Genomic DNA, 112001 nt, shown 5'->3' with positions numbered 1-112001 from the left:
CTGATCGTCGGCGAGCAGCACCCGGATCATCTCGGCACCTCCGGCGTCGCGCTCGTCGGCAGCCGGGCCTGCACCCGGAAGCCACCGTCCGTGCCCGGCGCGGCCGTCAACCGGCCGCCGACGGCGGCGGCACGCTCCATCATGCCGCGGATACCGTTCCCGGCACGGATCCGGCTCGCGTCGACCGGCTCCGCACCGTCGTCGACGATCTCCACCTCGAGCTCCGTGCCGGTCCGGCGGAGGCTCACCGTGACCTCGGTGGCCCGGGCGTGACGCACGGCGTTGGTCAGCGACTCCTGCACGATCCGGTACCCGGCGAGGTCGACCGCGGGTGGCAGATCGCCGGGCGGATCGCCGGTGAGGCGCACCCGCAGCCCGGCCGTCCGGGCCCGGGCGACGAGGTCGGCCACCCCGCTCAGGGACACCGCGGGCTCGTCCACCTGGCGCAGCACGCCGAGCACCGTGCGCATCTCGCGGAGCGCCTCCTTGCTGGCTGCGCGGATCGCTTCCAGGGCGGCGAACGCCGTCTCCGGGTCACGCCGGTGCAGCGCGGCGCCGGCCTGCACGTTGATCAGCGAGATCTGGTGTGCGGCCACGTCATGCAGGTCACGGGCGATGCGCAGCCGCTCCTCGGTCGCCCGCCGGTGCGCCTCGTCCTCGCGTGACCGTTCGGCTTCGGTGGCCCGTCGTTCGGCCGCGGCGAGCCGCTCCTGCCGGTTGCGCAAGACCTCGCCGGCCGTGACGGCGGTGAGCAGGATGATGCCGAGCGCGAGCAGTTCTTCCAGGCCGCGATCGTCGCCGACGGCCAGGAACGCCGCGAGGATCACGGCCACCGCGACGACCGCCACGGGCCGCCGGCAGCGGCGGGCGGCGCCGATCACCGCCACGATCAGGGCGAGGCCCATCGGCGAGTCCGGGTACCCACCGGGGTAGTACGCGACCGCGCAGGCGGCCGTGACCGCCAGCGCGACCAGCGGACGGCTGCGCCGCACGGCCAGGGCCACCCCGCTGAGCGCGACGAGCAGCCAGCCGACCGGCCACATCGGCCGGCCCGGCGTCGCCTCGGACGTCACCGCCCAGACGACGTCCAGCGCGACGACGGCGACCGGCACGGCCGCCTCCCGGATAAATCGCACGTGAACACCCTATGCGTCGTACGCAAAATGCGTATTCGCCTCGGGTGGACGTACGACCTCCGATGTACCCGAAACGCAAATCAGCAGCTCAGTCCGGTCAGGGAAATACCGGATGTCAATTCTCGAATGCGTTCCGCAGGATTGAGGCGCCCATCAGCAATTCAAGAAACGGAGTCGACATGAAACGGCGGAGCCTCTTGCTGGCCGGTGCCCTTTCCGGGCTGGCCGCGGCCACCAGCTCCTGCTCGTCGGAGTGGGAGGGGCCGAAGGGCTCCGCGTTCAGCAACCGGCTGCGGATCCCGCCGCTCGCCGAGCCCGAGCCGGCCGCCGACGGAGCCAAGCAGTTCTCCCTGGACCTGCTGGCCGGCGGACGCGCCGAGATCCTGCCCGGCCTGACGACGAGGACCTGGGGCATCAACGGCCCCTACCTCGGGCCGACCGTGCGGGTGAACCGCGGCGACCGGGTCCGGATGGCGGTGACGAACCGGCTCGGCGAGGTGACGACGCTGCACTGGCACGGAATGCGCCTGCCGGCCAGGATGGACGGCGGCCCGCACCAGACGATCGAGCCCGGCGCGACCTGGCGCCCCGAGTGGACGATCGAGCAGCCGGCCGCGACCACCTGGTTCCACCCGCACCTGCACGGGACGACCGCGATGCACGTCTACCGGGGACTGGCCGGGCTCCTGCTGATCGACGACCCCGACGGCCCCGCCCTGCCGAGCACCTACGGCGTGGACGACCTGCCGCTGATCATCCAGGACAAACGGTTCGGCGCCGACGGCGCGCTCAACACGGGAGACGTGGACGGCGGCACGTTCGGCTTCCTCGGCAACCGGATCCTGGTCAACGGAACCTTCGGCCCGTCCCTGGAGGTCCGCAGCGAGCTGGTCCGGTTCCGGCTCCTCAACGCCTCCAACGCCCGGGTCTACCGGGTGGGTTTCGCGGACGGCCGGCGATTCCAGGTGATCGCCACGGACGCGGGGCTGCTGGAACGGCCGGTGACGGTCGAGCGGGTGAAGATCAGCCCCGGCGAACGGGCGGAGATCGTCGTCCGGTTCACCGCCGGAGAAGAGGCCGTGCTCGACTCGCGGGGCGAGGATCCGAAGCGGGCCAACGACATCGAAGAGGAGGACTTCACGCTGCTGAAACTGGTCGCCGCCGGCGCCCTGGCCGAGTCGGCGCTACTACCGGACGAGCTCGGTGGCGTCCCGGCCGAGCCGCCGCCGGCCGGCGCGCGCAGGCGGAGGTTCGTGCTGACCGGCTCCGAGATCAACGGGAACGACATGGACATGACCCGCATCGACGAGGTGGTGCCGGCGGGCGCGCACGAGATCTGGGAAATCCACAACACCACCTACGCGCACAACTTCCACATCCACGAGGCACCGTTTCGCGTCCTGGACATCAACGGCACGCCGCCCCCCGCCTACCAGCGGGGCCCCAAGGACACCGTCTTCATCCCCAAGAACGCCAAGGTACGGCTGGCCGCCACGTTCGGCGCCCATATCGACCCGCTGTCTCCCTACATGTACCACTGCCACATCCTTCGCCACGAGGACAAGGGCATGGTCGGCCAGTTCGTCGTCGTGCGACCGGGCACCGAGAACCAGGTGTCACGCACCCTCCCGCAAGGCCACCACCAGCACTGATTGGTTGAGGACGGCGAGAGCGGTCAACCACCACGGGACAGGGAACCCGGCCGGGAGGCGGGAGCGGGGTCGTGGCATGCCCGGACGCATCGAGGACCACGCGCTCATCGGCGACCTTCACTCGGCCGTCTGCTTCGCGGCGCTGCTCGACCACGAGTCGGCCGGGAATACGACCCGGCCGCCGGCCGTCAGCTTGGCAACATCCCGCAGGCGTTCAGCCTGGCCGGCCTGGTCAACTCGGCACGCCCGCTCAGCGGCACCCCGATCGGCACCGGCACCCCGGCCGACTGATCAGAACGTGGACGGCAGGTCCGGCAGGACGACGCCGCCGATCAGGAGCAGCAGGAGCGCGAGCAGCAGGCCCAGGTATCCCATGATCAATCCGGCGATCGCCATGCTCCGCCCGCCGTTGGTGCCGGGTCGCGTGTCGGCCAGGCCGACGTGACCGCAGACCACCGCGCCGATACACGGAATGGCGAGCAGGCAGAAGCCGCCCAGGACGCTGACGATGCCGAGAACGAGCGCCGCGACGGCCCACCCCGAGGTCGGCGTGGCCGTCTGGGGGTACATCGGGCCGTAGGGGCCGGGCGGGGATGACTGAGGATTGTCCATAACGGCTTGATGGTGGGGCATTGCGACCTGTATCGCCATGGACGAGCACCCAAGATCAAATGGCGTTCCGGCGACCGGATGTGACCGGCAGGACCGAAGCGGGCACCGGGTCAGGAAAGGCGGGAAACGGGTGACTTCCGCGGCGCGAGCCACCAGCGGCGCGACGCCAGCGCGGCCAGCCCGGCGCCGGCGGCGTTGAGCAGCACGTCGTCGACAGAGGACACCCGGTCCAGCCGCAGGACGTACTGCGCGGTCTCGACCAGGGCCGAGCAGCCCGCCGCGAGCGCCAGGACCCGCGGCACCGACGCCAGCGCCGCGAACCGCAGCGGGGCGAAGAACCCCAGCGCGGCGAAGACCAGGAGGTTGCCGACGACCTGGACGGTCACCGTCAGCGGCTCGCTAGCCAGGACCGTCAGCAGGTCCCGCAGCGGGACCAGGCTCACCCGGCGGTCCGCGGCGCCGGCCCGGCTGCCCGGCAGCATGATCATCCATACCCACGGCGCCGTCCCGTAGACGATGCCGACCTCGGCCAGCGACCTGCGCCAGGCCCGGTCCGGTGTCTCGCCGGCGGTGCCCCGGCGGCGTGCCAGCGCCCACGCCGCCAGCGCGGCCAGCGGCAGTAGGACCACCGTGCCGAGCACCACGCCTCTGATCGTGCCGATCATCGCACCCCGTTTCCGTCCGGCCGTGGAATCTACCCGGAAATAGGGATAGTTGTTTGTCTATTGACACGGCGACGCTCCCGGGGCGAGGCTCGCTGCATTGTGTGACATCTCGGTTACGCGATCGGGGGCGTCGTGTCGATCCATGCCGGTGGCCGCGGATTCCTCGCCCGGACGGCGGGCCTGCTCACCCTTCTCCCGCTGCTCGCGCTGACGCCCGGTGCGGCGCTGGCCGCGCCCCGCCCACCGCAGGTGCACGGGCAGAGCGTCCGGGCCGGTCACCTACGGGTCCAGGTGCTCAGCAGCACGCTGCTGCGGCTCGAATACGCCGCCGACGACTCCTTCGAGGACCAGCCCACCCTCAACGCCGTCGACCGCGCGCCGGGGCGCACCCGGTTCACCGCCTCGACCCGTGGTGGCGAACTGCGGGTCACCACCGGCTCGGTGACGCTGCGCTACCGGCTGGCGAGCGGCCCGGTCACGCCCGTCAACACCACGCTCGAGCTGCGGGTCGGCGGGCGCCAGACCAGCGTGCACCCGGCGTTCGGGTCACCGGCCCGCGACGACGCGCTCGGCGGCTGGTACCGCGGCCTCGACTACTACGCGGGACAGGCCGGGCCGGTCGACCAGCTCACCCTGCATCCCGGCATGCTGAACCGCGGCGGCTGGTACCTGCTCGACGACACCGGCACCGCCCTGCGCACGGCGGCCGGCTGGGTCGCCGCCCGCCCGGCGCGCACCGGCGCCTACCAGGACGGCTACCTGTTCGGCTACGGGCACGACTACAAACGCGGCCTGACCGACCTGCGAACCCTGACCGGGCCCTCCGTGCTTCCGCCCAAGTGGGCGTTCGGCAACTGGTTCTCCAAGTACGAGGCGTACACCGCCGAGTACTACCGGACTGAGCTCCTGCCGGCGTTCCGCGCGCACGGCGTCCCGCTCGACTCGCTGGTGATCGACACGGACTGGAAGGCGCCGAACCAGTGGGCCGGCTGGAACTGGAACACCGGCCTCTTCCCGAAACCGGAGGAGTTCCTCGACGGGCTACGGCGGCAGGGCGTCAACGCGACGCTCAACGTGCACGCCGCGATCTCCGGCGACGATCCGCGCTTCGCCGCGGCGCAGACCGCCGCGAAGGGCAAGCTCACCCCGGCGACCAGCAGCTTCGCGCCGAACCCGTACCGGTTCGACTGGACCGATCCGGACCAGGCCGCCGCCTACGGCGGACTGCACGAACCCTTCGAGGATCAGGGGGTACGGCAGTGGTGGCTGGACTACTGCTGTGACGACAGCCTCGCCGGCACGCCGGGCGTCACCGCGGACAGCTGGGTCAACGAGCTGTACCGGCGCGCGGGGGAGGAGCACGGGCGGCGCGGATTCTCGCTGTCGCGGATCGGGGCGTCGTTCCCGGCGTACACGACGATCGGCCCCTCCGGGCCGTGGGCCGAGCACCGCAGCACCGTCCACTTCACCGGCGACACCCGCCCGGACTGGGCGAGCCTGGCGTTCGCCGCCGCGATGACGCCGGCCGAGGCGAGCATCGGCATGTCGTACGTCAGCCACGACATCGGCAGCTTCGCGGGCAAGCACCTGCCCGACGACCTCTACCTGCGCTGGGTGCAGCTCGGCGCGTTCCAGCCGATCCTGCGCCTGCACTCCGACCACGGCGACCGGCTGCCCTGGGAGTACTCGGACACCGTCGGCAAGCCCGCCGCGGACCTGCTGCGCCTGCGCGAGTCCCTGGTGCCGTACCTGTACACGGCGGCCCGGCAGACCTACGACACCGGCCTGCCGATGACCCGGGCCCTCTACCTCGACTGGCCCGAACTCGACGAGGCGTACCGGCACGACACCCAGTACCTGCTCGGCGACTCGCTGCTGGTCGCGCCCGTGACGAAGCCGGGGCTGAGCACCACGACGCCGGTGTGGTTCCCGCCGGGCACGTGGACCGACCTCTTCACCGGTACGACGTTCCGCGGCCCGGCCACCCGCACGGTCGCCGCGACGCCGGACCACATGCCGGTGTACGTCCGGGCAGGCGGCGTGGTCGCCGGAGCCGATCCGGGCGTCAACGTCGCCGGGCAGGCCCGTGACCGGCTCACGCTGACCGCCTACCCGCACGCGTCGGGCGGCACCACGGTCTACGACGACGCCGGCGACGGCCTCGGCTACCGCGACGGCCAGTACGCGCGGATCCCGGTCCGCTACGACGAGGGCCGGCGCGCCACCCTCACCGTGGGGCCGGTCGACGGGACGTACCCGGGCGCGCCCGCGACCCGTCGCTACACGCTCGCGTTCGCCGGCGTCTCCCGCCCGCACGTCGTCACGGTCGCCGGTCGCCCCGCGCAGTGGTCCTACGACAGCGCGAAACACCTGCTCACCGTCGAGGTGCCGGCCACCGCCGCGACCCGCCGGGTGATCGTCACGCACGACGGCAGCCCGCTCACCGTGGCACAGCGGCCGGCCGTCGACCTGACCCTCGTCGCGCCCGACGGCCTGCAGTCCGGCGCCACCAGCCGGCTGGTGACGACCGCCCGCAACGACGGGCCGGGCACCGTCACCGCGCTGTCGGCCACCGTCGAGGCGCCGACCGGCTGGGTGGTAACGCCGCGCACACCGGCCACCGCGGCGTCGCTCGCGCCCGGCGACACCTTCACCGTCACGTACGACGTCACGCCGGCCGGCTCGTCACCGCGGACCGCGAACGTCGTCGGCCGGCTCGCGTACCGGAATCCCGACGGCAGCGCCACGACCCTGCCCGCCGCCCTGACCGTCCCGGTCCGCCCCGTCGACGTCACCTTCCGGGTGCTCGCGCCGCCGGGCACGCCAGCCGGCGCGACGCTCTACCTGCCCGGCAACATCACCGAACTCGGGCCGTGGGACCCCGGCAAACTGGCTATGACCGACCGCGGCGCCGGCGTCTGGGAGGCGACCATCACGGTGCCTGACGGCACCGACATCCAGTACAAATACACCCGCGGTACGTGGGAGACCGTCGAGGACTGGGGCTCGATCGTCGGCACCAACAACCGCGCGGTCACAGTGGACGGTGGCATAACCCGCACCATGCTGGTCGACGACACGTCCACCGCCTGGGACACGCCCGGCGTCCCGGACCTCCACCTGGCGATCCGGTACTGGCGTGACCCGCTGGTGGTCAGCACCGCCGCGACGGCGGCCGCGGTCACCGTGACATTCCAGCGGGACGTCCAGCCCACGGGCGCCGGCTACGACGGTTCGGTGGTGGTCACCGGATCGAGCGGTGCGGTACCCGGCACGGTGACCGAGACCGTACCGGGAACCCTGGTGTGGACGCCGGGCCCGCCGCTGGTGCCGGGCTCGTACACGCTCAGGGTCGCGGAGGTGAGCAGCACCGGAGCCGGCGGCGTGCCGATCCGCACCCCGTACACGTCCACCTTCACCATCGGCTGATCGCGCCCGGCGCCGTTCACGGCGCCGGGCGGGCGCGGGTCAGTGCCGCCCGATGCTCTCGCGCCGGTCCCGGACGGCCAGCCGGAGAGCCGTCCAGAGCCGCAGTCTGCGGGAACTGTCGCAGGCGGCGAGGAGCCGGGCGAGCCCTTCCCGCTCGTGCGGCGGCACCATCGCGATGACGATGATCACCGGTAGCGCGGCCGCGACCAGCTCGGTCAGAACAAGTACGCCCAGCGTGAGCATGGCGGCGACAACGAGTGAACCGGTCACCGTATCCCTCCTGTCGTGTCGAGGTGGGACGCGCTCAGCGCGCCGTCGTGAAGGCCGCGATGACCAGCATCGCGAGGCCGAGTACGGAGGCGAACGCGGCGATGGCCGCGGCCGCGGCGGCTTGGATCAGGGCCCTGATGGGCGCGATCGTCCGCTTGAGACAGCGCAGAACGGTGGCCCGGACCGATATCGACGATCTTCTGGATCACTATCAGACCCGCTACGCGCGGATGTTGCTGCCGAACTCCGCCGCAAGTTGAGAATTTCCTGCGCTTGTCCGTGGTAACCGGACTTTCTACCGTGGAGGAATGACGAACCACGAGGACGCCGGCCCCCGGGCCGCGACTGACGATTCGCCCGTCACGGTGACCGTCGCGGAACCGGTGATCACCCTGTGTGGTGCCGGCAGCTGCCCGACCGTTTACCGCACCGACCGCGGCACCGTCCTGGTGCAGGGCGTCGCGGCCACCGGCGTCGCCGTCGCCGACGGTGAGCTGCTCGTCGAGATCCCGCGGGAGCTGCTGATCGAGGCAGCCCGCCAGATCCAGGAGCAGGACGTCTGACCGTTCATCCCCGTCCCCGCTCGATGACGCGCGGCTGACCCGAGGCGGCACGCCCGACCTGCCGCCAGTTCGTCGCGCCCACCAGAGCGTCTCAGGTGCGGCCGTCGCGCTCCTGGGCCTGGTGGAGGGACTTCTCGTGCGGCACCCAGTCGGCCAGCCGTACCGGAAAGCCATCCTTCTTCAATCGGAGCACCACGTCCGGATCGTCGTCGACGACCACCGCGATGACGCCCTCGGCCGAGAGTTTCCGCAGGCGGCCGGCCTTGAAGTCGCGGGCCGGTCGCCGATCGTGATCGGGCCGCATCAGCAGGCGCCCGGCCGGCAACTCGTGCGCCGTGAACCAACGCTCGGTCACGGTCCGCAGCCGCTCCGGGCGGCCGGTGAGCCAGATCAGATCGTGATCGCGGGCGTACTCGTGCACCAGGTCGGCCCCGGGGCGCAGCACCGGATCCCGGCCCGCGGCCGCGAAGAACGCCTGCCAGTCCTTCGGCCGGCTCGCGATGTGCCGCAGCCGGTGCCGCACGTCGGCGACCACACCGTCCACGTCGAAAACGGCCAGGGGGCTCAGCGGACGCCACCCATCAGCCGCGAGATCGGACGACTGGCCGCCGCCAGCGCCACTCCCAGAACGATCGCCACGGCGCCGAGGATACCGAAGTACGCCGTCTCATGATCAGCGCTGTAGAACCGGGCGAGCGTCCCGGACGCCGCCGTGCCCAGCGCCACCGACAGGAAGAAGAGCGCCACCATCTGCGTCTGGAACGCGTGCGGCGCCAGCTTGGTCGTCAGCGACAGTCCCACCGGCGACAGCAGCAGTTCCGCCACCGTGAAGACCAGCAGGATGCCGGCCAGCGCGAGCAGCGGGGCACTGTGCGGACCGCCCCCGGCCAGCGGCAGGAAGAGCAGGAACGCGACGCCCATCAGCACCGTTCCGGCGGCGAACTTGACCGGGCTGGAGGGCTGCCGGTCGCCCAGGCGGGTCCAGAGCGCGGCGAACACGCCGGAGAGCACGATGATGAAGACCGGGTTGATCGACTGCACCCAGGAGACCGGCATCTCCCAGCCGCCGAGATCGCGGTCCAGCCGCTCGTCCGAGTAGATCGTCACGACCGTGAACTGCTGCTGGTACAGCGACCAGAACGCGGCACTGGCCAGGAACATCGGCAGGAACGCCAGCACCCGCCGGCGCTCCCGGGGCGAGACCCGCGGGCTGGACAGGATCACCGCGAAGTAGGCCGTCGCGGCGACGACGCTGAGCACGACCACGACCGTCGACAACCGGTCCGCGGACATCCACGTCAACGCCGAGAGGACGATGACCGCGATCCCGCCGAACAGCACGCCCACAGCCACCGGCAGGCGGGACGCGGGCAGCGGGTTCGGCACCTCCCGGCCCTCACCGGGCAGGTTGCGGCGGCTCAGCGTGTACTGCGTCAGCCCGATCGCCATGCCGACCGCGGCCAGCCCGAACCCGTAGTGGAAGCCGGCGGTCTCCTGCAGCAGCCCGGTCAGCAGCGGCCCGGCCAGCGCCCCCAGGTTGACGCCCAGGTAGAACAGCGCGAACCCGGCGTCGCGGCGCTCGTCGTGCTCGTCGTAGAGGGTGCCGACCAGCGACGTCGCGTTCGCCTTGACACCGCCACTGCCGATCGCGATCAGCACCAGGCCGACGCCCACCCCGAGCGGCCCGGACAGCAACGCCAGCGCGATGTGGCCGAACATCACCAGCACCGCGCTCAGGAACAGCACCCGCTCCGAGCCGAACAGGCGGTCGGCGGCCCAGGCGCCGAGGACGGTGGAGAGGTAGACGGCTCCGCCGTACGCGCCGACGATGCTGGTCGCGGTCCCCTGATCGATGCCGAGCCCGCCCTCGGCCGCCGGGTAGTAGAGGTAGATGAGCAGGATGCCCTGCATGCCGTAGAACGAGAACCGTTCCCACAGTTCCACGCCGAACAGGTTGGCCAGCGGACGCGGCTGACCGAAGAACGTCTTACCGGAATGCCCGACGGGCGCGTCGATGGCCATGCCTTGGCCTACCCAGGTCCACGCCGTTCATGCCCGGTCCCGCCGTTCTGCCAAGCTGGTCGAGGGTCCGCCAGACCTGGCCGGCCGGGTCGCCCGGGTCGCGCCAGCAACATTCGTCCCTTTGTTTTCCTGATATTTCCGAAAGGCGGGCTGATACGTCAGCCATCCGACGGATTCAAAACCCTTGTCGGTACGCAACGATGAAGAACGTGAATTTCGATCGAGTGCAGGTGCAGAACAGCGCCGACCGGCTCGCCGCGGGCCGGCAGCGGCTCGCCCGCGCAGTCGTGGCGTCCTCGCACGACTGGTCACCCGCCCAGCAGGAGATGCTGGCGACGGTCGCCACCCCACCCGACGACATCGCCGGGGTGATCGATCGGCTCAAAGCGGTGCAGAAGGTCCTCGACACCCTCCCGCCGAGCCCCGGCACCAATCGTGTCGCGGCCTTCAACACCCTCTACCTGACCATCACCGAACAGGTCGCGACGAGCCTGACCGGCCCGGACGTCACCGACCCGGACTGGCTGGAGACCCTCGACGTCGAGTTCGCCCGCCTGTACTTCAAGGCCCTCGGCGCCTGGGGCGTCGCCGGCGCCGACCCGGCCGACGCCTGGGAGGTCCTGTTCCGCCGCGCCCACGACGACTCGATCACCCCGATGGACGCCGCCGTCCTCGGCGTCAACGCCCACATCAATCACGACCTGGCCCTCGCCGTGGTCGCCACCTGGCACCGCCTCGGCTACTCCGGCGACCGCCCGCAACACCCCGACTACCTGCTGGTCAACCGCATCTTCTACCAGCAGATCCCGCTCCTGCGCCGCCGTTTCGCGACGGCCTGGCAGCTGGAGATCGACCGCTGCGTCGGCGACCTGGACGACTGGAGTCAGAACATTCTGGTTCGTACCACCCGCGCCCTGGCCTGGGAACAGGCCGAGATCCTCTGGCACCTGCGCGACGACCCGAAGGACCTGGCTCGGGCCCTGCAGATCCTCGACCGCGCCTCGGCCTGCGCCGGCGAGACCCTGCTCACCGGCACCAGCCTGCTCAAAGCCCTGTGGCTCACCGCCAGCGCCTGGGCAAAACGCCTCTTCAAACGCGCCTGACCAGCCCGGCGCCGATCGGCGCTCCACCGTGGCTATGTGGCGCCGGCTGGTTCCGGCGCTCCGGCCCGGCCCGCCACATCTCGTCATCCGAGCCCAGCGGGCGCGCCGGAGCCCATTCGATTCCCGAGCCGACATCCCGGAGGGATCGGCGCGGCCGCCGCCCGAAGTCGTCAGGCGGCGGCCGGTCCGTGTGCCTGCTGGTCAGTGGTTGGGGCGGTCCCGGCGGACGGTGGGGCGACGGCCCCGGATGGTGCTGTGGCTCAGCGCCCGGATGACCCGCTCGGCGTCCGCCTCCGGAACCTCGACCAGGGAGAACCGGTCGGTGATCTGGATGGCGCCGACGTCGCGGGCGGGCAGCCCGGCCTCGCCGGCGATCGCGCCGACCAGGTCCTGCGGGCGCAGGCCCGCACGGCGGCCGAGGCCGACGAAGACCCGGGTCACCGGGCCGGAGCCGGAGCGGCCTCGGCCGGGGCGCCGGTCGTCGAAGCGGTCACTGCCCGGGCCGCGGGAGTCGCGGCCGCGGTCCTCACGTTCGCGCATCGGGGCGATCGCGGGGATCTCCTGCTCGTCGACGTCGCCGCCGTTCGCCTCGTGCAGGAGCTTCAGGCCCGCCAGCGCGACCGTCTCGAGATCGGCGTCGTCGGTCAGGGAGGCCAGGACCGATCGGAAGCGGTCGAGGTCGTCGGCGCTCATGGCGTCCTGGACCGTGGTGCGGACCAGGTCGAGGCGGCGGGCGCGCAGGTCGGTTACGGTCGGCAGCTTCTCCAGGGCGATGCGCTGGCCGGTGAGGCGCTCGATGGCCTTGAGCATGCGCTGTTCGCGGGGTTCGGCCAGGGTGATGGCGGCGCCGGTCCGGCCGGCGCGGCCCACCCGGCCGATCCGGTGGACGTACGCCTCGGGGGCCGAAGGCACGTTGTAGTTGATGACGTGCGTCAACTGTTCGACGTCCAGGCCGCGGGCTGCCACGTCGGTCGCGACCAGCAGCTCGGTGCTGCCGCCGCGGAGCCGGCCCATCACCCGGTCGCGCTGGTCCTGGCTCAGGCCGCCGTGCAGGGCCTCGGCGCGGTAGCCCCGGCCGTTCAGGCTCTCGGTGACCTCGTCGACCTCCTCGCGGGTGCGGCAGAAGACGATCGCGGCGGTCGGCATCTCGACGTCGAGGATCCGGCCGAGCGCGGCCGTCTTGTGGGCGCGGGCGACCAGGTAGGTGCTCTGACGCACCGTGGGCAGGGCGTCGGCCGCCGAGGTGTCGCGGCCCATCCGGATGCGCAGCGGTTCACGCAGGTGGCGTCGGGCGATGGCGTCGATCCGGGGCGGCATGGTCGCCGAGAACAGGACCGTCTGCCGTTCCGTGGGGGTTTCGGCGAGGATCGCCTCGATGTCCTCGGCGAAGCCCATGTCGAGCATCTCGTCGGCCTCGTCGAGCACGACGGTGCGGACCGCGTCGAGCTGCAGGGTCTCGCGCTCGATGTGGTCCAGGATCCGGCCGGGGGTGCCGACGACGACGTCCACCCCACGTCGCAGGACGTGCAGCTGGCGGCTGATCGGCTGCCCGCCGTACACCGGCAGGACCCGGACGTTCAGGTCCCGACCGTACCGGTGAACGGCCTGCGAGACCTGTTCGGCCAGCTCGCGGGTCGGCACGAGCACCAGCGCGGTCGGGCTGTCCGAGCCGCCGGCCTCGAGGCTCTGCAACAGGGGCAGCGCGAAGGCCGCCGTCTTGCCGGTGCCGGTCGCGGCCTGGCCCACCAGATCGTGGCCGGCGATGAGCGGTGTGATCGCCTCCCGCTGGATCGGCGTGGGCTCCTCGTAGCCGAGATCGGCGAGCGCGCGCAGCAGTTCGGGGCGCAGTCCCAGGCCGGCGAAGCCTGCATCGGTGCTGGTAGCAAGGTCTTCATCCACGGATACCAGGATACGGAGGCAGGATCGCCGACTCACATGAGGGCAAGCGCAAGCGCTGAGCGTACGGCCTTGATCAGCAGTCGGTGACCGGTTTGTCGGATGGCGAGGCTGAAGGTGACGCGGCGGGATCGATCAGGCGGGGATGATGGGATCGACGACACCGTGCACTTCCCACCAGCCGTCCCGCTTGTGCTTCGTGATCACGCCATTGACGCGGGTAAGCAGCAGCCAGTTCCCGTTGAGATCCAGCGCGACATCCTCGGCCCCCGAATCCAGCACCCGTTTGACGGCCGCCAACATCGCCGGCAGCGTCTGACTCGGGTGAGCCGTCTTGTCCATACGAAATGACATCGATATGTATTCTGCGGGCTTCCACTCCCACATGCCGTCGTCCGACTCGGCGCTGCGGTAGCCGTTCTGCCCGGCGTAGATGGTGACCTCGAAGCCATACCGGTCGTACAGGTCGGCGACGAGAAGGGACGGTGAACCCTGAGGGCGCTCGGCCGGGTCGGGGAACGCCCGGACCGCCAGGTCGGTGATGGTCGTGGCCCGGGCGATGGTCAAACGGTATTCAAGCGCCATTATGAACTCTCGGTGATGGGAATGATCTGAACTATTTCTCCGGTCGGGGTGACGGCTTTTACTTCCTTGAGGTGGGTGATGGGCCAGTCATGGAACTGTTGTCGAATGTCGGACATGTCACCCTTCCATTCTTTCAGATCAACGATTACGCGCTGGGTCTGCTCGCGTTGGATCTTGTCCTCGACATAGCTCCAGATGTTCCGGACGGTTGTCGTCGGCTTCGGTGAATAACAGTCGAAGACGCGGCCCTCCAACAGGTAGTCCGGCTTCGAGCTGGGCGTGCCCGTGTCACCGTTGTTCTCGCGCGCCTCGGCCACCTCGGCCTTGGAGGGATTTTGCTTGGTGTGATACCCCTCGGCGGCCAGGAGGATCGCGACTGAGTTTTCGCGATCGAGTGACCGTCTGGCCTCGTTTCCCTGCTCGGAATCGATGAGCGTCGGATGGCCTGTCGGATCGCCACCCTCGGGTCGGCCGGTGGGCTGGGTGACCGCGGGATTGTCAGCCCGTGCTGCGGGCTGCGGGCTGGGATGTTTGTTCTTTGTGCGGCCTCGGGTGGCGGTTTGGGCTGCCGTGTTGTGGGTGGCGCTGATGCTCCTGGCGCTGCCCGGCCCCCGGCGGCGGCCTGCCGGTGGGTCGCCGCGATCGTGTCCTTTCGAGTGCGCCATGGGTGGTTACCCGTCGATCAGGTGGGAGAGGTTGGTCAGGCTGGTGACCAGGGCGGTTGTGTAGCCGAGTATTCGGGTTCCCCACTTCGCGACGGCGAGGACGATCTGGGTGGCGACCACCGGGATGGTGACCACTGCCAGCGCTTCGACGGCCCAGACGATGACGCGGGCGACCAGGTCCGCGATCAGGTCGCGAACCAGATCACGGGTGAACTGGACAAGGTTGCCGGCCGCCTCGGTGGCGGCGGACAGGGCGGAGGCAGTGCCGGCGAGCGTGCCGAGGGCGGCGACGTTGTGGGCCATCATGGACGAGTAGGCGGCGGAGGCGGCCCCCTTCCAGTCGGGCAGGTCGCCGGCGAGGTGCCGCTGCAGCTCGACGGCGGTGTCGTTCAGCTGGGTGGCGATGTTCTGCCAGGTCGCGGCGTGGGCGGCGACTCTCTGTGGTGCGCCGGTGAGCTGGTCGAGGACGTGACGCAGCGGCTCGAAGTACTCCAGGGCCCAGCCCAGGCCGCTGGCGAGCAGGGAGCCGAAGGGGTCGACGGCTGTCGAGGCCAGACCGACGCCGGTGGCGGCGCCGGACAGTGCGCCGTCGATCCAGTCGCCGTCGCGGATCGCCGAGACCAGGGTTTCGACGTCGCCGATCATGGTGGCGTCGAGGGCTGAGTCCTGCGCGGCGGCCGGGGCGGCGATCAGGGAAGGGCTGGTCATGGGAGATCACCGAAGGGTGCCGGCGGTGCGGATCGTGGCGGCCGATCTCGTGTCGGAGGCCTCGTAGTCGGTGGCGGTGGAGTGCAACTCGTCGGCGAGGATGCCCAGGTTCTCGGCGACGTAGGCGACCAACTCGTCCTGGCGGTGGTGGCGGGCCGCCAGCAGCGCCGGGAGCCAGTCGCACAACCTGCCGTACGCCGAGTGGTCGTGGGTGATGAAACTGCTCGCCGCCTTGATCGAGTCGAAGCGGTCGCGGAGGGACCGCAGGTTTCCGGTGTGACGGCGGATCTGGGCGGCGTCGGCCAGCATGCCGTCCGGTGAATCGATCACGGCTGGACCTGCCCGGAGGGGGTGGCGCGGGACATCATCTCGCGGGCGGCGGCGGACTCGGGGCCGACGGTTTCCAGGATGATCCGCCGGGTCTGATCGGCGGCTTGGCGGCGGGCGTCGCGCAGCGTCGCCAGGACGGTGCGGGCGACGGCGCCGGGGTCGTGCTGGGACAGGTGCGGTCCGAAGCGGATGTCGAGCAGGGCGCCCTGCGTGTCGATCGTGATCTCGACGATGCGGCGCGGGTCGGTGGTGGTCACCCGGAGTGCGCTGAGCCGGTCGCTCATCGTTCTCGTGCGGGTGACCAGCTCGTCGATCTCGTTCTGCCAGGCGGCGATCCGCTCCAGCGCCATGCCGGGTTCGAGCAGGGGTTCCACGTTCGAGGCCATGCGAAAGCTCCTTCGTCGTAGTGAGACACGCAGGGAGCGGTGACACCGCGAGGATGTGAGGTTCGGCTGGCCGGCCGGTTTCAAGTTAGGCGATGGATCAACTCACCGCGACAGGCAAATCGCTGCCTGTGGATAACTCTTGAAAGTGCTGGCAGGGCTCACCGGCAGCCGGGAAGCTGCTCGTAGTTCCAGCGTTCGACACCGGTCTGGTTGACCACCACGACCTCGTCCGCGCTGCGCAGGCAGAGCTCCGCGCTGAGGGCTCTCATCCGCCCGTCGAAGTAGTCCCGGCCGGCGGCGTGCGCGAATCCGGCGGCCGCGTCCACATGGAGCAGTGCGACCCGAGTACTCCCCGAGGGCGCGTGCGCCTCGAGCTCCTTCAACGCATTCTGCAGATTCGCGGTGACGGAGTCGCTGCTCACCGACTTGACCTGAATGGCGTACGTACGCTGTCCGGAGGTGTGGACCAGGATGTCCACGCCCTTGCTGTCGAGTTTGACGGTCGCGTCCGGGTCCTCGCGCAGGACCCCGGCCGCGACCTGCAGTTGCCGCCGATACCCGGTCTTCCCGTTCACCGGTGTTCCTGGAGTGCCGGTGTCGTACTCGAAAATCGGGTTCGGCAGTTTGGTGTAGAGGATCGCCGGATTCTCCAGGCGCCTGGATCGGATCAGTTCGCCGACTTCCGGCAGCACCCCCAGGGTGACCGCGTTCTCCATCGCGTCGATGGCCTTGTCAGCGTCGAATCGCGGGACCTTGCCCATCGCGTCCAGGGTGAACAGCATCGCCGAGGTCTGGCTGGAGTCGAGCCGGCCGAGAATCCGCGACCGGCCGGGCACGAGGCCCTTTTCCTGCAGTCGTCGCATCAGGTTCAGAGCCGACCCGTGAAGCTCGGGGCAGTAGATCTGGGCCCGATAGTCCGCCGCCACGTCCTTGTTGGTCGCCGCCGGATTCGGGAAGCTCATTTTCGGCGTGGTCACGGTCTGCCCGGGGGATAGCTTTCCCAGCGCCTTGACCTGGGTCTTCGGCATTCCCGGCGAGACCGAGGCGATCACCGACGCGTCGCCCGCCGCTGTTCCGGTATTGGTCACCGTCACTGACCAGGAACAGGTCACCGAGCGGCACGTGGTCGCGTTGACGGTCACGTCGAAGGCCGGCAGATTCGCCGCCACCTTGTCCTCTTCCCGCGCGTCCGCCGGAAAAACGGCCTTCGGGGCGTCGCCGGGCGATGGGTCGACCAGGGCACTGACATAAGGCGGTGTTTGCGGGGCTGAACTGTCGGTCTGCGTGAGTGGGGTGCCATCCTGCAACGGTCCGCCGAACCATACGAGCCGGTACGGTTTCTCTCGGCTGAACAGCACGGTCCACCCGTCGCGTCGCATTCCGACGACCGCCCGCCCGGCCACGGAAACCGTGCCGGTGGCCGGTGTCCCGCCGTCGCGCACCCACTCGATCATCGAGGCCAGTGCCTTCGGGGTCAGCGCGTCGTTCTCCAGGGGAAACGCGTAGTCCTTCGGCCGTACCCAATGGGCTTGAAGTGCGCCGACCCGTGCCGGATCGCGACGTGCCCACCAATCCTGGTCACCGCGGACCGCGGTGTCTCCGCCGGAGGCGAGGTATTCCGCTGACCCGCCGCCGGAATCGGCGAGCTTTCCGGTGGTTGTTCCGCCGGCTGTGACCGTCAGGTCGCCGGTGACGTCCAGGCCCGCCTGGTCGAAGAAACTGATTTTGAGCGACGTGACTTTCTGTCCGCTCAGGGCCCTCGCGGCCTGGGCGGCGGCGACTTCCGGGTCCGGCGCGGCTTGCGGCCCCGTTTGCAGGCGGACGAGCCCGCCGGTGGCGGTAAGGGCCAGAAGCAACGCGAAGCAGATCAGCAGGAAATGGGTGCGACGCGATACCGGCCCTCTTTCCCGCAGGGGTACGGCCGGGGCCGCCGGTGTCCTGGGCGGAGTTGTTCGAGGCGCGGGAAGGGTTACGGCCGTCGGAGTTTCACGCGGACCCGATCGAGGAACGGGAGGGGTTACGGCCGTCGGCGGCTCAGGCGGACCGGATCGGGACGCGGGAAGGGCCGGAGCCGACCGTTGCGCGGAAGGAGGCGGAGCCGATCGAGGTACGGGAACGACGGGGCTCGCCGACGATGGCCAGGTCCCCTGGGGTGGCGGCCGCAGCGGGTCGTGCTCGGCCGGGTGCTGCCGGGGCACCGCGGTTTGCGGCCGTGCCGCCGGGGTGTACACCGGGCTCGCGGATGCGTCGGGCACGGGCACGACGGGTTTCGTGGCCCGCGGAGGAGGCTGAGCGGGCGTTGTCGTCCCTGGGGGCTCGCCGGTCCGCATGGGACGTTGAGTGATCGCCGGAGTGCGCGGGAGATCGGTGCTCCGCGCGGGAGGAGTCGCGGGCTTCGAAGTGCGTGGGCGAGAGTCCGTGGCCCACGGGTTGGACAGCCGTGCGGGGGTAGCCGGCGGAGGCTGTCGCTCAGGCTCGGGAGCTGGCGGAGCCTTCTCAGGCTTGAGACCCGGCGGAGTCTGCTCAGGCTCGGGAGCTGGCGAAGGCTGTCGCTCAGGCTCGGGAGCTGGCGGAGCCTGCTCAGGCTTGGGCACTGGCGCAGACTGCTCAGGCTCGGAAGGTGGCGGAGGCCGTCGTCCGGGCTCCGGAGCCGTGGGAGGCTCCGCCGTCGGGGGCGCCGGCCCGGACCTGGCGGGAGGCGTGTCCCATGGCCCCGGCTGCCGTTCGACCTCGTCGCGCTCCGGATCCATTCACACCTCCCACCCATGCCTGGACGGACGATCCTAGTGAAGCGACTCGATAAACCGGAGACGAAGTCACATATCTGGCACGTTCGACCAGCCGTGCCCCAGCGCGGGCCGGGTTGGCAGGCCGGATCGCGCTCCTGGAACCGCGTCCGCACCCTTCTGCACACATCATATTGAAACCGGCAAAAGCCGCCAGAGTGAGCCGCAGCCAGGGAGCGGTCCGATCGACCCGCATGCCTGGACCGTCCGAGTGACCCCCTACCGCTGGGTCGTCGGAGTGAGCCTTGCCCGGCCGTCCTGACCGGATGCTGATCGCCGCCGGATGATTGGCGTCGTCATGGACCGGCGGCGGTCGGGATCTCCACGTTTTCCGGGCTGTCACGGTGGCGCGTAGATCGTCTCCGAAGTGGCATTTCTGCCTGCCTGATCCATTTCGAAAGGCCGCGTTCGTGCGGTTTCGGGCGTTGACGCCCGGTCGAAAACTGGCTGGCGCCGGTCCGGTAGGCTGCAATCCTGGTCGATGAATCATCCGTCGTCCACAGGGGAGTAAATGGACTTGGCGGCTGAATGTTCGATGGCTCACGCCGTAAATCATTCTAAACGACGTTGTTTCCGTCCAGGAATATAAAATTCGCTCCTGTCGATCATAATAGTCACCTTCGACTCGGGGGATAGAAAATGACCCAGCCGCCGTCGCAGCAACAACCACCGGAGTCGGAGCCGCAGCCGCCGCAGCCCGAGCAGGGGCCGGAGCTCAAGCAGGAGCCGCAGCCCGAGCAGGGGTCGGAGCCTACGCAGGCGGCGCAGTCCGAGCAGGGACCGCAGTCCGAGCAGGAGCCGCAGCTCAAGCAGGAGCCCCTGACCGAGCAGGAGCCGACTCTTGTGCAGGAGCCTTTGACCGAGCAGGAACCCCAGCTCGATCAGGAGCCGACGCTTGTGCAGGAGCCGCAGCCCGAGCAGGGACCGCAGCCCGAGCAGGAGACTCCCACCGCCCCGCTGTGGAACGGACCGCAACCGCCTGCTCCGCCGGCTGGGCCATACACGCCGCAGCAGGGCTGGCCCCAGCAGCCGCAGCCGGGCATCCCCCAGCAGGGCTGGCCCCAGCAGCCGCAGCCAGGCATCCCCCAGCAGCCGGGAATCCCCCCGCAGCAGGGCTGGCCGCAGCCGGCATGGCAGCCCCAACCGGCACCACAGGGCTGGCACCCGCAGCAGGGATGGCAGCAGACCCCGCCCCCGATGATCCCGCCCCCCATGGTCCCGGCCCCGCCGAAGGAACCCAGGAAGGCCGACCGCCTGGCAGTCGCCGCCGCCAACGCCTCGTTCCTCAGCATCGGCTATTTCATGATGCGGCGGGTCGGCCTGGGCCTCCTGACCCTGCTGATCTCATTCGTCCTGATGTTCTTCGTCGTCCCGTCGGTACACACCGTGCTGATCGAGGTCGTCGCCGTCCTCTGGTGGCTGGCGATGATCGCGCACGGCTACTTCCTGGCCCAGGGCCCGGTCGAGCCGACCACCCGGCTACGCCAGCGGGTGCTCGGCATCTCCGCCGCGGTGGTCGTCCTGCTGGTCCTCGGCCTGCTCCGGGTCCAGGCCGCCGGCATCGGGCAGACCGTCGCCGACGCGAAGGCCGGCGGTGACTGCACGCACGCCCTGGAGGGCCTGGACAAGGTCTGGCTCGGCCTGCGCATCGCGAACGCCCCGCTCGCGGCCGAGGGCGACGACACCGTCACGGCGTGCCGGCAGCTGAACGATGCGGGGGAGCGGCTCACTTCCGGCCTCTCCGGTGACGTGGCCGACCTGAACAGTGGCTTCAACCAGCTCAACACGGTGCTGACCACGAAGCCCGGCCACGAGAAGATGGCCGACTCCGTGCTCGACAGGTTCCTGGCCGGCCTGCCGACCTCGAACCCGTGCGAGACCGTGGAGATCACCCGATGGCTCGGTCAGCGCGCGAAGACCAACAACACCCTCGACCGCTCCGCCGACGTGGTCGCCCAGCACGAGCCGAACGCCCTGCTCGGCTGCGCGGATTCCTACATGACGGCGCAGCAGTGGACGTCGGCGCAGACCGTCTATCAGCAGCTGGTCAACGCGTATCCGGCTGACCCGAACAAGGCCAGGGCGGAGGCCGGCATCGCCAAGGCGGGGCTCGCCATCGAGCTGGACACGCTCAAGGACCGGACGTCCGGCTCGTCGCCGGAGTACTGCGGCAACCCGTCGAAGTACAGCGCGGCCAAGGCGTACCGCAAGGGCGTCAACCGGGCGATGTTCTTCGGTAACTCCACCGAGTCCGGCCGGCTGCCGAGTGCCTGGAAGACCACCAACCCGGAGGCCGCGACGCTGGTCGTCTGCCTGGGCTCGGACACGCAGGGCGCGGCGGTACGCACTTGCGACTACCGGAGCAGTTTCGGCACCGGTGGGCTGCACAGCGTGACCTTCCACAAGGTCAAGATCTCGGTGAAGGGGTACGAGATCAAAACCGGCAAGCTGGTGATCAACCAGACGCTGCAGTTCGGCGGCTCCAGCTGCCCGGCGACGGTCCGCTACACCTCGTCGTTCGGGATCGACACCGGCCCGCCGCGCCACATGACCGTCACGGTGGACGCGAAGGACGTACGGGCCCAGTTCCAGAAGTTGATCGTCAAGTAGTTCCGTGTCACGACAGCGCCGCCCGGCACCGAGCCGGGCGGCGCCGTCCTGTGCGCGGAGTGCGGCTCACAGGTGATGTTCCCGGTCGCGGCGGGCCACCTCGATGAGCTCGTCGATCGGGTGCCAACTCGGGCGGTGATCCTCCTCGTCGGACAGCTCACCGCACTGCTCCAGGCGGACCAGCTGCGCCTCGGTGATCGGGGTGATCACGAAGGGGTCGCTGCTGACCTCCGGATCCAGGTTCGGCCGGCACTGCCAGATCGTGCCGGCGTGCCGGTTCTTCACCTCACCGAGGTACCACGCCGGGACGGCCACCGCGGGATCCTCGCGTTGCGCCCGCACCTGCTCGGCGCTCGCGAACCGGCCACGAATCCACAGCGCGAGGCTCTGCAGCGAGCGGGTGGTGAAGTCCCACTCCTGACCGGTCTCGGCCACCCAGCCGGGGAAGGCCGCTTCCTGCGTGGTCAACCAGGTGCGCAGGCGCGGGTTCTTCGACCAGAGCTCTTCCAGATCCTCCCAATCGCTCATAACGCCTACCTTAACGATCCGAGCTCCGGCGGTAGAGTGCAGCGATGGACGCCGATGAAGCGCGGGGCCGGCTCGAGGCCGGGAGCAAGTTCACCTTCGACGAGTTGGACGAGATCTGGTCCGCCCTGCCCACCGTCCGTCCCGAGGAGATCCTCGGCACCTGGCGGGGCAGCGAGTTCGTCACCGGCCACCGGTTCGAAGGCACCCTCACGAAGATCGGCTGGTACGGCAAGCGGTTCACGTCGCTCACCGACGTGAGCCCGATCGTCTGCCGGGACCCGGACGGTGCCCTCTACGACAACGTCGAGCTGGCCAAGGGCGCCGCCAGCCTGTGGATGGTCGAGTTCCGCGGCGAGTCGACCGCGACCATGGTCTACGACGGTCAGCCGGTCCTCGACCACTTCAAGCGGGCCGGCGCGGACACCCTGCTCGGGGTCATGAACGGCAAGGGCGTCCGCGATCAGGGCCGCTCGTACTACTTCCGGCTGGACCGCGACTGACATGCGCGCCCAGGCGGCCCTCGTCGAGACCACCGGCGGCCCGTTCACCCTGCGTGACGTCGACATCGTCGGACCCGGCGCGGACGAGATCCTGGTCCGGATCACCGCGGCCGGCATCTGCCACACCGACCTGGCCATGCGCCGCCGCTGGCCGGCCGCGCGCCTGCCGATGGTCTTCGGTCACGAGGGCGCCGGTGTCGTCGAGGCGGTCGGCGCGTCGGTCACCACGGTCGCTCCCGGTGACCAGGTCTGCCTGAGTTTCCGCAGCTGTGGTGAGTGTGTGCAGTGCCGTGCCGGTCAACCCGCCTACTGCCGGCTCAGCGACCTCAACACCCGGGGCGTCAGCAGCACGCTCAGGCGCGGTGGCGCACCGGTCTTCGGCGGCTTCTTCGGCCAGTCCAGCTTCGCCACCCACGCGATCACGTACCCGGGCAACACCGTCAAGATCCCGGCGGACTTCCCGGCGACGCTCGCCGCGCCACTGGGTTGCGGCGTGCAGACCGGCGCCGGGACCGTCCTCAACGTCCTCGACCCGGCGCCCGGCGAGACGATCGTCATCTTCGGGGCGGGCGGCGTCGGTCTCTCCGCGTTGCTCGCCGGGCTCCTGCGCGACTGCCGGGTCATCGTCGTCGAGCCCCGGCCGGCCCGCCGGGACCTGGCCGTCGCGCTCGGCGCCGCCGAGGCCCTCGACCCGGCCGCCGACCTGCCCGCGCGGGTGCTGAAGGCGCACCACGCCATCGACACCACCGGCCGCCCGGAGACGATCAGTCAGGCCATCGACGTTCTGCGCCGGCGCGGCACGCTCGCCCTGGTCGGTATCGGCGGCACCGCGAACGTCGACATCATGACGGTGCTCGCGGGCGGGATCAGCATCCGCGGCGTCATCGAGGGCGACGCCGACCCCGCCGTCTTCCTGCCGTACCTGATCGACCTGCATCGGCAGGGCCGCTTCCCGCTGGAGAGACTGATCACCACCTATCCGTTCGCCGAGATCGAGAGGGCGGCGCAGGACGCGCTCACGGGCAAGACCGTCAAGCCCGTGCTGACCTTTCAAGATCAAGATCTTTCGCCGGTACGGCCGCGTCCCGCACCGTCCAATTGATCTCTTGTACGCTCGGCTCGACAGCACCATCGAAGTGAGCCGAGGGAACGCCACAGATGAACGACGAGTCCGAGTTCCACGCGGACCGTACCCAGCAGATCTCTTTTGCCGCGGTGGCCCAGGCCGTGCCGCCGCAGAGTGGCGGAGCCGAGGTCATCGAGGTGGCCGCCTACCGGGGCGACACCCACTTCGAACGCGAGGTGATCGAGAAACTGGCCGCCGCGGCGGCGCGCTCGGTCCCGGGCGTGGCCGAACTCGGCGGTGACGTGGCCCGGTTCTTCAACTCGGTGCTCGACAAGGTCGGGCTGGACAAGGTCGGCGACGCCACCCGTGGCGTCTCGGCCAAAGTGGACGGTGTCGAGGTCGACCTTACCGTGGTGCTCTGCCTGCGCGCCGGTGAGGTCGTCTCCGAGGTGACCACCGAGGTCCGCAGCCGGGTCATCGAAGCCGTCGAGCGGTACGGCGTCCAGGTCAACAACTGCACCGTCAAGGTCGACGACATCCTGATGCCGGAGTGATCCAGGAACGGCTGATCGCCCGGGTCCGCGAACTCTGCCGGGCCGACGAGCGACTGACGGCGGCGCTGGCCTACGGCTCGTTCGTCAGCGGGGAGGCCGACGAGCACAGCGACGTCGAGTTCTGGCTCTTCTTCGACCGCGCCGTGGACCCCGGCGCCTGGCTGGCGGAGGTCGGCCCGACCCGGCACACGGTCGTCAACGAGTTCGGCACGCACGTGGTGTTCTTCCCGGGCCTGGTCCGCGGCGAGTTCCACTTCACCGGCCGGGAGGCGATCGGTGGGGTGGCCGGCTGGCCGGCCCGCAGCGGTCCCGTCGACCGGATGATCCTGGTCGACCGGACCGGTGAGCTGCGGGCCGCGCTCGAGGCGCTGCCCGCTGAGCCGGCCACGCAACCGCCCGGTGAGCTCTGCGGCCGGTTCGCCAACTGGCTGGTCCTGGCCCACCGGGTCGCGTGCCGTGGCGAGCTGTTGCGGGCCGTCGACGCGCTGACCCACGTGCAGCGGCACCTGCTGTGGATGGCCCGCCTCGCGGAGAACCGCACGCAACACTGGCTCACCCCGTCCAGGGCGGCCGAGACGGACCTGCCCGCGGACGTCGTCGCCGTGCTGCACCGCGCCACGGCCACCGCCGATCCGGTGTCGCTCACCGCCGCCGTCAGCGCCGCCTGGACCTGCGGTCGCGACTACTGGCAGCGCCTTGAACAGCCCGTGCCGGAAGCGCTCTTCGCCGAACTGGACGCCGCTCTCCGAACGTGACCCGTCCTGTGGCTCACCGCCCGGGACGGGCTTCCTGTCGTGGGGTGGGCCCGGCGGTCAGAATCCGGGGCAGAGCCGCGTCCGTACCACCGTAATGATCTTCGAAGCGGTCGCGTCGCCGAGGCCCTTCGGTGCCTCCGGCGTCACGAACCGCTGGTTGGCGACGGTCACCCACTCGCTCTGCGGGCGGGCCTTGAGGTCCCGGCACTGATCCCGGCCCCGGTTGACCAGCGAATCCGCGTTCTGCGAGGCGACCAGTGCCGGATCGATCCCCTTCAGGTCGGCGAGAAAGGCCTGGGCGGTCTCCGCGTCCGGCTTCGGCGGGAACCCGAGCTGCGCCTCCATGCTGGCCCGCAGTTCGGGCTGCGACCGCGCGTCGGCGGGGGCTTCCGAGTTCTTTGCGGCGGGGGCGATCGTCGAATCGGAACCGCTGGAACACCCCGCGAGAGAGACGGCGAGGGCGGCGACGGCGATGACAAGCTTGCGAGACATGCCCGGCTCAACGACGCCGCCGCGCATCGGGCACGGCATCCTCGGCGCGAGGAGTCTCACCCGTGGCAGGCGCGGGACCCGGCCGGCCTTCTCGCCGGGCAGCGGCTGTCCGGAAGCGACCGCGTTTCGGCCGGCTTTCCGCTGAGGAACGGCGGCACGGAAGCGGCAGTGTGACGAAAATCGGCTCGAGCGCGCTGCGGCCGGAGGGCAGGATGTAGCCCATGAAGGTGCATGAGCGGATCGACGGCCGGTTGCGAGTCTTCATCGAGGCGCAGCCGATGTTCTTCGTGGCCACCGCGCCGAGCGGAGCGGGTGGACATGTCAACGTCTCGCCCAAGGGCATGGCCGGCACGTTCGTGGTGATCGGCGAGCACCGGGTCGCCTATCTCGACTACCACGGCAGCGGCGCGGAGACGATCGCCCACCTGAACGAGAACGGCCGGATCACCCTGATGTTCTGCGCCTTCCAGGGGCCGCCGAACATTGTCCGGCTCCACGGCCGCGGCCGCACGGTACCGGTCACCTCACCGGAGTACGCCGAGCTGCTGCCCCTGTTCGCCGCGCCGCCGGACACCCACGGCGTACGGTCGGTGATCGACGTCGCCGTCGATCGGGTCAGCGACTCCTGCGGATACGCGGTGCCGCTCATGTCCTACGAGGGCGACCGTGACCTGCTCATTCGTGCCCACGAGCGGCGCACCGACGCGGATCTCGCGGAATATCGCCGGGTCAAGAACGGCGCCAGCATCGACGGCCGGCCCATCTTCGCGGAGACCGTGCCCGGGGGCTCCACAGCACCGTGATCTCCCGGGACCGGGCTGTGGAACTGATCGAAGCTGAACTGCTCAAATATCGCGACCTGTGGTCCTCCGGGGCGGCGGTCTCGGAGGTGGAGGAGCATGAGCTGGGCTGGGTCGTGCACTGGGCGCCGGTGGAGTTGCTCCGCGGAGACCACTCCTATCAGATAGGAGGCGGGGGTCCCTATCTCGTGGATCGGTACGACGAGAGCGTCCATGGCCTCGGGACCGTCGCCTACCACACCGGCGCCTGGGTATGGGAATACCTGGAACAGGTCAAGGGAGTCATACCGCTGGATCCCCTGACGGAGAGTGTCCGTCAGCTTCTGATCGACGACGGCGCAAAGGCCGCGATGCGCCATCTCCGCAGCCGGGCGCCGCGACTCACACCGGCTCAGGCCAAGCAGTACGTCACCTCCGTACGAGACGGCCTCGAACCCACCCCGGATTTGATCGAGTTGACCCGTTCGTAGCGGGGTGACGTGCCATGCTCGCCGTCGTGGCGTCTCAGCTCATCTTGATCAATGGTCTTCCCGGCTCCGGGAAGTCCACGCTGGCCGGCCCATTGGCGTCGGCTCTGCGGGTTCCCCTGATCGGCAAGGACCTGCTCAAGGAAGCGATGGCGGCGGCAGTGCCGGGAATACCGTCACCCGCGCTCGGCATCGCCGCTTCCCAGGCGATGTGGGAGCTGGCCGCGGCCGCACCCGGTGGCGCCGTCCTCGAATCCTGGTGGTTCAAGCCACGCGACCTCGGCTTCGTGAAAGCCGGCCTCGATCGGTGCGGTTCACCCACCACCGTGGAGATCTGGTGCGACGTCCCCGCCGAGTTCGCGATAGCTCGCTACCGCGGCCGCCGGCGCGCCGAAATCCACGAGGACCAGCGCAGACTGACCGACTCGTGGCCACGGTGGGCCGCGGAGGCGGAGCCCCTCCGTGTCGGGCGAACCCTGATGATCGACACGAGCCACCCGGTTGACCTCGGCCCCCTCATCAACCAGATCCGCGCGGAAGGCGCCTGGCCCGTCGCCGGTCACCGCTAATTCTTTCCGCGGTACGACCTACGCCTCCCGTGCCCAGCCCTCTCGGGCCAACCCCCGTGCCGATCGCGCGCGAGGCCCGCGCCGCACCGTGCCCCAGCCGCGCCGCCCGACCCCCAGCCACTCCCGAAAGCGGTCCCGTTTCCTCAGCTGGTTGTGGTGGCGGTTCCACGGCTCGCGTTGCGACCGCGGTGACCAACTGGGGTTTGTTGGCTGGTTGTGGGGTTTGACAGGGCCCAGCCAGGGGCCTGGGGGCGCGTTGCGGTCGTGAGGCGGGGGAACGCCGCGCGGGACAGGCACGAGGGGTGGCCCGAGAGGGCTGGGCACGGGAGGCGTAGGTCGTACCGCGGAAAGAATTGAGCGGGAGGGTACGGCGGACGCCGGCGTCAGCGAGGGGTGAGGCCGGCGTAGGCCGGGCCGGAGCTCTGCAGCAGCGGGAGGATCGCGGCCGGTGGGACGGGCCGGGAGAAGAGGTAGCCCTGACCGGTGTCGCAGCCCAGATGGCGGAGACGGTCGGCCTGTGGCCGGGTTTCGACGGCCTCGGCGGTGACGGTGATGCCGAGCGCATGGGCCAGGCGGACGATCGTCTCGACGATCTGCTCGTCCACCGAGACCGGCGAACAGGAGGCGGCCGGATCGAGCGGGCCGCGCGGGTTCGCCGCAGCGGAAGTGAGCGGGCCGTGCGGGTGCGCCGAAGCGGAGTTCAGCGGGCCGTGCGGCGGGGGCGCAGTGGAGGTCAGCGGGCCGTGCGGGAGCGGCGAAGCGGAAGCGATCGGATCGAGCGGGCCGGCGGGGCGCGCCGGGTTCGCTGAGGCGGACGGGAGTGGTTTGCGGAGGCCGTCGACGAAGGGCCCGGCCAGCTTCAGGATGTGGATGGGCAGGCGCCGCAGGTAGGCGAGGTTCGAGTACCCCGTCCCGAAGTCGTCGATCGCGATCCGGATCCCGCTGGCGGCGAGGCCGTCCAGAGCGCCCAGCGGAGCCCCGTCGGTGTCCATGATCGCGCTCTCGGTCAGCTCCAGCACCAGCAGGCGCGGGTCGAGCCCGGTGTCCGCGAGGATCTTGGCGACCTCGGCGGGGAACGCCGGCTCGCGCGCCTGGGCGACCGTCACGTTGACGCTGACGAAGATCGGCGCGTCCGGGACCTGGCGGGACCACTCGGCGGCCTGGGCGCAGGCTCGCCGCAGCACGTGCCGGCCGAGCGCGACGATCACGCCGGTCTCCTCGGCGAGCGGGATGAAGGCGTCCGGGGAGAGCTCGCCGAGCACCGGGTGCCGCCAGCGGACCAGGGCCTCGACACCCCGCACCCGTTCGTCGGCGAGGGAGACCAGGGGCTGGTAGACCACGGTGAACTCGTCGCGGTCGAGGGCGTCGGGCATGGCGGCGGCCAGGGCGTAGCGGGCGGCCTGCCGGGCGTTGCGGTCCGCGTCGTACATCACGTAGCGGGCGCGGCCCTCGGATTTCGCGGTGTAGAGGGTGAGGTCGGCGGCCTTCATCAGCTCGGCCGGGGAGGTGTCGCGGACGTCGCTGGCGACCACGCCGATGCTCGCCGACACCCGCAGCCGGTGCCGGCCGATCTCGTAGGGGCGGGTCAGCTCGGTGAGGACCTGTTCGGCGAGGGTCCGCATCGCGGACGGGCCGGCCGGGTCGCGGACCGCGAGCACGAACTCGTCGCCGCTCATCCGGCCGGCTATCCGGCAGGGCTCGTCGGCGCAGGCGGTGAGGCGTTCGGCGACCGCCGCCAGCAGCGCGTCGCCGATCTGGTGGCCGAGCGTGTCGTTGACCCGTTTGAAGCCGTCCAGGTCGAGGTAGCAGAGGCCGACCCGCTCCGCGCTCTCGAAGATCTGTTCCAGGTGGGCGGCGATCATCGTCCGGTTCGGCAGGCCGGTCAGCGGGTCGTGGGTGGCCTGGTGCTGCAGGCTCTCCTTGAGCCGTCGCCGGTCGGTGATGTCCTGCACCATGGCGATGATCAGTTCGGGCACGCCGTGCTCGTCGCGGATCAGCGAGGAGGTCAGGTCGGTCCAGAGCGCCCCGCCGTCCTTGCGGGGGTACGCCTTCTCGAGGCGCACGTGGTCCCGCTCGCCGCGGATCATCTCCTCGTAGAGCTGCCACATCCCGGGCGGGTCACTCGGGTGTGCCAGCTGCGGGACGATCATCGTGCACATCTCGTCGGGGGTGTAGCCGAGCAGGTCGGCGAAGGCCTGGTTGACCCGGACGATCCGGCCGTCCATGGTGCTGACCCCGATGCCGATCGCGGCGTTGTGGAAGATCCCGCGCAGCCGGGACTCGCTGTCGCGCAGCGCCCGTTCGACGCCTGCGTGCGCGTCCAGCACGGCGCGGCTGAGCCGCTCCTGCTCGGCCATGGTGGCCTCGCGCAGCGCCTGGGCGTACCCGGCGGCGAGCGCGGCCTGAATCCGGGTCCCCTCGGAGCCGGGGTAGACGGTGCCGATCAGGGTGATCGTCTCGGCAAGCACGGCTGGATCGGTCAGGTGGGCGGCGACCAGGGCCGCACCGGCCTCGCGGGCCGCCGCCGGATCGCCCCCGGCGAGCTGTCCGGCCAGCCGGTCCAGCAGCGCCTCCAGGTCGGCCCCGTCCAGCGGAACGAAGCCCTCGTGCGCGATCCGTTCGAGCCAGAGCCGGGCGAAGCCGGTCATCCTTTCTTGCCGACGCCGGCGTACGCCCCCACCCGCTCGGGATGCTCGTCGACTGGGTCCTGCGGGTCCGGCCGCCACCGCGGGATGAAGACCAGACCGGGCTCGACCAGGTCGAACCCTTCGAAGTACGACGTGATCTCGGCCGCCGGTCGCAGCACGATCTCGGTGCCGGTGCGCCCGGAGAGCCGCTGCGCCTCGACCACCTCGGGCGGCTGCCCGTCCGCGGTGGCGTGCGAGATCAGCAGGTGGCTGCCGGGCACGACGGCCGAGCCCAGCGCCGCCACGATCGACTTCGGGTCGTCGTCGTCCGGCACGAAGTGCAGCACCCCGGCGAGCAGCACCGCGACCGGCTCGGTGAAGTCCAGCCCGAGCTTCTCCGACTCGCCGAGGACCCGGTCGACGTCGCGCATGTCGGCGCAGATCACCCCGGTCCCGTCGACCCCGGCGAGGATCGCCCGGCTGTGCTCGACCGCCACCGGGTCGATGTCGACGTAGACGACGCGCGCGCCGGGCGCCGCCTCGAGGGCGATCTCGTGCACGTTGCCGGCGGTCGGGATGCCGGAGCCGATGTCGAGGAACTGCCGTACGCCCTGGGCGGCGAGGTGGCGTACCGCGCGGCGCAGGAAGACCCGGTTGGACCGCATCGTCTCGCCGATGTTCGGCGTCATCGCCGCGATCTGCTCGGCGAGCGCCCGGTCGACGGCGAAGTTGTGCGCCCCGCCGAGGAAGTAGTCGTAGACCCGGGCGGCGCTTGGCACGTTGACGTTGATTCCGGCCGGTACCCAGTCGTTCGCTTCCGCCACGACACCCCTCCTGACCCGCGACCGTCTATTTCGGTCAGTGATCGTAGCGGAATATCTTCGCCGCGAGGTCGGTCATCACCTCGGTCGCGCCGGCCCCGATGCCGAGGATCCGGGTGTCGCGGTAGTGGCGTTCCACTTCGGACTCGCGCAGGTAGCCCATGCCGCCGTGCAACTGGACGGCCTCGTCCACGACGTGTTTGGCGGCGTCGACGGCGGCGTTCTTGGCCAGGCAGGCCTCGCCGACCACCCAGACACCTGCCGCGTGCCGGGCCGCGACCCGCCGGGTGTACGTGCGGGTCAGCTCGATCCGCTGTCGCATCTCGACCAGTTTGTGGCGGACTGCCTGGCGGCTGACCAGCGGACGGCCGAACGTCTCCCGCCGGCGCACGTGTTCCAGGGTCAGGTCCAGGCAGCGCTGGGCGACCGAGTAGGCGTGCACCGCGGCGATGATCCGCTCCGGGACGAAAACCTGGGCGATCAGCGGGAACCCGCCGCCCTCCGCGCCGACCAGGTTCGCCGCCGGGACCCGGCAGCCGGCGAAGGACAGTTCGGCGGTGTCTGAGCAGAGCCACCCCATCTTGTCGAGTTTTCGGGAGACCGCGAAACCGGGCGTCCCGCGTTCGATCACCAGCAGGCTGATCCCGGCCGCGCCGGGGCCGCCGGTGCGCACCGCGGTGGTCACGAAGTCGGCCCGGGTCCCGGAGGTGATGAACATCTTGGCGCCGTCGACCACGTAGTCGTCGCCGTCGCGGACCGCGGTGGTGCGCAGCGAGGCGACGTCGGAGCCGGCGTCGGGTTCGGTGACGCCGAGCGAGCAGATCTTCTCGCCGGCCAGGGCGGGGCGGACGAACCGTCCGATCAGGCCGGGATCACCGGTGGCGATCATGTGGGGGAGCGCGATGCCGTGGGTGAACAGCGCGGCGTGGCAGCCGGACGAGCCACCGGCCTCGAGGAACGCCTCGGCGGCGACGACCATGTCGACGGTGTCGCCGCCGTCGCCACCGGCCTCCTCGGGGAAGCCGACGCCGTAGAGGCCGGCCTTGGCGGCGCGGGTGTGCAGCTCACGGGGGATCTCTCCGGCCTGTTCCCACTCTGTCAGGGAGGGCAGGATCTCCCGGCGGACGAAGGCGGCCATCGACTCCCGCAGCGTGGCGCGCTCCGGGGTCTCGAACGGGTCCTCGTACATGGTCAGGTTCCCTTCGCGCGTTCGACGAGGGTGTCCGGGTCCCGCCGGCCGAGCAGGATCGCGGCCGCCCGTTTCCACCGGCGGATCAACAGTTCGCGGAAGCCCGGGTCGCCGCTGATGACGCCGGTCATGGCGAGGCCGGTCATCATCTCGAAGGTGAGCTGGACGACCGTCGGCACCCGCGGGTCGGGGCCGAGCAGTGCCCGCGCCCGCTCGTGCAGCACCCCGAAGATCTCTTTCTCCACCGGCATCAGCGCGGCGCGCAGCGCGGCGTCGGTGCGGGCCGCGTTCCACAGCTCGAGCGCGGCCCAGAAGAGCGGGCCGGAGAAGTGCCGCCAGACGCTGTCGATGAACGCGTCCAGCCCGTCCGCGTCGCCGGGGAGCGTGTCCAGCTCGGCGACGATCGCGTCGAGGCGCCGCCGGGTGACGTGCCGGACCGAGGCGGCCAGCAGGTCGATCTTGGTGGGGAAGTGGTGCAGCAGGGTGCCGCGGGGGGCGCCGGCGCGGGCCAGGACCTCGGCGGTGGTGGTCTCGGCGTAACCCCGCTCGACCAGCGTCTGCAGGGTGGCGTCGAGGATCCGGGCACGGGTGGCCTCGCTGCGCTGGGCCTGGGTGCGCGTCACCGAAATACCGTACGACTTGACGGTTAGTGGCGTCCACCACGGATTCTCGTTGCCGTCTTCGGTCTTGTCGCGATGCAGCTCACTGGCTTACCGTCACGCCAGACCGTTGGGAAGGTGTCGATGCGTCTCCGTCGCCGTGCTGTGCCCGAAACTCCGCCCGCGGTGGAACCGCCGCGCCGGTTGGGCCGGCCGTGGACGCTGTCCACCTCCGTGGCGGCGCCGGCCGAGCGTATCCACGCATTCCTCACGAATTCAGCCACAATGGCGGACTGGCTGGTCCTGCACGCCGGGTGGCCGGTGGATCCGCCGGGTTCGCTGAGCACCGGGGTGCGGTTCGCGCAGCGGGTGAAGCTGATGGGGACGCCGGTCGAGGTGCGGTGGACGGTCGCCGGAGTCACGCCGGCCCGCGCGGTGTGGCTGGACGGGACCGGGCCGATGGGGATCGAGGTCGGGCTCTACCTCTCCCTCACGCCGAGCGGATCCGGGACCGTGGTCCGACTCGACGGCGGGGTCGAGGGTGGTCCGACGGACGGTCCGCTCGGGCCGATGGTCGCGCGCAGCCTCACCGAGGCCCTGCGGACCTCCCTGGAGCGGCTGGCCCGCGCCGACTTCAGCACGCCGCCGGCCGAGACACCACCCACCAGAGCGAGACCCCGGAGACTGGACAAGATCAAACATGAGCGTACGGGGATGGAGGTCGACCCGTGGACGCCGGTCATCGTCGGGGCCGGCCAGGTCAGCGACCACTCCACCGACTCCCGCGACGGTGACCCCGTCTCCCTCGCGGTCCGCGCCCTGAAGCGGGCCACCGAGGACATCGCGCTGCTCGAAGCCGCCGACACGGTCGGCTGGGTGGCCAGCGTCTCCTGGCAGTACGCCGACGGCGCGGCCCTGATCGCCCGGCTCCTGAACGCGCGCCCGGCGACAACCGTCCAGACCGGCCTGTTCGGCGGCGACGGCCCGCTGCGGCTGATCAACGACATCGCCGCCGCGATCACTCGTGGCGAGACGAGCATCGCCCTGATCGGCGGTGGCGAGGCAGCAGCCACCGCGGCCGTCGCGGAACGCTCCGGCAGGTCGCTGGACTGGCCGGGACAACCCACCGGTACCGCGCCGTCCCGCACCCTCGGCGCCGACCGTGAGCCCGGCAACGCCCCGGAGACGGCCGCCGGCCTGGTCGCCCCGCTGCACCTGTACGCCCTGTTCGAATCGGCCCTCCGCCGTCGACTCGGCCTCTCACCCGAGGAGCATCAGGCCCGGATCACCGCGCTGTGGGCCCGGTTCCGCGAGGTCGCCGCGACCAACCCGCACGCCTGGCTCCCGCACCCCGGCCCGGACGTCGACGACCGTCCCGTCTGTGCCCCGTACACCAAGCTGCTCACCGCGAACCTCCAGGTCAACCAGGCCACCGGCGTGATTCTGTGCAGTGCCCAGGCCGCGCATGAGGCCGGCGTCCCGCAGGACAGGTGGATCTTCGTCCACGCTGGGGCGCACGCCACCGACGAGTGGTTCGTGACCGAACGCGCCGACCTGGCGGCCTCCCCGGCGATCAACGCGATCGGCCGGGCCGTTCTGGGCCACACCGGCCTGGCGATCGGCGACATCGAGCACGTCGACCTGTACGCCTGCTTCCCCTCCGCCGTCCAGATCGCCGCGGCCGAGCTGGGCCTGCCCGTCGATCGGCCGCTCACCGTCACCGGGGGACTGACGTTCGCCGGGGGCCCGGGCAACAACTACGCCGGTCACGCGGTGGCGAACCTGGTGCAGCGGCTGCGCGCCGACCCGGACGGCTACGCCCTGGTCACCGCCGTCGGCTGGTACCTCACCAAGCACGCGATCAGCGTCCTCTCCGCCCGGCCGCCCGCGCGTGGGTTCCGCGACCTCGACGCCGGCCCGCGCCTGGCCCGGCCGGTCCGGAAGGTCGGGTTCGCCGACGGTCCGGGAGTCCTGGAGGCCTACACCGTCACCTATCGCCGCGACGGCACGCCCGACAAGGGAATCGTCACGGAGATCAGCGAGGACGGGACCCGGCTGGTGCGCGCCACCGACCCCGAGCCGCTCCTGGCGACGGATCCCTTCTCGGCGCAGCCGCTGCCACCGCCGGGCGAGCCGCCGGTGCTGGTCGAATGGCACGGCCCGGTCACCGTGATCCGGCTCAACCGCCCCGACGCGCGCAACGCCGTCGACCTGGCCACCGCCCGCGCCCTGGAGCGCGCGATCGACGACTTCGAGGCCGACCCCGAGGCCCGGGTCGCCGTGCTCACCGGCACCGGCGCGGTCTTCAGCGCCGGCATGGACCTGAAAGCGGCCGCTCGCGGCGAGTACCCGATCACCGAGGGCCGGGGCCTGCTCGGCCTGACGGCCAGGCCGCCGAAGAAGCCGCTGATCGCCGCGGTCGAGGGCGCCGCGCTCGCCGGGGGCTGTGAACTGGCGCTCGCCGCCGACCTGATCGTCGCCGCCGAGGACGCCCTGTTCGGCATCCCCGAGGTCAAGCGCGGCCTGGTCGCGGCGGCCGGCGGGGTGCTGCGCCTGGCCCGCAGCCTGCCCCGGGCCACCGCCCTGGAACTCGCGCTGACCGGGGAACCGATGCCGGCCCGGCGGTTGCACGATCTCGGGCTGATCAACCGGGTCACGGCGCCCGGGAAGGCGTACGAGACGGCTTTTGATCTCGCGACCTCGATCGCCGCCCACCCGGCGCTCGCGGTCCTGCTCGCCAAACGCATCGTTGACGAGCACCTCGACTGGACGACCGGTGAGGCGTTCGGCCACCTGTCGGAGATCGCCGGTCAGGTGCTCGGTTCCGCGAATTTCGACCTTCGGAAGGGCTGATCGTGAGCGTTCTGGAAAACCTGCACGCGGTGCTGCGGATGCACCAGATCGGCATCGTCAACCTGTTACGCCCGGATCGGCTGGTCGGCGCGGCGGTCCGCAACGCCCGGCTGGGCCCGCAGGCCGCCCTGATCATGAAATCGGCCGCCGAGCACCCGAACCTGAAGGCCCTCACCGACGACCGGGGCACGCTGTCGTACCGGGAGCTCGACGAGCGGTCCAACGCGCTCGCCCATGCGCTGAAGAAGCTGAACCTGCCGGAGCGGTCGGTCATCGGCGTCCTCGCGCGTGACCACCGTGGACTCGTGCTCACCATCAGCGCGGCGGCCCGGGCCGGTCTGCGCCTCGCGCTGATGAACACGGGCCTGGCCGCGCAGCAGTTCGCCGAGGTGGTCGCCCGGGAGAAGGTCCGGGCGGTGATCTACGACGACGAGTTCGCCGAGGTGGTCGCCGGCGTACCGGACGAGGTCCTGAAGTTCAGTGACGTCGAGGAGCTCAGCGAGGGGCAGCCGGTCACCCCGCTGCCCCTGCCCGAGCGCCCGGCCGGGTTCATCATCCTGACCAGCGGAACCACCGGCCTGCCCAAGGGTGCCCCGCGCACCAAGGTCTCCCCGCTGGCCAGTGCCCTGATCGCGGACCGCATCCCGTTCCCCCGGCAGGGCGCGATCGTGGTCGCCTCCCCGCTGTTCCACAGCACCGGCTTCGGCGCCTGGACCGTCGGGCTCTCCCTCGCCGACCACGCCGTGCTGCTGCGCCGCTTCGAGGCCGAGCGGATCCTCGAGGCGATCGCCGAACACCGGGCGAAGATGCTGGTCGCGATCCCGACGATGCTCACCCGCATCCTCGCCCTGGGGCCGGAGACCATCGCCAAGTACGACACGTCGTCCCTGCGCGCCGTCTTCGTGGCCGGCTCCCCGCTCGCGCCCGACCTGACCAACCGCTTCCAGGACATCTTCGGCGAGGTGATCTACAACGTGTACGGGTCCACCGAGGTCGCCGTGGCCTCGGTCGCCCAGCCCGCCGAGTCGCGTCGCGCGCCCGGCACGGTCGGCCGCCCGCCGGTCACCGTGCACGTCGCCATCTACGACGAGGACGGGGTCCGGGTCACCCGGCCGATGGTCACCGGGCGGGTCTTCGTGCGCACCGGCATCCCGTTCGAGGGGTACACCGACGGACGGCACAAGCAGGTCATCGACGGTTTCATGTCCACCGGCGACCGCGGTCACCTCGACGAGTCCGGCCTGCTGTACATCGACGGCCGCGACGACGACATGATCATCTCTGGGGGTGAGAACGTGTACCCCGTGGAGGTCGAGAATCTCCTGGTCGAGCGCGACGACGTGATCGAGGCGGCGGTGATCGGCGTCGACGACGCCGAGTTCGGTACCCGCCTGCGCGCCTTCATCGTCCCCGCCGAGGACTCCGCCCGCGATCCGCAGGAGATCCGGGACTACGTCAGGGCCCTGCTGGCCCGCTACAAGGTGCCCCGGGACGTGATCTTCATCGACGAACTTCCGCGCAACGCGACCGGCAAGTTGCTGCGCCGGGAGCTCCCGACCGGCCCGGTTCAATAGCGCCTGGTGACCGTGACGCCCAGCCGGCAGGTTTCGGCTGGGCGTCACGGTAAAGGCGCCGTGGAGCGACCGTTTCGAAGATCCGCGCGATGATCTTCGATCGCGAAGATCGAGGCTTTACCCGCCGGTCGTTTCGTGGAATTTCCTGCCGCTACCGACTCTTGCGCATCTGCCCTGACCAGCGCTCCGGCTGTGCTACGTTGAGCCTCGTTGCAGGTTTGATTTTCGTAGACCTCGACTCGTTGTCGACGCCTGATGGGTATTCGAGCCCGTCAGGCGTTTTTGCGTCCATCAACTCTGCGACTATCCGAGGCTCCGCGCGGTGCGGCGTCTCACGGTTTTCAGGGAGAAAAGTATGGCTACCGGTACCGTCAAATGGTTCAACGGTGACAAGGGTTTCGGCTTCATCACCCAGGACGACGGTGGCGCTGACGTGTTCGCGCATTTCTCCGCCATCGCCTCGTCGGGTTACCGCACTCTCGAGGAGAACCAGCGGGTGGAGTACGACGTGACCCAGGGGCAGAAGGGCCCGCAGGCGGAGAACATCCGTCCGCTCTGACGTCCGCGCCGCCCGGTGGCACCTCGCCGAGGTGTCACCGTGTGCCGCGGCGGGGCAGGGCGAGGTGAGCAGCGGCCGGGGGCCGAGGGGGAAACTATGATCACGGTGGCCGCCGGCAGCACGCTCACCCTGCGCTGCCCGGGAATCGAGGCGATCCCGCTGGTCTGCCTCGCCGAGGTGAGAGCGCCGTTCATCGCCGATCTGCCGCCGATGCCGGTGCTCAGCCTCGACGAACACGGCCTGCGCCGCTACGGCATCCTCGAACTGGCCAGCAGCGCCGGCGTCACCTGGGTCGAGGCGGAGCTGCGCGACGGCCTGATCACGGTTCTCGGGGACACCCCGACCGGGGTCGTCCAGCGGCGTGACTCGCCGCGGCGGCCCGGCAGCTACCCCGCGACCGGCACCGCGCAGGTCGATCTCGGTGACCGCCAGCGCCTGGTCGCCATCTCCGGGCACGTGCAGGACGTCTCCACCAGCGGACTGCTGCTGCGCGCCACGACCGCCGGCGACAGCCCGCACCTGCCCGGCGCGATCGTGCGTACGCTGCTGCACGTCAGCATGCCCTGGGGGGAGCTGACCGCCGCCGTCACCACCGTCGACCAGCGCTCCGACCAGCTCCGCGGCAGCTTCGAGTGGATCGAGCCGGGCAGCGCCAAGGCGCTGGCGGAGTTCGTCGCCGGCCGCGGTTGAGTTCAGCCGTTCAACTCCAGCGGATTGTCCGCCATCTCCCGCAACTGCTGGGCCACCCGGTACGCGTCCACGTCCGATTCCGGCCGGCCGACGGTGATCGCGTCCGCGAGGGCCCGCAGCTCGACCGGCGGTATCCGGTCCAGGCTCGTACCCTGCAGCGAGAGGGTCACCTTGCGCCCCGACGCCGGGTCCCGGGCCACCAGGGTCGGAACGCGTCGTGACCGGGTCCGGCCCTCGTCGCTGGTGTGGGTGTGCGTGACGATGCCGGCGGTGACGTCCGCGGTCGACAGGTCGACGGTCCGGGTCCGGAAGGTGCTCCGGACCCGCAGTTTCGCCCCGTCCAGCCAGGCCGCGGTGCCGCGCAGCGCCGCCACCACCCCGAGGAGGCCGATCAGCGCGAAGAGGCCGCCCACCAGCAGCCCGATGATCCCGACGGCTCCGATCCCGTCCGGCAGCCAGCCGCCGCACTCGGTGAGGTCGGAAGGCACGAGATCGGGCGGGAGGTCGCCGAGATCGCCGCTCGTCATGCAGACCGAGCTTCCGCCGAACGGGTCGCCGACCGTCTCCATGAACAGCACCACCGCGGCGAACGCCACGCCGAAGCCCGCGAAGACGAGGCAGAAGACGACGCCGAGGATCCGGGCGCCGACGCTTGATCCGGTCGACAGCCGCCGGGATTCGTTGACCATGGCCGGAAGCATAAGGCCAGCCGGCAAAGCGGCCCGCTCCCGTGTGACCAGCGCATCTTGGCACTCCCGCGGCGGGCGCGGCATCGATGATCGTGCCGTGCACCGGCGGCCTTGATCCAAGGCGTTATCGTCGCCGCCGTGGCGGATCTCGCACTACGGACACGGCTGGCGGCGCTCGCCGCCGCGGGCGGGTTTCTCGCCGTGGCGCTGGGGATCCGGGTGCTCGGCGCCAGCAGCGGCGTGCTCGACAGCTCCGGCGCGCTGGCGCAGCACTCGGGGACCGCGCTTTACGCGTCGATGATCTACGCGGGCGTGTTCCTCCTGGCTCCCGCCGCCAGGCCCTGGTTCGCGGGTGCGGCGGCGATCGCCTTCTGCTGGCTTGTCGAGCTGCTGCAGTTGACGGGGGTGCCGGCGGAACTGTCCGCGCACAGTCTGATCGCCCGGCTCGTGCTGGGCGTCCGGTTCGACGCCCTCGATCTGGCGTGGTACGTGGTGGGCGTGCTTCCGCTGGCGGTCCTGCACGCGGCCGTTGCCCGGCGCCGCCGGATCGAAGCTTGACATTGACGTTTCGAGATCGTTGCCGTACGTTATGTAGGAAAGCGCATTCCTGCACGTCAAGCTTGATCCAGCGTCGCGCTTCCCAGTTCCGCGCGCAGCCCTGCGGCTGCCCTGGGACCGGTCGAGGTCGACAGCTCCGGCGATCGCCCGAGTCACCCTAGTCGCCAGGGTGCGGGCGGTCGCCGGAGTCGTCTTGCCCCGGTTTCGCATCCTTGACAGCTCCGTAAGCTGAGCGCAATCATTCAGAAACTTCGAACCGTGGCGGGCCGCTCTCTCGGCCTTCCTCGATGAATATCCCCCTGCCCTGCGTACGGCACATCCCCCATGCGCTGAATTGTTAGCGCTAACAGCCTGAAGGAGCACGGTATGAGACGCCTGACGGCGCTGGTCGCCGGTGTCCTGACCCTGGTCATCGGCGCGCTGGCCCTACCCCAGCCCGCGGCCGCCGCGACCACCCTGATCTACGCCACCTTCAAAGGTGACGCCGCCGCCGACGAGGAACTCTGGATCTACCAGTCGACCAACGGCGGCACCAGCTACAGCACCCTGGTCGACACCAACTTCCACGGCCCCACCGGGGTGCTGCGCGACCCCAGCATCCTCAAGCGCAACGGCGTCTACTACGCCGCCTACACCGTGCAGTCCTGGACCACGAACAGCACGTACTTCAACGTCGCGTCCAGCACCAACCTGACCACGTGGACCAACATCGCCAGCATCCCGGCCGGGATCAGCGGGGCGAACTACACCTGGGCGCCGGAGTTCTACGTCGAGGGCAGCAGCGTCAAGCTGATCACCAGCATCGCGTCGACGAGCTGCTCGTTCTGCTTCCGCCCGTACGTCTACACCGCCCAGAACACCGCCCTCACCAGCTGGAGCGGCCCGGCGCAGATGTGGGGCCTGGGCACGAACCACATCGACACGTTCGTGGTGAAGTCCGGCAGCACCTGGCACGCCTTCACCAAGAACGAGACGACCAAGTACATCGAGCACTGGACGACCACCGCGAACCTCACCGAGGGCTGGGTCAACAAGGGCACCCTGTTCGCCTCCGGCTACGAGGGGCCGTCGCTGGTCAAGCTCGACGACGGCTCCTGGCGGATGTACGTCGACCACTACAGCGCCGGCGACGGCATCTACACCGCCACCAGCACCGACCTCAACAGCTGGAGCAGCCTCAGCAAGATCACTTGCTCGGGCTGCCGGCACGGGACGGCGATCGCGAAATGAGACGACGCTCGGTACTGGCCGCGGGGCTGCTGCCCGGCGCGGCCCTCCTGCTTCCCGAGGCGGCGCGGGCCGCGACCTACTCCGGGTACGCGATGGCGTACTTCACCGAGTCCCCGTCGATGACCGCCGCCAACTACGGCCTGCACCTGGCCGTCAGCACGGACGGCCTGAACTGGACGCCGCTCAACCAGAACAACGCGGTGGCCACGCCGACCCTGGGTAGCAAGGGCCTGCGTGACCCGTTCATCCTGCGCAAGCAGGACGGCACGTTCGTGGTGCTGGCCACCGACCTGAACGGGACCGACTGGTCCTACCAGAGCCAGTACCTGCACGTCTGGGACTCCACCGACCTGCGGACGTTCACCGGGTACCGCCTGCTCAAGGTGCACTCGCTGGCGACGCACGCGTGGGCGCCGGAGGCGTACTGGGACGCGTCGCGCGGCCAGTACGCGGTCGTCTACTCCGCGGTCAACAGCACCGGCCACAACGTCCTGATGGTCAACTACACCAGCGACTTCGTGACCGCCGGCTCGCCGGCCGTCTTCTACGACCCCGGCTACGACGCGATCGACGGCAGCTTCGTCACGGCCGGCGGCGTGAACTACATGTACTACAAGAACAACACCAACAGCACGCTGCTGGGCACCAGGTCGTCGTCGCTGACCGCCGGCAGCTTCTCGATCTACACCGGCGCGATCACTCCCGGTCGCGGTGTCGAGGCGCCCCAGATCAGCAAGTCGAACACGTCCGAGGTCTGGTACATGTGGGGCGACACCTGGAGCCCCAACGGCCGGTTCTTCTGCTGGCAGACCACCAGCCTCGCCGGCGGCTCCTGGACGCTGCTCAACGACCGGTCGTACACCCAGCCGCTGAACTCCAAGCACCTCGGCATCGTTCCGATCACCGCGACCGAGCAGGCCAACCTGACCGCCAAGTGGGGAACCCCGGCCTGGAACCGGGTCAAGTCCTACAACTATCCGGACCGCTACATCCGGCACGCCAACAACGTCGGGCGGATCGACACCTACCCGTTCGACCCGTACCAGGATCAGATGTGGACCCTGGTCCCCGGCCTGGCCGACTCGTCCGGGGTCTCCTTCCGCTCGGTCAACTACCCGGACCGCTACCTGCGGCACTCCAACTACGCGCTGGTCCTCAACGCCAACGACGGGACCAGCACGTTCGCGGCGGACGCGACCTTCTACAAGACCGCCGGCCTCGCCGACTCCGGCTGGACGTCGTTCCGCTCCTACAACAACCCGACCCGCTACCTGCGCCACAGCAACTACGTCCTGCGCATCGACGTGATCAGCAGCAGTTCCGCCACCACCGACAAACAGGATGCCACCTTCCGCGTCGGCTACTGAGGACCGGTGCCGGGCCCGGCGGTCCGCCGCCGGGCCCGGCACCGATCACCCCAAAACCCTTTCGCGGTACGACCTACGCGTCCCGTGCCCAGGCCTCTCGGCCAAGTCCAGTGGTCAGGCCGCGCGGCGGGCGGCGAGCTGATCGGCGACCTGGTCGGCGACCGAGTCGGGAATGGCCGCGGCGATCTTCGCCGGGTCGAGCTCGCTCAGCGCCCGGGCGGTCGGATCGGCACTGTTGACCCCGGTGATCGCCGCCAGCAGCGTCGTCGTCGCCGCGGCGATGTCGTCCTCGGTCGGCCCGCCGACGATGGCGCGCAGGTAGTCGCGCACATTGCGGGCGACCCGGTCGTCCGGGCTGGTGCCGCCCGCCTTGCCGGCCGCGGCGCGGTATCCGTCGGCGAGCACCTCGATCATGGCCGAGCGCACCGCTTCCCGGATGTACGTCCTGTCGTCGCTGTTCAACGGCATGTTTCCCACCTCATCCAATCGAAAGTCGAAGCCGGTGTCGTTGTCGGCGGCCTGCGACCAGGCGCCGGAGAAGTGGATGTGCTCGGTGTGCGGCGACGGCCCCACATAGGTGACGGGCGCCCAGTCGCCGGACGCCCGATAGATCTTGCGGTTGTAGATCATGTAGCGCAGGACGCGCCCGGCGCCGGGCAGCCCGCGGATGTGATCGACCAGCATCTGCGCGGACGTGCCCGGCTCGCCGAGGTCACTGTCCATGTCCCAGGCGCGCACCTCGGGCAGCCCGTCCGGATCGCCGTTCCACTCCGGACGGGCCCTGGAGGTGTCGTCCGGGTTGTGGCCGCTGGTGGAACCCTGATGGGCGGTGTCGCCGATCGTGCCGTCGCTGGACCGGTCCCGGTCCGGCCAGCGGGCATTCACTTGCGCGCGCAGGTTCTTGAGGCCCGCGGTGAGGTCCCATGCGGTCATCGGCTGGCTCCCCTCGTGTGTTGGCACCACACCAGACTGATACCCGGCCGACGGCGATTGTTCCTGATTGCCCTCTCACGAGTGACGATTTATACCCTCCTGAGGGGACTCAGGCGGATCTCCGGTCCGCCGCCGCGGCCAGGTTCGCGGCCTCCGCCTCCTCGGCGTCCGCACAGGCCACGACGACATCGTGGACGGTGCGGTAGAACGCCGTGGCGGCCAGCGTCGATCTGCGGTCGACGCCGCCGACGAGCTTCGCGCGGCCGTCCCGCTGCGGGGAGAAGGCCAGGTGGTAACGCGCGCTGGTGCGCGCGGCGAGCGCGTCCTGGAAGACGCCGCGGGTGGTGCCGGGCGCGACCCACGATTCCAGTACGACCAGATCCCGGTCCTGCAGATGCCCCGCGACGGTGTCCGCGGCGGCCAGCACCGGCCCCAGGTCCGGCCGGCCCCGGCGCAGCGGGACCGGGGCCACCACCAGGTAGACGGTGCACCCGGCGAGCCACCGTGGGTCGGCGGTGGCGTGGTACCGCCCGGTCTCGTGCATGGCTACGAGCTCGTCGCCGAGCGCCGACCGTCCCGCGCGCAGCTTGACTATCAGCTCGGGGTCGGTGTCGAACCCGGCGACGGTGTGCCCGGCGGCGATCGCGGCCCGGGCGAGGGACAGTCCGGCGCGGTCCTGCCCGATGACGGCGACGCGGTAGCCGTGCGCGGCGGACTCGGGTGTGATGGTGATGACGGTGCTCCTTGCCGTCGATGAAAGAACCGATGACAAAGAACCCTAGAGAGGTTGAGCCCACCCGGTAATCGCTCGCCGGTGGTCCACCGAACGGCGCTTTCCGTACCGATGGAGCGGATTTGGTGTCGGTATCCGGTCAGAGACTTGAACCTAGGCCGTCACTGACCGTAGAGATCGCCTTTTCCTCAGGCTGCCGCCGGGTGACCTTCGACCTTGACAGGCGCGATCCATCGCAGCAGGGTGGACCGGCAGGCCTGTTGATCTCGGACGTCTCGGCACCGCGCCCTCCGGCAACACGCCAGTCGGCAGACGGTTACACACGGTGAGAGGACGGGGATGGATCTGCATCCACAGGACTACGACGACCTGACGCGCGGCCAGTCGATGGTCGAGGTCTGGCGCCGCAGCGACCACGCGGCCGCGGTCGCCGCCGAACTGATGAAGCTGCACGGCGGCACCGTCCCGATGAGCGAGCTGCTCTGGGCCGGAGCCGAGGCGTTCCTTCCCCGCCAGTGGCAGGCGGGCCGCGCGGCCGAGCCAGTGGTGGCGGCCACCGAGGTCTACGAGCGCTGGCGCCGCCTGCACGAGCGCCGCCAGCAGCGTCGTCAGCAGCAACCCGAGGGCCTGAGCTGACCGGGGATCAGTGCCGGGCGCGCCGCTTCAGGGTGCGCTCGTAGTCCTGGAAGCGGGCCTTGGCGATGACCGACCGGTCCGGGGTGCGCAGCACGATGCCCTCGGGCCGGCCCTGGCCGCTGTCGTCCAGCGCGACCAGCGTGCGCGGCAGCCGCTCGCCCAGGAACGCGTGCACGCCCGCGACCTCCGTCGGCAGGTCCGCCCCGTCCATGGTGAACAGCCGCGGAGCCAGGTCGAAGAGGGACACCGCGCGTAGCTCGTCCTCGGTGGCGTACTCCTGTCCACCGCCGTCGCGCCAGGCCGAGATCCGCTCGGCCGGCCAGGTCAGCCGTTCCTGGAGATCGTTCACCTCGGCCACGTCGAACAGCCGCCAGCCGACCGCGCCCCGGCCGCTGTAGTTCTTCGCCTGCCCGCCGATCTTCCCGCCGTACAGCTCCAGGTAGTAGACCCGCAGCGTGTCCGGCGGCAGCTCGTGGTCCGGCAGGCCGTCAGCGACGTCGCGCAGACTGGCCACGATGCCCTGGGACGGGTTCCCGATCAGGTCGCCGCGCGCGTACAGCAGCTCCTCCCGTGATCCGAGCAGGTAGCTGCCGTCCGGCAGCAGGATCAACCGCGAGTTGCATCCGTCCACCTTCTCGGTCCCGATCACCGGGCCGGGGAACGACGTCACGGTCTCGGTCAGCCCGCCGTTGCGCGGGTCGAGCTCGTGGTAGGTCGGGATCGACGGGTACTTGGTCAGCGAGTTGAGCGCCTTCAGGTCGGCGGCCCGGATATCGAAATCAGCCATGATCGCTCCTTGCGGTGGGCCCCCAGGTATCCCACGTGAGCGTGGCCCGCCGCGAGGCAATTAACCCCGGCCGAGGGGCGGGCCCCGCCCGGGTCACGACGGGCAGGGCCCCTGCGCCGGCGGTCACCGCGGGGGACGGCGCACCGGCACAAATGCCCCGCCCGGAGCCGGGATCGGCCGGCTCCGGGCGAGATGGTCTCAGTTGACGAAGACCGGGGACCCGGCGGCGTTGGCCACCGGGGTGTACTTGGCGGTGAAGTAGCCGTTGGCGACGCACGCCGCCGGGCCGGAGCTCTTGTTGAACTGCTGGTCGGTGAACGAGATCGAGTTGTCGGTGTTGTCCGCGACGCCGGTGATGCTGTTGCCGTTGGCGACGAAGACGCAGGTCACCGAGCCGAGCAGGGAGCGCAGCACGAGCGTCGCGGAGATCGGCGCGGTGTCGGTGCCGGTGACCGTGACCGTGCCGTCGCTGGCGACCGTGGTGGCGTACGGCTGGTTGCTGATCGTGACGCTGTTGACGCCCGTCACCCCGGGGACGCCGGTGACCGTGCAGCTGGAGACGCCCAGGGTGGAGCCGAGCGACGCGCTGCCGGGCGCGACCGGGTTGTCGTTGACGACGGCGCTGAAGCTGGACGCGTTGCACTTCATGCCGTTGCTGCCGGCCGGGGCGGTCGCGAACACGGCCTGGCTGCCGGCGACGATGCCGGCCGAGATGGTGTCACCGGCGGCGACCGCGGTCCCGGCGAGGGTGTCGGTGGTCAGCACGGCGGTGTCGTCGGCGCGAGCGGGCCCGGCGAGCAGCAGGGCGACGGCGGTGCCGGACAGCGCGGCGGCGGTGATGCGGTTCTTCAGCATGGGGGATGCCCCTTTCAGTGGGCGAGAGCCTGGGTGAGGTCGTCCAGGCTGGGGGAGAGGGCGAAACTGGTGTTGTTGCCGCTGAACACCACGGCGTTCTTCCCGGCCGCGGAGGGCAGGCCGAAAGCCAGGTTGATCAGCGCGTCGAGGCTGCCGGGGATGAGGCCGCAACCGTTCGCCTTCGGTACGGAGTAGGCGTTGTCGACGAGTGTCGCGTCGGTGAAGCCGACGCCGAGGGTCTCGAACCCGTTCGGATCCGGTTCGATGGTGATGTCCCCGTAGTCCCCGGTGACCGGCTGGTTCGGGGCCGGCGGGTTGGTGGTGCCGGTGGTCGGGTTGAGCCGGATCGGTGTGCTGTCCGAGCCGATGTAGCACTTGAGCCCGAACAGGGCGTTGTACAGGTGCAGCTTGATCGGCAGGGCGAAGACGGGGATGTTCTCCCCGGTGGCCAGCGGCACGAAGTCGGTGATCGTCCCGGCCAGTTCGACCTGAGCGAATACGCTGGTCACGCCCGGGATGATGTTGGCGATCCCGGGGATGTTCACCTGGAGCGGCTTGGCGACCAGGGTCTTGCCCCCGGCCGCCGGGACGGTCGAGTACACGTTGGCGACCGAACCGTCCGGGAACTCCCGGACCGGCGCGTCGGCCGGCCAGTAGACGCCGAACTGGATGGTGATCGGGTTGGTGAGCGGCACGACGTTGGAGCCGATGGTGACGCTGCCACCGTTGGTCACCGAGTGCACGCAGCCGACCTGTAGGTTCGTCGGGTCCTTCATGGTCGCCGAGGTGAGCGGGCACGCCTCCAGGCCGGGGTAGGTGGCGGCGTGGGCGGGGGTTGCGGTGAGGGTCAGGACGGTGGCGGCGACAGCGACCGTGGCCAGGACGGATTTCAGCCGTGACGCGGGCATGAGCGTCACTCCATTCAGGGATGTCGATGGATGGTGGGCCCGGCCGTTTCCGCAGCGTTCCGGGGCTTGAGTGGGAGGCGATACTTGGGGGAACCTCGCCTCGTGCACCATCGAGAGTTACCTGTCGGTATGAGAAACCCCGTCGGTATGTCATGTCAAGGCATTGAGGGACAACGATGACGAATGTAGTGATCGGCCCGCTTCCGGGCGCTCGTGCCGGACGCGACCCCGCTCGGGCCATCAAGCGCGGCCCGCGCTCGATGACGCCCGAGGCGGTGGCCGCCACGCAGCGGGAGCGGCTCTACGACGCGCTGGTGCACACGGTCGCCGAGAAGGGCTACGCGAACGCCCGGGTCAGCGACATCTGCACGGCGGCCGGGGTGACCCGTCCGGCGTTCTACGCGCTCTTCGCCGGCAAGGAGGACGCGTTCCTGGACACCTACCGGCACGGGACCGGGGTGGTGCTGCGGCTGATGGACGCGGCCTACGCCGAGGCCGGGGACTGGCGGTCCGGCGCCCGCGCCGCGCTGAAGGTGCTGCTCGACGTGCTGACCAGTGTGCCGGCCTTCGCCACCATGGCGATCGTGGAGATCGACGCGGCCGGCTTGCTCGCCCGCCACGAGCGCACCGAGTTGCTGGGCCGGTTCGCCCGGTTCTTCGCGGAGGCGCCGGACGTGCCGGACGGCCTGGTCGACACCGTGGTCGGCGGCGTCTACTCGACGATCTACCGGTACGTCTCGGCCGGTCGCGTCGCGGACCTGCCCGAGCTGCTGCCGATGCTCGGCTACTTCATGATGGCGCCGTTCGTGGGGCGCGACGGCGCGATCTCCGAGTTGGCCGTACAGCCTGCCGGGGAACGTGTCGTCCCGCCCTGCGCAGCATCAGATACCGACGGGGTTTTTCACTGACTGGAATGCTGGCGTTCACACTTGACGCCTCTCGTTACCGCGGCGTAACTTCGCCGAAATCCATCGAGACGCGCCAATAATCTTCGTCGGGCGGCATCCGCAGTGCCCGCGCGGCGGAATACGCCCGCAAAGGAGAGTGCATGTCCTCCACCCGTCACGGCCGGACCCGCTGGCGCCGGTTCACCGCGATGCTGCTCGGCGGCCTCGTGGCCACCGCCGGCCTGATCCTGCTGACCGGCAAGGGAGTGCTCGCGGCTTCCTTCTCGATCTCCGGCATGCCGTTCACCGTCACCTCGCCGAAGCTGCACGGCTACGGCTTCGCGCAGTACGCCGAGCTCGACCACATGGAGCCGGGCAGCCCCAACGAGGGTGACACCGGTGGCCAGGTGGTCGTCATCGTCTCCGCGATCCGCGACGCCCAGCTCGACGGGCTGTGCCAGAGCATCGCCCTCGGCGGCATCAACCTGAAGATCACCGCGGGCAGCGCCAGCAACAAGGTCACCGCCGACACGCTCGTCGTCGACTCCGACCTGATCACCGCCAACGCCGACTTCAAGAACATCGACATCGGCCAGGACGCCAGCACGCTGACCCGGGTGCCCGGCAAGACGGGCGCGATCGGCGTCTTCGGGCAGCAGGCCGAAGAGGTGACGCTCACCAACCTGAGGCAGAACAACTACGCCACCACGGCGGTCACGTTCCACCTGCCCAACCTGCGCATGGCCTTCACCGGCGACGGCTGCTGACCATGTCCGGAATCGTTCGACACCGAGCCTCGCCGGGCGCCCGCGCCTGGCGAGGCTTCGGCGACTGGCGCCACAGCCGGCCGTTCTGGGGTGGCCTGCTGGTCCTGCTCGGCGGAGTGGAGATCCTGTTCACGGTGTGGGCGCCGCTCGGCGTGGTGCTGCACGTCGGCATGCAGAACTTCATCGGCTACATGGTGCCGTTCGTTCTGATCCTGCTCGGGCTGCTGCTCTGGTTCAATCCGACTCAGCGGCTCTTCTACGCGCTGATGGCGATGCTCTGCGGGCTCGGGTCCTTCCTCACCTCGAACATGGGCGGCTTCATCATCGGCCTGCTGTTCACGGTGGTGGGGGCGGCGCTGGCGTTCGCCTGGGCGCCGGACGTACCCGAGTCGGCTCCGGAACCGGCCACGGCCTCCGCAAGCGATCCGCCCGCCGGGGCCGCCCCGGCTCCCGAACCCGCCCCGGCTCCGGCCCCGGGTCCCGTTCCGGCTTCCGGGCCCGCCCCGGCCCCGGCTCCCGGTCCCGTTCCGGCTTCCGGGTCCGAACAGGGCCCGGCCCCGGCCGGTGCGCGGCCCGCCACCATGGATCGGAACACGCCGCCACCCGAAGGTCATTGGCGGCATGCTCTGCCGCCGGACGGCCGGGCTCAGGACGAGCCGCCGGTTTGGAACGTGCCGGGGCCTCGGATCCCTCCGGCGGAATAGTCACCTCTTCTTCCGGCCGCGCGCCGCGGACCTCTCCGTGGTGGTGTCCGGTTCGCGGGTACGCGCCGTGGCGGTCTCCTTCTCGTGGCCGGCCGCCGCGGCATCACCCTTCTCGTGGAGCATCGCCGCGGCGTCTTCCTTCTCCCGGAGGACCGTCGCGACGGCGTCGAGCGGATCGGCGCCGTCCGCGACGCGGATCAGCACGTCGCCGTGGCACGGCCCGTCCAGCGGGCACCAGCAGGCCAGATCCGCCCCGCGCAGGTCCTGGCGGACCCGCTCGATCAACTCCGGGTCCGCCGTCAGATCCTGCGCGTAGGTGGTCACCGATTCGGCGCGATCATGCGTACGGCCGCAGACCCGGCACGCACCACCGACGCGATGGCGATTGTGGTACGGACTCGCCTTCAGCCCCGGCGCCGCGCGACCCACGTAGATCGCCCCGTCCGGCACCTCGCCGTGGTACAGATCCCCGTGCACGCGAACCCGTTCCGCGCTCATGGCGTTAACCTATCGCCCCGATCCCGCGGGTGCCGCGACTGATCGGAGGGTGCCCGACACGGCGTGTGTCATCTCACCGCGTCGGCGTGTCTGCTTTGTGATCTTATGTCCGATTGCCAAACTGTGGCGGCTGTCACTTTTTTGACCCAGTTCCTGGGAAAGGCCGCCGATGAGCCGTATCGATCCCGCCGCCCCGCCCCCGATGATCGTCACCGGGACCGGCCGCTGTGGCTCCACCATGGTCTCCGAGATGCTCGCCCAGCACCCGGACGTGCTCAGCGTGAGCGAACTGTTCGCGGCCGTCCACGTCCCGTTGATCCCCGGCGAGATCAGCGGCGCCCGCTTCTGGGAGCTGCTCGGCGTCCTCGACCCGGGCTTCGCCGAGCTGGTCCGGCACCGGATCCCGGTCCGCGAGATCCAGTACCCGCTCGACCGCGGCCGATTCACCCCCGAGACCGGCGTCCCGGCGCTCAGCCTGCTCACCCTGCCGCACCTCACCGACGACCCGGACGCCCTCTACGACGAACTGGCCGCCGAGGTTCCACAGTGGGCCACCGCCCCGGCCGAGGCGCAGTACCGGCGGTTCTTCGACCACCTCGCGCGGCGGCTCGGCCGCCGGGTGATCGTCGAACGCAGCGGCGGCTCGCTGCGGATGCTCGGCACGCTGCTGCGGATCTTCCCCGACGCCCGGGTCGTCCACCTGCACCGGGACGGTCCGGACACCGCCCTGTCGATGAGTCGTCACCCGGCGTTCGCGATCGGCGCGCAGGCTTTCGAGATGCGTCGGCTGCTCGGTGCCGACCCCTGGCAGGACGCCGGCACCGACGTGTCGGGACTGCCCGAGGACCTCGCCGCCTACCTGCCCGACAGGTTCACAGCGGACTCCCTGGACATCCCGATTCCGCTCGCCCGCTACGGCCGGTTGTGGAGCATGCTGCTGCTCGACGCGGAACCGCACCTCGCCGGGCTGCCCGCCGATCGCCTGCTGGCGCTGAACTACCAGGACCTGGTCGCCGACCCGGTCCGATGCCTGACCGGCCTGGCCCGCTTCGGCGGCTTCGACGCGGACGCGCGATGGCTGCGCGCCGCGGCCGGCTCGGTCCGGTCCGGCCGCACCGGCACCGCCGGTGCGCTTCCCGTGCAGCAACGCCGGGAACTGCACCGCTCCTGCCTGCTCGGGCAGTCGGTGCTGCACCGCCTCGGCCACCTGGTGTGACCGAGATTCCCGCTCTTCCCCGAACGAACGAAAGGCGCTGGAGGATGGACTCCGCATATCAGATCGTCCTGTTCCATCTGAAGGAACATCTCGATATCGACCCGTCCCGGGTCACCCCTGAGACCACCCTCGAGGACCTGGAGCTCGACTCGCTCTCGGTCCTCGAGCTGGGCCTCGTACTGCAGGACGCGACCGGCATCCGCCGGCTCGACGAGGGCGTGGTCACGTTCCGGACCACGGTCGGCCAGATCGCCGCCGCGCTGCACGACCACCTGACGGGCGAGCCGGCCTACGCGGGGACCGAGGTCCGGATGGTGTCCGAAGCGGTCTCGGCCGGGACGCGGTGAGCGCCCGCGACGCGGTCGCGGTGACCGGGATCGGCCTGGTCACCCCGGCCGGTGTCGGCGCCGCGGCGACCTGGGCCGGGCTGTGCGCCGGCCGGTCCATGGCCACCACCGACCCCGAGCTCGCCGGGCTGGCCGTCGACATCAGCTGCCCGGTCACCGGCTTCGACGGGGTCGCCCTGCTCGGCGCGCGGCTCAACCGGCGGCTCGACCCGTTCAGCCGGTTCGCGGTCGCCGCGGCTCGAGAGGCCGTCGCCGAGGCCGGCCTCGGGCCGGAACAGTGGGCGGCCGAGCGTGTCGGCGTGGTGCTCGGGGTCGGCGGCAACAGCATGGGCGGCACCGAGGTCGCGATCCAGAAGATCCAGGCCGGCGAGCCCGAGCGGGTCTCGGCTTTCGCCCTGCCCCGGAGCCTGCCGAACATGGCCGCGGCCGAGGCTGCCCTGGACCTGGGGACCCAGGGTCCGTGTTTCACCGTGAGCAGCGCCTGTGCCTCCAGCACCCACGCCATCGGCGTGGCCCGCGACCTGCTGCTCTCCGGAGCCTGCGACGTGGTGATCACGGGCGGAACGGAGACCGCTCGCAGCCGTACGGCCTCCGCCTGCTTCGGCCGGATCGGCGCGCTCTCGAACCGCGTCGACGAGCCGCACCTGGCGTCCCGGCCGTTCGACCTGGACCGCGACGGTTTCGTGCTCGGCGAGGGCGCCGGGGTGCTCGTCATGGAACGGGTCGCCGACGCCCGGGCGCGCGGCGCGCGGATCCAGGCGTACCTCTCGGGCTTCGGCGCCTCCTCCGACGCCCACCACGTGACCGCCCCGCACCCGGAGGGCCGCGGCGCCATCCAGGCGATCCGGGCCGCCCTGGCCGACGCCGGCCTGGAGCCCGCCGACATCGGGCACGTCAACGCCCACGCCACCAGCACCCCGATGAACGACGTGACCGAGGGCTGGGCGATCAGCGAGGTCTTCGGGCGCTCGGCGTTGCCGGTCACCGCGTTCAAGGGCGTGATCGGGCACGCGATGGGCGCGGCCGGGGCGATCGAGGCGGCGGGCGTCGTCCTGTCCCTGCGGCACGGCCTGCTTCCGCCGGTCGCCAACCTGGACAAGCTCGACCCGGCGATCGACCTGGACGTGGTGACCGGCCGGCCCCGGCAGGTGAACCGGGCGCCGGCGGTCAGCACCTCGTTCGGCTTCGGTGGCCAGAACGCGGCGCTGGTGTTCAGCCCCGCCTGAGCCGTACGGGCAGACACGCCGGCTCCGGCACCATGAGGTTCCGCCAGACCGGCTCGCCGGTCGCAGTCAGGTGAGGAAAGCGCTGGTAGAGGCGGACCAGCGCGATCCTCGCCTGCTGCCGGGCGAGCGTCGCTCCCAGGCAGTAGTGCGCGCCGTGGCCGAACGACAGGTGCCGGGTCCGGGCGCCCGGCCGCCCCGGACACGCCTGGTCGGGAGCCGGATGGACCTGTGGATCCCGGTTCGCGGCGGCGACCGCCGGCATCACCAGCGAACCGGCCGGCACCGGCGTGCCCCACAGGTCCACGTCCTCGGTCGTGTACCGGTGGGTGGCGAGCGGGAACGGCGGGCAGAGCCGGATCAACTCCTCGACCAGCGCCTCCTGCGCCGACTCGTCGTCACCGGTCAGCGTCGCCACCAGCTCCGGCGCGTCGGCCAGCCGCAGGACGACCCGTGGGAAGAACATCGACATCGAGTGGGCGCCGGCCACCAGCAGCATGTCCAGCAGGGAGGTCAGCTCCGTCAGGGAGATCTCCCGGTCCTGCCGGGCCTTGCCGAGCACGCCGAGCAGGGTGTCCTCACCCGCGTGCTCCTTGGCCAGCCGGAACCAGATCGCCACCAGGTCGCCGTGAGCGGACTGCACCTGTGGACTCTCGGGCACACCGTTGCTGGTGAACACGTGCACCAGTTCCTGGAGCCGGCCCGCCTCGGCCTGTGGGATTCCCACGACGTCAGCCAGGATCCGCATCGGCAGCGGCCGGGCGAAGCCGGTGACCAGGTCGGTCTCGGCCGGGCCGGAGGCCAGGTCGGCGAGCAGGTCGCCGGTGTGCCGTTCGATGATCTCCGGCCAGCGCGCCGAGGCGGCCCGCGACCACCAGCCGGTGAGCAGCCGGCGCAACCGGGCGTGGTCATTGCCGTCGGTGCTCAGCAGCTGCCGCCCGGCGACCCAGATCATCTCCGGCCCCGGGTCGTGGGCGGTGGGCACCCGGGACCGGTCCTTGCAGAGCCGGGAGTCGTTGAACACCTCCCGGGCCTGCTGGTAGCCGGTCACCAGGTAGACGGGCGGGAGACCGGGAACGGCCACCCGGTCCACCGGTCCCTCGCACGTTTCGCGTAAGTGCCCGCCGGGGTCGCGGGAGTAGTCCTCAGTGCCGAAAACAGCCTCAAGCGTCACCCGGACATAGTGGCGTAAACGGGACAAAACGTACAGCGTCTGGCGCTGGCTCCCGGGAGGTGTCCTGAGAGCGGGCCGAGACGGGAGGCGGTCAGCTCGCCGAGGCGGAGTAACTGTTGGTGATGAAGTTCAGGCCGCCACTGGAGGACGTGATCTCGTACCCGAACTGGATGTTGCCCAGCGTGACGTCGCCGAACCAGCCCCGATTCTTGATCCAGCTCATGATCGCCTTGATGTCGACCGTGCCGGAGCTGGTGTTACCGCTGCGGACGAACGAGAACACCGCGTTCGCGCCGTTCGATCCGCGGTAGACGCTCCAGGTGTGGCCGCCCACCGTCGCGGTGGTCTGCAGGGAGCCGAGCGGGCCGACCGCGCCCTGCTTGTTCATCCACAGCATGATCTCGTACGCGTTGTTGTTCGCCCAGATGTCGTACGCCGTGGTGTACGCCCCGCTGCCCGGCACGGTCACGTTGAAGCTGCTGGTGGCGCTGCCCAGTGCGCTGAGCTTCTTGTTCACGCTCTTGCTGGCGTTCGGGTACGACTTCACCCCGCCGGTGTTCGGGTGGTTGGCCCAGACGCCCCAGTTGCTGTAAGAGTTCGCCCAGATGCTCTGGGGGCCCGCGCCGCTGCCCCAGATGTTGTTGTAGAGCGTGTAGCCGCCGTTCGTCCAGGTCGCCCACTGGTCGGACGATCCCCAGACCGCGGCGTGCGCGGCCTGGGGTGCGACGAGCAGCAGTGCGGCGGCGAGCCACAGGGGCAGCATGATCCGTAGTTTGCGCATGGAGCGCCTCCTTGGGGGACGGCAGCGCCGGTGCTCGACTCGTCGAAGCGCTTCGACAGTGGGGGATGAGTCATCGGCGCTGTTCGATTTTATCCGCCCCTCAAACTAGGGGCCCGGTCCGTCATGCGCAACACATCGATTGCCGGCGTGTTACCGAGCGGAGGATTGACGAGCCTGGATCGGTGCGTCTACGGTGCCCGGAGGAAAGCCCTTTCCCCCTGCTAGGCCAGGAGGCTCTGATGCGCCGGCGTACCTTCCTCGAATTCACCGCAGCCCTCGGCGCCGGAGCGACGGTCGCCTGGTCCGGCCCGGCCGCGGCGCACCCGAAGCTCGACCTGATCGTCGCCGCGGAGGGGGCCGGCGACTTCACCACCATCCAGGCCGCGATCGACGCCGCGCCGTCCGGTGCCACCACCCCGTACGTCATCGGGGTTCGTCCCGGCACCTACCTCGGCCAGGTCATCGTCCCCGCCGGAAAGACCTTCCTCGAACTGCGCGGCCTCGGCCGCGCCCCGGCCGACGTCGTGATCGCCGACGACCGCGCCAACGGCACCCTCAAGCCCGACGGCACCCCGTGGGGCACCTCCGGCAGCGCCTCGGTCACGCTCAACGGCGCCGACTTCCGGGCGACGAACCTGACCTTCGCCAACCTCTTCGACGAGGCCGCCCACCCGGAGATCGCCAACCGGCAGGCGGTCGCCGTGCTGACCCGCGCCGACCGGCTGGTCTTCGACCGCGTCCGGTTCCTCGCGAACCAGGACACCCTCTACCTCAACAGCACCGCGGCCGGCGTCATCGCCCGCGCGTACCTGCGCGACTGCTACGTCGAGGGCGACGTCGACTTCATCTTCGGCCGGGCCACGGCGGTCCTCGACCGGTGCCGCGTCCACTCCCTCGACCGCGGCACCAGCCCCAACGGCTACGTCACCGCACCCAGCACCGACCTCGGCAACCCGCACGGCCTGCTCTTCAGCCGTTGCCGCCTCACCTCCGACGCCCCCGCCGCGACGGTGTACCTGGGCCGGCCCTGGCACCCGAGCAACGATCCGAACGCCGTCGGCCAGACGATCATCCGCGAGTCCTGGATCGGCGCGCACATCGGCGCCACGGCCTGGAGTGACTTCGGCACCTGGCCCTGGGCCGAGGCCCGCCTCGCCGAACACCGCAACTTCGGGCCCGGTGCGCTCGTCACCCCGGACCGTCCCCAACTCACCCGCGACGAAGCCGCCACGACCGAGATCGCCGACTTCCTCCGCGGTGCCGACGACTGGTCCCTGGAGTGCACCGGCCACTGATCCGGCACCGCCTCCACGCCCCGGAGCGACCGCGACCGAGCCGGTCCCGGTGGTGATGAACGCTGTCCCGCGCGGCGCCGACGACTGGTCCCTGGAGTGCACCGGCCACTGATCCGGCACCGCCTCCACATCCCGGAGCGACCGCGACCGAGCCGGCCCCAGTAGTGATGAACGCTATCCCGATGGCACCACGCGAGCCGGCCCGACTGGCAGCAACGCCACGTTGCGTAGGTTCTCATGCGTCGCACCCGCAGCGCCGCTGCTGATGCTGACCAGCCATTGTCTGCTCCTGGTCACCGTCCCGGCCGCTGCCTGCTGTTTGCGGGTGGGCGCTGGTGCTCGCCAGCCATCGTTCGCTTCGGTCGCTGTCCCGGCCGCCGCTTGCGGTTTGGGGGTGGGCGCCGATGCTTGCCAGCCACAGGCTGCCTTCGGTCCCTCTCTCGGCTGCCGCCTGCGGTTCGGGGATGGGCATGTTTGCTGAGACCGTGTGGTCCGGCTGGTTTGGGTGGTGGTGCCGGCGGCTCTGATGCCCCGTGTGGGCCACAGCTGGTTGGGGGGTACCGGCGGTTTCGATACGGCCTGTGTGGGCCAGCTGGTTCGGGTGGTGGTGTCGAGGGCGTTGACGGCACTGTGGAGGCCGGTCGGGCCGCGGGCTGATCAGACGCGAACAGGCTCGGGGCGGGCAGCGGGACGGGTGGCGGCGGCCCAGCGGGTGACCGGAATGTAGAGCAACCCACCGAGTACGAAAAGCGCCCCGAGCAGCAGCCAGCCACCGGAGTGCAGACCCAGCACGCAAGCCGTGACCAGCGGCGGCGCGATCATGTCGCCGATGCCACGGCCCGCGAAGTACGTCCCCTGGTACTGCCCCTGCGCCCAGGTCGGCGCGAGTTCGAACACGATCCCCCAGCTCCCGGTCGACAGCCACACCTCGCCCAGGACGTGAACGACCGCGGCCACGCCGATCAGTGTTCCGGCGGCCCACGGCGACCGGCCCGCGGTGGCCGCGAACACCGCGCAGGCGAGCGCGACCACGACCGCGCCGCGCAGTGCCGAGCGGCGTGCCGCGGCCAGCCCGTGCACGCCCCGGGACATGCGGACCTGCAGCAGTACACAGCCGACCGTGTTGATCACCAAGGCTACCGAGATCAGCCAGAGCGGCGCGTGCGCACCGGTGGCCAGCCATAGTGGCAGGCCGATGCCGAGCAGGTCGTTGTACGTGCTGGAGAGCAGGCCGTCCAGCGCCGCGAAGGCCAGGAAGGGCCGGTCGCGCAGGGCGACCAGGCGCGGCCCGCCGGCGGGCGTGACCTGTGGCGGGACGGCCGGGGCGCGGGTCAGCAGGGCGGCCGCGACGAGGAAGCTCGCGGCGTTGACGAGCAGGATGACGACGTACCCGGAATCGGTTTTGATCAGCAGGGGAAGGCTGCCGGCGAGCGTGCCGAGACCCATCCCCGCGTTGATCATGCTGCGCAGCTTCGCCCGCACCCGCAACCGGTCGGCGGCCGGCACCGCCCCGGCGGCGAGGGCTCCGTTGGCGCCCTTGACGAGTGCGGTGGCGACCGCGATGACGCAGGAGAGCAGGGCGAACGGGAGGATCGAGTGCACCGCGAGCAGCGCGGTGTACGCCCCGGCGAGCACGATCATGGACAGTAGCGACAGCCGCTTCGGCCCGTAGCGGTCGGCGACGTAGCCGAGCGGCGTCATCGCCAGCACTCCGGCGACGGCTCCGGCGCTGAGTCCGATGGCGATCATCGCGGGGCTGAGGCCGGCGACCGTGGTCAGGAACAGCACGCTGGTGGTCAGGTAGGCGCCGTTGCCGAACGCGTTGACCAGGGTGGCGAGGAGGAGCACGCGCATGCCCCCATCCAACAGTACGTACGTACGGTTTGCAAGTTGGCGCGGAGCGGAGGGAAATGAATGAATTCGAGGAAGCTCATATAAACAATTGCCCTTGCCGAATCTCGGACAGAACCATTGACATGATTTTCCCCCGTTCTCGGCCCTGGCGATGAAACCCGTTGTCAGTTACGTTGAAAATACGCCGGAGAAATCGGGAGACGCAGATGCTCAATCTGACGCCGAGAATCGATCCGATCATCCAGTCCCTCCTCGACGACCGTGACTTTCTGGCCCAACTGCTCGACGCCCTGGGCTCGCCACTCGCCCTGGTCCTGCCGCAACAGGTCACGAAAAACGTCACCGCCTTCCGCGAGACGTACCGCCGGCATCACCTGTCCGGCCGCCTCTACTACGCGCACAAGGCCAATCGATCCAGCGCTCTGCTACGCGAACTCGCCGCCGGCGACACCGGCGTCGACGTCGCCTCGCTCGGCGAGTTGCAGCACGCACTGGGCGCCGGATTCACCCCGGACCGAATCGTCGCCACCGGTCCGAAGAACCGCGAATTCCTCTGGCTGGCGGCCCGCGCCGGGGCGACGGTCAGCGCCGACTCCCACGACGAGTTGGCCGAGCTCGCCGGCATCGTGGCCGGCCACCGGCTGCCCCGGGTCCCGGTCAGCCTGCGACTGTCCGGCTTCGCCTCGCCCGGGGTGCGTCTGCTGACCCGTGGCAGCCGCTTCGGCACCCCCACCGGCGAGCTGCCCGACCTGCTCGACCTGCTGGAGAAGCGCGCCGACCAGCTGGCGCTGACCGGGGTGGCCTACCACCTGGACACGATCGGGCTGCCGGAGAAGGCGGTCGCCCTGGAGAACTGCCTGACCGCCCTGGACGAGTGCCGGACCCGCGGGCTCCGGCCCCGGTCGCTGGACATCGGTGGCGGCTTCGGCGTCAGCTACCTGGCCGACCGCGTCGAGTGGGATCGGTACACCACCGAGCTCGGGCAGGCCGTGCTCGGCCGCCGGGCGCCGATGACCTGGCACGGTCACGGCTACGGCCTGCGCGCCGAGGGGGGCACCCTGCGCGGCAGCCTCGCGCTCTACCCGGGATACCGGCCGGTGTCCGGGGCCGCCTACCTGGACCGGCTGCTCGGCACCCCCGCCCCGGAGCGCGGCCGGCCGCTCGGCGAGCTGCTGCTGGACCACATGTACGACCTCGACGTCGAGCCCGGCCGCGCCCTGCTCGACCAGTGCGGCCTCATCCTGGCGCGGGTCGTCTCCGTCCTGCGCCGGGACGACGAGATCCTGGTCCAGCTCGACATCAACGCCCGCGACGTCAGCCTCGAGGAGCACGGCGTGCTGATGGACCCGGTGGTCCTGCCCCGCGCGGGGGACCGCCGTGCCGGTCCCGCCGGGGTCTACCTGCTCGGCAATCTCTGCCTGGAGACGGATCTGATCACCCGCCGCAAGGTGTACCTGCCGGTGGTGCCCCGCCCCGGCGACCTGCTCGCGTTCGTCAACACGGCCGGCTACTTCATGGACTTCAGCGCGACGCGCGCCCTGCACCAGCCGGTCGCCCGCAAGGTCGCGGTCTACCGGACCGGCGGCGTCCGCCGATGGTGCCTCGACGAGCAGTACTGGCCTGTCCACCCACGACAGGAGGTTTCGTGAGACTCGACGACATCACCGAGGCGATCGGTGACACGCCCCTCGTGCGCCTCGACCCGGCCGTGCACGGCCTCGAGAACATCGACCTGTACGCGAAACTGGAGCTGCTCAACCCGTTCGGTTCGGTGAAGGACCGCGCCGCCTGGCAGATGGCCCGCCCGCTGCTGGCGCGAGGGGCGCCCGGCGACACCGTGGTCGAGCTCTCCAGCGGCAACACCGCCAAGGCTCTCGCGCTGCTCGCCGGCATGCACGGCCGGCCGTTCAGGAGCGTCACCAACCGGATGAAGGTCCCCGAGATCAAGGAACTGCTGTTGCTGCTCGGCGCGGAGATCGACGAGCTGCCCGGCCGGTCCGAGTGCCTGGACCCGACCGACACCGACGACCCGCTCACCCGGATGTACCGCGAGCTCGCCGGGGCCGGTGGCGGCTACCTGCACACCGACCAGTACTTCAACGAGCTCAACGTGGAGGCCCACGTGCACGGCACCGGGCCGGAGATCGTCAAGGACCTGGACGGCCGCGCCCCCGACTACTTCATCGCCTGCGTCGGCACGGCCGGCTCGTCCACCGGCGTGGCCCGGGTGCTGCGCCGGCACAACCCGGACGTCGAGGTGGTCGGCCTGGTCGGCGCCAAGAGCGACTTCATCCCGGGGATCCGCACCATCGATGAGGTGTACGAGGTCGGACTCTTCGATCCGGGTGTCTACGACTGTCTGGCGACGATCACGGCGGACGACGCCATCGACGGGCTGCTCACCCTGGTTCGCCGGTGCGGCATCCTGACCGGCCCGACCGGTGGCGGCGCGTTCCAGGGCGCGGTCCGCCATCTGCGTACCGTCGACGCGGGGTTGACCGAGAGGAAGACGGCGGTCTTCATCGTCTGCGACCGGGTGGAGAGCTACCTGTCGTACGTCCGGGACCGTCGCCCCGAGGTCTTCGGCCGGCCGCCCCGGCGCAATTCCATCCGCACCCTGACCGACGCCGAGGTGGCCGCCGCCCCGGCGCTGGCGCCCGCCGCCGCCCAGCGCTGGGCCCTCGAGGTGGATCCGCTGGTGGTGGACCTGCGCAGCCCGCACGCCTATCAGGCGCTGCACCTCGCCGGTTCGGTCAACCTCGTCGACGAGGTGCTCGCCGGGCTGCTGCACGCCGGGCTGCCGTTCGACCGCCGCCGTCCGGTCCTGCTGGTCTGCCCGGTGGGGGAGAAGTCGGCGAGGTACGCCGCCCTGCTCACCCGGATGGGCCACCCGGACGCCCGCTCCCTCGACGGCGGGATCATCGCCTGGCGCGACGCGGGTCTGGATCTGGTCCGATGAGCGGGCTCGCTAACGAGGCAAGCGGCCCGGTGAGCAGGTTCGCGAGCGAATCAGCCGGCCTCAGCGGCCTGCGTGAATGGCAGCGCGCCCTGCGCGCCCAGTTCCCGATCGTCACCGCCAACCCGGGGATCGCCTACCTCGACAACGCCGCCACCGCACAGAAGCCACAATCCGTCCTCGACGCCGTCATCGCGTATCTGACCAGCGAGAACGCCAACGCCGGCCGGGGCACGTACCCCTGGGCCAACCGCACCACCGCCCGCGTCGAGCGCGCCCGCGACCGGCTGCGTGAGTTCCTCGGCGATCCGGACCCGGACCGCTCCGGCGTGCACTTCGTCAGCGGCACCACCGAGGGCCTGCGCGCCGTCGCCCGCGACTGGCTCGCCCCGCAGCTGCGCGACGGTGACGAGATCGTGGTTCCGTACGCCGACCACAGCGCGAACATCGAGCCCTGGCGGGAGGCCGCCGCCCTGGCCCGGGCCCGTGGCGACCACGTCACCCTGCTGGCCATGCCCTACGACGCGGCCCACGACTACGACGCCGCCCGGCTGGCGGACCTGGTCACCCCGCGGACCAGGATGATCGCGGCCACCCACGTGCACCACGTCTACGGCAACGACATGCATGTCGCGCGGTTGCGCGCGGCCGCCGGCCCGGCCGTGCCGATCTGCCTGGACGCCGCGCAGAGCATCGGTCACCTGGCGGTCTCCGTCGCCGAGCTGGACGTGGACTTCCTGGTCTTCTCCGGCCACAAGGCCCTCGCACTGCCCGGCACCGGCGCGATCTGGTCCCGTGACCGCCGCGGGCCGTCCTTCGCGCCGGGCGGGTGGCACGGTACGCCGAACACCAGCGGCATCGTCAGCCTGACCGCGGCGCTGGACTGGCTGGAGGCGGCCGGCGTGGACCGGATCGCCCGGTGGACCCGGGATCTCGCGGCCCGGCTCACCGCGGGCCTGTCGGAGCTGGACGCCTACGAGGTGCTCGGCTGCCAGGCCAGCCTCGCCGCGGACTCGGTCGTGCAGCGCCGGCAGGGGATCGTGACGTTCCGGCATCGGGAGATCGGCTCCAACGACCTCGGGTTCATCCTGGCCACGGATGGCTTCCTGGTCCGGGCCGACGGCCACTGCCAGGGGGATCAGGGCGAGAAGACCTCTTCGGTACGGGTGAGCCTGCACGTCCACAACACGGAGCGGGAGGTCGAGCGGCTGCTGACCCGGCTCGCGGAGCTGAATTCCGGCTGACGCGCAACCGACGCCTGTTAGAAACGGTTGTCATTTCCGTGAAGCCACGAAAGCAGCCGCCATGACGCCGCTCACCCTCGACCCCGTCCGCGTCGCCGGTTGGCGCACCACCTGGGACGCGATGATGGCCGGCTTCGTCCCCGGCATGGCCGGGCTGGAACGCGCGCTCGGCGCGGCCGTCGAGGCGCTGCGCGGCGGCCCGCCCGCCCGGGTGCTCGACCTCGGCGGCGGTCCCGGCCTGCTGGCCGAGCGGATGGCCGTCCGCTGGCCGCACGCCGCGGTCACCCTCGTCGACCTCGACCCGGTGCTGCTCGAGCTGGCCCGGGCCGGCCTGCCCGGCGAGGTCGGGGTGGTCGGCGCCGACCTGACAGCGGCCTGGCCGGCCCGGACCGGGGCCGGCTACGACCTGATCACCGCGGTGATGACGGTGCACTACCTGTCACCGGACGCGATCCGGGCGCTGTACGCGGCGGCCCGCGACGCCCTCGCCCCGGGCGGCGTGCTGGTGGTCGCGGACCTGATGCCCGACGACAACCTGCCCGGGCTGATGCGCGCCCTCGACCCGGCGCCGGGCGAGGCGGCCGCGGAACTGGCCTGGGCGCGGTGGTGGAACGAGCTCTCCGCCGTACCGGAGTTCGACGGGTTGCTGGCGGCCCGCGCCGAGATCTTCCGGGATCGCCCGCCGGTGGGCTTCACCGGCGGCCTCGACTGGCATGTCGGCGCGGCGCGGGCCGCCGGATTCGGCGAGGCCGGCGCCCTCTGGCGCGAGGGCCGGCACGCGGCCCTGGCCGCCTGCCGGCCCCGCCTCCAGTGCCATCCGGGCGGAGGGCGGCTGCCGCGCCGGCGGAGTTCTTAGCCGGGCCTTAACGGTCGGACAGCGTGCCGATAGCCGATCTCCAGCGATCGTTCACCTGTCCGATCGAGTGGAGGTTTCGCAATGAACAAGGTTCGCACCGCTGTCTTCCTGACCACCGGCGCCCTCGCCGCTCTCGGCCTGGCCGGCACGGCCCTCGCCGCCGACGGTGGCTTCTCGCCCTCGGCTTCGCCCTCGGTGACCGCTTCCTCGTCGTACGAGGAGAGCACCACGACCGTGAGCGCCGACGCGGCCCGGGAGATCGCGGTTCAGGCGGCCGGCGGCGGCCGGGTCGAGTCCGTGGAGCGGGAGACCGAGCACGGGCGCCCGGTGTGGGACGTGGACGTGATCGTCGACGGGGTCGAGCACGACATCGACGTCGACCGGGTGACCGGGGAGGTGCTGCGCCACCGGATCGAGGGCGGGGCGGACGTCCGGGTCTCGCCCTCGGCCACATCGCGCGTGGACGACCACGGCGGTCGCGGCCGGGGCGGCGACGACAACGGCGTTCACAGCGAGGCCGGCGACGACAAGGGCGGTCTCCGCGAGGCCGGTGACGACCACGGCGGTCTCCGCGAGGCCGGTGACGACCACGGCGGTGCCCGCGAGGCCGGTGACGACCACGGCGGCCGCCACGGGGGCGGCGACGACCGGGGCCGTGGCGGCCACGGCTCGGACGACTGATCCCCGCGCGGCGGCCACCCCGGTTCGCGGGGGCCGCCGCGTCCGGTCGCGCGGTGGTCGAAAGGCACGATGATCGTCGATGCCGAGACCCCCTTCGCTGACCTGGACGCCTACATCAGCCTGCCCCCGGGTCGCCGGGCTCCGGCTCTCCCCGGACGGTCGCCGGCTCGTCGTCGGCGTGGGCACCCCCGCCCGTGAGGGGGACCGGTACACCACGGCCTGGTGGGAGATCGACCCCGCCGGGACGCGGCCGGCCCGTCGGCTGACCCGCAGCAACCGGGGTGAGGCTGCGGCCGCCTTCACGGCCGCCGGCGACCTGCTGTTCACCTCGGCCCGGCCGGACCCGGAGGGCGAACCGGACGACGAGCCGGTGACGGCCCTGTGGCTGCAACCGGCCGCCGGCGGCGACGCCCGGGTGGTGGCGTCCCCGCCCGGCGGCGTGCGCGGCGTCGTGGTGAGTGCCCCGGAACGGTCGTGCTCGGCTCGGCGATGATGCCGTCCTCCGGTGACGCGGGCGCGGACCGGGAACTCCGCACGGAACGCAAGGAGGCGGGGGTCAACGCGGTCCTGTACGAGGAGTACCCGATCCGGTACCGGGGACAAGGACTACCGCATGCCGATCGGCGAGAGCCTGCGGCTGTGGTGGGACCTGCTGTCCCGGTCGAAGGCGGAGGACGGGTCCAGCCCGCACAAGTTCCTGTTCTTCCCGGACGAGAACCACTGGATCCTCGGCCCGGGCCACGCGAAGGTCTGGTACGCCACGGTGTTCGCCTTCCTCGCCCACCACGTCCACGGCTCACCCTGGCAGCGCCCGGGCCTACTCGGCTGACGGCCGCTTCAGCGGGAGTGCAGGGCGGGGCGCCGGTCCCGGGCGGTGACCGCGGCGGGGGCGAGGTCGCCCTCCATGCCGACCTCGTACAGGACGGCGCCGGCGCGGGAGCGCTTGGCCGAGCGCAGCGCGGTCTCGGCGCGTTCGAAGAGCTCGGTCGGGGTGGCGGCGTGCACCGGGTAGACGGCGCCACCGGCGGCGGCGTTGATCCGGACCTGGATGCCGTCCAGGTCCGCCGGGCGCTGCACGACGTCGAGCAGGCGGCGGGCCGTCTCCAGGCACGCCGTCGCCGAGCCGGCCTGGGGGATCAGCACGGCGAACTCGTCGTCGCCGATCCGGGCGACCATGTCGGTGTCCCGCACCGCCGCGGCGAGCCGGGTCGCCACCGACCGCAGCAGCAGGTCGCCGACCCGCTGTCCGAGAGTGTCGTTGACGTCGGCGAGGCGGTCCAGGTCGAACACCACCAGACCGGCCGCTTCCTGCTCGGAGCCGGCGACCGGCAGGGTTCGTTCCACCTGTGTCATCAGCGTCGCCCGGGTCGGCAGGCCGGTCAGGCCGTCGTGCGGGGGCGGGGTCTCGGCCGGGGGCTGCGAAGTGGGCAGCAGGTACGCGCAGGTGGCCACCAGCACCAGGTCGGCCGCGAGGACGCCGCCGATCGCCCGTGGATCGGTGAGCCCGAACGCGGCGAAGCCGGCGAGCGTGACCACCCCGAGCGTCAGGCCGAGCGTCACGGCTCGGGCCAGCGCTCGCCCTCGTACCTTTGCGCCGGTCATGCCGCCCTGATCGGCGACCGGTACGCGGTGCTGAGCAAAACTATTCGCAGTGCTCGAAGTCGCTCTCGTAGGCCAGTGCGCCGATCGAGCCGCCCCATTTCACGCAGGTGGCCGGAGCCTTCGCCTCGACCGGGCCGGTGAAGTACTGGAACGTGCCGCCGTCGATCTGCCGCTCCTGGCCCTGCACTTCGAGGAAGGCCGATCCGGTGGCCTTCTTGCTCAGCCCGGCGGTTCGCAGGGTGACCACGCAGTTGGATCCGTCGGAGCCCCGGTGGAGCAGGTAGATCCGACCCTTCGTGACCCCCGCCGGGGATTTGAGGTCGGTCTGGTCGATCACCTGGTAATCGGCGCCGCACAGCTCGCTCGGGTCGTACTTGTTGGTCTCCTCGGTCTCCTCCGGCGTGGCCTCCTCGTTCGGAGCCGCCTCCCCGGTCTCCTCCGGCTTCGGATCCTTGGTCTTGGTCTGGGCCGGCTTCTGGTCGCCCTGTTTGCCGCCCTTGTGGGTGGCGGGCGGCGGTGCCGGGTTGTCGGTCTGCAGCTGGAAACCGCTGGTGTCGCGTCCCGCGGTCTCGTCGGGTTTGTCGGCCGAGTTGACCGCGATCAGGACCCCCACGCCGAGGGCGATCAGGCCGGCCGCGCTCGCGACGATCGCCATGGTCCGCCGGTTGCCGGGCTCGGGGGCGGGCTCCGGAAGGCGGGCGGGAGCCATCGGGGGCGGAGGAGGAGGCGGAGCGGCCGCGTACGCCGCCGGCACGGACGGCTGCCGCATGGTCTGCGGTGGCCCGGCCGGCTGGCGCATGGTCGGCGTGCCCCAGGGCCCGCCGGGAGCCTGCGGTGGCGGTGCGGTCGGCGCGCGCAGGGCGTTGCGCGCCGCGTCGGCGAAGGCGGCTCCGCTCGGGAACCGCTGCGCCGGGTTCTTGGCGAGCGCGCGCAGCACCACCGAGGCGACCCCGCGCGGCACGTCCGGCGGTAGCACCGGCGGCTGCCCGTGCACCAGTTGCGCGAGCACGGCCAGGGGGTTGTCCCCGACGTACGGCGGCCGTCCGGTCAGGCAGGCGAAGGCGACCGCGCCCAGCGCGTAGACGTCGGTCGCGGCCGTGACCGGCTGGCCCTCGGCCTGCTCCGGCGCCATATAGTGCGCCGAGCCCATCACCACGTTGGTGCCGGTCATGCCGTTGATCCCGACCGACCGGGCCACCCCGAAGTCGACCAGCACGATCGCCCCGCCGGGCCGGACGAGCAGGTTGCCCGGCTTCACGTCCCGGTGGATGATGCCGGCCTGGTGTGCCGCGTGCAGCGCGTCGGCCACCCCGGCCGTGATCGACATCGTCTCGGCCGGGCTGAGCCGCCCCGCCTGCTGGATCTTGTTGTTCAGCGAGACGCCCTCGACGTACTCCATCACCAGGTAGTCGAAGCGCTCACCGTCGACGACCGTGTTCTCGCCGTAGTCGTAGACCTGCACGATCCCGCCGTGGCGCAGCTGCGCCATCATCCGGGCCTCGGAGCGGAACCGGGTGATGAACTCGCGGTCGTTCATCAGCGCGGGCAGCAGCACCTTGACCGCGATGTCCCGCTGCAACAGCAGGTCACCGCCGCGCCACACCTCGCCCATCCCGCCGGCTGCGATCCGTTGAGTGAGCTGGTAACGACCGTTGAGGACGATTCCGGGGGCAAGCACCGGACCATGCTAGTCGGCCGATCCAAGAACGTCGTCATCGTGATCAACAAGATCTTCAAGACCTTCGAACCAGAGACCGGATTCGCCGGTACGACCTACGCCTCCCGCCGCCGGCCCTCTCGGGCGAGCCCCGGGCCCACCGGCCACGAGCGGATGACCATGAGGTGACCTTGTTCCGCCCATAAGTCGAAAATGGTACGACTTGTCGGTAATTCACAACGACCTACTGGATTGCCATGAAACTGAGAGCACTGACAGCGGTCACGTTCAGTCTCGCCGCGGCGACGCTGCTCGGGGCCGCGTCCGCCCAGCCCGCCGCGAGTGAGGACAAGAGCGCGACCTACTGCCGGATCCGTGTCCACGGCGGCATCCTGGCGAAGTACATCGTCCTCGGCTCCGACAAGGGCCGGCTCGGCTGCCCGATCGGAACCGAGCAGATGGCGGCCGGCGGTGGCGGGCGGGTGCAGGAGTTCGACGGCGCCACCATCTACTGGTCGCAGGCGACCGACGCGCATCCCGTCTCCGGCCGGATCCTCGACCTGTTTCAGAAGAACCGTGGTGAGCTCGGCTGCGCCGGGTACCCCATCGACGACGAGTCGGACACCCCGGACGGCCGCGGGCGCTACCAGCACTTCCAGCACGGGACCATCTGGCACTGGAAGAACGGCAAGGTGAGCGTGGTCTGTTGACCCCCCGCGCGGTCGGCGACTCAGCCCGCGATGACGCGGAAGACCGGGAACCCGGGAGCCGCCGCCGCGATGTCGGCCTCCGGCGAGTCCGCCTTCAGGCCGTCGAAGAAGGCTCCCGTCTCCCACGCCCATTTGCGCAGGTAGAGGCGGATCAACGCGGGCTTGTCGGCATCCGCGATCTCCACCGGGGTGAAGTGCTGCCGACGGCGGCCCAGGCGCAGCTCGCCCTCGCCGGCCGCGCGCAGGTTGCGCACCCACTGCGTGTGGCCGCGCGGCGCCAGCAGGTAGCGCTCGCCCTCGTGGGTGAAGACGTTGACGATGGTGGTGCGGATCTCGCCGCTCTTGCGGCCGCGCACCGCGAGAACCCGGCTGCCCATCAGGCTCACCCCGTGGGCGGTGAGCCACTTGGCGAAGTCGTTGATGGCGTTGCTCGCGCGCTTGGGAGCCAGATACCGCATGTCGACCTCCATCTTGGGGAGAGCAGTGCTCTCGTCTGTGAACAGTGAAGCCCGTAATGCTGCTCCAAGTCAAGAGCACTGCTCTCTAATGCTGCTCCCCGCAGCTCAGGCGGCCACCCGCCCCTGGTCGAACTGGGTCCGGTACAGCTCCTGATAACGCCCACCGGCCGTGAGCAGCGACTCGTGGGTGCCGCGTTCGACCACCCGCCCCTCCTCGATCACCAGGATCTGGTCGGCGGCCCGGACCGTGGACAACCGGTGTGCGATCACCACCGCGGTCCGCCCGGCCAGCGCCTCACCGAGCGCGGCCTGCACCGCCTGCTCGGAGGTCGAGTCGAGGTGCGCGGTCGCCTCGTCCAGAACGACCACCCGCGGCCGGGCCAGCAGCAGGCGGGCGATGGTGAGCCGCTGGCGCTCCCCGCCGGACAGCCGGTAGCCGCGTTCGCCGATCACCGTGTCCAGGCCGTCCGGCAGCGACTCGATCAGGTCGGCGATGTGGGCCCGGCGCAGCACCTCCCACACCTCCTCCTCGGTCGCCTCCGGCCGGGCCAGCAGCAGGTTCGCCCGCACCGAGTCGTGGAACAGGTGCCCGTCCTGGGTGACCATCCCGAGCGCCGAGCGCAGCGACGCCGCGGTCACGTCGCGCACGTCCACCCCGGACAGCCGCACCGCCCCCGTACCCGTGTCGTAGAGCCGCGGGATCAGGCTCGCCATCGTCGACTTGCCCGCCCCGGACGAGCCCACCAGGGCCACCATCTGCCCCGGCTCGGCCGTGAACGACACGTCGTGCAACACCTCGGCGCCACCCCGGCTGTCCAGGGTCGCGACCTCCTCCAGGGAGGCAAGCGACACCTTGTCGGCCGCCGGGTACGCGAACCGCACCCCGTCGAACTCCACCGACAGCGGGCCGTCCGGCACCGCGCGCGCGTCCGGCTTCTCCTGGATCAGCGGCTCCAGGTCGAGCACCTCGAACACCCGCTCGAAGCTGACCAGCGCGCTCATCACCTCGACCCGGGCGCTGGCCAGTGACGTCAGCGGGGCGTAGAGCCGGGTGAGCAGGATGGCCAGGGCCACCACGTTGCCCGGGTCGAGGGTGCCGCGCAGCGCGTAGTACCCGCCGAGGCCGTAGACCAGGGCGATCGCCAGGCCGGAGACCGAGACCAGGGCGGTCAGGAACACCCACTGGGTCATCGCGGTACGCACCCCGATGTCGCGCACCCGGCGGGCCCGCGCCGTGAACTCGGCCGACTCGGCGTCCGGCCGCCCGTACAGCTTGACCAGCGTCGCGCCGGGCGCCGAGAACCGCTCCGTCATCTGGGTGTTCATCGCCGCGTTGTGCTCCGCGGCCTCGCGCTCCAGCTTGGCCAGCCGCCCGCCCATCCGCCGGGCCGGCCAGACGAAGATCGGCAGCAGGGCCAGCGCCAGCAGGGTGATCTGCCAGGAGATGCCGATCATCACCACCAGGGTCAGCGCCAGCGTGACCAGATTGCCGGCCACCCCGGAGAGGGTGTCGCTGAACGCCCGCTGCGCGCCGATCACGTCGTTGTTGAGCCGGCTGACCAGCGCTCCGGTGCGGGTGCGGGTGAAGAACGCGATCGGCATCCGCTGCACGTGGTCGAAGACCGCGGTCCGCAGGTCGAGGATCAGCCCCTCACCGATCCGCGCCGAGAACCACCGCTGCACCAGGCCCAGACCGGACTCGCCGAGCGCGACCACCGCGATCGCCACCGCGAGCCGGACCACCAACCCGGTGTCGGCGCCGTCGACGATCGCGTCGACCACCCGGCCCGCGAGGACCGGGCCGGCCACCGCGAGCACCGCGGTGACCACGCTGACCAGCAGGAACCCGGCGAGCGTCCGGCGGTGTGGCCGGGCGAACCCGGCGATGCGCCGTAACGTCGCCAGCGAGAACGGTCGCTTGTCGTCCTGCTGGTGCATCGCGTGGTACATCGAGTTCCACGCCGCCATCTCCATGCTCATGGCGGAAACCGTGACAGCTGTACCGGGGTTTAAGTCAAGGCGTCATGGATGCCGAACGGGTGGTTCCGCCGTCAGCTGCGGCGTGGTCAACATGGATCGGGCGCTCTGGGCGAGCGCGGCCGCCGAGTTCGACAGGAACTTGAGCGGCTGCACCGCCGGCATCAACGGCAGCCCGCAGGTCGCGCGGCTGACCCGGGACAACCGCGCGGGGCCGGGGTTCCGGATCGCGTCGATCCCGAGCAGCCAGGCCGCGTTGTCGTAGGCCATGCCGAAGTGCTCGACCGTCTCGTAGGCACATAGCTCCTGCACCGCGATGTTGCTGACGTTCGGCGCGGCCGGCAGTGCCGACAGCCGGTACGGCAGGATGATCTCGTCGTGCCGCGTGTAGAGCTGGGTGTAACTGATCCCCGGCCAGGTCTGCGGCCCCTGATTCAAATCGGTCAGAAACGCCGACCCGGCCCGCTGCTGCCAGTACGCCGCCGAGCAGACCGTCTGCGCCGCGCACTGCACCACGAACTCCTGGGTCCCATGGTTCGACGCGGCCAGGGAGACGTAGTCGTCGACCATCGCCCGGGTCTCCGGGTGGTATTTCAGCACCCAGCGCCCGAGCATCCCGCCCTGACTGTGCCCGAGCAGGTCGATCTTGGCGCCGGCCGCGCCGTACAGGTAGCGGATACCGTTCGCCACCCGCTCGGCGGCGACCTGGAGGTCGCTGTTGCCGCTGTCCGGCAGGTCGACGTCGCAGTGCGCGCGCCTCTCGGCGTCGAACGCCCGGTCCCAGTTCCACGAGAAGTTCGCCCGGGAGTTGGAGGTGGTCCCGTGGATCAGCAGGACCGGGGTCCGCCCGGCACGGGCACTCGCCGCCGGATCCCCGGTGCAGTGCAGATCGGGCGCCGGCGCGCACGGCGCCGGCACGGGCGCGACGAGCAGGACGGTGGAAAGCAAGATCGCTAGGCTCACGTCGACCGAAACGAGCCACTCGCGCCGGCGGTTGCCGGCTCGGTGCGTGCGATAGCGCGGACCTCCGGGCGCCGAGCGTGATTCCGGCGAGAATCACTCGGACGCGGTCGTACGGCCCGGAGTTCAGGGGCCGGGAAGCTCCAGGCGGACGATCGCGCCGCCGGGCCCACCGGTGGTCTCGAAGGACGTTGCCACCTGGCGGGCGATGTCGAGCCCCAGGCCCGTGGAGTCGCCACCGGAGGCGCCGCGCCGAGCCGCCGAGGCCGGGAAGCCCGGCCCCTCGTCGGCGACCGTGAGGATCGCGCCGCCCCCCGGCCGGGCGGTGAGCGTCACCGCGAACGGCGTCTCGTCCGGCGTGTGCGCGAAGACGTTCCCGAGCAGCGCGTCCAGCGCCGCGGCCAGGTCGTCCGCGGCGACCGCGACCGGGAGCGGCCCGTCCGGCAGCGACTCGGTCACCGTCCGTCCGGTGTCCTCGGCGAGGACCCGCCAGAAGGCGACCCGGCCGCCGACCACCGCGGTGGCGTCGCAGCTCTGCACGGCGACCGACGAGGTGCGGCGGGCCTGCTGGATGACCGCGGTGACCGCGCGGGCCACGCCGTCGGCGGCGGCCGCCACCCGGGCCGACTCCTCCGGGTCGCGCAGCGACTCGGCCTCCAGCCGCAGCGCGGTCAGTGGGGTCCGCAGGCGGTGCGAGAGGTCGGCGACCCGCTCCCGCTCCGCGGCGAGCAGGTCCTGGATGCGGCCCGCGAGGTGGTTGAGGGCGCCGGCGACCTCGCGCAGCTCCGGTGGACCGGCCGGCGCGGCCCGGGCCGTCAGTTCGGCGCCGGCCAGCCGGTGGGAGACCTCGCTGAGCTCGGTGATCGGGGCGGTGATGGCGCGCGCCAGCCGGTCCGCGACCAGCAGGCCGAGCAGCAGCAGGGCGGCGCCGAGGGCGGCCAGCGTCAGCCAGGCCCGGGACACGCCGCGGGTCAGGTCGGCCTCGGTGACGACGGTGCGCACCACGCTGGTGCCGGCCGTGCCGACCACCGGGACCACCAGTTCGCGGCCGGCCGAGGTGGCCACCGTGAGCGTCTGGCCGCTGGCCGCGGCGAGGCGGACCGCGGGGGTCGCGGTCGCCGCCGCGCCCACCGCGGTCCCGTCCGGCAGGAACACCGTCACCGGTACGGCCTGTCCGGTGACCGCCAGCCGCAGCGCGTTCGGGTCGCCCAGGGCCAGCGGCACGATCGTCTGCACCACCGCGCTCGCCTGACCGATCGCCCGCTCCCGCGCGACCTGGCGCAGCAGCAGCGCGATCGGCACCAGGAACGCCAGCAGCACCAGCACCGTGGTCGCCGCGACCAGCAGCGTCAGCCGGGACCTCACGACGGCTCGCTCAGCTTGACCCCGACGCCACGGACGGTGTGCAGGTAGCGCGGCTCCTGCGCGGTCTCGCCGAGCTTGCGCCGCAGCCAGGACAGGTGCACGTCGACGGTCTTGTCCGCCCCGCCGTACGGCACCTGCCACACCTCGCTGAGCAGTTCGCGCTTGGTGACCACCTGCCCGGCCCGGAGCGCGAGGTGGTGCAGCAGGTCGAACTCGCGCGGGGTGAGCTCGACCGGCCTGCCGTCCAGGCTGACCTCCCGGGCGGCCGGGTCGATCCGCAGCCCGCCGACGACCAGCGCCGGATCCGTCTCCTCCGGCGTGGAACCCCGGCGCAGCACCGCCCGGATCCGGGCGTCCAGCTGCGCCGCCGTGAACGGCTTCACCACGTAGTCGTCGGCGCCCGCGTCGAGCAGCCGCACCATCTCGGTCTCCTCGTCGCGCGCGGTCGCGATGATCACCGGAATGCCGCTGACCGCCCGGAGCATCCGCAGCAGCTCGCGCCCGTCCAGGTCGGGCAGGCCCAGATCCAGGACGATCAGATCGGGCCGTTCGGCGAGGGCGGTCTGCAGGCCCTCCATCGCGGCCCCCGACCCGGCCACCGCGTGCCCGCGCTCGCGCAGCGCGCGCATCAGGGTGCTCCGGATCGCCGGATCGTCCTCGATCAGCAGAAGTCTCGCCACGGCTGCACGTTAACGGCTGCACCAGGGCATCCGGGGGTTCTTAACCGTCCCTTATCCCGGTCCAGGGGCCGGCTTGGTGTTCGCGGGCGGATAGTGGTCCGGTGAGTCGGTTCGGGCAGCAAGCGGTGATGGCCGCGGGATGGATGACGGCGGCGGTCCTCGCCGTGCTCGTCGGGGTGCTGGGGATCGGCCTGGTCGGGCTGACCGGCCGGGACGACACGATGAGCGAGGCGGACGTGCAGCGGGCGCTCACCCAGGTGCCCTCGGACTCCGCACCGGCACCCGCGCCGACGACGAGCCGGCCGAGCCCGGCGGCGAGCGTGGACGCCGGGGAGAGCTCGTTCCGGACCCGGGGCGGGATCGTGGTCGCCGACTGCGACGGGATCGTCTCGATGGCACCGGCACGCGGCTTCGCGGTGCACGAGCAGAACGGCCGGGAGGGCGAGTTCCGCGGCGTGCGTGACCGTCACGACCGGGTGAAAGTTCAGTTGATCTGCGACGCCGGCGTCCCCCGGGTGATCGAGCGGGACGAGGACTGATCGGGGCCAGGCTCTCCGAAGTGGATCTCGACCCGGCCGCCGCGACCCGCCTACCGTGCGCTGGTGGACTCCAACCTCGCCGCCGACCTCGCCGACCTGCCCGACCTGCTGACCGCCGCCCGGGACTACGCCGCCGGCGTCCTGGACGGCCTCGATGAACGACCCGCCGCGGCGTCCCGGCCGGACCTCGCGCCGGTCCCGCTCCCGGCCGCCGGTGTCGGCGCGGCGAAGGCCCTGGAGCTGTTCCGGGAGCGGTGGGCGCCCGGGTTCTCCGGCAGCGCCGGCCCGCGCTACCTGGGTTTCGTCACCGGCGGGGCGACCCCGGCCGCGCTGGTCGGCGACTGGCTGACCGGCACCTTCGACCAGAACGCGGTCACCCGGCTGGACTCGTCGGCGGTCGATCTGGAGCGGGAGACCGTGGGCTGGTTGCGGTCGATGTTCGGGCTGAGCGACGCGCACACCGGCACGTTCGTGACCGGCGCCACCATGTCGAACACCGTCGGTCTCGCGATCGGCCGGGAGTGGCTCGGTGAGCGGCGCGGGGTCAGCGTCGCGCGGCAGGGCGTGGGCGCCCTGGGCGAGGTCGCGGTCCTCTCCGGTTCGCCGCACTCGAGCATCTACAAGGCGCTCGCCATGCTCGGCGTCGGACGTGATCAGCTTCGGACAGTGCCGCTCCTGCCGGAGCGGGAAGCGGTCGACGTGGAGGCCCTGGAGGCCGCCCTCGCCGAAGCCGCGGGACCGGTGATCGTGGTCGCCAACGCCGGCACGGTGAACACGGTCGACTTCGACGACCTGCGCGCGATCGCCGCCCTCCGGGAGCGGTACCCGTTCTGGCTGCACGTCGACGCCGCCTTCGGGGGATTCGCCGCGCTCTCCCCGGCGCACGCGCACCTGGTCGACGGGCTGGCGGCGGCCGACTCCGTCTGCGTCGACCTGCACAAGTGGCTCAACGTCCCCTACGACGCCGCCGTCCAGTTCACCCGCCGCCAGGACCTGCAGGTCAGCGTCTTCCAGAACTCCGCCGCCTACCTCACCGTCCCGGCCGGCGACCCCGACCTGTTCCACCTGACCCCGGAGAACTCCCGCCGGCTGCGCGCGCTGACCGCCTGGTTCACCCTGGCCGCCTACGGCGCCGACGGCCACCGCGAGATCGTCGAACGCAACATCGCCGCGGCGCGCCGGTTCGGCGAGGGGCTCGCGACCGTTCCCGGGGCGAGGCTGCTTTCCCCCGTACGGCTCAATGTCGTCTGTTTCACGGTGGACCGTGACCTGCCCGCCCTGCTGGACGCCGTCGCCCGATCCGGCGAGGCGTTCCTGACGCCGACCGTCCACCGGGGCGTTCCGGCCCTGCGTGCCGCGTTCAGCAACTGGCGTACCGGCGCGGCCGACGCGGACCGGGTGATCGCGGTCCTCCGCGAGCTGGTTTCTTAGCGACCTTTAAGGTATCGGGATGTCTGGATCATCGCTGACCGCCGTTGCCCGGCCCGCGACCAGTGCCGATGCGACCCGGATCGCGGAAATCTGCACGAGCGCGTACGAGTTCGCGTACCGCGAGCTGCTGCCGGCCGGATACATCGCCCGGACCCTCTCCACCTACTTCGGCGAGGCGCGGGTCGCCCGGCAGGTGCCGCCCGCCCCGCCGAAGTGGTTCGGCTACCAGGTCGCCGAGGAGGACGGCCGGCTGTGCGGCGCGGCCGGCGGCGGGCTGACCCGGCCGGGCGTCGGCGAGCTGCACCTGATCTACCTGGAGCCGGCGGAGCGGGGCCGCGGGCTGGGCACGCTGCTGCTGGACCGGGTCCTCGACCAGATCCGCGCGGCCGGCGGCACCGAGGTGTGGCTGTCGCTGTTCCTCGGTGACGCCGCCGGGATCGGCTTCTACCGGGCGCGCGGCTTCCACCCGGTCGAGACCGTACAGGCCGACCTGTCCCGGGAGGACGACCACATCCGCAGCCTGCGCATGCGCCGGACGCTGAATTAATCCGGTGTCGGCGCCTTGCCGGTGGACGGCAGGATGTCCGGTGTGGAACTGGGACCCGGGCGTTACCTCTGGTGGCTGGCGAGACAGCTCAAGGGCCGGGTGGCCCTCGGCATGCTCTTCGCGTCCCTGTGGTTCCTCAGCCTGGCGGCGACGCCGTACCTGATCTCCCAGGCCATCGACCGCGGCGTGAGCCCGCGCAGCCCCGGGCCGCTGATCGGCTGGACCCTGGCCGTCCTCGCCTGCGGGCTGGCCGGCGCCGGGCTCGGCATCATGCGCCACCGCAGCATGACCAAGTTGCGGATCGCCGCCGCGCTGCGCACCGCCGACCAGGTGCTCACCCACGCCGCCCGGCTCGGTGCCGCCCTGCCGCGCCGGATCACCGCGGGCGAGGTGGTCACCATCGGCATCTCCGACGTGTGGCTGATCGGCAGGGCGATGAACGCCGGCGGTGTCGGCGTCGCCTCGGTCCTGGCCTGCTCGGTCGTCGCCGTCCTGCTGCACCACACGTCCCCGCGGCTCGCGCTGGTCGTGCTGGTCGGGGTGCCGGCGCTCGGGGTGCTGGTCGGGCCGCTGCTGGGCCGCACCCAGCGGGCCGGCTCGAGTTACCGGGAACGGCAGGGCGGGCTCAACGCCCGGCTGATCGACGTGGTCGGCGGGCTGCGCATCCTCAACGGCCTCGGCGGCAGCGACACCCACCTGGCCCGGTACGTCCGGGAGTCGACCCGGCTGCGTGACCAGGGCTACCGGGTGGGCCGCCCGTCGAGCTGGGTCAACGCGCTCGGTGACGGGGTTCCACTGGTGTTCCTGGCCGTGGTGATCTGGGTGGCCGCGCGGATGGCGGCGGCCGGCGAGATCACCGCGGGGCAGCTGATCGCGGTCTACGGCTACACCGCCATGCTGGTCATCCCGGTCAGCGTGCTGATCTTCTGCGGGTTCGACGTGACGTACGGCCTGGTCGCCGCCCGCCGGGTGACCGGCTTCCTGCGACTCGCGCTGGACGACCCGGCGGGAAGCGCCGGACCGCCCGGCCCGGCGCGGCTGCACGACCCGGAGTCCGGGGTGACCGCCGAACCGGGCCTGCTGACCGCCCTCGCCGGCGCCCGCCCGGCCGACGCCGTCGAGGTCCTCGACCGCCTCGGCCGCTACACCCCGGCCGCCGCCACCTGGGACGATCGCCGTCTGGACGGGATCGCCCGGGACACGGTCCGTGACCGGATCCTGGTCGCCGAGAACGGCGCCGACCTGTTCGCCGGCCCACTGCGCGAGGTGGTGGCCGGCCGGCATGACCCGGAGGACGACCTGATCCGCGTCGCGATCGAGGCCGCGGTGGCCCACGACGTCGCCGCCGATCTGGACCGGCCGGTCGAGTGGGGCGGTCGCAATCTCTCCGGTGGCCAGCGGCAGCGGCTCCGGCTGGCCCGCGCCCTGCACGCCGATCCGGAGATCCTCCTGCTCGCCGAGCCGACCTCGGCGGTGGACGCGCACACCGAGTCGGCGATCGCCGAGCGCCTGGCGACTCTCCGCAGTGGCCGTGGCACCGTGGTGGCGACCACGTCGCCGGTCCTGCTGGCCCGTGCCGACACCGTGCACTACCTGGTCTCCGGTCGGGTCGCCGCCACCGGCACCCACCGCGAGCTGCTCGAAGACTCACCCGGCTATCGGGCCTTGGTCACGCGCGTGTTCGGGGAGGAACAATGAGCGAGCTTGCGAGCAGAGCAGCCGGCTCAGTTGTTGGCTCAGGTCGGCGCCGGAGCGCAGCGGAGGCGACGGCATGAGCGCAGCACTTCCGGTCGCGGATCAACCGCTTGTCGTCCGGGCCACGCTGCGGCTGATCGCGGCTGACAAGCGGTCGGTGGCCGCGATGATCGGGCTCAACTCCCTCGCCGCGATCGCCGGCCTCGGCGCGCCCTGGCTGCTCGGCCGGGTGATCGACACGGTGGCCGCCGGTGGCGGCGTGACCGCGGTGGACCGCCTGGCCCTGGCCGTGCTGGGCTGCGCGCTCGCCCAGACGCTGCTGTCGAGGTCGGCGCTCGCCCTCGGCTACCGGTTCGGCGAACGCACCTCGGCCCGGATCCGCGAGACGTTCCTGCGCCGCGCGCTCGCCCTGCCCGCCGCCGTGGTGGAGCGGGTTCCGGCCGGCGACCTCGCCGCGCGCGGCACCACCGACGTGGACGCGGTCGCCACCACCCTGCGCGACGTGCTGCCCCGGATCCTGATCGGCCTGGTCGAGATGATGTTCATCATGATCGCGGTGATCGTGCTGAACCCGCTGCTCGGCGTCGCCGGGCTGCTCGGCTTCTCCGGCATCTGGTTCGTCACCCGGTGGTACCTGCGCCACGCCCGGGACGCCTACCTGCGCGAGGGCGAGGCCAACTCGTGGCTGGCCGAGGAGCTGGCCGCGACCACCGCGGGCGCGCGAACCGTCGAGGCGTTCGGACTGGCCGGCCGCCGGCTCGCCGCCGGGCACGCGGCGATCGCCGAGACGCGCCGGACCAGGCTGGTCACCCTCGGCCTGCGCACCGTGTTCTTCCCCGTCGTGGAGACGTCCTACGTGGTGCCGGTCGTGCTGGTGCTGCTGCTCGGCGGGCTGCTCTACCTGGACCACCGGGTCAGCCTCGGCACGATCGGCGCGGCCGTGCTCTACCTGCGGCAGCTGGTCCATCCCCTCGACACGCTGCTGATCCGGATCGAGCAACTGCAGGCGGCGAGCGCCTCGTTCGCCCGGGTCGAGGGCCTGGCGGCGGTCGAGCAGCCCGGGCGGGCCTCGCCCGCGGTGTCGCCGGAGGACGATCGGATCGAGCTCCGCGGCGTCCGCTTCGCCTACGACGCCGGCCGCGATGTGCTGCACGACGTCGATTTGACGGTACGACCGGGCGAGCGGCTCGCCGTCGTCGGACTCTCCGGCGCCGGCAAGTCCACACTGGGCCGGCTGATCGCCGGGGTCGACCGCCCCACCGCGGGCAGCGTCACGGTCGGCGGCGTGCCGGTCGCCGACCTGGCCCCGGAACAGCTGCGCCGCCAGGTCGTCCTGGTCACCCAGGAGCACCACGTGTTCCGCGAGTCGGTGCGGGACAACCTGATGGTGCCCGCGCCCGACGACGAGCTGCGCCGCGCCCTGGCCACGGTCGGCGCCGACTGGGCCGACGACCTGGACCGTGACCTCGGCGCCGAGCCGCTCGACGGGGCGCAGGCCCAGCAGCTGGCCCTGGCCCGGGTGCTGCTGGCCGGCCCGCACACGGTCATCCTGGACGAGGCGACCGCGCTGCTCGATCCCACGGCGGCGCGCGACGCGGAACGGGCGCTGGCGGCGGTGCTGCACGGACGCACCGTGATCGCCATCGCCCACCGCTTGCAGACCGCCCACGACGCGGACCGGGTCGCGGTCATGGACGACGGCCGCGTGATCGAGCTCGGCACCCACGACGAGCTGCTCGCCGCCGACGGCCCGTACGCCGCGCTCTGGCGCTCCTGGCACCGGGCCGATCAGATGCGATAGGTCGGATATCCCGGGTACAGGTAGCCCGCGCTCCAGAACGGTGGATAGCCGTAGTGGCGGTACAGGTCGTTGTAGAAGTCGGTGGCGTCGATCAGCTCCGGGTCGTACACCGGCGCCTCGGCCACGATCTGCCTCGGCTCGGCCACGTGCACGATCTCGTTGTCGATCGCCCGGATCGCCTCGATCGGGACGTACCAGGAGGTCGTCTTGAAGCCCAGGATTCCACCGTGCTCCACGAGCAGCATCCGGACCCGGTGCTCCACCGGGTCGATCAGCAGGTCGTCGATCCGCCCCAGGATCTCTCCGTCCCGGTCCCGGACGATCCGTCCCCGGATGTCCGCGGCTGGGTCCCCGAGCATCTGGTTGCTGTTACTCAGCCTGACCAGCTGGATGCTGGCGCTTGGCGTCGTCATGACCCCCACCTCCTGCGAAGATCAGAATTGCCCCCAAATACCCAATCTGCTCTCCGCGTAATCCACACATTTCGCATCGCCGTTGCCTGCCTCCGCCTGTCGCGATCTTGATGAGTGGAGGCAGCGCAGGCAGCAGGTCAAGCTAGCCTCCTAGGAAGCACTACGGGCTGCGGCGACCCGGGGCGCGTGCTAGCGAACGTGGCCCTCACCGCACCGGTTTGGTGCGGGTTGACCGGGCGCGAGAGGATCGCAGCGTGAGCGAGCACGGGGAGCGTGCCGGCCGGTTGCGAGTCGACCTGTTCGGCGGGTTGAGGGTTCGCCGGGGCGACGCCGACCTGGCGGTGCCCGGCGCACGGCTGCGCGGGCTGCTCGTGCGGCTGGCGCTCGCCGCCGGGCGACCGGTCGGGGCCGGCGCGCTGGTGGACTCGCTGTGGGGCGGCGACCGGCCGGCCGACCCGGCCAACGCGTTGCAGTCGCTGGTGTCGCGGCTGCGCCGGGTGCTCGGCGACGCCGACGCGGTCACCCAGGACGAGGGCGGTTATCGGCTCACGGTGGCCGGTGACGACGTGGACGTGATCCGGTTCGAGCGGCTGGCCGCGACCGGGCGGCAGCGGCTGCGGGCCGGGGACGTGGCCGGGGCCGCGGAGCCGCTCAGCGCGGCGGCCGGGCTGGCGCGCGGTGCGGTGGCGGCCGAGGTCGGTGCGGTGGCCGAGGCGGTCGGGGTGCGGCTGGCGCGGGCGGTGAGCGCCGCGCTGGCCGACGTCGCCGAGACGGATCTGCTGCTCGGGCGCCATGACGCGGCTGAGGGGCGGCTGACCCGGCTGCTCGCGGAGCATCCCCTCGACGAGCGGGTGGCGGCGCTGCTGATGGACACGCTCGCGGTGCAGGGGCGGCAGGCCGACGCGCTCGCGCTGTACGAGCGGGTGCGCGAGGAGGTCGCCGAGCGGCTCGGCGCGGATCCCGGGGCGGCGCTGCGCGAACGGCACCTGCGCCTGCTACGGGGTGCCGAGGCCCCGGCGGAGCGGCACGACGAGAACGGCGTACCGGAGAAGGTCGTACCGGGCAAAGAGGTGCGGCCGCCGGGGAGCAACCTGCCGGAAGCCCTGACGAGCTTCATCGGCCGTGAGGCCGACCTGGCCCGGGTCGACGACCTGCTCGCCGCCGGGCGGCTGATCACCGTGCTCGGGCCCGGCGGCGCCGGCAAGACGCGGCTGGCGACGCAGGCGGCGCGGCGGCGCCGCGGCGAGTTCCGGGACGGGGTCTGGCTGATCGACCTGGCGTCGGTGACCGCACCGGCCGAGCTGCCGGCCGCGGTGCTGACCGCGACCGGGCTGCGTGCCTCGGCGATCTTCGAGGCGTCCCGGCTGCGCATCGAGGGGCGCACCGACATCGACGTGCTGGTGGACCAGTTCGCCGGCCGGGAGTTCCTGTTCGTGGTGGACAACTGCGAGCACCTGATCGACGCGGTGGCGCATCTGACCATGGCGCTGCTGATGCGCTGCCCGGGGCTGCGGATCCTGGCGACCAGCCGGGAGCCGCTGGCGATCGACGGTGAGGCGCTGGTGCCGCTCGGCCCGCTCGCGCTGCCGGAGCAGCCCGTGCTCGGCGAGGCGCGCACGTCCCCGGCGGTGCGCCTGTTCGCCGAACGTGCCGCCGCGGTGCTTCCGGGCTTCGAGGTGGACGAGACGACCGTGGGCGACGTGGTGCAGATCGTGCGCCGCCTGGACGGGTTGCCGCTGGCGCTGGAGCTTGCCGCGGCGCGGCTGCGCACGATCGGGCTGCGCGAGCTGGCGGGCGGCCTGGACGACCGGTTCCGGCTGCTGACCACCGGCAGCCGGACCGCGCTGCCGCGGCACCGGACGCTGCGCGCGGTGATCGCCTGGAGCTGGGAGCTGCTCGCCGACGACGAGCGGGCCGTCGCCGATCGGGTGTCGGTGCTGCCCGGCGGGGTGACCGTGGGCTCGGCGACGGCGGTCTGCGCGGACACCGGTGTGCCGGCCGCGCTGATCCCGGACCTGCTGGCGGCGCTGGTCGACAAGTCGCTGCTGCAGCGGGCCCCGGACGGCCGCTACCGGATGCTGGAGACCCTGCGGGAGTACGGCATCGACCGCCTCGCCTCCGAGCAGACCCTGGCCGAGGTCCGGGGTCTGGCGGCCGGCTACCTGTCCCAGCTGGTCACCGAGCATGATCCGCGGCTGCGCACCGCCGAGCAGCTGGACGCGTTGCGGGTGCTGCGCGCGGAGTACGACAACGTCCTGGCCGCCCTGCGCCACCTGTGCGACGCGGGCGACGCCGACGGGTCGGTCCGGCTGGCGCTGAGTCTGGTGTGGTACTGGCAGATGTTCGGCCGGCACGCCGACGCCGCGTTCTGGATGCGCGAGGCGTTGAGTGTCCCCGGCGAACTGGACCCGCTGATCTCCGACTGCGCCGAGGCGGTGCTGGCCCTCAACCGGGTCAGCTCGGAGGATGTGATGGTGCTGGAGAGCGCGGACCAGCGCCGGGACCGGCTGCGTGACCTGGCCGCGCGCCTGATGACGCATCCGACGCTGCCGGGGCTGGTCGGCGCGCTCTCCGCGGTGGTGCTTTACATGGCGCAGGAGGAAGAGGCCGCGCAGGCGCGGATCACGGAGTTGGTGGCCGGCCCGGACCCGTGGGTGGCCGCCCTGGCCCGGCTGTTCCGGGCGCAGGTCGCCGAGAACAACGGGGACATCGGGCTGGTGCGGACCGAGGTGACGGACGCACTCGCCGGATTCCGGCTGGCCGGCGATCGTTGGGGACAGGCGACCGCGCTGCCGCTGCGGGCGTTGCTGCGGCAGTACGACGGTGACCTGGACGGCGCCCTGGCCGACCTGAAGGCGGCGAAGGCGCTGGCCGGAGAGTTCGGTTCGCTCGACCTGGGTGACGAGATCTTCATCGACCTGCGCCGGGCCGACCTGCACATGCGGCGCGGCGAGCCGGAGGAGGCTCGGGCCGCGTTGCGCGGCGCGCGCGGCCGGGTCGAACGCTCCACCTCACCGGAGATGCTGCTGCTGGTCGACGCCCTGGAGGCCGGGATGCTGGTCTCGATGGGGGAGCTGGACCGGGCCGACGAGCTGATCGAGCGGGCCGGCGCGGGGATGCGGATCAACGAGACCGAGTTCTTCAACGGTGATCACGGCACGGCGATCATCGAGGGGGTGCGTGCCGCGGTGGCGTTGCGCCGGGGTGATCCGGTGCGGGCCGAGCAGGCGCTGATCCGGGCGTACGCGGCGGCGCAGGCCACCCGGGACATGCCGATCCTGTCCCTGGTCGCGGTCGGCGCGGCGGGGCTGGCGGACCTGCTGGGCCGGCATCGGGACGTGGCACAGCTGCTGGGCGCGGCGGCCCGGCTGCGCGGCTCGCACGATCCGACCGCCCTGGACGTGGCGGAGCTGACCCGGCGCAACCGGGCGGTGCTGGGGGACGACGGTTTCGCCGAGGCGTACGCGGCGGGCTGGGCCCTGGACGCGGGTACGGCGCTGGCCCGGGTCGACCCGGGCCAGCTCCATCACGTTCTCGACGCCTAGCGTTCCGCCGCGATCAGGCGCGCTTGTTGTACGCCCGCAGGGCCAGCGGCACGAAGACCACCAGCAGGCCGGCCATCCAGGCCAGGGTGATCAGCAGGTGGTGCGCGACCGGGCCGCCGAGCAGCAGGCCCCGCTCCGCCCCGACCAGGTGGGTGATCGGGTTGACGTGCACGAAGCCCTGCAGCCAGCCGGGCAGGGTGCTCGTCTGGACGAACACGTTGCTGCCGAACGAGAGCGGGAAGACCAGCAGGAACATCACGCCCTGCACGGCGCCCGAGGTGCGCACCAGCATGCCGACCCAGACCGAGATCCAGCCGAAGCAGAGGCCGAAGCCGACGGCCAGGCCGACCGCGGCCAGCGTGGCGACCGCGTCGGTCTCGATCCGGAAGCCCATCACGGCGCCGAAGCCGAGCATCACCACGCACACCGTCAGGTAGCGGACGATGTCCGCGAAGACCGCCCCGACCAGCGGCGCCGAGCGGGACACCGGCAGCGACCGGAACCGGTCGAAGACGCCCTTCTCGATGTCGGCGTTCAGGTTCTGGCCCAGGGCGATGCCGCCCATCGCCAGCGACTGGCCGAGCATGCCGGGCAGCAGGAACTGCAGGTAGCCGTGCCGGTCGCCGTCGGCGATCGCGCCACCGAACAGGTAGGTGAACATGAGCAGGAAGATCACCGGCTGGATCGTGACGTCGATCAGCGCTTCCGGTGTGCGGATGGTCTTGATCAGGCTGCGCTTGGCGAGCGCGGCGCTGTGCCGGATCAGCGCGAGGAACGAGCCGCCCCGCGCGTGGTCCAGATTGTTCGGCGCGGTGAGAACTGCGGTGGTCATACCAGGGCCTCCGTCTTCTTTTCGCCGCCGGTCAGGGTGTGGAACACCTCGTCCAGGCTGGGCAGGTGCAGGCCGAGCTCGGTGAATTCGACGCCGGCGCGGCGCAGTGCGGGGATCGCGTCGTCGAGCGCGGTGTCGGCGGCGACCGGCACCGACGCGGCGCCGGGCCGGGACCCCGCTGAGTTGTCCGGGGTGGCGGTGGTGCCGGGGGCACCGACGGCGTCCAGGATCCGCAGTACGTCGGGGAGCCGTTCCGGGTCGGCCGGGCGGATCCGCAGGGTCTGGCCGCCGACGCGGCGCTTGAGCCCGTCCGGGGTGTCCTGGGCGATCACCCGGCCGTGGTTCACCACGACGATCTCGTCGGCCAGGGCGTCGGCCTCCTCCAGGTACTGCGTGGTGAGCAGCACGCTGGAGCCCTGCGCGACCTGGGTGCGCACGACGCCCCACATGTCCTCGCGCTTGGCCGGGTCGAGGCCGGTGGTCGGCTCGTCCAGGAAGATCACCTCGGGCCGGCCGACCAGGCTGGCGGCCAGGTCGAGGCGGCGGCGCATGCCACCGGAGTACGTCTTGGCCATCCGGCCGGCCGCCTCGGTCAGGTCGAACCACTCGAGCAGCTCGGCGGCGCGCTTCTTGGCCTCCCGGGTGGGCAGGTCGAGCAGCTGGCCGATCAGCACCAGGTTCTGGGTGCCGGTCAGGTCCTCGTCGACCGAGGCGTACTGGCCGGTCAGGCCGATCCGGCGGCGTACCTTCTGCGGCTCGCGCAGCACGTCGATGCCGGCCACGTGGGCGGTGCCCTCGTCCGGGCGCAGCAGGGTCGCCAGCACCCGCACCGCGGTCGTCTTGCCGGCCCCGTTGGGTCCCAGCACGCCGAGCACCGTGCCCCGGCGCATGGCCAGGTCCACCCCGTCGAGCGCCTGTGTCTTGCCGAAGCGTTTGCGCAACCCCTCGGCGCGCACTACGAGATCGTCCACGATTTGTCGCTCCCCCTCATTCGTTGTCGAGGAGAAGCGTGCGGTGCGCCGCTGGCATGATCCGCACAGCGCGCTGTCACGGCCCGCCGGAGCCCTGTCACGGCCTGCCAGAACCCTGCCAGCGCGCTGTCACGGCTGGTCAGCGCCGTGCTTGAGCGTTTTCGCGGCGGTCGCCGCGCACCTCGGGTGCCGACGCGGTGTCACGGGTTGTCAGGGATGTTCGCTCTCCGGCCGGCCCGCCTATTTTCGATCTTGCGCATCGATCATGTATCCCGCTAAGGTGCAGCGATTTTTTATGCATCTGATCGAGGAGACATAGCCGTTATGACCGACACTCAGACCGCTCCCGCCGTGGGCTCGAAGTCCTTCGTCGCCACGCTGCTGCTCGCCTTCTTCCTGGGTGGGCTCGGCGTTCACCGCTTCTACGTCGGCAAGGTCGGCACCGGCGTCCTGATGCTGCTGACCTTCGGTGGCCTGGGCGTCTGGACCCTGATCGACTTCATCATGATCGCGATCGGCAAGTTCTCGGACAAGCAGGGTCTCGCGCTCGCGCGCTGACCTCAGCCGGCAACGACCGGGCGCCCTGGGAAACCAACGCCGACGTGCCGATCGGGCAGACCAGCCCGCGGCCGTCGACTCCCGGGACGCCCGGTTCTGCTTTTCCGAGGCGACCGGGGCCGGGCCGGAATCACGTTGAGCAACCGGCCCGCCCGGCGCCCGGGATCAGGCGGCGGACTGCCAGGCGGTGCCGGGGCGTTTCTTGGCGGCGTACATCGCCTGGTCGGCGTGGCGGATGACGGTGCGCGGGTCGTCGCCGGGGAAGGCGGAGGCCACGCCGATGCTCGCCCGGATGCGCAACTGCGTGCCCCGCGCGCTGACCGGGGCGTCCAGCGCCGTGACGACCTGATCGATCACCGCGGCCGTGGCGGACTCGTCGGCGCCCGGCAGGAGCATGACGAACTCGTCGCCACCGAGGCGGGCGGCGGTGTCGCCGGGGCGGGCGGCCGCGGCGAGCGCCCGGGCGGCGGTGGTCAGCAGGTGGTCGCCGGCCTCATGCCCGTACGTGTCGTTGACCTGCTTGAAGCTGTCCAGGTCGAGCACCGCCACCCGGACCGGGCCGTCGTGCAGCGCCTGCTCCAGCCGTTGCTGGAACAGCGCCCGGTTGGCCAGCCCGGTCAGCGGATCGTGGTTGGCGGCGTGATCGAGCTCGGCCAGCAGGCGGGCGTTCTCGCGGAGCGTCCTCGCCTGCCGGGTCGCCACCACCGCGGTCAGCAGCACCGCGCTGCACGCGACGGCGACGATGTCGCGGCGGTCGGCCGTCGCGGACCAGAGCAGCAGGCCGTCGACGGCGGCGACCGCCACGTACGGCAACAGGCTGTACGGCCGCCGGCGGCGAACCTTGCGGGTCCTCGCGGCGGAACAGCGCCACTGCGCCTCGGCGGCCTTCGCGCTCAGGCAGAACACCGCCGGCAGATATACCTGGGCCACGTACAACCGCGGGTCCAGCTGGGTCACCAGCGGCTGCAGCATCGGGGAGAGCGTGCCGACCAGCACCGCGGCGGCGAGCAGTCGCAGCCCGCGCGAGTCGAGCGCCGAGTGCTCGCCGAGCACCGCCTTGGCCAGCGCGAACACGACCAGCACGGCGAAGACGCTGAGCCCCAGTGAGGCGATCACCGGCGGGGTGAGCCCGGCGCCGAGCGCGTTGCGGGTGCCGAAGTGCCAGATGTATACGGCCGAGGCGAGAGCCACCGTTCCGGCGTCGAGAGCGACCCGGGCCGCCGCTCCGGTCCGCCGCCCGCCGGCCGGCAGCCGGATCAGGGCGTGGCAGAGCACGAGCAGGGCGATCCCGTCCAGGATCAGCGTCACCGGCCCGGTGTACGACACCCGGGCCCCCGGATGGCCGAGGACGTCGACCGCCTGCGCGGTCTGCGCGGCGCCGACCAGCAGTGGTGCCGGGGCGAGCCGCCGCCAGAACGCGCGGCTCGGCGCGGGCAGCCCGGGGTTGCGCGAGAGCAGCCAGAAGACGATCGCGAGCAGCGGGCCGTACGCGGGCGTGGTGATCCAGAGCAGCCAGGGTGGCCCGAGCGGGTGCACCGGCCACAGCACGAACACGGCCAGTGCCACCGCGAACAGCGCCAGGCAGGCGCGGGTCGCGGGTCGAGCCGGGGTCGGGGTGCTCACTTGATGGCGGATCGACACCCGCCGGACGTACGTGAGCATTGGAAATGATTCTTCAGGTCACATCGGGCTCGGCCTTCGCAACTCTGCTTTTAAATACATTGCCGGTCCTGAAGCGCGGACCTACTGTGGTCCTCACAGCAAGCGAGCCGGTCCGGAAAGGAACGGCCGAGCGATCAGGGAAGGGGTGAAACGATCATGCAGTGGCACACCTCGAGCATGCCGCGGCGACAGACGCTGCGAGCTGAGGTCGCCATGGTGCGGTCCAGCCGGCCCCAGGCAACCCTGATCATCGACCTGCCGGTTCCCAGCGAACCGGAGCACGGTCCGGAGCGGTGGCGAGGCTAGCAATCCAGCTAGCGCCGACCAGCCGCCCTCCCGATCCGGGACCGGGCGGTTTTCTTTTCCTGCGGGTGTAGCTCAACGGTAGAGCGACAGCCTCCAAAACTGTTAGATGCGGGTTCGAATCCTGCTGCCCGTGCACCTGATCCCGCGATTCGCGGCGATCACGATTCTTGATAAATACACAGTGGATGACACATATCACGGTTCCGGCCGTCGGCAGCGATGCCGCCGGCGGCCGGGAACACACGATGGGCTTGTAGCGCAGTCCGGTAGCGCACCGGTTCGGCAGACCGGGGGTCGGCGGTTCGAATCCGCCCAGGTCCACGCAACGATGTCTCCGTAGCTCAGCGGAAAGAGCACCAGACTACGAATCTGGGGGTCGGGAGTTCAAATCTCTCCGGGGACGCTTCTCCAAATGTATTCATCGCCCGTGAGGCTGCGGAAGGTTAGACCACCGGACTCTCAATCCGGAAGACCGGGTTCGACCCCCGGACGGGCGACGCAGTTTGTTGTTCCGAGCCGTCGTAGCTCAGGCCGGTCAGAGCGCGGTCCTGGTACGACCGAGGTCACCGGTTCGAATCCGGTCGTCGGCTCACGTGACTGTAGCTCAGCCGGAAGAGCGCCGCCTCGCCATGGCGGAGGTCCCGGGTTCGAACCCCGGTAGTCACTCGATGCAATGCGATGCGGACTGGTGCAATTGGCAGCACATCCGGCCCTGAACCGGAAGGTTGGAAGTTCGAGTCTTCCGTCCGCAGCTTTCGACAATGCCGGCGCAGCACGACTGGTCGTGCACTCGACTCGTAATCGAGAGGTAGCGGGTTCGAGTCCCGTCGCCGGCTCTTTCGTCCCGCAAGGGGACCACGCCCGGGTAGCCCAACGGCAGGAGGCACACCGCTCAGAACGGTGGAAGTGCGCGTTCGAATCGCGCTCCGGGTACGCACGTCAGGGGCTCGTAGCTCAGTTGGTAGAGCGCCGCTCTCGCACAGCGGAGGCGGCCGGTTCGAATCCGGCCGGGTCCACGTTCGATCATTGCCCTGTTAGCTCAGTGGGAGAGCAAGCGCCTGTCGAGCGCGAGGTCGCCGGTTCGATCCCGGTACGGGGCGCCACGGAGAGTTGGCCGAGTCTGGTCCAAGGCGGCGGATTGCTAATCCGCAGTGCGGGCTCCGGCCCGCACCGAGAGTTCGAATCTCTCACTCTCCGCTTCTTGTCGCCGTAGCTCAGCTGGTCGGAGCACCGCCCTGATAAGGCGGAGGCCGGTGGTTCGAACCCACCCGGCGACACGCACGGGATGTGGCGCAGCTTGGTCAGCGCACCGGTCTTGGGAACCGGGGGCCGTGGGTTCGAATCCCGCCATCCCGACAATGGAGACGCCAGCCGATTGGCGCCGGCCGCCGCCTCGAAAGCGGTTGGAGGCAACAGAAGCCTCGTGAGCGTTCGACTCGCCCCGTCTCCGTTCACGCGCCGCTGGCTCAACAGGTAGAGCAACTGACTCTTAATCAGTGGGTTCGGGGTTCGAGTCCCCGGCGGCGTACTGCAGGGTGGAGGAGTTCGGTCGTCCTCGCCAGCCTCATAAGCTGGAGATTCGCGGGTTCGAATCCCGCCCCTGCTCCCAGTCCCGATAGCTCAGGGGGAGAGCGCCGCTCTGACACGGCGGAGGCCACCGGTTCGACACCGGTTCGGGGCACGCACGGCAAGGCGCGGTGGACGAATTGGGAGAGTCACCTGGTTTTCACCCAGGGCATGTGCGGGTTCGAATCCCGTCCGCGCTGCTTCGTCCGTACGAAAGAAGGAATTTGGAGGAGCCGGCCCGGCTTCGGAAACGCCGCTGGAATCGGCGTGGGCCCGGAAGGGCCCCGTGGGTTCGAATCCCACCTCCTCCGCTTCGCAGGAATCCCGCCCGGATGGCTCAGCGGGAGAGCGCCCCGTTCACTCCGGGGAGGTCCCAGGTTCGATCCCTGGTCCGGGCACGGTGTCGGTAGCTCAGCGGCCAGAGCGCCGGACTGTGGATCCGGAAGACGCCCGGTTCGAATCCGGCCTGACACCCTTTGCCCGTCCGCCGCGCGCGGACGGGTCCAGCCTTCGTAGCTCAGTGGAGAGAGCACGGCGTTCCGAGCGCCGGGGTCGCTGGTTCGAGTCCAGCCGGGGGTACGCCGACTGTATGTCATCCGCTGTGGTTCACGCAGGCGGGCGTTGGGTTCCCAGCCGCCCCTCATAAGGGTGGCCCGCCCGGTTCGACACCGGGGCCTGCGACGTTGTCAGGTCGATCATGGTTGATATCATCCGGCCGAGTGAGGCGGGCCGAGCAGCGTCCCGCTCGGAGATGTCGGGTGGATCCGTATGGCGATTCCGGATAGGACGACCGGCCCGGGGCAGTCCGCGCCGATCTCCTCCGAGTGCCCGTCCTGCGGAGCCGGGATGGAGATCGATCAGAGCGCGGGCGTCATGCGATGCCCGTACTGCCGGCGAGAGATCCCCATGCCGTCGTCGCAGCCCTTCGGCGCGGGCATGCCGCACGTCACCATCAGCACCGCTCGGGTGTTCACGCAGACGCCCGAGGCGATGCGGCGCAGAGTGCTGGTGACACTTGCCATCGTGGTGGCGCCGATGCTGGTGATCGGAGTCGTCCTGAGCTCGGTTCTCTTCTCCAGCCTGCCCGATTCTCCTGGCGAGCCGGAAGAGGTGGCGGTCGGTGCCACGGCGCGGGTTCAGTCGTTCGAGGCGACCGTCCGCGGCGTCGACTGCACCAAGCAGACGGTCACCAAACCCGATGACCCGGCGACCTCCTACGACGACACCTTCACCGAAGCGGCGAAGGGTAAGTTCTGCGTCGTCACCTTCTCGGTGAAGAACGTCGGCGAGAAGACCGACCGCTATCCGGCCTCGAGCATCGTGGCTACGAACGCGACGGAGCGGGTGCTCGACAGAAGCACGGTCGCCGAGAATTTCGCCAACAACGGGACCTATCCGCTCGATGAGCCGATCGATCCGGGAAAGACCGTCGATCTGCTGCTGGTCTTCGACGTACCGGTCGACACGACCCTCGCGTACCTGCAGATCTCCGATGATCTGTTCGCCGACGCCGTCATCAAGGTGAAGATCGATTCGTAGCTTTCGATCCCGCCGGGGAAATTCGGCGCTTTTCCGGTGCGGTGCGGTCGTACCCTGGGTCGCATGGAGCTGCACTGGTGGTCGATCGAGGTTCTCGACGGGCCGCGGCTCTCCGCCGCCCGCTGGCAGGACTCACATGGGAACGCGCTGGTCGAGGCCGCCGTCACGCACGGGGCCTACGACTGGCAGTGGCATCGGCACACCTGGGGTGTGCTGTTCGAGATCGCTTTCCGGGCCGAGGATCGATTCGCGGGTTTCCGTGACCTCCCGGCCGTCCGCGCCGCCCTGGACGCGGTGCCCGATCCGGTCAACGGCCTGATGATCTACCCGGGCCGGGGTGGTGGCTCGGGCCGGGTCCGGCCACGCCGTCCACTGCCGAAAGCCGGCGCGGGCGCCGTGCCGATCCCGGTCGAGCCGCCCCGGGTCGAGTTGCACCTCGCCTCGAGCCGGCCGCCGGTCACGGTCGGTGGCGTGACGGGCCCCGATGCCGGAGCATCGGAGCCCGCCGTCCGTCACGCCGCCGGGCGGTAACCGGCCGGGCGGCTGGTGAAGCTGCCGCGGCCGTGGGTGCGGCTGAGCAGCCGCGTGGAGTACCCGAACAGCTCGGCGAGCGGCACGATCGCGGTCACCGTCCGTACACCCGAGTCGGTGACCTGACCCCGGCGGGCCGCGAGGTCGCCGAGGACCGCGCCCAGCGTCTCCGCCGGAGCGCTCACCGCGACCTCCGCGACCGGTTCGAGAACCTCCATCCCGCAGGCGCGCAGCGCCTCGCGCAGGCCCAGCTTGCCGGCCACCCGGAAGGCCATCTCGGACGAGTCCTTCGGGTGGGTCTGCCCGTCGGTCAGCGTGACCCGCAGGCCGGCCACCGGGTGAGCGCCGAGCGGACCCGCGGCGAGCGCTTCCCGGCAGCCCGCCTCGACCGCGCGGATGTACTCGGCCGGGACCCGGCCACCGGTCACCGTGGAGCTGAACGTGAAGCCGTCGCCGGGCTGGACGTCCAGCACGACGTGCGCGAACTGCCCGGCGCCGCCGTCCTGCTTGACGTGCCGGTAGAGCACACCGGTCACGCCCCGCCGGACGGTCTCCCGGTAGGCCACCAGGGGGCGGCCCATGGTCACCGCCAGACCGGTGCGCTGCCGCAGCTTCTCCACGGCCACCTCCAGATGCAGTTCGCCCAGCCCGGAGAGCAGGGTCTGACCGGTTTCGGCGTCCACTCGTACGGTCAAGGAGGGGTCCTCCTCGGCCAGCGCGGCCAGGGCGGCCGGCAGGCGCTGCGCGTCGAGGCCGGTGCGCGCCTCGACCGCGACCGAGACCAGCGGGTCGGTGATCCGCGGCGCCTCCAGCAGCACCGCGTGCCGCCGGGTGGCGAGGGTGGCGCCGACCTGGGCGGCCTTCACCCCGGCGACGGCGACGATGTCACCGGCCGTGGCGCGGTCGATCTCGGTGTGCCGGTCGGCCTGGATCCGCAGGATGCGGGCGACGCGTTCGGTACGGCCGGCGCCCGCGTCCCACACGGTGTCCCCCTTCGTGATCGTGCCGTCGTAGACGCGCAGATGGGTGAGGCGGCCGGTCCTCGCGGTGTGCACCTTGAAGACCAGCGCCGCCAGCTCGGCCGACGAGTCGCCGGCCGGGGCGGGAAGGTAGTCGACGATCGCGTCGAGCAACGGTTCGATGCCCTTGTCGCGGTAGGCGGAGCCGCAGAGGACGACCACCGCCTCACCCCCGATCGTGAGATCACGCAGCGCCTTCCGCAGGGTCGCGTCCGACATGTCACCCCACTCCTCCAGGGCGTCCGGGTGCAGTCCGGCGACCGCCTCCTCGAGCGCCCGTCGCGCCGCGACCGCCTCCGGCGGCACCTCCGTGCTCTCGGACAGCTCGCCGTCGGCCCAGGTCAGCGTCCGCATGCCGACCAGGTCGACGACGCCGTGGAAGGCGCTCTCCTCGCCGAGCGGCAGCTGCACCACCAGCGGCACGACCTCCAGCCGCGCCTCGATCGAGGCGACGGCCGCGGAGAGTGACGCACCGGCCCGGTCCAGCTTGTTGACGAAGGCGATCCGCGGAACGCTGTACCGGTCCGCCGCCCGCCAGACCGCCTCGGACTGCGGCTCCACCCCGGCTACCCCGTCGAACACGGCGACCGCCCCGTCCAGCACGCGCAGCGACCGCTCCACCTCGTCGGAGAAGTCAACGTGCCCCGGGGTGTCGATCAGGTTGAGGCGGTGATCGGCCCAGTCGCAGCTGACGGCGGCCGCGAAGATGGTGATGCCACGGTCACGCTCCTGCGGGTCGAAGTCGGTGACGGTCGTGCCGTCGTGCACCTCGCCACGCTTGTGGGTGGTGCCGGTGCGGAACAGGATCCGTTCGGTCAGGGTGGTCTTGCCGGCGTCGACGTGCGCGAGGATGCCGAGATTGCGGACACGCATGATGGTTCGTTCTTTCGATTCCGATTCGGTCGAGGACGTGCGCCCACCCGACCGCCGGCGAGAACTGCCAAGCGGTCAGGGACGTCCAGTCCCGGTGGCGCGGCCGGGACCGGGCACACCAGACACGAGGATCAGGTCGAATCGGGACACGGGGGTCCGCATGACGTGGGCCCCCTCTCCTGTCGACGAACGGGTTGAAAGTACTGGGAACGCGCAGTCGCGTCGAGCGATTTACGGTGCGGCCCGGCCACCGTCTCGATCATCCGTTTGGTCCGGCTTCGTAACCGTTCCGAGCCGGACCCGGCCCAGCCGGTCACGCGGGCCGGGGCGGAGGGCCCAAAGATGCCGATCAGTGGGGGAGGACACAGTCGGGAGGCGGATAAAGAGGAGGTGACCAGGGGCGCACGCCGGTTAGGATCACGCGCGAACATGGCGGGCCCAGGGTGCTGAGCTCGCTGGGATCCACCCGACAATCCGCCGCGTGAGCCCACGCGGCCTTTGGAGTTTCTGTTGACTAGTCAAGCCGAGGCTGCGCCGGCCAAGCTCGACGCCGCCGTTCTCAAAGTCGCCGGGGTCGTCGTCCTCGGTGCGATCATGTCGATCCTCGACATCACCGTGGTCAGCGTCGCGCTGCCCACCTTCCAGACCGAGTTCGGTGCGACGTACGCCGAGGTCGCGTGGACCATGACCGGGTACACGCTGGCTCTGGCCACCGTCATCCCGCTGACCGGCTGGGCGGCCGACCGATTCGGCACCAAGCGGCTCTACATGGCCGCGCTGTTGCTGTTCACCATCGGCTCCCTCCTGTGCTCCACCGCCGACAGCATCGGCCAGCTCGTCGGGTACCGGGTGCTCCAGGGCCTCGGCGGCGGCATGCTGATGCCGCTCGGCATGACGATCATGACCCGGGCCGCCGGTCCGGAGCGGATCGGCCGGCTGATGGCCGTGCTGGGCATCCCGATGCTGCTCGGCCCGATCGGCGGCCCGATCCTGGGTGGCTGGCTGATCGACGTCGCCAGCTGGCACTGGGTCTTCCTGATTAACCTGCCGATCGGCGCGGCCGCGCTGGTGTACGCGTGGTGGGCACTGGAGAAGGACAGCCCGGAGCCGTCCGAGTCGTTCGACTTCCTCGGCATGCTGATGCTCTCGCCCGGTCTCGCCTCGTTCCTCTTCGGCGTTTCCTCGCTCCCCGAGGAGGGCAGCTTCGGCGCGACCAAGGTGTGGCTGCCGATGCTGATCGGCGGGCTGCTGGTGATCGCGTTCGTGTTCTACTCGTTCAAGCCGCAGCACCCGCTGCTCGACCTGCGTCTGCTGCGCAACCGGAACCTGACCGTCGCGACGGTCACCCTCGCGGTCTTCACCATCGCGTTCATGGGCGCCGGCCTGCTCTTCCCGAGCTACTTCCTGCAGGTGCGCGGCGAGTCGACGCTCCACGCGGGCCTGCTCATGGCCCCGCAGGGCATCGGTGCCATGGTCACCATGCCGATCGCCGGCATGCTGGCCGACAAGATCCCGGTGGGCCGGACGGTGCCGTTCGCGCTGCTGCTGATCGCGGCCGGCTTCTTCACCTTCACCCAGGTGGGCACGGACACGTCGTACGTGCTGCTGTGCGGCTCGCTCTTCGTGATGGGCCTGGGCATGGGCGGCACCATGATGCCGATCATGACCTCGGCGCTGAAGACGCTCACCAACCACGAGGTCGCCCGAGGGTCGACGCTGCTCAACATCCTGCAGCAGATCGCCGGCTCGGTCGGTACGGCGATGATGTCGGTGATCCTGACCAACCAGCTCAACGAGTCGGCGGTCATCCCCGGCATGACCAACCCGGCCAACGGTGAGCCGGTCAGCGAGGCCGGTGCCGCGATCGCCGCACAGCACAACCCGCAGATCGCCCAGCAGCTCCCGCCGGACCTGCTGGAGCGGGGTCTCCAGTTCGCCGCCGACTCCTTCGGGACGACGTTCTGGGTCGGTTTCGTGCTCACCCTGGCGACGTTGATCCCGGCGTTCTTCCTGCCCCGCAAGGCGCAGGCGGCCGTCGAGGCCGATGGCGCCCCGGCGGCCCCGATCGTCATGCACTGATCACGCCGGCCTGACCAGAGGCGCTCCCGGACTTCCGGGGGCGCCTCTGGCGTTTCACCAGCACCCCACCCCGGCAGGACGCCGCGCAGCCTCCGCGTCCGGCCGTAAGGTTTCCGCGTTCCACGCCGTGGGGTTTCCGCGTTCCAGGCCGTGACGTTTCTGCGTCCAGGCCGTGGGGTTCTCAGTCCGCCGGGCTGTGGGGTTTCCGTGTTCTGGGCGGTGGGGGTCTTTGCCTGCCGGGTTGTGGGGTTTCTGCGTTCTGGGCGGTGGGGGTCTTTGCCTGCCGGGTTGTGGGGTTTCTGCGTTCTGGGCGGTGGGGTTCTCCGCCCGCCGGGCTGTGGGGTTCCGCGTTCCGGGCCGTGGGGTCTCCGAGTTCCAGGCCGTTCAGGGCAGTCCTTTCTGCGCGACAACGACCAGCCACACCGCCGTCCCCGGCCTCTTGCGGCCCGTTCCTCGCTTCCGGCCGACAGAATTCAAGCCCTTTTCAAGTACGGTCTACGCCGCCCGTCCGCAGGCAGAGCCAAGTCCCGTGTCCACCGGCGCGACGCCCACGCCTCGCACCGCCGCGACGCGCTGCCAAGCCGATGCCGCCCGCCAAAACCATCCGAATCATCCCCAATGCCACTTAGCGCAAGTTGATCCTGGAAGTGGCTTCATCCGCCGCACCCCCAGCCGCGCGGTGGGCGCTCGCCGGCTGCTGCCCACTGCTGGTCGCTGTCCCGGTCTCCGTTTGCGGTTCGGGGTGGGCGTGGGTGCGTGTCAGTCACCGTCTGCTTCGGCTCGCTGTCCCGCCGCCGCTTGCGGTGGTGGGCGGGCGCTGGTGCTCGCCAGCCTCCGTCCGTTTCTGGTCACCGCCCCGGTTGCCGCCTGTGGTCTGTGGGTGGGTGCTGGTGGTTGGTGGCCGTCGTGCGTTTGGGTTTGCTGTCTTGGTTGCCGCTTGTGGTCTGTGAGTGGGTGCTGCTGGTGGTGGTTGGCGGCCGTCGTGCGTTTGGGGGTTGCTGTCCTGGTCGCCGCTTACGGTTCGGGGTGGGTTTGTTCGTCAGCGGTGCGGCGGGATTGCGGAAACTTGGGGTCTGGCCGGTGCTGATGGTCTTGTCTCGGCACGGGTTACAGCCGCCAGGGCGAGCCGAGCCACGTCCGAGCCACGTCGGCTGGGTGAGTACCCGCGTGGGCGGCCTCTTGTGATGGCCCTGCGGTGGGCGTGGATCAAATGAGTAATCGAAAACGGTCGACGCCGGAGATCGTTTATTCGTGATCGAAATTCGGACGTGAATGATATTGAATTTCGAGAGGCGGTAAAAATGCCGTGCCGATGTCCGAAAAAAGAGGATGTGTTGGTATTTGGAGCTAATTTCCTAAGGGTATCGCTGGAGTGACTTCCACGTTTCGGTCATCTGATTCGTTGATCTGGTGGACTTGCTCCGTCGAACGGCCGACAGAACGTGCACAGAGCGTTTCCGCCGGTTACTTTATGTGGGAGCACCGCACGCGCTGCGGTGGCACGAAACCCTTTTGACCTGCGCTGCGCCGTCCCGTTAGAGATCTTTATCAGATCGACTTGTGCGGCACTCGCAGAATGGACCGCGAGTCATCTAAGAATTAGTGCGTCGAGCGTTCCAGATCAGGTCGGCGCCCGGTCGCAGGCCGGCGCCCATCGACGAGGGTGGTGTGATGATCCGGGTCCTGGTGGTGAGAGACGAGGGGTACTTCGGTGTCCCGGTGCGCACGTTCCTGGAGACCGAACCGGACATGCATTACGTCACCACCCTGCCGATCAACGCCGAGCTGGCGTCGCGCGCGGCGCAGTTGTGGCCCGCGGTGATCGTGATCGACACGGAGTACATGGTGAGTCAGGTCCTGCCGCTCGCCGACGAGCTGCACACCGCGATTCCGTCCTGCGCGATGCTGCTGCTCTGTGACCCTTCCAAGCGTGGCATGCTGCCGCCCCGCCGGTGGAACGGCGGGCTGAACTTTCTGATCAAGAGCGCCGCGCCCTCCTCCCTGGCCGAGTCGGTGCGCCGGCTCGTGGCGGGGGAGCGGGTGGTCTCGCCGATGCTGCAGGCAGCCTCGCTCAACACCGACCGGGGGCTGAGCACGAGGGAGCTGGAGGTGCTCGGGCTGGCCGCGGAGGGCGAGTCGGTGAAGGAGATCGCCGGACGCCTCTACCTCTCCGGTGGCACGGTGCGGAACTACCTTTCCGCGGTGATCGCCAAGACCGGCGCCCGCAACCGTCTGGACGCCATTCGGATCGCTCGCAAGGAGGGCTGGTTGCGATGAGGCTGGCGTCCGCGTCCGGTTGGGCGCGATTCGGATCGCCTGTGAAGAGGGCTGGTTGCGATGAGGCCGGCGTCCGCAGCCGGCTGGGCGCGATTCGGATCGCCCGTGAGGAGGGCTGGTTGAGACAGGGCCTTGGTGCGGAGGATGGGGATAGGGCGAAGGCGATTCGCGTAGCGTAGGTATTGATGCGCGCTGAACAGCTTGAGGTACCGGCCCTGCCGGTGCTGCTGCCCCTGGGCGGCGTTCTCATGGTGGTCTCCTACCTGTGGCTGCGCCGCCGGGGCAGGCTCACCACCAGGCGGCTTGTCGCGGCCTGGTTGCTCAGCTGGTACGCGGTGGCCGTGCTCGGGGCGACCATGCTCCCGATGCACCTGGCCTGGGGCCCGGAGGCCGGACCGCCGGAGACCTACCGGATCCTGCTGGTCCCGACGCTCAGCATGCGTCGCCGCGACTTCGTCCTGAACACGATGATGACCCTGCCGCTGGCCGCGCTGCTGCACCTGAACTTCGGCATCACCGGCAAGCTCCGAGTGGTCCGGATCGGGTTCCTGCTGAGCCTGGGCATCGAGGTGACGCAGTTCGTGATGATCCTGACGGTGCACGGCAACCGCTGGTCCGACGTCAACGACCTGCTCTCCAACACCATCGGCACGATTTTCGGCTACGTCGCCTGGCAACGCCTCATGCGTTCGGAGCGCTTCCGCGGTGCAGTGACAGACGCTGACCCGGCGACGGTTCGGTCCGGGTGAGCCGGTCGTAGACCTGGCCGACCGCGGCGGCCAGGTGGTCCGCGTCGTACCGCAGTCCGGCGGTGCGGGCCGGCAGCCTGGCGCCGCGTCGTTCCGCATGGCAGAGGAGTTCGGCGCGCAGGGCCCGGGGCAGCGACTCCCGGTCGTGCGGGGAGAGCCGGTGGGTGCCGCGGACCGGCACCCGCGCCGTGATCCTTTCCTCCAGCGGGGCGCAGGCGGCGTAGACCGTGGGCAGCCCCGCGGCGATCGCCTCGAGCACCGCGAGACCTGAGGTGTGCTGGTCGGGTGAGGCGAAGACATCCATCGCGCAGAGCATCTCGTGCGGGTGGGGGACCGCGCCGGCGAACAGCACCCGGCCGGCGACCCCTTCGATGACCGCGAGCTGTTCCAGCGCCGACCGGGCCGGTCCGTCGCCGACCAGCAGCAGGACCGCGCCGGGTACCTCGGCCAGGGCGCGGATCAGCAGGTCGAAGCGTTTGGCCGGGTCGAGGCGGCCGGTCACGCCGATCACCGGTACGTCGTCGGTGACCCCCAGCCGGGCCCGGGCCGCGGCCCGCAGGGCGGGGTCGAAGCGGTACTCGGACGGGTCGATGGCGCGGGGGACGGTGGCGATCCGGTCCTCCGGCACGCCCCAGCCGCGCAGCCGTTCGGCGATCGCCGTGCTGGCCGCGATGGTCATCTTCCCGAGGCGTTCGCTGAACAGGTAGAGCGGGCCGAGCCGGGTGGCGCCGGGCCGGCCCAGGTGATGCTCGGTGGCGACCACGTGCGGGACGCCGGCCAGCCGGGCCGCGATCCGGCCCTGCACGCACGCCCGGTACAGGTGGGTGTGGACCAGGTCGTAGTGGCCACGGCGGATCAGCCGGCGCAGCCGGGCGATCGCCGCCAGGTCCCGGTCGCAGGCGGTGCTCAGCTCGTGCACCGGGATCCCGTCGGCCTGGATGGTCCGGGCTTCGGTGCCGGGTGGGGAGAGCGTCACCACCTCGCTGTCGTGCGGCAGCCGGTGCAGCAGCAGCCGGAGTTGATGTTCGGCGCCGCCTTCCGCCGCAGTGCTGATCACATGCAGCACTCTCATCGTCGTCCCCCAGTCGCATAGTCGACAGAACACTTGCGACGGCTCTGCGAGAACGGTGCCGGAATAGCGGGGGAAGTGGAAGTCGCAGATGTCATGTCTAAAGTGATGATCCTTCATCATTAATATGACATGCTCCGCCGAATGGCCGGGATCGCCGGTCCGAATGGCGTTTCGATAATGGCGATCGAGGGCCTGCCCTGCGTGAATAGTGAGACATGAATAGTTCTCGCATAGCCCATGACAATTGCTACTGCACCGACTCCGCGGTAACTGGAACTCTGAAGTCGCGAATGGTCGGAACGTAATTGTCAACTTACTGAAAGCGATTTCCGCAGACCGGGTGCATTTTGCCGAGCGCAGGACCCGCGGCCGGTTGCCGCCGGCTTCGTACGAGGGGGAATCCCATGCAGACACGGCGACCCGCTGTCGGCGACCCGGCAGCGGATCCAGATGTCGGCGACTGGCCCGGCCGGGCGGCGCCGTGGTTCCGCGCGGCACTGCCCGGCCGGGCCGCACGTGCCGGCGCCGACGCCCTCGCGCTGGCCGCCGCACTGCTCATCGCCACCCTGTTGCGCCACGACGGAAACCTGGAATACCTGGACGGCCCCGGCCTGGCGGAACTCGCCCTGGTCGCTGCGCTGGTGCACACGGCCGCCGGGATCCAGTTCGGCCTCTACACCGGACGCTGGTCGTACGGCTGCTTCGAGGAGATCCTGGCGCTGGCGAAGACCGCCGCGGTCACCGTACCGGTGGTGTTCGTGCTGGACACGCTGCTCGGCCGGCTGGTGCCCCGCTCGGCGATCATCGGGGCCGGGCTGATCGGGCTGGTGCTCGCGGCCGGCATCCGGTACGCCGTCCGGCTGCTGCGTGACCAGCGACTGCGCCCGAACCCGGAGCCGGGGACCCGGGTCGTGGTGATGGGCGCCGGGGAGGGCGCGACCCAGGTCATCCGGGCCATGCTGCGCAGCCCGTCCAGCCCGTACGTCCCGGTCGCCCTGCTCGACGACGCTCCCGCCAAACGCGCCCTGCGGATCATGGGAGTGCCGGTGGCCGGCAACCGGCACGCGATGGCCGAGGTGGTCCGCCGGTACCGCGCCGACGCCGTGGTGATCGCCATCCCGAGCGCCGGCGCGCAGCTGATCCGGGCGCTCACCGACCTGGCGGCGCCGCTCAACGTGGACGTCAAGGTCGTCCCGCCGGTCGTCGAGCTGTTCGGTCGTACCGTCCGGGTCGAGGACATCCGTCCGGTCAGCCACGCCGACCTGCTCGGCCGCCGGGAGATCACCATCGACCTGGCCGCGGTCGCCGGGTACCTGGAAGGCCGCCGGGTGCTGGTCACCGGGGCCGGCGGCTCGATCGGATCCGAGCTGTGCCGGCAGGTCGCCCAGTTCAACCCGGCCCGCCTGGTCATGCTGGACCGCGACGAGTCGGGCCTGCACGCGGTGCAGCTCTCGCTCGACGGCCGGGGCATGCTCGACGACCGCAACCTGGTGGTCGCCGACATCCGCGACCAGCAGCGCCTGGACGAGGTGTTCGCCGAGCACAAGCCGCACGTGGTGTTCCACGCGGCGGCGCTCAAGCACCTGCCGCTGCTGGAGATGCACCCCTCCGAGGCGCTCAAGACCAACATCATCGGTACGTATCAGCTGCTCCAGACCGCGATCCGGCACAACGTGGACCGGCTGGTCAACATCTCCACCGACAAGGCCGCCGACCCGTGCAGCGTGCTCGGGTACTCCAAGCGGATCACCGAGCGGCTCACCGCCGCCGCCGACGTGGCCACGCCCGGCACGTACACCAGCGTCCGGTTCGGCAACGTGCTGGGCAGCCGCGGCTCGGTGCTCACCGCGTTCGCCGCGCAGGTCGAGGCGGGCGGGCCGATCACGGTCACCGACCCCGAGGTGAACCGGTACTTCATGACCGTGCAGGAGGCGGTCCGGCTCGTCGTGCAGGCCGGTGCGCTGGCCAGCCACGGGGAGGTGCTGATCCTCGACATGGGTGAGCCGGTCCGGATCGCCGACGTGGCCAAGCGGATCGCGGCGAGCGCCGACGGGCACATCCAGATCGTCTACACCGGACTGCGGCCTGGCGAGAAGCTCGCCGAGGTGCTGCTCGGCCCGGATGAGCCGGACCACCGGCCGAACCACCCGCTGATCTCGCAGGCTCCGGTGCCGCCGCTGGACGGCGCGGCGCTCTCCCTGCTCGACCCGTCGTCGCCGCCCGAGGACCTTATCGCGGTGCTGCGCTGGCTCGCCGAGAGCCCGGCGCTGCCCGGCCGGGTCGAGGCCGCGGAGCCCGCACCCGCGACCCGATCGGGCGGCCGCGTCGGAAAACGCCGGGCCGAATTCACCATGCGACTCGGACGACACCCGTGAGCCGCTCGAAAGAGACGGGGCGACTCCCGTGAGCCGCGCGAGAAGAGACAGGAGAACGTCGATGCGGGTAGTCATCGCCGGGCAGGGCTACGTCGGCCTGCCGCTCGCGGTCCGCGCGGCCGAGGCCGGGCACACCGTGGTCGGGTTCGACGTCGACGACGAACGGATCAAGCGTCTCGCGGCCGGCGAGTCCTACGTCGACGACATCACCTCCGAGCACCTGGCGCGCGTCCTCGCGGGCGGGAACTTCCAGCCCTCGTCCGATCCGCGGGCCTGCGCCGGCTTCGACATCGCGGTGATCGCGGTGCCCACCCCGTTGCGCGAGGGCACCCCGGACCTGCGCTACATCGAGGAGTCGGCCCGCACCCTGGCCCGCTACCTGCGCCCCGGCGCGACCGTCGCCCTGGAGTCGACCACCTATCCCGGAACCACCGCCGAGCTGGTCGGCCCGATCCTCGAGGAGGGCTCCGGCCTGGTCGCCGGCGAGGACTTCCACCTCGGGTACAGCCCGGAGCGCATCGACCCGGGCAACCGGCAGTGGGACCTGGCCAGCACGCCGAAGGTGGTCTCCGGGATCAATCCGGCGTCACTGGAGAAGGTCCGGGCGTTCTACGCCTCGGTCGTCGAGACCACCGTGCCGGTCTCCGACCCCAAGGTCGCCGAGCTGGCCAAGCTGCTCGAGAACACGTTCCGGCACGTCAATATCGCGCTGGTCAACGAGCTCGCGGTGTACGCGCACGAACTCGGCATCGATATCTGGGAGGCGATCGACGCCGCGTCCTCGAAGCCGTTCGGATACATGCGGTTCGTGCCCGGGCCCGGGGTCGGGGGGCACTGCCTGCCGATCGACCCGTCCTACCTGTCCTGGCGGGTGCAGCGGACCCTCGGGCAGAGTTTCCGCTTCGTCGAGCTCGCCAACGACATCAACAACCACATGCCGGACTACGTCGTACGCCGGCTGGTCGCCGCGCTGAACCGCCACCGCAAGGCGGTCAACGGCTCGACAGTGCTGCTGCTCGGTCTCGCCTACAAGAAGAACAGCGGTGACGCCCGCGAGTCGCCGGCCCGTCGCGTCGCCGCGCTGCTGCTGGAGATGGGCGCCCGGGTGTGCGCCGCCGACCCGCACGTGGTCGAGGACGCGCACGTCGACCAGCGGGTCACCCGGGTGGCGCTGACCGCGCAACAGGTGGCCGCCGCCGACGCGGTGGTGCTGCTCGCCGACCACGACGCCTTCGATCTCGACCTGGTGGTCGAGCACGCGGCGTACGTGCTGGACACCCGTCATCGCCTCACCGGAACCAACGTCGAATCGATCTGAGCCTGGGGGAATCGTGGACCTCGTACGCGGAAGCTGGAACGTCCTCAACCAAGTCGTCGGCGCCGTAGCGCTGGTCCTGCTCTCCCCGGTGATACTGGCCGTCGCGCTCTGGATCCGGGCCGCCGACGGCAAGGGCGTGCTGTTCGTCCAGGACCGGGCCGGCCGCGACGGCGAGCCGTTCCGGATGCTCAAGTTCCGGTCGATGGTGCACGACAGCGTGGCGATGAGTGCGAAGCTCGGCATGGCCGACCCGTTCGGCCTGCTGCGGGACGACCCCCGGATCACCCGGTGCGGCCGGATCCTGCGCCGGACCAGCCTGGACGAGCTACCCCAGCTGATCAACGTGATGCGTGGGCAGATGAACCTGGTCGGCCCCCGCCCGGACGTGCTCCCGCAGGTGGCGAACTACTCGGCGCAGGATGCCCGGCGCCTCGAGGTGAAGCCCGGCATCACCGGGTGGGCACAGGTCAACGGTCGTGACGACATCGACTGGCCGCAGCGTTTCATCCTGGACCGCTGGTACATCGACCACTGGTCGCCGCTGCTCGACCTGAAGATCATCTGGATGACGTTCGCCGGGCTCAACCGCGGTGAGCCGCCCGTGCACGTGGACACCCTCAACATCGAGCGGGCCGTCGGCGACTCCACCGAGGATCTCAGCCGTGCCGCCTGAACCGGCCCGGGAGATCGGCTCCGAGTTCCACTGGGATCCGGCCACCCTGCTCGGAACCGCGGGAGGTGGCCTCCCGGACTGGGTGCCGGCCCGGCGCGAACTGTTCGCGACCGGCTGCGGGGCCCTGCGGGCGGTGCTGCGCACGCTCGCCCCGGCCGGTCGGCTGCACGTGCCGTCGTACTTCTGCATGGGGGTGGCCGAGGCGCTCGCCGAGTGCCTGCCGGTGACGTTCTACCGGCACCTGCCGGACGGGCGCGGGCCGCGCTGGGAGACGCTGCGGACCCGGCCCGGCGACGTGGTGCTCGCGCAGAACCTCTTCGGGTGGGACGAGCAGGCGCCGTGGAACGCCTGGATGACGGCGAACCCCGGGATTCCGGTGATCGAGGACCACTCGCACGATCCGTTCAGCGCCTGGGCGCGGAACAGTATCGCGGCGTACGTCGTGGCGTCGCTCCGCAAGACGCTGCCGCTGCCGGACGGGGGACTGCTGTGGTCACCGGCCGGCCGGGAGCTGCCGGAGCCGGACGGGCCGGAGAGCCCGGGCGCGGGGCAGAAGCTCGCGGCGATGCTGCTCAAGGCCGGGTGGCTGGACGGGCGGCCGGTGCCGAAGGAGAGCTTCCGGGCGTTGCAGCGCGCGGGGGAGGGTGCACTGCTGGGCAGCGCCGGGCCGGCCAGCACGGTCACCCGGGCGGTCCTGCCGCTGCTCGACGTGTCCGGGATCCGGGCGGCGAGCGGTGGGAAGGCGCGTCAGTTGCGGGACGCGCTCCATGGTCGTACGGGAAAGGCCGAGGTCCTGGGTTTCAACGGCCCCGCGCCGTTCCGCGTGCAGCTCGCCCTGCCTTCCGAAGAGGACCGGGACGCGCTGCTGGCGCTGCTGGCCGCCGAGCGGATCTATGCCCCGGTGCACTGGCGGCAGGACCGGCGCGGCTGGTGGAGCGGCGACCACGAGGCGGCCGACCTGGCGGACCGGACGCTGACCCTGCCGGTTGATCATCGTTGCAGCTCAGCGGATGTTCTCCGGATGGTCGAAGTGGTCACGTCGCAGGCCTCGCGCGAATCGAAGAGCGGCCATATCATCAGGGCGTGAGAGCGACCTGCACCCTCGGTGACGGCGGTCGATCGAGATGACCACCGGCGGCTGGATCGCGCTCGGCATCGCCATCTTCGGCTCGCTCTGCTACGCGGTCGGGTCGATCCTCCAGGCCGTCGGCGCCAGGCGCAGCACCAGCGCGGTCAAGACGCTGGGCCACCCGCTCTACCTCATCGGCATCGCGCTGGACATGGCCGCCTGGCTCGGCTCGATGATCGCGTTGCGCGAGCTGGCGGTCTACCTGGTCGAGTCGGTGCTGGCCGGCTCGCTCGCCATCACCGCGTTCGCGGCGTGGGCCTTCCTCGGTTCCAAGCTGCGCAAACGTGACGTCGCGGCGATCGTGATCACGATCTGCGCACTGGCCGGGCTGGCCCTGTCCGCCGGCCAGCAGCACATCGTGGCCGCCTCGCTCCAACTGCGGCTCGGCTTCGTCGTCGCCCTGATCGTCGTGCTGGTGCTCGGCTGGGGCGCCACGAGGATCGGCTCACCGGGCCTGATCGCCTCGATCGGTGGTCTCTCGGTCGGCGCCGCCGCGCTCGGCGGGCGCGCCCTGCATCTGCCCGACGACGAGATGACCACGGTCGGCTCGGCCGCGCTGGCCATCTTCAGCGAGCCGCTCACCTACGTTCTGCTGGTCTTCGCGGCCAACGGCATGGTGATGTACGCGAACGCCCTGCAACGCGGCGACGTCGGCCGGGTCACCGCGGTGCACTGGACCGGCGAGGTGGTCGCGCCGTCGGTGATCGCGCTGACCATCCTCGGCGACACCGTGCGGCCCGGATGGGAGCCGGTGGCCCTGGCCGCGGCTCTGATCACCGTGTCGTGCGCGATCGTGCTGGCCAGCGCGCCGGCCACCTCGACCCTGGACGCCTCCGGCCCGGCCGCGTTGCCGGCCGGCGCGCAACCACATGCCCTGCCCGCGCCGCCGCTGCCGGTGCTGCCCGGCGCGCCCGGGCATCCGGTCACCGCGCTCGTCCCGCTCGAGGCGTGGCGGCTCGCCATTCCGCTGGAGGCGCGGTGGCCGGCGCTGCAGCCACCGCTGGTCCGGGGCTACGGGACGATCGTGTGGTGGGGGCCGTCGTGGGCGCCGCTGCCGATCTGGGTGCCGCCGGACCGGACCCTCGTGCCGCGTGACCGGCCGAAGATCGCCGACCGGCCGCAGCGGATCTGGCCGGCTCGGATCGGCCCGCAACTGCCCTACAACCGGCGTCCGGCCCGGCACCGCGACATCATCATTCCCTCGCGCCGCCGCGACGCCGCCTGAGGCGACAGCCTCACCGGCCCGGAGACGAGGCGGAGCGGCGCTCGGTGACCGTGGCCAGCAGGGCGGCGAGCAGGAAAGCCGGTGCGAGCATCGCGAGCGGCCCGATCAGGCAGATCCGGGCGGCCATCCAGACGTCGGGCCAGATCGGCAGGTAGCGGAGCCAGATGGCGGCCGACACCAGCAGGGTCCCGGCCGGGGCGAGGGCCATGGCAGGGAGAAGGCCGCCGGGGCGCCGGGTTGCGATCGCGATCACCAAGAGGACGGCTCCGGTGCTCATCGCTGCCAGGAAGTCCCGGTAAAGGACCCAATCCGGGGTCGTCGGGGTGGTCAGGACCAGCCAGCGCACCGCCAGGGCGGTTACCGTGGGCACCAGGACGACCGTGGTCGCGCCGAGCACGCCACGCCGGGTGGGGCGGCGCCACGACCAGCGGGCCGCCAGCAGCCACAGCGTGACCACCCCGGCCGTGCAGAGCTCGTCATAGCCGGTCATCGTGAGGAACTGGCCCAGACCGGCGAGCCCCTTGATGGTGATCATCGAGGCGGCGTCCGTGCCCAGCCACAGCGCGCCGGCGAACACCATGATGTTGATCAGGGCGATCGCCGGCCACGCCGCCCGCGACGGCGGGCCGGTTCGGTGGCGTGCCCAGGCACGGGCCAGGATGCCGCTGAGGGCCGCGGCGCCGCCGACCGCCAGCGAGGTGCAGATGAGCTGGGGGGTGGTGTCGGACCAGTTTCGAGAGAGCGTCGGCTCGCCCGCGACGTGGGCGAGCATGCCGACCGAGGTCGCGCAGGTGAGCGCCAGGGTCGTGGCACGCAGTCGGATCGGCCGGCCGGTGAGCTCGGCGCCCAGCGCCGCCCGCCACAATGCGAGGCCCCAGGCCAGCGCGAGCGCCGTTCCCGCGACGAGGCCGGTCAGATGCGCGGTATTCGTCCAGATCATCGTCTCCACGCGCAGCGGCATCGACATCTGCAGGACCGGGATCGCCATCGCGACGAGGATCCCGACCGCGGCGGCGTCGATCACCCGCAGCTCCGTGGTGCTGTGCGGGTCGTGCAGCGCCGCGAGGCGACGCCGGGCGCAGGGATGGATCGCGGTCAGCCGGCGTACCGCCTGCCACCACCGGCCGGGTCGGGCCGGTTGTCCGTGGAGCAGCTCCAGCAGCCCGGCCTCGGTGCCGCCGGCCGCGGCCGCCAGGTCCGCCTCGTGCTCCCGGGAGCGCAGCACCGACGAGGCGATCACCGCCGCCAGCGTCAGCAGCAGAAGGGATCGCAGCACATAGTTCAGGAAATAGGGATGGCCGAAGATGACGGTGAGGATCGCGAATGGTGCCTCGATCAACACCCGCGGTTCTCGGACGATCGGTAGGACGAAGATCAGGAACTGGGGGACGGCAAGGGCCGGGATCAGGGCCCACCACAATCCGCGGGTGAGCCAGACCAGGGTCACGTCGCCCGCGCGGATGTGTGCCATCTCGTGTGCCAGTACCGCGTCGATCTGATCGGGTGGCAGGCGGCGGAGGCCGGGCGGCACGATGATCCGGGTGCCGGCCAGGACGCGCACGGTGAACGGCTCGCGGAGCCGCCATCCGCCGATGTACACCGTGGGCGAGCGATGCAGCCCGGCGCGTCGCGCGGCGTCAGCCGCCCGTACGGCGATCGTCTGCTCCGCCGGACGCAGCGGCCCGGCCCGCCGGAGCAGGCGATACGGGAGCAGCGGCATCAGGGCCACGCCGAGCAGCAGCACCATCAGGGCGCCGCCGAACGTGAACCACGCCTTCTGCTGCTCGACCTCCGACATGCAACGCACGAAGCTCAGGTGCCGGCTGAAAGCGATCGCCAGGTCGGGGCCGCAGTCCTTGTTGACCTCAAGGTAGTGCCGCCCGTGCAACGGGCCGAACGTGTGCTGTCCGGCGAAGAGGCCGGCGGTCGCCAGCAGCAGGATGATCGATCCGTAGCGGGCCGCGCCAGGCGACAGGATCCGGGTCACCCGGCCTGCCCGAGGCGTCGCCGCAGCGCGGAGACGACGTGCTTGGCCACCTCCCGGGCCAGGTCGGTACGCATGCCCTGCTCCACGCAGATCTCCGCCAGGGCTGCCTCGATCTGCGGCAGATCGGCCTCCGGTGAGCTGGTCACCGGAGGCCGATCGGGCCGGAAGAACGACGCCAGCCGCTCGCGGGCGGCCGTGCCGAGCCGGCCCAGCGCGCCCTCGACCACCTGGGTGGCGGCGGTGCCGGCGATGAAGGTCAGGACGGACAGCAGCACCGGCGTCACCGCGGCGAGCTCGACGCCCATCCCGACCGGCGCGCGCAGCCGGTGTGCGCGGGGCGGTGTCCGGATCTCCGCCAGCATGTCGATCTCGTCCGGGTACCACTCGGACACCACTTCCGTGGTGATCGCGACCACCGTCGCGTCCAGCTCCAGCCGTCGGCCGAACATTCGTCCCCTCCCTACGATCGGGCGTGCCGACGGTGGCACGGCGACGGCGTTGATCGCAGTTTCGCGAAACCCTGCAATCTCCGGCATTGCGCGCAATTGACGACCACTGTTCAGCCCATCGGGGAGACCCGACTCGGATGGCGGCTCCGGCCGGGTCTCAGGAGAGGGTCAGGACGACGGCACCGGCGTACGTCGTGCCGGGCCGCAGCGTCGTCGGTACGCCGTCGACCGTCGCGGTGCGGCAACAGGTGGTTCAGCTCAGATCCTCAGCGCGCCCGGTGTGCTCGGCCGGCCGGTCCCGCAGCTGGTCAGGGCGAGTACGCCGCGGCCGGTGACGGTGATGTCCGGGCCGAGTGCGCCTGGATTGACGGAGAGCCGGGTCGCGACTTCGGTGGCGTGCGCATGGTCCGGAAGGTTGTACGGGTGCCGGACCTCCTCACTCCGATCGGCGGCGGACACACCGAAGCCGTCGATGCAGAGCTGTTCGTAGCAGCCGGCCGGGCGGGCGGTGCGCGGCACGAGGTCGTCGTAGTAGCGGATCGCCGACTCGTCGGGGCCGGGCAGGTCGTCCTCGTCGTCATCGTCGTCGGGCGGTCCGGACTCGAAGATGTCATAGCAGTCGGTGACCACTCCGTCTTCTGCCAGACACCAGGCCGTCCAGCCGTCGCCGCAGCTTGCGCCGTACCAGTGGGCGATTCCGAACCGGCCGCTCAGCCAGGCGCAGTGGGCCCGGACCGCGTCCCGGAATGCTTGCTCGCCGTCGACGTGCGCCACGGCCGGCACGGTGCCGAAGACCAGCGTCCAGCCGTTCAGCATCGGCGTCACGTACATGCGTGAGCAGGAGTCGTGCTCGCCGAGATTCCAGTTGTGGTGGTCGTTGTTCCAAGCCGAGGCGCCGAGCCGCATCGTCACCGGGCGAACTTCGGTCAGCTCGAACGCCTCCAGCACCGCCTGCTGGCCGGCGGCCGCCGGAATGGCGTACCAGGAGCCGCACAGGTGCATCGGAGCGGGTGTTTCACCCAGTGCCTTGACCTCGATGAGCCGGTTCACCGCGTGCTGGTCGGCGGCGTCCAGGGCGTCCCGGCCGCCGATGTCGGCCAGTACGGTCAGCGCTTCCCTGCGCCGCCGTCCGGGACCGCGCCGCACCGCGCGTAACACGGGGATCGCCGCCGGACCGACCGCGCCGCAGGCCCAGACGGCGCGCTGGCGTACGTCATGATCCGGGTCTTCGAAGAGCGTGATCAGGTCGGGCAGGAACGGCTCGGCCTTCGCCTTCAGTTGCTGCAGTGCGTTCGCTGCGCCGGCGCGGACCGCGGGACTGCGATGGCGTAGAGCCGGCAGGTAGATCGCTTTGTCGGGTACGTCGAGGAAGGCGAAGGCGGCACTGCAACGCCGGGCGACCTCGGCCGTCGGTGCCGCCGCCAGAGCCGTAACCAGTGGCGCGAACGCGGGCTCGCCGATCCGCTCCAGCACGGTGATGAGCCGATGCGACGGGGCGGGCGAGGACTCGTCGCACAGCGCCCGCAGCACCGGGCCGACAGCCGGTGCGCCGGCCTCGACCAGCGCTTGCTCGGCGGCCGGGTCATCAGCCGCGACCCGGTCCAGCAGCGCATCGAAGTTCACACCGCATGATCTCTGATCACGGGCCGCGGAGCCAGCCCGGGGCCGACGGCGCCATTGCGCGGCCGCCGGGCATATTCGGTGGCACGGGTATCCCGAGCACCGAACAAGGCCGGCGACTCAGGGCCACCCTGCCTTCGTGAGGGTCAGTGGCCGCCGGTGAGGGTGTGGACGTTGCCGTTACGCCCGAACGCCTGTGACCAGCGGGCGGCGTCGCCCACGCCGGCAGAGCCGCCCAGCCCGGCAGCGGCCAACCGGGTCGGTTTCCAGCCGGTGGCCAGCAGGTCCGTCCATTGGCGGCCGTTGAGGGTCAGCACTCGCAGCGCGGGGAACGTCGCGATCGCCTCGATGTCCGACACCGCGGCCCCGGACAGGTCCAGGCGGGCCAGCTTCGGCAGGGCGGCCAGGCCGGCGACCGGTGCCGGCTCGTCGTTGCCGCTCAAGGTGAGGTCGATGATCGTCGACGGCAGCGGGGCGGGTTCCCACCGGGCCGCTTCCACGTGCAGGCGCTCGATCGGCAGGTGGGTCGGGAGACTCATGTCGGCCAGAGGGGTCTTTCCGCGTACCACCAAGGATCGAAGGTTGGTGAAGGGCTCGAAGTCGGCGAGGTGGATCGGGACTTCTGTACGCAGCACGACGCCCTGAGCCGTCACCGGCACGTCCGAGATGCTGTCCGCACTGACCGTGGGGTGAGGCGGCGACGGGCGCTCCTCGTCGAGGGTGGTGAGGGCGCGGCGGAGCAGGGCGGTGACCGAGTCGGCGACGTATTCGACCGGCGCCCACACGTCTCGCCCGTGCGTGACCACCTGACCGATGCGGCCCTGCGGTCCGGGATCGAGGTCGACTGCTCCGAAGTTCATGCCGTAGTCGCGGGCGAACGTCACCCAGCCGTTGCTCGACGACACCCGGCGTACGTGTCCGGCCGGTACGCAGTCGAAGATCACCGCATCGTCGAACAGGCCGTCATGGTAGCCAGGATGGTTTTTCCGGTTCCATTCGACGAGTACGTGCAGGGGTACGAGGACGAACGGGTCGAGCAGCCCCGACTCGCCGCTGTCGTCATGGATCAGCCGGTAGAGGGCCCGGAGGTCCTCCGGCAGCCGCACTCCGAGCCGCTGTTCGGCGGCGAGGACCTCCTCCTCGGAGTAGCCGGGCGCGTATCCCTTCGGGTGATGCCGGGCGGTGAACTCGCCGACCAGCCGCTCGACCTCGGCCAGCACCACCGGATCGGTGACCCCGGTGTCGGTGGTGCCGGGTTCACGGGCCGGCGGCCGCTCATGTCCGGGCAGGCGGTACCCCTCGTCGAGGATGATCCGGGCCGGCAGCGACGGTATGTCTCGCGACCAGTGGATCGTGTACGTCCCGTTCGGGTCGCCGATCATCTCGAGGACCAGACCGTGGCGGGCGACGCCGCGCAGGGCCGTCATCGCATCGTTGAGGTCCAGGTTGTTCCAGCGGCCGAGCAGGGCCGGCTCACCCGCCATGGTGTAGGTCTGGCTCTGGAAGCCATGGGCGTCCACAGTGGTCAGCTGGTAGCCGGGCTCCCGCAGGCCGGCCACGAACGACTCACCCAGCCGGTGCAGAGCCTCGTCGATCTCGGTCACGCCGGGATTGTGTCAGCCGCGTCGGTGAGCCTGGAAGTGATCAGACGGCATGTCATCGACCAGCCGCCCGGTAGATGGCTGAGCTGGACGCCCGAGGCGCGCCCTTGGTGGTCGAGTTGTGCGGATGACACTTCGGGGCCGGCGTCGTCGACACCGGCCCCGAAGGTCTCAAGAGTCGTCGCGCGACGCCTACGACTTCCGCAGCCTTACCAACCAACGTCCAGGAACACGCTGCGCAACCGTTCGACGAACCGTGGACGTCTCCATTCCCGCTGACTCAGAACGGGCCGGGGCCACCGATGGGACCGGGAGCGCCGATGGGACCGCCGATCGGACCGCCGATGGGGCCACAGCCGATCGGGGGAACGCCGACCGGACCGCATCCCGGACCGCCGAGGGGTCCGCCGAGGGGTCCGCCGAGAGGTCCGCCGAGAGGGCCGCCGAGAGGGCCGCCGAGGGGACCGCCGACGGGACCGCACCCGGCCGGGCCGCCGAGGGGACCGCCGACCGGACCGCAGCCCGGACCGCCGAGGGGGCCGCCGAGGGGTCCGCCGAGCGGGCCACCGACCGGACCGCAGCCGACCGGGCGGGCCACAGCCAGCACGCCGATCCAGTTGCTGCAGACCGAGAGCGACCCGGCGAACTGCACACTGGTCGGGAGCAGGAGCGGGTTGACGACGGTGCCCTGGATGACGGTGGTGCTGCAGACGACGTTGCCACACGGGCCGCCCGGCACCACGGCCTGGGCCGCGGCCGGGGTCAGCGTCAGGGCACCGGCCGCCATGATGGCGATGCTGAGCGTGTTGCGAACCCACGACTTCTTCATGAGAAATGCTTCCTTTCCAAGGTGGTCAAACACGAACTTCCGCATATTCAATTGCCTATTCCGGAACATTGTTTTGGGCGCAGCGGTGCCCTGGCTCGATTTGTCCGGCCGGAGAATCCGCTCGTCGACATACGCCCACGA

The 112001-nt window shown here is 70.9% G+C and carries 101 protein-coding genes and 23 tRNA genes (1 of these 124 running past the window's edge); 76 read left to right on the top strand and 48 right to left on the bottom strand.

What is annotated here, in order from left to right; genetic code table 11:
• Together CHC09_RS39870 and CHC09_RS39865 are read right to left on the bottom strand one after the other, a co-directional pair.
• Nucleotides 1–30, bottom strand: partial view of a response regulator gene (locus tag CHC09_RS39870; RefSeq protein WP_089298458.1) — the start only. The gene continues 636 nt to the left of window position 1, outside the view; only the first 30 of its 666 coding nucleotides appear in the window; its start codon is at nt 28–30; its stop codon lies beyond the left edge, outside the window.
• The gene (locus CHC09_RS39865) at nt 27–1136 is read right to left on the bottom strand and encodes a sensor histidine kinase (protein WP_203833384.1); all 1110 of its coding nucleotides are present in this window, start codon (nt 1134–1136) and stop codon (nt 27–29) included. Before CHC09_RS39865 ends, CHC09_RS39870 begins: the two co-directional genes overlap by 4 nt.
• Nucleotides 1137–1315: 179 nt before the next feature.
• Between CHC09_RS39865 and CHC09_RS39860 the strand changes: the two genes are divergently transcribed.
• Nucleotides 1316–2788 (top strand): multicopper oxidase family protein, encoded by a 1473-nt coding sequence (locus CHC09_RS39860; protein ID WP_089298457.1) that lies wholly within the window; start codon nt 1316–1318, stop codon nt 2786–2788.
• Nucleotides 2789–3079: 291 nt separating this feature from the next.
• On the opposite strand, the gene CHC09_RS39850 is transcribed toward CHC09_RS39860, so the two are convergent.
• The gene (locus CHC09_RS39850) at nt 3080–3400 is read right to left on the bottom strand and encodes a DUF4190 domain-containing protein (protein ID WP_179277475.1); all 321 of its coding nucleotides are present in this window, start codon (nt 3398–3400) and stop codon (nt 3080–3082) included.
• 110 nt (nt 3401–3510) lie between these two features.
• Nucleotides 3511–4065 (bottom strand): VanZ family protein, encoded by a 555-nt coding sequence (locus CHC09_RS39845; protein WP_089298454.1) that lies wholly within the window; start codon nt 4063–4065, stop codon nt 3511–3513.
• Nucleotides 4066–4197: 132 nt separating this feature from the next.
• Between CHC09_RS39845 and CHC09_RS39840 the strand changes: the two genes are divergently transcribed.
• Nucleotides 4198–7494 carry a TIM-barrel domain-containing protein gene (locus tag CHC09_RS39840; RefSeq protein WP_239138826.1) on the top strand — a complete coding sequence of 1099 codons (3297 nt, stop codon included), beginning with the start codon at nt 4198–4200 and terminating at the stop codon, nt 7492–7494.
• A gap of 39 nt (nt 7495–7533) precedes the next feature.
• Here CHC09_RS39840 and CHC09_RS39835 read toward each other — a convergent pair whose 3' ends face one another.
• The gene (locus CHC09_RS39835) at nt 7534–7764 is read right to left on the bottom strand and encodes a hypothetical protein (protein WP_089298453.1); all 231 of its coding nucleotides are present in this window, start codon (nt 7762–7764) and stop codon (nt 7534–7536) included.
• A 59-nt stretch (nt 7765–7823) separates the two neighbouring features.
• Between CHC09_RS39835 and CHC09_RS39830 the strand changes: the two genes are divergently transcribed.
• Together CHC09_RS39830 and CHC09_RS39825 are read left to right on the top strand one after the other, a co-directional pair.
• Nucleotides 7824–8024, top strand: a complete 201-nt coding sequence (locus CHC09_RS39830; RefSeq protein ID WP_143232833.1) for a hypothetical protein — start codon at nt 7824–7826, stop codon at nt 8022–8024.
• Between the two features lie 48 nt (nt 8025–8072).
• Nucleotides 8073–8327 carry a hypothetical protein gene (locus CHC09_RS39825; protein ID WP_089298451.1) on the top strand — a complete coding sequence of 85 codons (255 nt, stop codon included), beginning with the start codon at nt 8073–8075 and terminating at the stop codon, nt 8325–8327.
• A gap of 91 nt (nt 8328–8418) precedes the next feature.
• Here the strand turns inward: CHC09_RS39825 and CHC09_RS39820 are convergent, their stop codons facing one another.
• The gene (locus tag CHC09_RS39820; RefSeq protein ID WP_239138827.1) at nt 8419–8871 is read right to left on the bottom strand and encodes an LNS2 domain-containing protein; all 453 of its coding nucleotides are present in this window, start codon (nt 8869–8871) and stop codon (nt 8419–8421) included.
• A 20-nt stretch (nt 8872–8891) separates the two neighbouring features.
• Nucleotides 8892–10349 (bottom strand): peptide MFS transporter, encoded by a 1458-nt coding sequence (locus CHC09_RS39815; protein WP_089298449.1) that lies wholly within the window; start codon nt 10347–10349, stop codon nt 8892–8894.
• 209 nt (nt 10350–10558) lie between these two features.
• Here CHC09_RS39815 and CHC09_RS39810 point away from each other — a divergent pair, with 209 nt between their 5' ends.
• Nucleotides 10559–11452 (top strand): DUF5995 family protein, encoded by an 894-nt coding sequence (locus tag CHC09_RS39810; RefSeq protein ID WP_143232832.1) that lies wholly within the window; start codon nt 10559–10561, stop codon nt 11450–11452.
• A gap of 201 nt (nt 11453–11653) precedes the next feature.
• Here the strand turns inward: CHC09_RS39810 and CHC09_RS39805 are convergent, their stop codons facing one another.
• The 7 genes from CHC09_RS39805 to CHC09_RS39775 all read right to left on the bottom strand — a co-directional run bounded on the left by CHC09_RS39805 (nt 11654) and on the right by CHC09_RS39775 (nt 17878).
• On the bottom strand, nt 11654–13351 hold the full coding sequence (locus tag CHC09_RS39805) for a DEAD/DEAH box helicase (RefSeq protein WP_089298447.1): 1698 nt from the start codon (nt 13349–13351) through the stop codon (nt 11654–11656).
• A 132-nt stretch (nt 13352–13483) separates the two neighbouring features.
• Nucleotides 13484–13933 (bottom strand): SitI3 family protein, encoded by a 450-nt coding sequence (locus tag CHC09_RS39800; RefSeq protein WP_143232831.1) that lies wholly within the window; start codon nt 13931–13933, stop codon nt 13484–13486.
• On the bottom strand, nt 13933–14598 hold the full coding sequence (locus CHC09_RS48765; protein WP_179277474.1) for a CdiA C-terminal domain-containing protein: 666 nt from the start codon (nt 14596–14598) through the stop codon (nt 13933–13935). Before CHC09_RS48765 ends, CHC09_RS39800 begins: the two co-directional genes overlap by 1 nt.
• A gap of 6 nt (nt 14599–14604) precedes the next feature.
• Entirely contained in the window at nt 14605–15306 is a 702-nt protein-coding gene (locus CHC09_RS39790; RefSeq protein WP_089298445.1) for a WXG100 family type VII secretion target, read from the bottom strand.
• Nucleotides 15307–15312: 6 nt separating this feature from the next.
• Nucleotides 15313–15636, bottom strand: coding sequence for a hypothetical protein (locus tag CHC09_RS39785; protein ID WP_089298444.1), 324 nt, complete (start codon nt 15634–15636; stop codon nt 15313–15315).
• Nucleotides 15633–16022: a YbaB/EbfC family nucleoid-associated protein gene (locus tag CHC09_RS39780; RefSeq protein ID WP_089298443.1), complete on the bottom strand. Its 390-nt coding sequence runs from the start codon at nt 16020–16022 to the stop codon at nt 15633–15635. Before CHC09_RS39780 ends, CHC09_RS39785 begins: the two co-directional genes overlap by 4 nt.
• 158 nt (nt 16023–16180) lie before the next feature.
• Complete coding sequence (locus tag CHC09_RS39775) at nt 16181–17878, bottom strand: hypothetical protein (RefSeq protein WP_089298442.1); 1698 nt, start codon at nt 17876–17878, stop codon at nt 16181–16183.
• 1569 nt (nt 17879–19447) lie between these two features.
• Here CHC09_RS39775 and CHC09_RS39765 point away from each other — a divergent pair.
• Nucleotides 19448–21418 carry a hypothetical protein gene (locus tag CHC09_RS39765; protein ID WP_143232830.1) on the top strand — a complete coding sequence of 657 codons (1971 nt, stop codon included), beginning with the start codon at nt 19448–19450 and terminating at the stop codon, nt 21416–21418.
• Nucleotides 21419–21484: 66 nt separating this feature from the next.
• Here CHC09_RS39765 and CHC09_RS39760 read toward each other — a convergent pair whose 3' ends face one another.
• Nucleotides 21485–21946 (bottom strand): hypothetical protein, encoded by a 462-nt coding sequence (locus tag CHC09_RS39760; RefSeq protein ID WP_089298439.1) that lies wholly within the window; start codon nt 21944–21946, stop codon nt 21485–21487.
• A 44-nt stretch (nt 21947–21990) separates the two neighbouring features.
• On the opposite strand from CHC09_RS39760, the gene CHC09_RS39755 reads away from it, so the two are divergent.
• The 4 genes from CHC09_RS39755 to CHC09_RS39740 are packed head-to-tail and all read left to right on the top strand — an operon-like array spanning nt 21991 to nt 24821.
• A complete protein-coding gene (locus CHC09_RS39755) occupies nt 21991–22446 on the top strand; it encodes a DUF4334 domain-containing protein (protein WP_089298438.1) in 456 nt (151 codons plus the stop codon).
• A gap of 1 nt (nt 22447) precedes the next feature.
• Complete coding sequence (locus CHC09_RS39750; protein ID WP_089298437.1) at nt 22448–23548, top strand: NAD(P)-dependent alcohol dehydrogenase; 1101 nt, start codon at nt 22448–22450, stop codon at nt 23546–23548.
• Nucleotides 23549–23604: 56 nt separating this feature from the next.
• Nucleotides 23605–24066, top strand: a complete 462-nt coding sequence (locus CHC09_RS39745; RefSeq protein ID WP_089298436.1) for an Asp23/Gls24 family envelope stress response protein — start codon at nt 23605–23607, stop codon at nt 24064–24066.
• The gene (locus CHC09_RS39740; protein WP_089298435.1) at nt 24063–24821 is read left to right on the top strand and encodes a nucleotidyltransferase domain-containing protein; all 759 of its coding nucleotides are present in this window, start codon (nt 24063–24065) and stop codon (nt 24819–24821) included. Before CHC09_RS39745 ends, CHC09_RS39740 begins: the two co-directional genes overlap by 4 nt.
• Nucleotides 24822–24878: 57 nt before the next feature.
• On the opposite strand, the gene CHC09_RS39735 is transcribed toward CHC09_RS39740, so the two are convergent.
• On the bottom strand, nt 24879–25313 hold the full coding sequence (locus CHC09_RS39735) for a hypothetical protein (RefSeq protein ID WP_143232829.1): 435 nt from the start codon (nt 25311–25313) through the stop codon (nt 24879–24881).
• A gap of 221 nt (nt 25314–25534) precedes the next feature.
• Here CHC09_RS39735 and CHC09_RS39730 point away from each other — a divergent pair, with 221 nt between their 5' ends.
• From CHC09_RS39730 to CHC09_RS39720, 3 genes are read left to right on the top strand one after another with little or no spacing between them, the layout of a single operon-like run.
• The gene (locus CHC09_RS39730) at nt 25535–26116 is read left to right on the top strand and encodes a pyridoxamine 5'-phosphate oxidase family protein (protein WP_089298433.1); all 582 of its coding nucleotides are present in this window, start codon (nt 25535–25537) and stop codon (nt 26114–26116) included.
• 17 nt (nt 26117–26133) lie between these two features.
• A complete protein-coding gene (locus CHC09_RS39725) occupies nt 26134–26583 on the top strand; it encodes a hypothetical protein (RefSeq protein WP_143232828.1) in 450 nt (149 codons plus the stop codon).
• A 26-nt stretch (nt 26584–26609) separates the two neighbouring features.
• Nucleotides 26610–27149: a P-loop nucleotide/nucleoside kinase family protein gene (locus CHC09_RS39720; protein WP_179277473.1), complete on the top strand. Its 540-nt coding sequence runs from the start codon at nt 26610–26612 to the stop codon at nt 27147–27149.
• A gap of 383 nt (nt 27150–27532) precedes the next feature.
• Here the strand turns inward: CHC09_RS39720 and CHC09_RS39715 are convergent, their stop codons facing one another.
• The 4 genes from CHC09_RS39715 to CHC09_RS39700 are packed head-to-tail and all read right to left on the bottom strand — an operon-like array spanning nt 27533 to nt 32409.
• Nucleotides 27533–29797, bottom strand: a complete 2265-nt coding sequence (locus CHC09_RS39715; protein WP_089298430.1) for an EAL domain-containing protein — start codon at nt 29795–29797, stop codon at nt 27533–27535.
• Entirely contained in the window at nt 29794–30600 is an 807-nt protein-coding gene (locus CHC09_RS39710) for an SAM-dependent methyltransferase (protein WP_089298429.1), read from the bottom strand. Before CHC09_RS39710 ends, CHC09_RS39715 begins: the two co-directional genes overlap by 4 nt.
• A 34-nt stretch (nt 30601–30634) precedes the next feature.
• Nucleotides 30635–31786 (bottom strand): acyl-CoA dehydrogenase family protein, encoded by a 1152-nt coding sequence (locus CHC09_RS39705; RefSeq protein WP_089298428.1) that lies wholly within the window; start codon nt 31784–31786, stop codon nt 30635–30637.
• Between the two features lie 2 nt (nt 31787–31788).
• A complete protein-coding gene (locus tag CHC09_RS39700; protein ID WP_089298427.1) occupies nt 31789–32409 on the bottom strand; it encodes a TetR/AcrR family transcriptional regulator in 621 nt (206 codons plus the stop codon).
• Between the two features lie 72 nt (nt 32410–32481).
• On the opposite strand from CHC09_RS39700, the gene CHC09_RS39695 reads away from it, so the two are divergent.
• The 4 genes from CHC09_RS39695 to CHC09_RS39680 all read left to right on the top strand — a co-directional run bounded on the left by CHC09_RS39695 (nt 32482) and on the right by CHC09_RS39680 (nt 38061).
• On the top strand, nt 32482–35238 hold the full coding sequence (locus tag CHC09_RS39695; protein ID WP_342352370.1) for a type II toxin-antitoxin system Rv0910 family toxin: 2757 nt from the start codon (nt 32482–32484) through the stop codon (nt 35236–35238).
• A 2-nt stretch (nt 35239–35240) separates the two neighbouring features.
• Entirely contained in the window at nt 35241–36812 is a 1572-nt protein-coding gene (locus CHC09_RS39690; protein ID WP_089298425.1) for an AMP-binding protein, read from the top strand.
• Nucleotides 36813–37167: 355 nt separating this feature from the next.
• Complete coding sequence (gene cspE, locus CHC09_RS39685; RefSeq protein ID WP_089298424.1) at nt 37168–37371, top strand: transcription antiterminator/RNA stability regulator CspE; 204 nt, start codon at nt 37168–37170, stop codon at nt 37369–37371.
• Between the two features lie 96 nt (nt 37372–37467).
• Entirely contained in the window at nt 37468–38061 is a 594-nt protein-coding gene (locus CHC09_RS39680; RefSeq protein ID WP_089298423.1) for a PilZ domain-containing protein, read from the top strand.
• Between the two features lie 2 nt (nt 38062–38063).
• Here the strand turns inward: CHC09_RS39680 and CHC09_RS39675 are convergent, their stop codons facing one another.
• Nucleotides 38064–38750: a hypothetical protein gene (locus CHC09_RS39675; protein WP_143232827.1), complete on the bottom strand. Its 687-nt coding sequence runs from the start codon at nt 38748–38750 to the stop codon at nt 38064–38066.
• Between the two features lie 138 nt (nt 38751–38888).
• Between CHC09_RS39675 and CHC09_RS39670 the strand changes: the two genes are divergently transcribed.
• From CHC09_RS39670 to CHC09_RS39660, 3 genes are all read left to right on the top strand, one after another.
• On the top strand, nt 38889–39308 hold the full coding sequence (locus CHC09_RS39670; RefSeq protein WP_089298421.1) for a ribosomal maturation YjgA family protein: 420 nt from the start codon (nt 38889–38891) through the stop codon (nt 39306–39308).
• 366 nt (nt 39309–39674) lie between these two features.
• Nucleotides 39675–40538, top strand: a complete 864-nt coding sequence (locus tag CHC09_RS39665) for a family 43 glycosylhydrolase (RefSeq protein WP_089298420.1) — start codon at nt 39675–39677, stop codon at nt 40536–40538.
• Complete coding sequence (locus tag CHC09_RS39660) at nt 40535–41905, top strand: glycoside hydrolase family 43 protein (protein ID WP_089298419.1); 1371 nt, start codon at nt 40535–40537, stop codon at nt 41903–41905. Before CHC09_RS39665 ends, CHC09_RS39660 begins: the two co-directional genes overlap by 4 nt.
• 114 nt (nt 41906–42019) lie before the next feature.
• On the opposite strand, the gene CHC09_RS39655 is transcribed toward CHC09_RS39660, so the two are convergent.
• Nucleotides 42020–42838, bottom strand: coding sequence for a hypothetical protein (locus CHC09_RS39655; RefSeq protein WP_089298418.1), 819 nt, complete (start codon nt 42836–42838; stop codon nt 42020–42022).
• Nucleotides 42839–42947: 109 nt separating this feature from the next.
• Entirely contained in the window at nt 42948–43610 is a 663-nt protein-coding gene (locus tag CHC09_RS39650) for a nucleotide sugar dehydrogenase (RefSeq protein WP_089298417.1), read from the bottom strand.
• Between the two features lie 300 nt (nt 43611–43910).
• Between CHC09_RS39650 and CHC09_RS39645 the strand changes: the two genes are divergently transcribed.
• On the top strand, nt 43911–44207 hold the full coding sequence (locus tag CHC09_RS39645) for a hypothetical protein (RefSeq protein WP_089298416.1): 297 nt from the start codon (nt 43911–43913) through the stop codon (nt 44205–44207).
• A gap of 7 nt (nt 44208–44214) precedes the next feature.
• Here CHC09_RS39645 and CHC09_RS39640 read toward each other — a convergent pair whose 3' ends face one another.
• The 3 genes from CHC09_RS39640 to CHC09_RS39630 form a co-directional block, all read right to left on the bottom strand.
• The gene (locus CHC09_RS39640; RefSeq protein ID WP_089298415.1) at nt 44215–44994 is read right to left on the bottom strand and encodes an RNA ligase family protein; all 780 of its coding nucleotides are present in this window, start codon (nt 44992–44994) and stop codon (nt 44215–44217) included.
• A 198-nt stretch (nt 44995–45192) separates the two neighbouring features.
• Complete coding sequence (locus CHC09_RS39635) at nt 45193–45849, bottom strand: hypothetical protein (protein WP_089298414.1); 657 nt, start codon at nt 45847–45849, stop codon at nt 45193–45195.
• Nucleotides 45850–45863: 14 nt separating this feature from the next.
• On the bottom strand, nt 45864–46757 hold the full coding sequence (locus CHC09_RS39630; RefSeq protein WP_089298413.1) for a hypothetical protein: 894 nt from the start codon (nt 46755–46757) through the stop codon (nt 45864–45866).
• Between the two features lie 176 nt (nt 46758–46933).
• Between CHC09_RS39630 and CHC09_RS39625 the strand changes: the two genes are divergently transcribed.
• From CHC09_RS39625 to CHC09_RS46900, 3 genes are all read left to right on the top strand, one after another.
• On the top strand, nt 46934–47665 hold the full coding sequence (locus CHC09_RS39625) for a TetR/AcrR family transcriptional regulator (protein WP_089298412.1): 732 nt from the start codon (nt 46934–46936) through the stop codon (nt 47663–47665).
• Between the two features lie 140 nt (nt 47666–47805).
• Nucleotides 47806–48411 carry a DUF6230 family protein gene (locus tag CHC09_RS39620; protein WP_089298411.1) on the top strand — a complete coding sequence of 202 codons (606 nt, stop codon included), beginning with the start codon at nt 47806–47808 and terminating at the stop codon, nt 48409–48411.
• Between the two features lie 2 nt (nt 48412–48413).
• On the top strand, nt 48414–49115 hold the full coding sequence (locus CHC09_RS46900; protein WP_179277472.1) for a DUF6114 domain-containing protein: 702 nt from the start codon (nt 48414–48416) through the stop codon (nt 49113–49115).
• On the opposite strand, the gene CHC09_RS39610 is transcribed toward CHC09_RS46900, so the two are convergent.
• Complete coding sequence (locus CHC09_RS39610; RefSeq protein ID WP_089298410.1) at nt 49116–49613, bottom strand: DUF4326 domain-containing protein; 498 nt, start codon at nt 49611–49613, stop codon at nt 49116–49118.
• A 169-nt stretch (nt 49614–49782) separates the two neighbouring features.
• On the opposite strand from CHC09_RS39610, the gene CHC09_RS39605 reads away from it, so the two are divergent.
• Genes CHC09_RS39605 through CHC09_RS39595 form a run of 3 tightly spaced genes read left to right on the top strand, consistent with a single transcriptional unit; the run spans nt 49783 to nt 52402 of the window.
• Nucleotides 49783–50829, top strand: a complete 1047-nt coding sequence (locus CHC09_RS39605; RefSeq protein WP_089298409.1) for a sulfotransferase — start codon at nt 49783–49785, stop codon at nt 50827–50829.
• A 44-nt stretch (nt 50830–50873) separates the two neighbouring features.
• The gene (locus tag CHC09_RS46895; protein ID WP_089298408.1) at nt 50874–51176 is read left to right on the top strand and encodes an acyl carrier protein; all 303 of its coding nucleotides are present in this window, start codon (nt 50874–50876) and stop codon (nt 51174–51176) included.
• Nucleotides 51173–52402 carry a beta-ketoacyl-[acyl-carrier-protein] synthase family protein gene (locus tag CHC09_RS39595; RefSeq protein WP_089298407.1) on the top strand — a complete coding sequence of 410 codons (1230 nt, stop codon included), beginning with the start codon at nt 51173–51175 and terminating at the stop codon, nt 52400–52402. The genes CHC09_RS46895 and CHC09_RS39595 overlap by 4 nt, the downstream gene beginning before the upstream one ends.
• On the opposite strand, the gene CHC09_RS39590 is transcribed toward CHC09_RS39595, so the two are convergent.
• Nucleotides 52389–53573, bottom strand: coding sequence for a cytochrome P450 (locus CHC09_RS39590; RefSeq protein WP_143232825.1), 1185 nt, complete (start codon nt 53571–53573; stop codon nt 52389–52391). The two genes, CHC09_RS39595 and CHC09_RS39590, sit on opposite strands and share 14 nt — an antisense overlap.
• Before the next feature lie 91 nt (nt 53574–53664).
• Nucleotides 53665–54354: a glycoside hydrolase family 12 protein gene (locus CHC09_RS39585; RefSeq protein ID WP_089298405.1), complete on the bottom strand. Its 690-nt coding sequence runs from the start codon at nt 54352–54354 to the stop codon at nt 53665–53667.
• A gap of 239 nt (nt 54355–54593) precedes the next feature.
• Between CHC09_RS39585 and CHC09_RS39580 the strand changes: the two genes are divergently transcribed.
• Entirely contained in the window at nt 54594–55649 is a 1056-nt protein-coding gene (locus CHC09_RS39580) for a pectinesterase family protein (RefSeq protein WP_089298404.1), read from the top strand.
• Between the two features lie 657 nt (nt 55650–56306).
• Here CHC09_RS39580 and CHC09_RS39575 read toward each other — a convergent pair.
• Complete coding sequence (locus tag CHC09_RS39575) at nt 56307–57503, bottom strand: MFS transporter (protein ID WP_239138828.1); 1197 nt, start codon at nt 57501–57503, stop codon at nt 56307–56309.
• 206 nt (nt 57504–57709) lie between these two features.
• On the opposite strand from CHC09_RS39575, the gene CHC09_RS39570 reads away from it, so the two are divergent.
• The 7 genes from CHC09_RS39570 to CHC09_RS39540 all read left to right on the top strand — a co-directional run bounded on the left by CHC09_RS39570 (nt 57710) and on the right by CHC09_RS39540 (nt 64069).
• Nucleotides 57710–59152 carry a type III PLP-dependent enzyme domain-containing protein gene (locus CHC09_RS39570; RefSeq protein ID WP_089298402.1) on the top strand — a complete coding sequence of 481 codons (1443 nt, stop codon included), beginning with the start codon at nt 57710–57712 and terminating at the stop codon, nt 59150–59152.
• Nucleotides 59149–60462: a pyridoxal-phosphate dependent enzyme gene (locus CHC09_RS39565; RefSeq protein WP_089298401.1), complete on the top strand. Its 1314-nt coding sequence runs from the start codon at nt 59149–59151 to the stop codon at nt 60460–60462. Before CHC09_RS39570 ends, CHC09_RS39565 begins: the two co-directional genes overlap by 4 nt.
• Nucleotides 60459–61703, top strand: a complete 1245-nt coding sequence (locus tag CHC09_RS39560; protein ID WP_089298400.1) for an aminotransferase class V-fold PLP-dependent enzyme — start codon at nt 60459–60461, stop codon at nt 61701–61703. The genes CHC09_RS39565 and CHC09_RS39560 overlap by 4 nt, the downstream gene beginning before the upstream one ends.
• 61 nt (nt 61704–61764) lie before the next feature.
• Entirely contained in the window at nt 61765–62559 is a 795-nt protein-coding gene (locus CHC09_RS39555) for a class I SAM-dependent methyltransferase (RefSeq protein ID WP_089298399.1), read from the top strand.
• Nucleotides 62560–62640: 81 nt separating this feature from the next.
• On the top strand, nt 62641–63240 hold the full coding sequence (locus tag CHC09_RS39550) for a PepSY domain-containing protein (RefSeq protein WP_089298398.1): 600 nt from the start codon (nt 62641–62643) through the stop codon (nt 63238–63240).
• A gap of 79 nt (nt 63241–63319) precedes the next feature.
• Entirely contained in the window at nt 63320–63733 is a 414-nt protein-coding gene (locus CHC09_RS39545; protein ID WP_179277471.1) for a hypothetical protein, read from the top strand.
• Between the two features lie 120 nt (nt 63734–63853).
• Nucleotides 63854–64069, top strand: coding sequence for a prolyl oligopeptidase family serine peptidase (locus CHC09_RS39540; RefSeq protein ID WP_089298397.1), 216 nt, complete (start codon nt 63854–63856; stop codon nt 64067–64069).
• 8 nt (nt 64070–64077) lie between these two features.
• On the opposite strand, the gene CHC09_RS39535 is transcribed toward CHC09_RS39540, so the two are convergent.
• Nucleotides 64078–64842 (bottom strand): GGDEF domain-containing protein, encoded by a 765-nt coding sequence (locus CHC09_RS39535; protein ID WP_089298396.1) that lies wholly within the window; start codon nt 64840–64842, stop codon nt 64078–64080.
• Nucleotides 64843–64882: 40 nt separating this feature from the next.
• Nucleotides 64883–66520, bottom strand: coding sequence for a serine/threonine-protein kinase (locus CHC09_RS39530; RefSeq protein WP_089298395.1), 1638 nt, complete (start codon nt 66518–66520; stop codon nt 64883–64885).
• Between the two features lie 236 nt (nt 66521–66756).
• Here CHC09_RS39530 and CHC09_RS39525 point away from each other — a divergent pair, with 236 nt between their 5' ends.
• Entirely contained in the window at nt 66757–67209 is a 453-nt protein-coding gene (locus tag CHC09_RS39525; RefSeq protein ID WP_089298467.1) for an LGFP repeat-containing protein, read from the top strand.
• Between the two features lie 20 nt (nt 67210–67229).
• On the opposite strand, the gene CHC09_RS39520 is transcribed toward CHC09_RS39525, so the two are convergent.
• The 5 genes from CHC09_RS39520 to CHC09_RS39500 form a co-directional block, all read right to left on the bottom strand.
• Nucleotides 67230–67667: a nitroreductase family deazaflavin-dependent oxidoreductase gene (locus CHC09_RS39520; RefSeq protein ID WP_089298466.1), complete on the bottom strand. Its 438-nt coding sequence runs from the start codon at nt 67665–67667 to the stop codon at nt 67230–67232.
• Nucleotides 67668–67772: 105 nt separating this feature from the next.
• Nucleotides 67773–69647 (bottom strand): ABC transporter ATP-binding protein, encoded by a 1875-nt coding sequence (locus CHC09_RS39515; RefSeq protein ID WP_089298394.1) that lies wholly within the window; start codon nt 69645–69647, stop codon nt 67773–67775.
• Nucleotides 69648–69689: 42 nt separating this feature from the next.
• Nucleotides 69690–70592, bottom strand: coding sequence for an esterase/lipase family protein (locus CHC09_RS39510; protein ID WP_089298465.1), 903 nt, complete (start codon nt 70590–70592; stop codon nt 69690–69692).
• A gap of 138 nt (nt 70593–70730) precedes the next feature.
• Nucleotides 70731–71969, bottom strand: coding sequence for a HAMP domain-containing sensor histidine kinase (locus CHC09_RS39505; protein WP_089298393.1), 1239 nt, complete (start codon nt 71967–71969; stop codon nt 70731–70733).
• On the bottom strand, nt 71966–72649 hold the full coding sequence (locus CHC09_RS39500) for a response regulator transcription factor (RefSeq protein WP_089298392.1): 684 nt from the start codon (nt 72647–72649) through the stop codon (nt 71966–71968). The genes CHC09_RS39505 and CHC09_RS39500 overlap by 4 nt, the downstream gene beginning before the upstream one ends.
• Nucleotides 72650–72750: 101 nt before the next feature.
• On the opposite strand from CHC09_RS39500, the gene CHC09_RS39495 reads away from it, so the two are divergent.
• From CHC09_RS39495 to CHC09_RS39475, 5 genes are all read left to right on the top strand, one after another.
• Nucleotides 72751–73188 (top strand): hypothetical protein, encoded by a 438-nt coding sequence (locus CHC09_RS39495; RefSeq protein WP_239138829.1) that lies wholly within the window; start codon nt 72751–72753, stop codon nt 73186–73188.
• 63 nt (nt 73189–73251) lie between these two features.
• Nucleotides 73252–74619 carry a pyridoxal phosphate-dependent decarboxylase family protein gene (locus CHC09_RS39490; RefSeq protein WP_089298391.1) on the top strand — a complete coding sequence of 456 codons (1368 nt, stop codon included), beginning with the start codon at nt 73252–73254 and terminating at the stop codon, nt 74617–74619.
• Between the two features lie 19 nt (nt 74620–74638).
• Complete coding sequence (locus CHC09_RS39485) at nt 74639–75166, top strand: GNAT family N-acetyltransferase (protein WP_089298390.1); 528 nt, start codon at nt 74639–74641, stop codon at nt 75164–75166.
• A gap of 111 nt (nt 75167–75277) precedes the next feature.
• Complete coding sequence (locus CHC09_RS39480) at nt 75278–76864, top strand: ABC transporter transmembrane domain-containing protein (RefSeq protein ID WP_239138830.1); 1587 nt, start codon at nt 75278–75280, stop codon at nt 76862–76864.
• A gap of 73 nt (nt 76865–76937) precedes the next feature.
• A complete protein-coding gene (locus tag CHC09_RS39475; RefSeq protein ID WP_089298388.1) occupies nt 76938–78662 on the top strand; it encodes an ABC transporter ATP-binding protein in 1725 nt (574 codons plus the stop codon).
• Here CHC09_RS39475 and CHC09_RS39470 read toward each other — a convergent pair.
• A complete protein-coding gene (locus tag CHC09_RS39470; RefSeq protein ID WP_089298387.1) occupies nt 78650–79075 on the bottom strand; it encodes a PRC-barrel domain-containing protein in 426 nt (141 codons plus the stop codon). The two genes, CHC09_RS39475 and CHC09_RS39470, sit on opposite strands and share 13 nt — an antisense overlap.
• A gap of 254 nt (nt 79076–79329) precedes the next feature.
• Here CHC09_RS39470 and CHC09_RS39465 point away from each other — a divergent pair, with 254 nt between their 5' ends.
• Nucleotides 79330–82620, top strand: a complete 3291-nt coding sequence (locus CHC09_RS39465; RefSeq protein ID WP_089298386.1) for an AfsR/SARP family transcriptional regulator — start codon at nt 79330–79332, stop codon at nt 82618–82620.
• A 13-nt stretch (nt 82621–82633) separates the two neighbouring features.
• Here CHC09_RS39465 and CHC09_RS39460 read toward each other — a convergent pair whose 3' ends face one another.
• Both CHC09_RS39460 and CHC09_RS39455 read right to left on the bottom strand, forming a co-directional pair.
• Nucleotides 82634–83452 (bottom strand): ABC transporter permease, encoded by an 819-nt coding sequence (locus CHC09_RS39460; RefSeq protein WP_089298385.1) that lies wholly within the window; start codon nt 83450–83452, stop codon nt 82634–82636.
• A complete protein-coding gene (locus CHC09_RS39455; RefSeq protein WP_089298384.1) occupies nt 83449–84423 on the bottom strand; it encodes an ATP-binding cassette domain-containing protein in 975 nt (324 codons plus the stop codon). The genes CHC09_RS39460 and CHC09_RS39455 overlap by 4 nt, the downstream gene beginning before the upstream one ends.
• A 324-nt stretch (nt 84424–84747) precedes the next feature.
• Between CHC09_RS39455 and CHC09_RS39450 the strand changes: the two genes are divergently transcribed.
• Nucleotides 84748–84981, top strand: a complete 234-nt coding sequence (locus CHC09_RS39450; protein ID WP_089298383.1) for a TM2 domain-containing protein — start codon at nt 84748–84750, stop codon at nt 84979–84981.
• 165 nt (nt 84982–85146) lie between these two features.
• On the opposite strand, the gene CHC09_RS39445 is transcribed toward CHC09_RS39450, so the two are convergent.
• Nucleotides 85147–86643: a GGDEF domain-containing protein gene (locus CHC09_RS39445; RefSeq protein WP_089298382.1), complete on the bottom strand. Its 1497-nt coding sequence runs from the start codon at nt 86641–86643 to the stop codon at nt 85147–85149.
• Between the two features lie 367 nt (nt 86644–87010).
• Here CHC09_RS39445 and CHC09_RS39440 point away from each other — a divergent pair.
• From CHC09_RS39440 to CHC09_RS39335, 25 genes are all read left to right on the top strand, one after another.
• A tRNA-Trp gene (locus CHC09_RS39440) sits at nt 87011–87082 on the top strand.
• Between the two features lie 114 nt (nt 87083–87196).
• Nucleotides 87197–87270, top strand: a tRNA-Ala gene (locus CHC09_RS39435).
• 9 nt (nt 87271–87279) lie between these two features.
• Nucleotides 87280–87352: transfer RNA gene (locus CHC09_RS39430), tRNA-Arg, on the top strand.
• 19 nt (nt 87353–87371) lie between these two features.
• A tRNA-Glu gene (locus CHC09_RS46890) sits at nt 87372–87446 on the top strand.
• A gap of 18 nt (nt 87447–87464) precedes the next feature.
• Nucleotides 87465–87539, top strand: a tRNA-Thr gene (locus tag CHC09_RS39425).
• 3 nt (nt 87540–87542) lie between these two features.
• Nucleotides 87543–87615: transfer RNA gene (locus CHC09_RS39420), tRNA-Gly, on the top strand.
• A 13-nt stretch (nt 87616–87628) separates the two neighbouring features.
• Nucleotides 87629–87701 (top strand) — tRNA-Gln (locus CHC09_RS39415).
• A gap of 11 nt (nt 87702–87712) precedes the next feature.
• Nucleotides 87713–87785 (top strand) — tRNA-Thr (locus CHC09_RS39410).
• Nucleotides 87786–87808: 23 nt separating this feature from the next.
• Nucleotides 87809–87882 (top strand) — tRNA-Leu (locus tag CHC09_RS39405).
• A gap of 10 nt (nt 87883–87892) precedes the next feature.
• A tRNA-Ala gene (locus tag CHC09_RS39400) sits at nt 87893–87965 on the top strand.
• A gap of 12 nt (nt 87966–87977) precedes the next feature.
• Nucleotides 87978–88052 (top strand) — tRNA-Asp (locus CHC09_RS39395).
• Nucleotide 88053: 1 nt separating this feature from the next.
• Nucleotides 88054–88146: transfer RNA gene (locus CHC09_RS39390), tRNA-Ser, on the top strand.
• Between the two features lie 6 nt (nt 88147–88152).
• Nucleotides 88153–88226: transfer RNA gene (locus CHC09_RS39385), tRNA-Ile, on the top strand.
• A gap of 4 nt (nt 88227–88230) precedes the next feature.
• Nucleotides 88231–88305, top strand: a tRNA-Pro gene (locus CHC09_RS39380).
• A 4-nt stretch (nt 88306–88309) separates the two neighbouring features.
• Nucleotides 88310–88399 (top strand) — tRNA-Ser (locus tag CHC09_RS46885).
• A 5-nt stretch (nt 88400–88404) separates the two neighbouring features.
• Nucleotides 88405–88477 (top strand) — tRNA-Lys (locus CHC09_RS39375).
• Nucleotide 88478: 1 nt separating this feature from the next.
• Nucleotides 88479–88558, top strand: a tRNA-Met gene (locus tag CHC09_RS39370).
• Nucleotides 88559–88630, top strand: a tRNA-Val gene (locus CHC09_RS39365).
• Nucleotides 88631–88640: 10 nt separating this feature from the next.
• Nucleotides 88641–88715, top strand: a tRNA-Glu gene (locus tag CHC09_RS39360).
• A gap of 26 nt (nt 88716–88741) precedes the next feature.
• Nucleotides 88742–88826, top strand: a tRNA-Ser gene (locus tag CHC09_RS46880).
• 15 nt (nt 88827–88841) lie between these two features.
• A tRNA-Val gene (locus tag CHC09_RS39355) sits at nt 88842–88913 on the top strand.
• A 2-nt stretch (nt 88914–88915) separates the two neighbouring features.
• Nucleotides 88916–88989 (top strand) — tRNA-His (locus CHC09_RS39350).
• Between the two features lie 32 nt (nt 88990–89021).
• Nucleotides 89022–89094 (top strand) — tRNA-Arg (locus tag CHC09_RS39345).
• A gap of 267 nt (nt 89095–89361) precedes the next feature.
• Nucleotides 89362–90054, top strand: a complete 693-nt coding sequence (locus tag CHC09_RS39340) for a DUF4352 domain-containing protein (RefSeq protein ID WP_179277470.1) — start codon at nt 89362–89364, stop codon at nt 90052–90054.
• Nucleotides 90055–90117: 63 nt separating this feature from the next.
• Nucleotides 90118–90585: a hypothetical protein gene (locus CHC09_RS39335; RefSeq protein ID WP_089298380.1), complete on the top strand. Its 468-nt coding sequence runs from the start codon at nt 90118–90120 to the stop codon at nt 90583–90585.
• Here the strand turns inward: CHC09_RS39335 and fusA are convergent.
• On the bottom strand, nt 90567–92477 hold the full coding sequence (gene fusA, locus CHC09_RS39330) for an elongation factor G (RefSeq protein ID WP_089298379.1): 1911 nt from the start codon (nt 92475–92477) through the stop codon (nt 90567–90569). The two genes, CHC09_RS39335 and fusA, sit on opposite strands and share 19 nt — an antisense overlap.
• Nucleotides 92478–92987: 510 nt before the next feature.
• Between fusA and CHC09_RS39325 the strand changes: the two genes are divergently transcribed.
• The 3 genes from CHC09_RS39325 (at nt 92988) to CHC09_RS39315 (ending at nt 97582) form a co-directional block, all read left to right on the top strand.
• On the top strand, nt 92988–94556 hold the full coding sequence (locus CHC09_RS39325; RefSeq protein ID WP_089298463.1) for a DHA2 family efflux MFS transporter permease subunit: 1569 nt from the start codon (nt 92988–92990) through the stop codon (nt 94554–94556).
• Nucleotides 94557–96227: 1671 nt separating this feature from the next.
• Nucleotides 96228–96833: a response regulator transcription factor gene (locus CHC09_RS39320; RefSeq protein ID WP_089298462.1), complete on the top strand. Its 606-nt coding sequence runs from the start codon at nt 96228–96230 to the stop codon at nt 96831–96833.
• Between the two features lie 185 nt (nt 96834–97018).
• Entirely contained in the window at nt 97019–97582 is a 564-nt protein-coding gene (locus tag CHC09_RS39315; RefSeq protein WP_089298378.1) for a VanZ family protein, read from the top strand.
• Here the strand turns inward: CHC09_RS39315 and CHC09_RS39310 are convergent.
• Nucleotides 97515–98654 (bottom strand): glycosyltransferase, encoded by a 1140-nt coding sequence (locus CHC09_RS39310; protein ID WP_089298377.1) that lies wholly within the window; start codon nt 98652–98654, stop codon nt 97515–97517. The two genes, CHC09_RS39315 and CHC09_RS39310, sit on opposite strands and share 68 nt — an antisense overlap.
• Nucleotides 98655–99058: 404 nt before the next feature.
• Between CHC09_RS39310 and CHC09_RS39305 the strand changes: the two genes are divergently transcribed.
• The 5 genes from CHC09_RS39305 (at nt 99059) to CHC09_RS39285 (ending at nt 105374) form a co-directional block, all read left to right on the top strand.
• Complete coding sequence (locus CHC09_RS39305) at nt 99059–101029, top strand: nucleoside-diphosphate sugar epimerase/dehydratase (protein ID WP_089298376.1); 1971 nt, start codon at nt 99059–99061, stop codon at nt 101027–101029.
• Between the two features lie 61 nt (nt 101030–101090).
• The gene (locus CHC09_RS39300) at nt 101091–102347 is read left to right on the top strand and encodes a nucleotide sugar dehydrogenase (protein ID WP_089298375.1); all 1257 of its coding nucleotides are present in this window, start codon (nt 101091–101093) and stop codon (nt 102345–102347) included.
• Nucleotides 102348–102360: 13 nt separating this feature from the next.
• A complete protein-coding gene (locus CHC09_RS39295) occupies nt 102361–103020 on the top strand; it encodes a sugar transferase (protein WP_089298374.1) in 660 nt (219 codons plus the stop codon).
• The gene (locus CHC09_RS39290; protein WP_089298373.1) at nt 103010–104107 is read left to right on the top strand and encodes a hypothetical protein; all 1098 of its coding nucleotides are present in this window, start codon (nt 103010–103012) and stop codon (nt 104105–104107) included. Before CHC09_RS39295 ends, CHC09_RS39290 begins: the two co-directional genes overlap by 11 nt.
• 37 nt (nt 104108–104144) lie before the next feature.
• Nucleotides 104145–105374 (top strand): hypothetical protein, encoded by a 1230-nt coding sequence (locus CHC09_RS39285; RefSeq protein ID WP_089298372.1) that lies wholly within the window; start codon nt 104145–104147, stop codon nt 105372–105374.
• Between the two features lie 10 nt (nt 105375–105384).
• Here CHC09_RS39285 and CHC09_RS39280 read toward each other — a convergent pair whose 3' ends face one another.
• The 5 genes from CHC09_RS39280 to CHC09_RS46875 all read right to left on the bottom strand — a co-directional run bounded on the left by CHC09_RS39280 (nt 105385) and on the right by CHC09_RS46875 (nt 111860).
• Nucleotides 105385–107361 (bottom strand): M48 family metalloprotease, encoded by a 1977-nt coding sequence (locus CHC09_RS39280; RefSeq protein WP_089298371.1) that lies wholly within the window; start codon nt 107359–107361, stop codon nt 105385–105387.
• Nucleotides 107358–107810 (bottom strand): hypothetical protein, encoded by a 453-nt coding sequence (locus tag CHC09_RS39275; protein ID WP_089298370.1) that lies wholly within the window; start codon nt 107808–107810, stop codon nt 107358–107360. Before CHC09_RS39275 ends, CHC09_RS39280 begins: the two co-directional genes overlap by 4 nt.
• A 258-nt stretch (nt 107811–108068) precedes the next feature.
• Nucleotides 108069–109433 (bottom strand): HEAT repeat domain-containing protein, encoded by a 1365-nt coding sequence (locus CHC09_RS39270; RefSeq protein ID WP_179277469.1) that lies wholly within the window; start codon nt 109431–109433, stop codon nt 108069–108071.
• A 143-nt stretch (nt 109434–109576) separates the two neighbouring features.
• The gene (locus CHC09_RS39265; RefSeq protein ID WP_089298368.1) at nt 109577–111034 is read right to left on the bottom strand and encodes an SMI1/KNR4 family protein; all 1458 of its coding nucleotides are present in this window, start codon (nt 111032–111034) and stop codon (nt 109577–109579) included.
• Nucleotides 111035–111311: 277 nt separating this feature from the next.
• Entirely contained in the window at nt 111312–111860 is a 549-nt protein-coding gene (locus tag CHC09_RS46875) for a hypothetical protein (protein ID WP_089298367.1), read from the bottom strand.
• Between the last annotated feature and the right edge of the window lie 141 nt (nt 111861–112001).

It is taken from the genome of Actinoplanes regularis, assembly GCF_900188005.1.
Taxonomy (GTDB): domain Bacteria; phylum Actinomycetota; class Actinomycetes; order Mycobacteriales; family Micromonosporaceae; genus Actinoplanes; species Actinoplanes regularis.
The sequence above is the reverse complement of the archived record's forward strand: the minus strand, read 5'-3'. Positions and strand labels throughout refer to the sequence as shown.

Bases quoted from the DNA above. Each gene is read 5' to 3' on its own strand.
- cspE (WP_089298424.1), top strand. From the start codon at position 37,168: ATGGCTACCGGTACCGTCAAATGGTTCAACGGTGACAAGGGTTTCGGC.
- CHC09_RS39575 (WP_239138828.1), bottom strand. From the start codon at position 57,503: ATGCGCGTGCTCCTCCTCGCCACCCTGGTCAACGCGTTCGGCAACGGC.
- CHC09_RS39480 (WP_239138830.1), top strand. From the start codon at position 75,278: ATGCTCTTCGCGTCCCTGTGGTTCCTCAGCCTGGCGGCGACGCCGTAC.
- CHC09_RS39320 (WP_089298462.1), top strand. From the start codon at position 96,228: ATGATCCGGGTCCTGGTGGTGAGAGACGAGGGGTACTTCGGTGTCCCG.
- CHC09_RS39305 (WP_089298376.1), top strand. From the start codon at position 99,059: ATGCAGACACGGCGACCCGCTGTCGGCGACCCGGCAGCGGATCCAGAT.
- CHC09_RS39335 (WP_089298380.1), top strand. From the start codon at position 90,118: ATGGAGCTGCACTGGTGGTCGATCGAGGTTCTCGACGGGCCGCGGCTC.
- CHC09_RS39485 (WP_089298390.1), top strand. From the start codon at position 74,639: ATGTCTGGATCATCGCTGACCGCCGTTGCCCGGCCCGCGACCAGTGCC.
- CHC09_RS39515 (WP_089298394.1), bottom strand. From the start codon at position 69,647: ATGAGCATGGAGATGGCGGCGTGGAACTCGATGTACCACGCGATGCAC.
- CHC09_RS46875 (WP_089298367.1), bottom strand. From the start codon at position 111,860: ATGAAGAAGTCGTGGGTTCGCAACACGCTCAGCATCGCCATCATGGCG.
- fusA (WP_089298379.1), bottom strand. From the start codon at position 92,477: ATGCGTGTCCGCAATCTCGGCATCCTCGCGCACGTCGACGCCGGCAAG.
- CHC09_RS39680 (WP_089298423.1), top strand. From the start codon at position 37,468: ATGATCACGGTGGCCGCCGGCAGCACGCTCACCCTGCGCTGCCCGGGA.
- CHC09_RS39765 (WP_143232830.1), top strand. From the start codon at position 19,448: ATGACCCAGCCGCCGTCGCAGCAACAACCACCGGAGTCGGAGCCGCAG.
- CHC09_RS39520 (WP_089298466.1), bottom strand. From the start codon at position 67,667: ATGCGGTATCTGGCTCCCAAGCGCGCGAGCAACGCCATCAACGACTTC.
- CHC09_RS39535 (WP_089298396.1), bottom strand. From the start codon at position 64,842: ATGACCGGCGCAAAGGTACGAGGGCGAGCGCTGGCCCGAGCCGTGACG.
- CHC09_RS39655 (WP_089298418.1), bottom strand. From the start codon at position 42,838: ATGACCGCATGGGACCTCACCGCGGGCCTCAAGAACCTGCGCGCGCAA.
- CHC09_RS39540 (WP_089298397.1), top strand. From the start codon at position 63,854: ATGCCGATCGGCGAGAGCCTGCGGCTGTGGTGGGACCTGCTGTCCCGG.
- CHC09_RS39450 (WP_089298383.1), top strand. From the start codon at position 84,748: ATGACCGACACTCAGACCGCTCCCGCCGTGGGCTCGAAGTCCTTCGTC.
- CHC09_RS39545 (WP_179277471.1), top strand. From the start codon at position 63,320: ATGCCGAGACCCCCTTCGCTGACCTGGACGCCTACATCAGCCTGCCCC.
- CHC09_RS39275 (WP_089298370.1), bottom strand. From the start codon at position 107,810: ATGTTCGGCCGACGGCTGGAGCTGGACGCGACGGTGGTCGCGATCACC.
- CHC09_RS39825 (WP_089298451.1), top strand. From the start codon at position 8,073: ATGACGAACCACGAGGACGCCGGCCCCCGGGCCGCGACTGACGATTCG.
- CHC09_RS39470 (WP_089298387.1), bottom strand. From the start codon at position 79,075: ATGACGACGCCAAGCGCCAGCATCCAGCTGGTCAGGCTGAGTAACAGC.
- CHC09_RS39315 (WP_089298378.1), top strand. From the start codon at position 97,019: ATGCGCGCTGAACAGCTTGAGGTACCGGCCCTGCCGGTGCTGCTGCCC.
- CHC09_RS39610 (WP_089298410.1), bottom strand. From the start codon at position 49,613: ATGAGCGCGGAACGGGTTCGCGTGCACGGGGATCTGTACCACGGCGAG.
- CHC09_RS39800 (WP_143232831.1), bottom strand. From the start codon at position 13,933: ATGGCGCTTGAATACCGTTTGACCATCGCCCGGGCCACGACCATCACC.
- CHC09_RS39580 (WP_089298404.1), top strand. From the start codon at position 54,594: ATGCGCCGGCGTACCTTCCTCGAATTCACCGCAGCCCTCGGCGCCGGA.
- CHC09_RS39860 (WP_089298457.1), top strand. From the start codon at position 1,316: ATGAAACGGCGGAGCCTCTTGCTGGCCGGTGCCCTTTCCGGGCTGGCC.
- CHC09_RS39780 (WP_089298443.1), bottom strand. From the start codon at position 16,022: ATGGCCTCGAACGTGGAACCCCTGCTCGAACCCGGCATGGCGCTGGAG.
- CHC09_RS39460 (WP_089298385.1), bottom strand. From the start codon at position 83,452: ATGACCACCGCAGTTCTCACCGCGCCGAACAATCTGGACCACGCGCGG.
- CHC09_RS39665 (WP_089298420.1), top strand. From the start codon at position 39,675: ATGAGACGCCTGACGGCGCTGGTCGCCGGTGTCCTGACCCTGGTCATC.
- CHC09_RS39445 (WP_089298382.1), bottom strand. From the start codon at position 86,643: ATGCTCACGTACGTCCGGCGGGTGTCGATCCGCCATCAAGTGAGCACC.
- CHC09_RS39745 (WP_089298436.1), top strand. From the start codon at position 23,605: ATGAACGACGAGTCCGAGTTCCACGCGGACCGTACCCAGCAGATCTCT.
- CHC09_RS39845 (WP_089298454.1), bottom strand. From the start codon at position 4,065: ATGATCGGCACGATCAGAGGCGTGGTGCTCGGCACGGTGGTCCTACTG.
- CHC09_RS39570 (WP_089298402.1), top strand. From the start codon at position 57,710: ATGCTCAATCTGACGCCGAGAATCGATCCGATCATCCAGTCCCTCCTC.
- CHC09_RS46900 (WP_179277472.1), top strand. From the start codon at position 48,414: ATGTCCGGAATCGTTCGACACCGAGCCTCGCCGGGCGCCCGCGCCTGG.
- CHC09_RS39560 (WP_089298400.1), top strand. From the start codon at position 60,459: ATGAGCGGGCTCGCTAACGAGGCAAGCGGCCCGGTGAGCAGGTTCGCG.
- CHC09_RS39660 (WP_089298419.1), top strand. From the start codon at position 40,535: ATGAGACGACGCTCGGTACTGGCCGCGGGGCTGCTGCCCGGCGCGGCC.
- CHC09_RS39830 (WP_143232833.1), top strand. From the start codon at position 7,824: ATGACCAGCATCGCGAGGCCGAGTACGGAGGCGAACGCGGCGATGGCC.
- CHC09_RS39790 (WP_089298445.1), bottom strand. From the start codon at position 15,306: ATGACCAGCCCTTCCCTGATCGCCGCCCCGGCCGCCGCGCAGGACTCA.
- CHC09_RS39815 (WP_089298449.1), bottom strand. From the start codon at position 10,349: ATGGCCATCGACGCGCCCGTCGGGCATTCCGGTAAGACGTTCTTCGGT.
- CHC09_RS39555 (WP_089298399.1), top strand. From the start codon at position 61,765: ATGACGCCGCTCACCCTCGACCCCGTCCGCGTCGCCGGTTGGCGCACC.
- CHC09_RS39675 (WP_143232827.1), bottom strand. From the start codon at position 38,750: ATGGTCAACGAATCCCGGCGGCTGTCGACCGGATCAAGCGTCGGCGCC.
- CHC09_RS39300 (WP_089298375.1), top strand. From the start codon at position 101,091: ATGCGGGTAGTCATCGCCGGGCAGGGCTACGTCGGCCTGCCGCTCGCG.
- CHC09_RS39755 (WP_089298438.1), top strand. From the start codon at position 21,991: ATGGACGCCGATGAAGCGCGGGGCCGGCTCGAGGCCGGGAGCAAGTTC.
- CHC09_RS39730 (WP_089298433.1), top strand. From the start codon at position 25,535: ATGAAGGTGCATGAGCGGATCGACGGCCGGTTGCGAGTCTTCATCGAG.
- CHC09_RS39625 (WP_089298412.1), top strand. From the start codon at position 46,934: ATGACGAATGTAGTGATCGGCCCGCTTCCGGGCGCTCGTGCCGGACGC.
- CHC09_RS39760 (WP_089298439.1), bottom strand. From the start codon at position 21,946: ATGAGCGATTGGGAGGATCTGGAAGAGCTCTGGTCGAAGAACCCGCGC.
- CHC09_RS39310 (WP_089298377.1), bottom strand. From the start codon at position 98,654: ATGAGAGTGCTGCATGTGATCAGCACTGCGGCGGAAGGCGGCGCCGAA.
- CHC09_RS39620 (WP_089298411.1), top strand. From the start codon at position 47,806: ATGTCCTCCACCCGTCACGGCCGGACCCGCTGGCGCCGGTTCACCGCG.
- CHC09_RS48765 (WP_179277474.1), bottom strand. From the start codon at position 14,598: ATGGCGCACTCGAAAGGACACGATCGCGGCGACCCACCGGCAGGCCGC.
- CHC09_RS39585 (WP_089298405.1), bottom strand. From the start codon at position 54,354: ATGCGCAAACTACGGATCATGCTGCCCCTGTGGCTCGCCGCCGCACTG.
- CHC09_RS39850 (WP_179277475.1), bottom strand. From the start codon at position 3,400: ATGGACAATCCTCAGTCATCCCCGCCCGGCCCCTACGGCCCGATGTAC.
- CHC09_RS39340 (WP_179277470.1), top strand. From the start codon at position 89,362: ATGGAGATCGATCAGAGCGCGGGCGTCATGCGATGCCCGTACTGCCGG.
- CHC09_RS39285 (WP_089298372.1), top strand. From the start codon at position 104,145: ATGACCACCGGCGGCTGGATCGCGCTCGGCATCGCCATCTTCGGCTCG.
- CHC09_RS39630 (WP_089298413.1), bottom strand. From the start codon at position 46,757: ATGCCCGCGTCACGGCTGAAATCCGTCCTGGCCACGGTCGCTGTCGCC.
- CHC09_RS39750 (WP_089298437.1), top strand. From the start codon at position 22,448: ATGCGCGCCCAGGCGGCCCTCGTCGAGACCACCGGCGGCCCGTTCACC.
- CHC09_RS39475 (WP_089298388.1), top strand. From the start codon at position 76,938: ATGAGCGCAGCACTTCCGGTCGCGGATCAACCGCTTGTCGTCCGGGCC.
- CHC09_RS39695 (WP_342352370.1), top strand. From the start codon at position 32,482: ATGCAGCTCACTGGCTTACCGTCACGCCAGACCGTTGGGAAGGTGTCG.
- CHC09_RS39735 (WP_143232829.1), bottom strand. From the start codon at position 25,313: ATGTCTCGCAAGCTTGTCATCGCCGTCGCCGCCCTCGCCGTCTCTCTC.
- CHC09_RS46895 (WP_089298408.1), top strand. From the start codon at position 50,874: ATGGACTCCGCATATCAGATCGTCCTGTTCCATCTGAAGGAACATCTC.
- CHC09_RS39550 (WP_089298398.1), top strand. From the start codon at position 62,641: ATGAACAAGGTTCGCACCGCTGTCTTCCTGACCACCGGCGCCCTCGCC.
- CHC09_RS39605 (WP_089298409.1), top strand. From the start codon at position 49,783: ATGAGCCGTATCGATCCCGCCGCCCCGCCCCCGATGATCGTCACCGGG.
- CHC09_RS39635 (WP_089298414.1), bottom strand. From the start codon at position 45,849: ATGCTGAAGAACCGCATCACCGCCGCCGCGCTGTCCGGCACCGCCGTC.
- CHC09_RS39705 (WP_089298428.1), bottom strand. From the start codon at position 31,786: ATGTACGAGGACCCGTTCGAGACCCCGGAGCGCGCCACGCTGCGGGAG.
- CHC09_RS39640 (WP_089298415.1), bottom strand. From the start codon at position 44,994: ATGGCTGATTTCGATATCCGGGCCGCCGACCTGAAGGCGCTCAACTCG.
- CHC09_RS39645 (WP_089298416.1), top strand. From the start codon at position 43,911: ATGGATCTGCATCCACAGGACTACGACGACCTGACGCGCGGCCAGTCG.
- CHC09_RS39715 (WP_089298430.1), bottom strand. From the start codon at position 29,797: ATGACCGGCTTCGCCCGGCTCTGGCTCGAACGGATCGCGCACGAGGGC.
- CHC09_RS39525 (WP_089298467.1), top strand. From the start codon at position 66,757: ATGAAACTGAGAGCACTGACAGCGGTCACGTTCAGTCTCGCCGCGGCG.